General features: G+C 54.4%; 90 protein-coding genes and 2 pseudogenes (1 of these 92 running past the window's edge). 50 read left to right on the top strand and 42 right to left on the bottom strand.

Annotated features, from left to right (window positions below; translation table 11 throughout):
• The 3 genes from ADN00_RS05640 to ADN00_RS05630 all read left to right on the top strand — a co-directional run.
• A protein-coding gene (locus ADN00_RS05640) for a sugar-binding transcriptional regulator (protein ID WP_075061988.1) crosses the window boundary here: on the top strand, positions 1 to 49 show its 3' end. 920 nt of this gene lie to the left of the window's left edge; only the last 49 of its 969 coding nucleotides appear in the window; its start codon lies off the left edge, out of view; the stop codon is at positions 47 to 49.
• 172 nt (positions 50 to 221) lie between these two features.
• Positions 222 to 1,058 (top strand): hypothetical protein, encoded by an 837-nt coding sequence (locus tag ADN00_RS05635; RefSeq protein ID WP_075061987.1) that lies wholly within the window; start codon positions 222 to 224, stop codon positions 1,056 to 1,058.
• 9 nt (positions 1,059 to 1,067) lie between these two features.
• Entirely contained in the window at positions 1,068 to 1,991 is a 924-nt protein-coding gene (locus tag ADN00_RS05630; protein WP_075061986.1) for a GNAT family N-acetyltransferase, read from the top strand.
• Positions 1,992 to 2,053: 62 nt separating this feature from the next.
• Here the strand turns inward: ADN00_RS05630 and wecB are convergent, their stop codons facing one another.
• On the bottom strand, positions 2,054 to 3,199 hold the full coding sequence (gene wecB, locus ADN00_RS05625) for a non-hydrolyzing UDP-N-acetylglucosamine 2-epimerase (protein WP_082389913.1): 1,146 nt from the start codon (positions 3,197 to 3,199) through the stop codon (positions 2,054 to 2,056).
• Between the two features lie 128 nt (positions 3,200 to 3,327).
• On the opposite strand from wecB, the gene ADN00_RS05620 reads away from it, so the two are divergent.
• Positions 3,328 to 4,314: a glycosyltransferase family 2 protein gene (locus tag ADN00_RS05620; RefSeq protein ID WP_075061985.1), complete on the top strand. Its 987-nt coding sequence runs from the start codon at positions 3,328 to 3,330 to the stop codon at positions 4,312 to 4,314.
• Between the two features lie 39 nt (positions 4,315 to 4,353).
• Here the strand turns inward: ADN00_RS05620 and ADN00_RS05615 are convergent, their stop codons facing one another.
• The 14 genes and pseudogenes from ADN00_RS05615 to cobS form a co-directional block, all read right to left on the bottom strand.
• Positions 4,354 to 5,043: a histidine phosphatase family protein gene (locus ADN00_RS05615; RefSeq protein ID WP_075061984.1), complete on the bottom strand. Its 690-nt coding sequence runs from the start codon at positions 5,041 to 5,043 to the stop codon at positions 4,354 to 4,356.
• 113 nt (positions 5,044 to 5,156) lie between these two features.
• A complete protein-coding gene (locus ADN00_RS05610; protein WP_075061983.1) occupies positions 5,157 to 5,513 on the bottom strand; it encodes an MBL fold metallo-hydrolase in 357 nt (118 codons plus the stop codon).
• Between the two features lie 40 nt (positions 5,514 to 5,553).
• On the bottom strand, positions 5,554 to 6,483 hold the full coding sequence (pfkB, locus tag ADN00_RS05605; RefSeq protein ID WP_075061982.1) for a 1-phosphofructokinase: 930 nt from the start codon (positions 6,481 to 6,483) through the stop codon (positions 5,554 to 5,556).
• On the bottom strand, positions 6,480 to 8,219 hold the full coding sequence (locus ADN00_RS05600) for an alcohol dehydrogenase catalytic domain-containing protein (protein ID WP_075061981.1): 1,740 nt from the start codon (positions 8,217 to 8,219) through the stop codon (positions 6,480 to 6,482). The genes pfkB and ADN00_RS05600 overlap by 4 nt, the downstream gene beginning before the upstream one ends.
• Positions 8,220 to 8,299: 80 nt before the next feature.
• Positions 8,300 to 10,339, bottom strand: a complete 2,040-nt coding sequence (ptsP, locus tag ADN00_RS05595; protein ID WP_075061980.1) for a phosphoenolpyruvate--protein phosphotransferase — start codon at positions 10,337 to 10,339, stop codon at positions 8,300 to 8,302.
• Between the two features lie 36 nt (positions 10,340 to 10,375).
• Positions 10,376 to 10,804, bottom strand: coding sequence for a PTS sugar transporter subunit IIA (locus ADN00_RS05590; protein WP_075061979.1), 429 nt, complete (start codon positions 10,802 to 10,804; stop codon positions 10,376 to 10,378).
• 149 nt (positions 10,805 to 10,953) lie between these two features.
• Positions 10,954 to 12,449, bottom strand: a pseudogene (locus tag ADN00_RS05585) (PTS mannitol transporter subunit IICB).
• A 135-nt stretch (positions 12,450 to 12,584) separates the two neighbouring features.
• Entirely contained in the window at positions 12,585 to 14,132 is a 1,548-nt protein-coding gene (locus ADN00_RS05580) for a BglG family transcription antiterminator (protein WP_075061978.1), read from the bottom strand.
• Between the two features lie 248 nt (positions 14,133 to 14,380).
• Positions 14,381 to 15,220 (bottom strand): ABC transporter ATP-binding protein, encoded by an 840-nt coding sequence (locus tag ADN00_RS05575; RefSeq protein ID WP_075061977.1) that lies wholly within the window; start codon positions 15,218 to 15,220, stop codon positions 14,381 to 14,383.
• Positions 15,221 to 15,233: 13 nt separating this feature from the next.
• Positions 15,234 to 16,418 carry an HlyD family secretion protein gene (locus ADN00_RS05570; protein ID WP_075061976.1) on the bottom strand — a complete coding sequence of 395 codons (1,185 nt, stop codon included), beginning with the start codon at positions 16,416 to 16,418 and terminating at the stop codon, positions 15,234 to 15,236.
• Positions 16,419 to 16,447: 29 nt separating this feature from the next.
• Positions 16,448 to 18,712 (bottom strand): ABC transporter permease, encoded by a 2,265-nt coding sequence (locus ADN00_RS05565; protein ID WP_075061975.1) that lies wholly within the window; start codon positions 18,710 to 18,712, stop codon positions 16,448 to 16,450.
• 184 nt (positions 18,713 to 18,896) lie between these two features.
• Complete coding sequence (gene cobU / locus ADN00_RS05560) at positions 18,897 to 19,454, bottom strand: bifunctional adenosylcobinamide kinase/adenosylcobinamide-phosphate guanylyltransferase (RefSeq protein ID WP_075061974.1); 558 nt, start codon at positions 19,452 to 19,454, stop codon at positions 18,897 to 18,899.
• Entirely contained in the window at positions 19,451 to 20,257 is an 807-nt protein-coding gene (gene cbiR / locus ADN00_RS05555) for a cobamide remodeling phosphodiesterase CbiR (RefSeq protein WP_075061973.1), read from the bottom strand. The genes cobU and cbiR overlap by 4 nt, the downstream gene beginning before the upstream one ends.
• Positions 20,258 to 20,269: 12 nt before the next feature.
• A complete protein-coding gene (cobS, locus tag ADN00_RS05550; RefSeq protein ID WP_075061972.1) occupies positions 20,270 to 21,031 on the bottom strand; it encodes an adenosylcobinamide-GDP ribazoletransferase in 762 nt (253 codons plus the stop codon).
• A gap of 200 nt (positions 21,032 to 21,231) precedes the next feature.
• On the opposite strand from cobS, the gene ADN00_RS05545 reads away from it, so the two are divergent.
• A complete protein-coding gene (locus tag ADN00_RS05545) occupies positions 21,232 to 23,148 on the top strand; it encodes a S1C family serine protease (RefSeq protein ID WP_075061971.1) in 1,917 nt (638 codons plus the stop codon).
• A 281-nt stretch (positions 23,149 to 23,429) separates the two neighbouring features.
• The gene (gene abc-f / locus ADN00_RS05540; RefSeq protein ID WP_075061970.1) at positions 23,430 to 25,082 is read left to right on the top strand and encodes a ribosomal protection-like ABC-F family protein; all 1,653 of its coding nucleotides are present in this window, start codon (positions 23,430 to 23,432) and stop codon (positions 25,080 to 25,082) included.
• Here abc-f and ADN00_RS05535 read toward each other — a convergent pair.
• From ADN00_RS05535 to ADN00_RS05510, 6 genes are all read right to left on the bottom strand, one after another.
• Positions 25,055 to 26,524, bottom strand: coding sequence for an MFS transporter (locus tag ADN00_RS05535; RefSeq protein WP_152966268.1), 1,470 nt, complete (start codon positions 26,522 to 26,524; stop codon positions 25,055 to 25,057). The two genes, abc-f and ADN00_RS05535, sit on opposite strands and share 28 nt — an antisense overlap.
• Positions 26,525 to 26,632: 108 nt before the next feature.
• Positions 26,633 to 27,442, bottom strand: coding sequence for a BtpA/SgcQ family protein (locus ADN00_RS05530; protein ID WP_075061968.1), 810 nt, complete (start codon positions 27,440 to 27,442; stop codon positions 26,633 to 26,635).
• 80 nt (positions 27,443 to 27,522) lie between these two features.
• Complete coding sequence (locus tag ADN00_RS05525) at positions 27,523 to 27,915, bottom strand: hypothetical protein (protein WP_075061967.1); 393 nt, start codon at positions 27,913 to 27,915, stop codon at positions 27,523 to 27,525.
• A 239-nt stretch (positions 27,916 to 28,154) separates the two neighbouring features.
• Positions 28,155 to 29,072 carry a carbohydrate kinase family protein gene (locus tag ADN00_RS05520; RefSeq protein WP_075061966.1) on the bottom strand — a complete coding sequence of 306 codons (918 nt, stop codon included), beginning with the start codon at positions 29,070 to 29,072 and terminating at the stop codon, positions 28,155 to 28,157.
• Positions 29,065 to 30,054 (bottom strand): carbohydrate kinase family protein, encoded by a 990-nt coding sequence (locus ADN00_RS05515; protein ID WP_075061965.1) that lies wholly within the window; start codon positions 30,052 to 30,054, stop codon positions 29,065 to 29,067. Before ADN00_RS05515 ends, ADN00_RS05520 begins: the two co-directional genes overlap by 8 nt.
• A 22-nt stretch (positions 30,055 to 30,076) precedes the next feature.
• Complete coding sequence (locus ADN00_RS05510; protein WP_075061964.1) at positions 30,077 to 30,769, bottom strand: 2-phosphosulfolactate phosphatase; 693 nt, start codon at positions 30,767 to 30,769, stop codon at positions 30,077 to 30,079.
• Between the two features lie 184 nt (positions 30,770 to 30,953).
• On the opposite strand from ADN00_RS05510, the gene ADN00_RS05505 reads away from it, so the two are divergent.
• The 4 genes from ADN00_RS05505 to ADN00_RS05490 are packed head-to-tail and all read left to right on the top strand — an operon-like array spanning position 30,954 to position 35,374.
• Positions 30,954 to 31,781 carry a LabA-like NYN domain-containing protein gene (locus ADN00_RS05505; RefSeq protein ID WP_075062164.1) on the top strand — a complete coding sequence of 276 codons (828 nt, stop codon included), beginning with the start codon at positions 30,954 to 30,956 and terminating at the stop codon, positions 31,779 to 31,781.
• A 36-nt stretch (positions 31,782 to 31,817) separates the two neighbouring features.
• Positions 31,818 to 33,356, top strand: coding sequence for a hypothetical protein (locus ADN00_RS05500; protein WP_075061963.1), 1,539 nt, complete (start codon positions 31,818 to 31,820; stop codon positions 33,354 to 33,356).
• A 45-nt stretch (positions 33,357 to 33,401) separates the two neighbouring features.
• Complete coding sequence (locus tag ADN00_RS05495; RefSeq protein ID WP_075061962.1) at positions 33,402 to 34,637, top strand: L-serine ammonia-lyase; 1,236 nt, start codon at positions 33,402 to 33,404, stop codon at positions 34,635 to 34,637.
• A 56-nt stretch (positions 34,638 to 34,693) separates the two neighbouring features.
• Positions 34,694 to 35,374, top strand: a complete 681-nt coding sequence (locus ADN00_RS05490) for an LON peptidase substrate-binding domain-containing protein (RefSeq protein ID WP_075061961.1) — start codon at positions 34,694 to 34,696, stop codon at positions 35,372 to 35,374.
• On the opposite strand, the gene ADN00_RS05485 is transcribed toward ADN00_RS05490, so the two are convergent.
• From ADN00_RS05485 to ADN00_RS05470, 4 genes are all read right to left on the bottom strand, one after another.
• The gene (locus ADN00_RS05485; RefSeq protein ID WP_075061960.1) at positions 35,371 to 36,264 is read right to left on the bottom strand and encodes a DnaA N-terminal domain-containing protein; all 894 of its coding nucleotides are present in this window, start codon (positions 36,262 to 36,264) and stop codon (positions 35,371 to 35,373) included. The genes ADN00_RS05490 and ADN00_RS05485 overlap by 4 nt on opposite strands.
• Before the next feature lie 49 nt (positions 36,265 to 36,313).
• A complete protein-coding gene (locus tag ADN00_RS05480) occupies positions 36,314 to 37,150 on the bottom strand; it encodes a phage antirepressor N-terminal domain-containing protein (RefSeq protein WP_075061959.1) in 837 nt (278 codons plus the stop codon).
• Positions 37,151 to 37,252: 102 nt separating this feature from the next.
• Positions 37,253 to 37,591: a hypothetical protein gene (locus tag ADN00_RS05475; protein ID WP_152966267.1), complete on the bottom strand. Its 339-nt coding sequence runs from the start codon at positions 37,589 to 37,591 to the stop codon at positions 37,253 to 37,255.
• Positions 37,588 to 38,412, bottom strand: coding sequence for an ExeA family protein (locus ADN00_RS05470; protein ID WP_075061957.1), 825 nt, complete (start codon positions 38,410 to 38,412; stop codon positions 37,588 to 37,590). Before ADN00_RS05470 ends, ADN00_RS05475 begins: the two co-directional genes overlap by 4 nt.
• A gap of 209 nt (positions 38,413 to 38,621) precedes the next feature.
• Here ADN00_RS05470 and ADN00_RS05465 point away from each other — a divergent pair, with 209 nt between their 5' ends.
• The 5 genes from ADN00_RS05465 (at position 38,622) to ADN00_RS05445 (ending at position 43,585) form a co-directional block, all read left to right on the top strand.
• Entirely contained in the window at positions 38,622 to 39,473 is an 852-nt protein-coding gene (locus ADN00_RS05465; RefSeq protein ID WP_075061956.1) for a ParA family protein, read from the top strand.
• A 3-nt stretch (positions 39,474 to 39,476) separates the two neighbouring features.
• Positions 39,477 to 40,655 (top strand): hypothetical protein, encoded by a 1,179-nt coding sequence (locus ADN00_RS05460; RefSeq protein WP_075061955.1) that lies wholly within the window; start codon positions 39,477 to 39,479, stop codon positions 40,653 to 40,655.
• 360 nt (positions 40,656 to 41,015) lie between these two features.
• Complete coding sequence (locus ADN00_RS05455; RefSeq protein WP_075061954.1) at positions 41,016 to 41,786, top strand: ParA family protein; 771 nt, start codon at positions 41,016 to 41,018, stop codon at positions 41,784 to 41,786.
• Positions 41,779 to 42,183, top strand: coding sequence for a hypothetical protein (locus ADN00_RS05450; protein WP_075061953.1), 405 nt, complete (start codon positions 41,779 to 41,781; stop codon positions 42,181 to 42,183). The genes ADN00_RS05455 and ADN00_RS05450 overlap by 8 nt, the downstream gene beginning before the upstream one ends.
• 430 nt (positions 42,184 to 42,613) lie before the next feature.
• Positions 42,614 to 43,585: an acetylxylan esterase gene (locus tag ADN00_RS05445; RefSeq protein WP_075061952.1), complete on the top strand. Its 972-nt coding sequence runs from the start codon at positions 42,614 to 42,616 to the stop codon at positions 43,583 to 43,585.
• Positions 43,586 to 43,661: 76 nt separating this feature from the next.
• On the opposite strand, the gene ADN00_RS05440 is transcribed toward ADN00_RS05445, so the two are convergent.
• Positions 43,662 to 46,388, bottom strand: coding sequence for a peptidoglycan DD-metalloendopeptidase family protein (locus ADN00_RS05440; protein WP_075061951.1), 2,727 nt, complete (start codon positions 46,386 to 46,388; stop codon positions 43,662 to 43,664).
• A 200-nt stretch (positions 46,389 to 46,588) separates the two neighbouring features.
• On the opposite strand from ADN00_RS05440, the gene ADN00_RS05435 reads away from it, so the two are divergent.
• The 9 genes from ADN00_RS05435 (at position 46,589) to ADN00_RS05395 (ending at position 62,573) form a co-directional block, all read left to right on the top strand.
• Positions 46,589 to 47,527: a cation diffusion facilitator family transporter gene (locus ADN00_RS05435; RefSeq protein ID WP_075061950.1), complete on the top strand. Its 939-nt coding sequence runs from the start codon at positions 46,589 to 46,591 to the stop codon at positions 47,525 to 47,527.
• A 160-nt stretch (positions 47,528 to 47,687) separates the two neighbouring features.
• Positions 47,688 to 51,434 (top strand): PAS domain S-box protein, encoded by a 3,747-nt coding sequence (locus tag ADN00_RS05430; RefSeq protein WP_082389909.1) that lies wholly within the window; start codon positions 47,688 to 47,690, stop codon positions 51,432 to 51,434.
• A gap of 51 nt (positions 51,435 to 51,485) precedes the next feature.
• Positions 51,486 to 52,037, top strand: a complete 552-nt coding sequence (locus ADN00_RS05425) for an RNA polymerase sigma factor (protein ID WP_075061948.1) — start codon at positions 51,486 to 51,488, stop codon at positions 52,035 to 52,037.
• A 4-nt stretch (positions 52,038 to 52,041) separates the two neighbouring features.
• A complete protein-coding gene (locus tag ADN00_RS05420) occupies positions 52,042 to 53,118 on the top strand; it encodes a DUF5667 domain-containing protein (RefSeq protein WP_075061947.1) in 1,077 nt (358 codons plus the stop codon).
• A 166-nt stretch (positions 53,119 to 53,284) separates the two neighbouring features.
• The gene (gene recD2, locus ADN00_RS05415; protein ID WP_075061946.1) at positions 53,285 to 55,489 is read left to right on the top strand and encodes an SF1B family DNA helicase RecD2; all 2,205 of its coding nucleotides are present in this window, start codon (positions 53,285 to 53,287) and stop codon (positions 55,487 to 55,489) included.
• A gap of 135 nt (positions 55,490 to 55,624) precedes the next feature.
• Positions 55,625 to 56,404, top strand: coding sequence for a DeoR/GlpR family DNA-binding transcription regulator (locus ADN00_RS05410; protein WP_152966266.1), 780 nt, complete (start codon positions 55,625 to 55,627; stop codon positions 56,402 to 56,404).
• A gap of 37 nt (positions 56,405 to 56,441) precedes the next feature.
• Complete coding sequence (locus tag ADN00_RS05405) at positions 56,442 to 57,791, top strand: dihydrolipoamide acetyltransferase family protein (protein ID WP_075061944.1); 1,350 nt, start codon at positions 56,442 to 56,444, stop codon at positions 57,789 to 57,791.
• A 17-nt stretch (positions 57,792 to 57,808) separates the two neighbouring features.
• Complete coding sequence (locus ADN00_RS05400) at positions 57,809 to 60,268, top strand: alpha-ketoacid dehydrogenase subunit alpha/beta (protein WP_075061943.1); 2,460 nt, start codon at positions 57,809 to 57,811, stop codon at positions 60,266 to 60,268.
• A 244-nt stretch (positions 60,269 to 60,512) separates the two neighbouring features.
• Positions 60,513 to 62,573, top strand: a complete 2,061-nt coding sequence (locus tag ADN00_RS05395; protein ID WP_075061942.1) for a hypothetical protein — start codon at positions 60,513 to 60,515, stop codon at positions 62,571 to 62,573.
• A 115-nt stretch (positions 62,574 to 62,688) separates the two neighbouring features.
• Here ADN00_RS05395 and ADN00_RS20525 read toward each other — a convergent pair.
• The 9 genes and pseudogenes from ADN00_RS20525 to ADN00_RS05345 form a co-directional block, all read right to left on the bottom strand.
• Positions 62,689 to 64,754: pseudogene (locus ADN00_RS20525) on the bottom strand (PAS domain S-box protein); the annotation flags it as partial.
• 101 nt (positions 64,755 to 64,855) lie between these two features.
• Positions 64,856 to 65,305 (bottom strand): chemotaxis protein CheW, encoded by a 450-nt coding sequence (locus ADN00_RS05380; RefSeq protein ID WP_075061939.1) that lies wholly within the window; start codon positions 65,303 to 65,305, stop codon positions 64,856 to 64,858.
• A gap of 73 nt (positions 65,306 to 65,378) precedes the next feature.
• A complete protein-coding gene (locus tag ADN00_RS05375) occupies positions 65,379 to 67,403 on the bottom strand; it encodes a methyl-accepting chemotaxis protein (RefSeq protein ID WP_075061938.1) in 2,025 nt (674 codons plus the stop codon).
• A 119-nt stretch (positions 67,404 to 67,522) separates the two neighbouring features.
• Entirely contained in the window at positions 67,523 to 67,876 is a 354-nt protein-coding gene (locus tag ADN00_RS05370; RefSeq protein WP_075061937.1) for a hypothetical protein, read from the bottom strand.
• Between the two features lie 143 nt (positions 67,877 to 68,019).
• The gene (locus tag ADN00_RS05365) at positions 68,020 to 68,673 is read right to left on the bottom strand and encodes a response regulator (RefSeq protein ID WP_075061936.1); all 654 of its coding nucleotides are present in this window, start codon (positions 68,671 to 68,673) and stop codon (positions 68,020 to 68,022) included.
• 18 nt (positions 68,674 to 68,691) lie between these two features.
• Positions 68,692 to 71,127, bottom strand: a complete 2,436-nt coding sequence (locus tag ADN00_RS05360) for a GAF domain-containing protein (protein WP_075061935.1) — start codon at positions 71,125 to 71,127, stop codon at positions 68,692 to 68,694.
• A complete protein-coding gene (locus ADN00_RS05355; protein WP_075061934.1) occupies positions 71,099 to 71,329 on the bottom strand; it encodes a hypothetical protein in 231 nt (76 codons plus the stop codon). The genes ADN00_RS05360 and ADN00_RS05355 overlap by 29 nt, the downstream gene beginning before the upstream one ends.
• Positions 71,330 to 71,392: 63 nt before the next feature.
• The gene (locus tag ADN00_RS05350) at positions 71,393 to 72,397 is read right to left on the bottom strand and encodes an aldo/keto reductase (protein WP_075061933.1); all 1,005 of its coding nucleotides are present in this window, start codon (positions 72,395 to 72,397) and stop codon (positions 71,393 to 71,395) included.
• 103 nt (positions 72,398 to 72,500) lie between these two features.
• The gene (locus ADN00_RS05345) at positions 72,501 to 72,989 is read right to left on the bottom strand and encodes a methyltransferase family protein (protein WP_075061932.1); all 489 of its coding nucleotides are present in this window, start codon (positions 72,987 to 72,989) and stop codon (positions 72,501 to 72,503) included.
• 288 nt (positions 72,990 to 73,277) lie between these two features.
• On the opposite strand from ADN00_RS05345, the gene ADN00_RS05340 reads away from it, so the two are divergent.
• The 8 genes from ADN00_RS05340 (at position 73,278) to feoB (ending at position 81,191) form a co-directional block, all read left to right on the top strand.
• On the top strand, positions 73,278 to 74,243 hold the full coding sequence (locus tag ADN00_RS05340) for a hypothetical protein (RefSeq protein WP_075061931.1): 966 nt from the start codon (positions 73,278 to 73,280) through the stop codon (positions 74,241 to 74,243).
• A 106-nt stretch (positions 74,244 to 74,349) separates the two neighbouring features.
• Positions 74,350 to 74,919, top strand: coding sequence for a hypothetical protein (locus ADN00_RS05335; protein WP_075061930.1), 570 nt, complete (start codon positions 74,350 to 74,352; stop codon positions 74,917 to 74,919).
• 14 nt (positions 74,920 to 74,933) lie between these two features.
• A complete protein-coding gene (locus ADN00_RS05330; protein WP_075061929.1) occupies positions 74,934 to 75,200 on the top strand; it encodes a hypothetical protein in 267 nt (88 codons plus the stop codon).
• A complete protein-coding gene (locus ADN00_RS05325) occupies positions 75,193 to 77,412 on the top strand; it encodes a DNA polymerase domain-containing protein (RefSeq protein ID WP_075061928.1) in 2,220 nt (739 codons plus the stop codon). Before ADN00_RS05330 ends, ADN00_RS05325 begins: the two co-directional genes overlap by 8 nt.
• Before the next feature lie 226 nt (positions 77,413 to 77,638).
• Entirely contained in the window at positions 77,639 to 78,658 is a 1,020-nt protein-coding gene (locus tag ADN00_RS05320) for a metal-dependent transcriptional regulator (RefSeq protein WP_075061927.1), read from the top strand.
• The gene (locus ADN00_RS05315) at positions 78,655 to 78,894 is read left to right on the top strand and encodes a FeoA family protein (RefSeq protein ID WP_075061926.1); all 240 of its coding nucleotides are present in this window, start codon (positions 78,655 to 78,657) and stop codon (positions 78,892 to 78,894) included. The genes ADN00_RS05320 and ADN00_RS05315 overlap by 4 nt, the downstream gene beginning before the upstream one ends.
• Before the next feature lie 45 nt (positions 78,895 to 78,939).
• Complete coding sequence (locus ADN00_RS05310; RefSeq protein ID WP_075061925.1) at positions 78,940 to 79,452, top strand: FeoB small GTPase domain-containing protein; 513 nt, start codon at positions 78,940 to 78,942, stop codon at positions 79,450 to 79,452.
• Positions 79,452 to 81,191, top strand: a complete 1,740-nt coding sequence (feoB, locus tag ADN00_RS05305) for a ferrous iron transport protein B (protein WP_075061924.1) — start codon at positions 79,452 to 79,454, stop codon at positions 81,189 to 81,191. The genes ADN00_RS05310 and feoB overlap by 1 nt, the downstream gene beginning before the upstream one ends.
• 102 nt (positions 81,192 to 81,293) lie before the next feature.
• Here feoB and ADN00_RS05300 read toward each other — a convergent pair whose 3' ends face one another.
• Both ADN00_RS05300 and ADN00_RS05295 read right to left on the bottom strand, forming a co-directional pair.
• A complete protein-coding gene (locus ADN00_RS05300; protein ID WP_082389907.1) occupies positions 81,294 to 82,166 on the bottom strand; it encodes a hypothetical protein in 873 nt (290 codons plus the stop codon).
• 148 nt (positions 82,167 to 82,314) lie between these two features.
• Entirely contained in the window at positions 82,315 to 83,073 is a 759-nt protein-coding gene (locus ADN00_RS05295) for a class I fructose-bisphosphate aldolase (RefSeq protein WP_075061923.1), read from the bottom strand.
• 218 nt (positions 83,074 to 83,291) lie between these two features.
• On the opposite strand from ADN00_RS05295, the gene ADN00_RS05290 reads away from it, so the two are divergent.
• The 7 genes from ADN00_RS05290 to ADN00_RS05260 all read left to right on the top strand — a co-directional run bounded on the left by ADN00_RS05290 (position 83,292) and on the right by ADN00_RS05260 (position 91,052).
• On the top strand, positions 83,292 to 85,022 hold the full coding sequence (locus ADN00_RS05290) for an alcohol dehydrogenase catalytic domain-containing protein (RefSeq protein WP_075061922.1): 1,731 nt from the start codon (positions 83,292 to 83,294) through the stop codon (positions 85,020 to 85,022).
• Complete coding sequence (locus ADN00_RS05285) at positions 84,994 to 86,736, top strand: C-GCAxxG-C-C family (seleno)protein (protein WP_082389906.1); 1,743 nt, start codon at positions 84,994 to 84,996, stop codon at positions 86,734 to 86,736. Before ADN00_RS05290 ends, ADN00_RS05285 begins: the two co-directional genes overlap by 29 nt.
• On the top strand, positions 86,733 to 87,224 hold the full coding sequence (locus tag ADN00_RS05280; RefSeq protein ID WP_075061920.1) for a PTS sugar transporter subunit IIA: 492 nt from the start codon (positions 86,733 to 86,735) through the stop codon (positions 87,222 to 87,224). The genes ADN00_RS05285 and ADN00_RS05280 overlap by 4 nt, the downstream gene beginning before the upstream one ends.
• A gap of 23 nt (positions 87,225 to 87,247) precedes the next feature.
• On the top strand, positions 87,248 to 87,574 hold the full coding sequence (locus ADN00_RS20120; RefSeq protein ID WP_075061919.1) for a PTS fructose transporter subunit IIB: 327 nt from the start codon (positions 87,248 to 87,250) through the stop codon (positions 87,572 to 87,574).
• Between the two features lie 63 nt (positions 87,575 to 87,637).
• A complete protein-coding gene (locus ADN00_RS05270) occupies positions 87,638 to 88,675 on the top strand; it encodes a PTS fructose transporter subunit IIC (RefSeq protein WP_075061918.1) in 1,038 nt (345 codons plus the stop codon).
• Between the two features lie 184 nt (positions 88,676 to 88,859).
• Positions 88,860 to 89,648 carry a DeoR/GlpR family DNA-binding transcription regulator gene (locus ADN00_RS05265; protein ID WP_075061917.1) on the top strand — a complete coding sequence of 263 codons (789 nt, stop codon included), beginning with the start codon at positions 88,860 to 88,862 and terminating at the stop codon, positions 89,646 to 89,648.
• 234 nt (positions 89,649 to 89,882) lie between these two features.
• A complete protein-coding gene (locus ADN00_RS05260) occupies positions 89,883 to 91,052 on the top strand; it encodes an SIS domain-containing protein (RefSeq protein WP_075061916.1) in 1,170 nt (389 codons plus the stop codon).
• A gap of 167 nt (positions 91,053 to 91,219) precedes the next feature.
• Here ADN00_RS05260 and ADN00_RS05255 read toward each other — a convergent pair whose 3' ends face one another.
• Together ADN00_RS05255 and ADN00_RS05250 are read right to left on the bottom strand one after the other, a co-directional pair.
• Entirely contained in the window at positions 91,220 to 92,152 is a 933-nt protein-coding gene (locus tag ADN00_RS05255; protein ID WP_201781147.1) for a CPBP family intramembrane glutamic endopeptidase, read from the bottom strand.
• Between the two features lie 58 nt (positions 92,153 to 92,210).
• Entirely contained in the window at positions 92,211 to 94,463 is a 2,253-nt protein-coding gene (locus ADN00_RS05250) for a glycosyltransferase family protein (protein ID WP_075061914.1), read from the bottom strand.
• A gap of 271 nt (positions 94,464 to 94,734) precedes the next feature.
• Between ADN00_RS05250 and ADN00_RS05245 the strand changes: the two genes are divergently transcribed.
• From ADN00_RS05245 to ADN00_RS05205, 9 genes are all read left to right on the top strand, one after another.
• A complete protein-coding gene (locus tag ADN00_RS05245; protein WP_075061913.1) occupies positions 94,735 to 95,505 on the top strand; it encodes a DUF169 domain-containing protein in 771 nt (256 codons plus the stop codon).
• A 197-nt stretch (positions 95,506 to 95,702) separates the two neighbouring features.
• On the top strand, positions 95,703 to 97,538 hold the full coding sequence (locus ADN00_RS05240) for an adenine deaminase (protein ID WP_075061912.1): 1,836 nt from the start codon (positions 95,703 to 95,705) through the stop codon (positions 97,536 to 97,538).
• 125 nt (positions 97,539 to 97,663) lie between these two features.
• The gene (locus tag ADN00_RS05235; RefSeq protein ID WP_152966265.1) at positions 97,664 to 99,409 is read left to right on the top strand and encodes a hypothetical protein; all 1,746 of its coding nucleotides are present in this window, start codon (positions 97,664 to 97,666) and stop codon (positions 99,407 to 99,409) included.
• A 181-nt stretch (positions 99,410 to 99,590) separates the two neighbouring features.
• On the top strand, positions 99,591 to 101,630 hold the full coding sequence (locus ADN00_RS05230) for an O-antigen ligase family protein (protein WP_152966264.1): 2,040 nt from the start codon (positions 99,591 to 99,593) through the stop codon (positions 101,628 to 101,630).
• A 191-nt stretch (positions 101,631 to 101,821) separates the two neighbouring features.
• Positions 101,822 to 102,613: a DUF4388 domain-containing protein gene (locus ADN00_RS05225; RefSeq protein WP_075061909.1), complete on the top strand. Its 792-nt coding sequence runs from the start codon at positions 101,822 to 101,824 to the stop codon at positions 102,611 to 102,613.
• A 174-nt stretch (positions 102,614 to 102,787) separates the two neighbouring features.
• Entirely contained in the window at positions 102,788 to 103,759 is a 972-nt protein-coding gene (locus tag ADN00_RS05220) for a sugar-binding transcriptional regulator (RefSeq protein ID WP_160317467.1), read from the top strand.
• Between the two features lie 135 nt (positions 103,760 to 103,894).
• The gene (locus tag ADN00_RS05215; RefSeq protein WP_075061907.1) at positions 103,895 to 104,914 is read left to right on the top strand and encodes a thiamine pyrophosphate-dependent dehydrogenase E1 component subunit alpha; all 1,020 of its coding nucleotides are present in this window, start codon (positions 103,895 to 103,897) and stop codon (positions 104,912 to 104,914) included.
• Positions 104,911 to 105,903, top strand: a complete 993-nt coding sequence (locus ADN00_RS05210; RefSeq protein ID WP_075061906.1) for an alpha-ketoacid dehydrogenase subunit beta — start codon at positions 104,911 to 104,913, stop codon at positions 105,901 to 105,903. Before ADN00_RS05215 ends, ADN00_RS05210 begins: the two co-directional genes overlap by 4 nt.
• A gap of 1 nt (position 105,904) precedes the next feature.
• The gene (locus ADN00_RS05205) at positions 105,905 to 107,254 is read left to right on the top strand and encodes a dihydrolipoamide acetyltransferase family protein (RefSeq protein WP_075061905.1); all 1,350 of its coding nucleotides are present in this window, start codon (positions 105,905 to 105,907) and stop codon (positions 107,252 to 107,254) included.
• A gap of 75 nt (positions 107,255 to 107,329) precedes the next feature.
• On the opposite strand, the gene ADN00_RS05200 is transcribed toward ADN00_RS05205, so the two are convergent.
• Genes ADN00_RS05200 through ADN00_RS05190 form a run of 3 tightly spaced genes read right to left on the bottom strand, consistent with a single transcriptional unit; the run spans position 107,330 to position 113,333 of the window.
• On the bottom strand, positions 107,330 to 110,437 hold the full coding sequence (locus ADN00_RS05200; protein ID WP_075061904.1) for an HD domain-containing phosphohydrolase: 3,108 nt from the start codon (positions 110,435 to 110,437) through the stop codon (positions 107,330 to 107,332).
• Positions 110,438 to 110,442: 5 nt separating this feature from the next.
• Positions 110,443 to 110,865 carry a response regulator gene (locus tag ADN00_RS05195; protein WP_075061903.1) on the bottom strand — a complete coding sequence of 141 codons (423 nt, stop codon included), beginning with the start codon at positions 110,863 to 110,865 and terminating at the stop codon, positions 110,443 to 110,445.
• Positions 110,862 to 113,333, bottom strand: coding sequence for a PAS domain-containing sensor histidine kinase (locus ADN00_RS05190; protein WP_082389904.1), 2,472 nt, complete (start codon positions 113,331 to 113,333; stop codon positions 110,862 to 110,864). The genes ADN00_RS05195 and ADN00_RS05190 overlap by 4 nt, the downstream gene beginning before the upstream one ends.
• Before the next feature lie 214 nt (positions 113,334 to 113,547).
• Between ADN00_RS05190 and ADN00_RS05185 the strand changes: the two genes are divergently transcribed.
• Both ADN00_RS05185 and ADN00_RS05180 read left to right on the top strand, forming a co-directional pair.
• Positions 113,548 to 114,537: a lipoate--protein ligase gene (locus tag ADN00_RS05185; RefSeq protein ID WP_075061901.1), complete on the top strand. Its 990-nt coding sequence runs from the start codon at positions 113,548 to 113,550 to the stop codon at positions 114,535 to 114,537.
• A 94-nt stretch (positions 114,538 to 114,631) separates the two neighbouring features.
• The gene (locus ADN00_RS05180; RefSeq protein ID WP_075061900.1) at positions 114,632 to 115,219 is read left to right on the top strand and encodes a hypothetical protein; all 588 of its coding nucleotides are present in this window, start codon (positions 114,632 to 114,634) and stop codon (positions 115,217 to 115,219) included.
• Positions 115,220 to 115,343 lie beyond the last annotated feature (124 nt).

Genomic DNA, 115,343 nt, shown 5'->3' with positions numbered 1-115,343 from the left:
CGATAAATGCACCGCCCAATGGCTGGCGGAGGAAGGCGGCAAAGTTTGACCTTCGAGAAGCCTTCAAACAACCAGGTTAATCGCTGCTAACCTCAATATCCATTTATTCGCCACCAGATCGGCCGCGAGGGAGTAAAAACCGGCATCTGGCCTGTTGGCTGAGACTCAATTTTGCACGCAAATCGTCTCCTCTCCATAAAAAATTCTAGTAGAATAAGGGCATGCCCCATCCAAAACCTTCTCTGCCGCGGCGTGTGGCGCGCTTCTTTCGCTGGAACCGCACCAGCTACATGATGATGAGCGCGTTTCTGGCGCTCATTTTTCTGATCGGTTACGTCTGGTGGCCTCTGCTGGAAGCCTACATTCAAACCTACGATCCGCGCGTTTCCTTCTGGCAGCAGTTCGATTGGCTGCTGCTGGGCAATTTTCTGGTTATGTCGCTGCTGATCATGGCGGACGCCAACTTGCGCAAAGACCTGCCCATCGCCTTCATCGGCTTAATGGGCGGCCTGGTGATTGAAAGCTGGGGCACCCAAACCGAATTATGGGTCTATTACACCAACGAGCGCCCGCCCCTGTGGATCATTCCCGCCTGGCCGATTGCCAGTCTCTCCATTGACCGCCTCTACCGCCTGCTGCGCTCCAAACTGGAAAACGTTCCGCTGGGCGTATTTAGAACCCTGCATTGGATTCTGCTGCCTGCCTTTTTAGGCTACATGTTGTTCTTCGTCTGGCCCACGTTGGACAAGTCGCTGACCATCATGGCCCTCATTCTGTGCGCGTTTCTTATCCTCACCCCCACCGACCCCAAAGCCATTGTGTTGACCTTTGTGGCCGGCAGCGGCCTGGGTTACTTCCTGGAATTATGGGGCACCACCCGCTGGTGCTGGACGTATTACACCCTGCAAACCCCGCCCTTCTTTGCTGTTCTGGCACACGGCATGGCCGCCGTGGCTTTCTGGCGGGTGTTGGAACTGTACCAGCTCTTCCTGCCCAAAATCGTCGCCCGCTTCAAACAACGAGCCAATCCCCTTTCACTGCCAACCGAACTCGAATAGGAATCTCCCATGCTGCAAATCCGCCCCTGCACCGAAGCCGACATCCCCGCGCTGTTGAACCTGATCGACGCCGCCAACCAGGTCGATCAGGCCGGCTGGTACTATACCACCGCCGATCTTGCTGAAGCGCTGCAGAAAGACCAGCCCATCCCCCCCGACCAACGCATTCACCTGCTTTACCACGGCGATCAACTGGCCGGTTATTACCGCCTGGATGCGGAAGATACGCTTGAGGGGGTAAAAGTATTGTGCTTCGGCTGCGTCCACCCTGCTTTCCGGCGTCAGGGGTTGGGTGCGCGCCTGCTGGAGCAGGCCGCGCACACCGCGCAAGCCGCCGCACCACGCGGCGCAAAGATTCTTTTTCAGGTGCCTGCCCGGCGCAATGTGCCCGGTATCTACGCTCTGTGTGAAAAATCGGGCCTGCAAATGGCGCGCCAGTTCTCTGTGTTAAAACGCGATACCCGCCAGCCCATCCCGCCCTGCCAAACCAAGCTGAGCGCGCAGCTCAACGCCTTTGACCCCGCCCATGACGGCGCTGATCTGCTGGCCGCGTTTGACCAGTGTTTTCCCGGCCACTCGTATAAACCAGAAATACTTGACAAGGAATGGCGCAAAACCCGCGAAAACTTGGGCTATTGGTGGGTAGCGCGTGATCCCACTGGCCTGCTCACCGGCTTTTGCCTGGCAGGGGTCGAAAAGGAAGCGGAAGAAGAACCAATCGGCCTGATTGACTATCTGGGCGTGCTGCCTGCAGCGCGGCGGCAGGGATTGGGCCGCTGCCTGCTCTACACCGCCATGCACTACCTGCAAATGATCGGCCTGCCGGCCATCAAACTCGCCACCGAGGTGGACAACCTGCGCGCCCTCAGCCTGTACTACGAGGCCGGGTTTGAAACCTGGCGCGAGGCGCGCCTTTATCAAAAGAGGCTTTAATCAAAACCGGATGGTGTTGCACCATCCGGTTCGCGTATTCTTCTTGTTGTTGATAAGTTATCTTATCCCCGCTTTACAATCGCTTGCACAATTTTCTCGGCCGCGCGCCCATCGCCAAACGGATTTTTTGCCTGCGACATGGCCGTGTAAGCCGCTTCATCTTCCAGCAAGCGGCGGGTTTCGCTCACAATGCGATCAGGATCCGTGCCCACCAGGCGCAGCACGCCCGCGTCCACCCCTTCCGGGCGTTCGGTGACTTCGCGCAGCACCAGGGTCGGAATGCCCATGGAAGTCGCTTCTTCCTGAATACCGCCCGAGTCCGTCAGCACCAGTTTGGACTGCTTCATCAGATGCACCAGCGGCAGATAATCCAGCGGAGGCAGCAAGGTGATGTTTTCCACCGCGCCCAATTCGCGGCTCACCACGTCCTTGATATTCGGATTCAAATGCACCGGGTAAACCAGTTCCACCTGCCCGCGGTACCGGTTGGCCAGCGTTTTCAACGCGGCGCAAATGTCACGGATCGGCTGGCCGAAATTCTCGCGGCGGTGGGCGGTAACCAGAATGAGCTGCTTGCCGCCCGCCCCAATGCCCTTGTCCGCCAGCAGCGAGGCCACCATCTGCGGCGCCGGGCGGCGGGTGATCTCTTGCAGCGCGTCAATAACCGGGTTGCCGGTAACCACAATCAGCTCGTCGGCCACGCCTTCGCGCAGCAGATTCTGGCGGCTGTGCTCTGTGGGCGCAAAATGTAAGTCGGTCACCACACTGGCGATGCGCCGGTTCACTTCTTCGGGGAAAGGCTGCCATTTATCGCCGGTGCGCAGACCGGCCTCCACATGCCCAACTTTGATACGGTTGTAATAGCACAGCAAAGCCGCCGTCATCACCGTGGTGGTATCGCCCTGCACCAGCACCCAATCCGGCTTCAGGTCTTTTAACACCGGTTCCAAGTGAATCAGAATCTCAGAGGTCAACCCCGCCAGACTCTGGTTCTCGCGCATCAGGTTCAGGTCTATGTCGGGCTGAATGGCAAACAAGTCCAGCACCTGGTCGAGCATCTGGCGGTGCTGGGCGGTAACGCACACCCGCGATTCAATCTCAGGATGCGCCTCCAACTGTTTTACCACCGGCGCCATTTTCACCGCTTCGGGCCGGGTGCCAAAAATAGATAAGACTTTAATCAAGTTATGCTTCCCCTTTTCATGCATTTGCACCCCCCATTCTAATCGATTATGAAACGGGCAACAATGCGCCTTTCTGGCAGAACAAAAACTGCGCTCCCCCCCTTTTTCGGTTAAAATCGTACCAACTCATTCACACCTCAGATTGATACCCTATGCGCAATCCCACCTCTGTCCCGCGAGTCGCTGTCATTATTCCCGGTTACCGCTGCGAAACCACCATTTCCGCGGTCATCCAGAGCCTGCCCGATTGGGTCGCCAGCATCATTTACGTTGACGACGACTCCCCCGACGACGCGCTGGAGGTCGTGCGCGGACTGCAATCCAGCAATCCGCGCATCACCATCCTCCAGCACGCGGCTAACCAGGGTGTGGGCGGCGCGGTGCTCAGCGGCTACCGCGAGGCCGTGGCACAGGGTGCGGATGTTCTGGTCAAAATGGACAGCGACGGGCAGATGGACCCCCAATACCTGCCCAAACTGCTGCAGCCCATTCTGGAAGGCAAAGCCGATTACACCAAAGGCAACCGTTTCCTGCATTTTTCCAAAATTTCAGCCATGCCTTTTTTGCGCCGCCTGGGCAACGTGGGCCTGTCTTTCCTGGTCAAAGCTGCCTCAGGCTACTGGAATGTGTTCGACCCGACCAATGGCTACACCGCCCTGCACGCGGCGGTATTTCCCCTGCTGGACTGCGAGCGCGTTGACCGCCGCTTCTTCTTCGAGTCCAGCCTGCTGGCCGAACTGGGCATCCTGCGCGCGGTGGTGCGCGACGTACCCATTCCCGCCCGCTACGGCAAAGAGAAAAGCTCGCTTTCTGAGCTGGACGCTCTGGTGAATTTTCCCTTCCGGCTGGCCAAAAAATTCTTGCGGCGTATCCTGATTCAATACTTCGTCCGCGATTTTTCAGCCTTCTCATTATTCCTGATCCTGGGCCTGATGCTGATGATCTTCGGGGTTGGCTGGGGAGCCTATTACTGGTGGCAGTCCATCCAGCAGGGCGTGCCAGCCACCACCGGCACGGTGATGATCGCCGTGCTGCCGCTGATGGTGGGAATTGAGTTGATCATCCAATCCATCGCTCTGGATATTCACAACGTTCCCAGCGAGCCGATCCAGAGTCAATTTACTGCCGGTTTCTGGTAACCGGTTGCATTTCACAAAGCGGCTGCGGACCGGCTGTTCTTATGCCTGGTCCAGGGTCTCGTCCCACCATTTGGAAAGCCGCCCGCCTGAGCGTTCCGGTTGATCGGTGTAATGGGAAACATCGTTGAATAGCATCAGCCGCGCCCGAACCGGATCACGGAAATCAAGCACGTTCAGGCAAGCCGGGGACTGGTCCAAACGGTCGCGGTAGCCGCGCGCGTCAAACCCCAGCACGCTGCTGATCAACAAGCGAATGGTGGCCTTATGGGAAACCACCAGCACATTCTGCCCGCGGTGGTTAATCACAATCTCTCTTAAAATCGGCAGCGCCCGCGCAATCACATTCACGCCCGCCTCGCCGCCTTGCGGGGCAAAGGTAAACGGGTCTTCTTCCCAGGCCGCGTATTCTTCGGAGAACTGCGCTTCCACATCCGCCCGGCGCATGCCTTCCCAATGCCCGTGATTGATCTCGCGCAGCCCATCGCGCTGGATCAACGGCAGGTTATGCGGCTTCGCCACAATGCTGGCCGTAGCTACCGTGCGCGCCATTGGGCTGCAATACACCGCCGATATGGCGTCGTCGGCCAGCCGTTCCGCCAGCCGGGCTGCCTGGAACTTGCCCTCTTCCGATAACTTCACATCCACAGCGCCGGCAAAGCGGTCTTCCGCGCTAAGCTGGGTGGCGCCATGCCGCACCAAATACACACGAGTTGCAGGTTGATCGCTCATAGTTTCCTCCATTGATTAAGCGTAGCATTATTTTGCATGAAAAGATAACAAAAAGGATGATGTTCCCCAAACACCATCCTTTCTGTTTTAGCTCAAGGACTTCCCCTGCCGGCTTACTGGCTCAATAATCCCAGCGTATGCTCCAGGTGGGCGGTGAACCAGGTAACCACGGTCAGCGTTACCCCTTTCCGCGCCCCAAACAACAGCTTTCTTTCCAGCGCGTCCAGCGGAAACGCGTCGAGAATCACCTGGCTGTTTTCGCCGTCTGCCCGCACCGCGCAGGAAAGCTGGGTGCGCTCTCCCAGGGTTTTTCCCAAAATGACCTTGGGGAAGCGGGCTTCAAAGCGCAATCCTTCCGGCGTTGAGGAGATGACCTTACCCCCCAGTTTCTCCGTTACCTTGAGAGCCGATTGATAAACAAGCTGAGCTTCTTTTGGATAACTCTTCTCTTGATGCTGTTCAAATGACATGCCTGGCCTTCACTTTCTCCTTCAAAAAGAACGATCCCGCTCACAGGGATTGGTAAACCACCTGTGATAATAGCGATTCAATCAACGCCCGCGAGCCAACTTCGGTGCCGCTCAAGCTGGCTGTGGCAGCGCCGCTGGCCACCCCCCACCCCAGCGACTCCTTCAAACCGAATCCCTGGGTCAATGCCCAAACCAGGCCACCCACCATCGAATCGCCGGCACCAATCGGATTTTTCTCGGTGACTTTAGGACTGTGAACCAGGCAGGTTTCCCGGTCGGTTTGCAGCAAAGCGCCCTGCTTGCCCATCGAGACCACCACATTCTGCGCGCCCATGCGGCGGATTTCGGCGGCTGCCAGCGAAACCTGCTCCAGGGTATCCATTGGCATTCCGGTCAGGGCACGGGCTTCTTCGGTGTTGGGTTTTGCCAGAAAAGGCCGTTCCGCGCAGCCCGCGCGCAGCGACTCGCCGCCCGTGTCCAGCACAGCCTGGGCCTGGCGCGTGTTAAGCGCCCGAATCACCCGCGCGTAAAAATCGGGGGCAACGCCGGGCGGCAGGCTGCCTGCCAGCACCCACCAGTCACCTGGTTGGGCCAGCGTGCCAATCAGCTCCAGCAGTTCAAGCTGTTTGGCCTCATCAACAAACGGGCCCTGCTCATTGACCTTGATATAATGCCCCCCGGCCTGGGTAACAATGGAGATGTTGGTGCGTGTTTCGCCGTCTACCCACACAAAACCGGTTTCAATTCCCAGCGAGCGCAGGCCGTCTTGCAGCAGTTCACCCGCTTTTCCGCCCACAAAGCCAACCGCTGTGCTGGTTACGCCCAATCCCTTTAGCAGCCGGGAGACATTGAAGCCTTTTCCGCCAAAATCCACGCGCGAGCTGCTGGCGCGCAGCACGGCATCATACACCACTTCTGGCACGGTCAATTCGCGGTCAACCGCTGGGTTAAGTGTGAGGGTATAGATCATTCCGGTTTTTCCCAATATTTCTCAATCAGCACTTCTTCAGCCTCGTTGGTCCACATCAAATTTTCACCCAATTTTGCCGCCACTTCGGGCAGTTTCTCCGGCAGCTCTTTCAACGCCATGAGTGGCAAATTGGAAAGCTGTGGGAAAACGACCACCTTGCCGGGATAGCGGCCTTCCATCACCGAGCGGATCGCTTCGGGCGCGGTTTCCAAACCGCCAATGGCTGCCACTGATCTGCCCGGCGAAAGGGTTCCGGCGACCCGCCGCTCCATCACCAGAGACTGGTCGTCTATCGTCAGACCGGATGTGCCGGTATACTGAGCGTTGGATAAATACACATTGCTCATGTCAACTTTACCCATTGTACCGTTGGGTACGCCCGCGAACAACACCAGCATGCCGTCCGGTTTCATCACCGCGCCGCCTTCTTCCATCAGGGCGGCAACTGGCACGCTCACCACCACGTCATCCGCCCCCTGACCTTGCGTGGATTCCATCACAAACGCATGGAAAGACTGCTGCGACGCATTCGGATTGAAATACAGTATGGTGCGCTGATATTTCTCAGCCAGGGGCTGGAACATATCGCGCAGTGTTTGCAAGCGTTCGTCGCTGATCTCGGTTACAATCACCAGCTTCGGACCGGTGGGCAGTTCCAGGGCGCGTTGCACGTGCATCTGGCCCATCGGACCGCCCGCGCCCACAAACACCGTGGTACCCCCAGGGCGCAGCTCGCAGCGGTTGCGGGCTTCTCCATACGCGGCGGCAATATCCGTTCCGCTGGTGCCGACAAAGGCGATGTAGTCGTAGTGCAGGCGGCCTAAATCCACTTCCACCAGGCCATCCAGCGCCTTTGCACCCACCAGGTTGCAGGTCCCCCGGCGCGCGATCAGGCGCGCGATCTTGCCAACCACATCCGCCGAGCCGGGGTTCAAAACCACAATGTCATCAAAACCGAGCCCATCCGTAACATCTTGTTTCAAGGCGTCGAAATCCGCCGGGGTCAGCCCATCGCGTTCGATGATCTCAGCTCCGCTGGCTTCCGCGATTTTACGCATCGATGCCGGAACATTGCTCAGCACAATCCGCGACGGTGACAGCGCCAGCGAGCAGGTATAGACCGTCTCATCGCCCGGCTGCCCCACCATCCACATTACGCCGCCTGCTTTGGGGGTTAACCGGCGGCGCTGGGTGTAAGCCGCCATCACGCAGCCCCAAGGCTCCAGCAGCGACGACTCAGCGTATCCCATGCTGTCCGCCATCGGCAGCAAGCATGCCCCCGCGTCGGTTTCCAACACTTCCTTGCCAATCAGGTGATACTGCACCAATCCGCCCGGAATGGTGTAACCATAAGCCGTGCTTTTGCCCTGCTGGTAAATGTCGGGCTGCACCGCCAGCCGCTGGCCCGGATGGTAATTGCCGGCTAAATTCTTGCCCACTTTCACCACCGTCAGGGATACTTCATGGCCCAGACGGGTCGGTTCCTGGCGCATATCGCGGTTATACAGCTTGGGGTGGGCGCTGCCCTGTTTGAGCACTTTAATATCCGAGAAACAAACCCCCACACTGTCGATGCGCACCAGCATCTGGTCATCATTGGGTTCGGGCACATCAAAGGCTTCGGGCTGGCCATCGCAGCCCATGTTTTCGAGCCCCGCGCCGTACAGGTTCCAGGCCAGTGTCTTGTCTGGCAGCGAATAGTCTAGTGACCGGTATGCTTGAAATTTTTCACCCATGAGATTTTCCTTTCCGGGCAAGTAAAAACAGGGTAGAACAGGGCTGTCTGATCCAGCGGAAGACTCGCCCTGAAAATGGTTCAGCCAAGTTTCTTTTTGACCAGGGCGCGCACTTCTTGCGCCGTGGAGCAATCCAGCGCCTCGCGCGCCAGGGTTTGCAAATCTGCATGTGTTAATGAACGCACCTGCGCTTTCACTGTCGCCACTGCGGGGATGCTGACGCTCAACTCATCAATCCCAAGCCCTAAAAGCACGGGTACCGCCAGCGGGTCTGATCCCAGTTCGCCGCAGATATCGGCGCGCTTGCCGAATCGGTGCGCCGATTCAATGGTATGCGCGATCAGGCGCAGCACGGCCGGGTGCAAACCATCATGTTTGGCTGCCAGCGAGGGATGGCCGCGGTCAACCGCCAATGTGTATTGGGTCAGGTCGTTGGTGCCAATTGAGAAGAAATCAATTTCCGGTGCCAGCTTATCGGCCAGCAGCGCGGCCGAGGGCACTTCGATCATGATTCCAACCGGAACGGGCGGCACGCCCAACTCTCGGCGCAGCTCTTCTAGCATGCCCTTCGCCTGGCGAAACTCTTCCACGTCGCCCACCATGGGGAACATGACGCGCAAATTCCCTGCCGGCGCGGCGCTCAAAATGGCGCGCAGCTGCTCGCGGAACAACTCAGGCCGGTTCAGACACAGACGCACGCCGCGCTCGCCCAAGAACGGGTTCATTTCCGCTTTGAGTTGAATATAGGGCAGGGGCTTGTCCCCGCCAATATCCAGCGTGCGCACAATGACCGGTTTTTCTTTCATCGTTTCCGCAATGGTGTGATAAACCGCGTACTGCTCTTCTTCGCTGGGGGCCTCGCTGCGCTCTAAAAACAGAAATTCTGTGCGCAGCAAACCAATGCCATCCGCGCCCATTTTCAAGGCTTCCACCGCGTTAGCCGCCGAACCGGCATTGGCGGTTACATCCACATGATATCCATCCAGCGTGACGGCTGGCAGAGAAGCTTTCTCCTGGGCCGCAAGGCGGTTTTCCAGCCAACGCTGCTGCGCGGCTTGTGCCTGGATCAGAGCCTCAGCGCTTGGGCTGGCACGCAATACGCCATCATTCCCATTCAGAATCACGGGGGTTTTTTCCGCCAGAGCCAGCATGGCTTCATCCAGACCCACCACTGCCGGCAGGCCCATCGCCCGCGCCAGAATGGCGATATGCGAAGTTGGCCCGCCGTTGACCAGCCCAAACCCCAGCACCCGCTCCGCATCCAGGCAGGCCGTATCGCTGGGCGACAATTCCCGCGCGAGCAGCACCACCGGGGTTTCAGGCAGAGCCATACTCTTCTCACCCAGCCCCAACATCAGGCGCAAAACACGCTGACCCACATCGCGCAGGTCATCGGCGCGGGCCGCCAGCAGCGGATCTTTTAACGCGGCGACCGCAGCCGCCTGTTCATCCACAACCGACTGCCAGGCTTTTGCCGGGCTGGTTCCCGCGGTTATGCGCGCCTGTGCTGCGTCCACCAAATCGATATCTTCCAACAGTTCTTTGTGCGCTTCAAAGATGGCAGCTTCGGCGGCCATCTTCTTCTCGACCATCTGCCGGTGAAGGGCCTCTAACTGCTCTTTGGCTAGGTCAAGCGCGTCGAGAAAACGAACTTTACAATCACGCTGCTCAACATTCAGCGCATCTAGGTTCAGTTCCTCGGCCTGGTAGTGAAAAACCGGCCCAATGGCGATCCCCGGCGCGGCGCCAAGACCCTGGAACAAACCAGGCTCGCTCTGCCGCGGCTTTGGCTGTACAGGGGGGGCGGCTGGCTTTGATTCTGCTTTGGCCGCTGGCGGAAGCGCGTAAGCCTCATCGTTATCCCCCAATCCGCTTCGAATGGCCGCTTCCAATTCAGCAATCGCCAGCTCTTCGTCCTCTCCCTGCGCCTGAATTTGAATGCGGCTCCCCATCACAGCGCCCAGGGTCAGCACAGACACCATGCTTTTCGCGTTGGCGCGTTTTGCCTCGTGCTGAAGGCTGATGTCCGACTTAAAGCGCTTCGCCAGATTGACCAGCACTTTAGCAGGGCGGGCGTGCAAACCGGATTGGTTCTGGATAACAAGTTCAATTTGTTTCATAAAGACTCTTTTATTTACATACCGGGCGCGCGGAGACTAGCCCACACCCAGATATTTCACGATCACATCCGGATCGGTGGTGGAAAGCAGTTCGGACAGGTTGTTTTCGTCATCAATTACATCCGCCAGATTCGAGAGCACTTCTACATGCTCATCCGAGGTGGCGGCAATGCCGATCACCAGATACACCTTTTCATCTTCATCCCAGTCCACCCCGTCAGGCAGTTGCAGCACAGAGATGCCGGTCTTCAAAATGTGATCGCGGTTCTCATACACGCCGTGCGGAATGGCAACGCCGTTTCCCAAGCTGGTGGACATGGACTGCTCGCGAGCCAGCATTCCATCAATGTAGGGGGGTAAAACACAGCCCGATTCCACCAGTAAATCACCCGCTTTGCGAATTGCTTCTTCCTTATCCATAGCGCTTGCCTGAAGGCAAATGCGTTCTTTTGATACGATAGCCATAGTAGTTACCTGCCTGTCCTCGCTCGCAGCGTGCGCAAGCATCCCGCCCCTCCCCAGGAGAAGCTGGTCAATACTTTTCGCTGTACTGCTCAGCAAGCTAGATAATGAATTGAGTACTGATTTTTATAATGGCGTGTTACATCCATTGCTTAGAAATCAGCGCCAACAATTTCCGCCTTGGTTACCATTGCATTGACGAGCTGATCGAAAATCGGGTCATTGAGGAAGTGATTGAAGGCCACGATCACCGCGTTGGGCGCTTTGGCGTGCGCTGTTTTGGCAAGCCCTTTATGCACAACCACCACCTGAGCATCCGAGGGAATATCGCGGACGGGTTTATGCACAACGGTAACATCTTTGACTTGCGCCGCTTTTAGTTTCTTCTTCAGGGCATTCACGCTCATCAGGCTTGAGCCCATTCCGGCTTCACAGGCAAAAATAATGGTATTGACTTGGCTGGCAGAAATTGATTGGGACATTTTGACTCCTTCTGAGTTCCAGGCAGGTGCGATAGCGTGTATAATTTCTTTAGAGAAAGCTACCGCACCTGCTTGATCAGTGAAAATCCGATTTAGTTGGACCCTAAACCAGGAACCGCGCTGACAGCACCGGTAGCTTCTTCTTCTTCCTCAGTTTCGCGCACCGGGTTGACCCGCAGAATGAACGCGCCGACCAGGAAGGAAACCACCGCGCCAATCAACACACCCATCAGAACCGGGAAGTGCTGTCCGGGAGGGGTAACCGCCAGGTAAGCAAAGATGGAACCGGGCGAAGGAGTGGCAACCAGGCCCGCGCCGGAGATGACGAACCACAGATCCGCCGCGAAACCGCCGGCGATCATCGCCACGATCATGATCGGGTGAGCCAGCACAAATGGGAAATAAATCTCATGAATGCCGCCCAAGAAGTGAATGATCATCGAACCCGGAGCCGAATCTTTCAACATTCCCTTGCCCGCCACATAGAAGGCAACCAGCAGACCCAGGCCGGGACCGGGGTTGGTCTCGAGCAGGAAGTGCAGCGCGCGCCCCGTTTCTTCAGCGGCAGCCACACCCAGCGGGCCTAACACGCCATGGTTGAGGGCATTGTTCAAGAACAACACTTTCGCCGGTTCAATAATGATGGCAGCCAAAGGCAGCAAGCGGGCGTCAACCAGCCAGTCTACCGCCGCGCCAGCCGCGTTGCTGATGCCGGTAACCACCGGGCTGACCACCACAAAGCCAAGCAGCGCAAGGCCGACAATCAAGAAGCCAGCCGAGAAGTTGTTGACCAACATCTCAAAGCCCACCGGAATTTTATCTTCCAGCGCTTCGTCGATTTTCTTCATCAACCAGCCGCCCAGAGGGCCCATGATCATGCCGCCCAGGAACATGGGGATCTCAGCGCCAACCACAACACCCATCGTGGCCGCCGCGCCGACAATACCACCGCGCACGTCATGCACCATCTTACCGCCCATATAACCAATGAGCAGGGGAAGCAGGTAAGTGATCATCGGACCTACCAGCTTGGCAAACGTCTCGTTCGGAATCCAGCCGGTGGGGATGAACAACGCAGTGATCAAGCCCCAGGCGATGAACGCGCCCATGTTGGGAATGACCATCCCGGCCAGGAAACCTCCAACTTGTTGTAACTTCTCTCGCATATATACTCTCTCCTTTCAGGATTTTGTATGAGCCTGATGCTTCAGGCAAGGATTAATTCCAGGAGACTCTGGGCTTGTCTCCACATTACAGGTAACGTTCAGCACGTTACGCAATAACCGAAAGGTTAAAATCTGTCAGCTCAAAAACTTTGTAATGGTTTCAATATCTTCGGGCATCAACAAGGGATGCACCTGGATCACATTTGAGCTGCCGGCGAACTGCCGGGGCAGCGGAACTGTTGTCAAAATCAGATCGGCCGAGGCCACCAGCGTGGGGGTCAGGTCGCGCAGCGAAATCACTTCCAGCTTTATGAGATAAGGGAAGCGTGCGGTCAGCCGCGCCACCAGCAGCTGCGCGGTAGCCATTCCGCTGGGGCAGACAACAATGATGCGGTCAAAGCGGTAGGTGCGGTTGCGAATGAAGGCGGCGCGCAGCAACACCACCAGGTTGTTAATTTCACTCTGCGGCAAATCCACACCCGTGTGTTCTTGCACCATGCGCGCCACTTGCAGCGCAATGGTGTGCTCGCGCTCATATTGGTCCGGCAGGCTGGCCGCGTTTAATACCCGCGGAAACCACAAGTGATAACGCTGCCGGTAGCACGCAGGAACAATATTGTTCAGCAATCCGTTTTGCAGGGTGCGGTCGTACTTCATTTTGGAAATCTCAAACGCCTCGCTGATCGAGATCATCAAACGCTCCACCAGTGTAGAGAAATCTCCATCGCGCTCCAGTTCTCCCGGCAGAATGTCATTGCGCGGCGCGGCCAGCATTTCCATTGCCACCGCCGCCACATCGCCAGCTTCCCACGACGAACTGGTATCGCGCCCCAAATGCCGGGCCACATAAGCCGCCACCGGCCATATCGTTGACGCCTGCAAAGTGTTGACCAGTTCTTCAGCAACCGTGAGATGATAGCCGGACTGCACGCGCCGCGACAGAACCGCGAACACCAGAGCCAGATGCATCACAGCGTCATCCGTGAAGCGCCCGCCCAACTGCTCTTCCGATTTTGCCACCAGGCCAATGGCGCGGCGCATATTGATCTTGGAAAGAAACTGATTGGCGTATTCAACCAGCGGCAGCAAAGCCGCGTCACCGCGTAGGTTGAACACCAATCCTTCGGCATGCGTGATCTCGGTGATCGGGTCTTCGCTGAAAGGGGTCTCATTCCACAGCACTTTGGCCAAAGCCTGCAGACAGTCGCGCTCTTCCCCACTTACCTGAATTCCGTAGTGCGGCTTGCGGATGAGGCTTACATTTTCGTGTTTCAGCCAGCTTTCGATCAAATCCAGGTCCTTTAGCAGGGTCATACGCGAGACCTGGGTGAGCGTCTCAAATTGAGACAAAATAAACGGCTGAGACTGCGTCAATAAGAACAAAGTCAACAACTGCTGCCGCTGGCTCACCGATAGTACGATTTGCACTTTGGAAGCAGCGCTGAGTTCCTGGAAGAGGTTCTTCGATTGCTCGGGGGTGGCCGGAATAGAAAAGCCAACACCTGGAACAACGTTCAGAGACTGCTTATGCTCTTGCAGCCAGACCTTGACCCCCTGCATACTGTAACTCACCTGCCGGGCAGACAGGTTAAACATTTCCGCCAGTTCAACCGAGCTGACCGGCCGGTTGGCGTCCAAAACCACTTTTAGAATATCTCGCTGGCGGGTTGTGAGCGTGATCATCACTTTATGTACGCTTCCAAACATTGCGGGGTAAATATCTGATCTTATTGTAGGAAATTCCAGCTTGAATGCGCATTGAATAAAAGCACCTTTTGTTCACTCAGTCAATACAATTCTTTACTATTCGTTAATCTCATTTTAACAAAATTATCCCCTTTTGCCGGGGTAGTCACCTCTCTATTGCAAAAAAATCGCCTCATCGGGCGATTTTTTTTTGCACGGCTCCAGCTCCCTGCTACCCAAAAGCATTACTGCTTATCGTGCTGGCTCAGAAAATTGCGGATGGATTCCAGCTCTTCGGGAGTGATATTGAGCAGATCCAGGGCGTTCTCTCCGCCCTCCAGAATATCTTTCCCTAAAACGGAGTGCCGCCAGATTTTGAAATCCTCCTCGATGGGGTTGCCGATGATATCCTCACGGTCGATCCGGCCGTCTTTCATCACAATCACGCGGTTGGTCTGACGGGCTACCGAAAGGTCGTGCGTCACCACCACAAAGGTGGTCCCCTGAGTGCGGTTCAGGTCGCGCAGCAGGTGCATCAACTCCTGGCCGTTGGTTGTATCCAGCGAGCCGGTTGGTTCGTCTGCCAGCACAATCGGAGGGTTATTGGCCAGCGCGCGCGCGATGGCCACCCGCTGCCGCTGCCCGCCCGAAAGCTGCCCCGGCAGGTGATTCTTGCGGTCTGCCAGGCCAACCAGTGTCAGCAGCTCTTCAGAGCGCGCTTTGCGGGCAGCCGGACCCATGTGCGCCATCATCGGCACCTCAATATTTTCACGTGCCGTCAAAGTGGGCAGCAAATTATGCAGTTGAAAGACAAAGCCCACTTTTTTCGCGCGAAAATCGTCTTTATTGGTGATCTGGCTCAAGGCAATCCCATCGATAAACACATTACCGCTGGTCGGCAGGTCCAGCGCGCCAATCACATTCAGCAGCGTGCTTTTTCCGCTTCCACTGGGTCCCATCACCGAAACCAGCTCGCCATGCCGGATGCGCAGTGATACTCCATCCAGGGCGCGGATTTCATCACCGTCGCCATAGATGCGCGTCAAGTCTTGGGTCTCAATCACCCATTCAGATTGGTTTTCCATGCTTGCTTTTTCCCTACGAATCGCCGATTTCAATATCCACAAAGGCGGTCATCCCCCAGCGCAGCCCGGCGGGGATCGTGTTCAATTCCAGCACGACCTTATAATTCACCCCAGAGCCTTCATCCGCGCGGGGGGCGATCTGCTGAACAACCCCTTCCACCACCACGTCGGGCAAGGCGTCAAAGGTAATCGCCGCCGTATCACCCACCGAAACAGAGGCCACGTCAATCTCGCTCAAATCGGTGGTTTCCACGCGCAGGTTTGCCAGGTCGGCGATTTGCAGTACCGGCTGACCGGCCATGCCCCATTCCTGTTCCCGCAGATACAGCCGGCTGACCACCCCGGCGAAGGGCGCGGTGAGCGTCTGATCTTGCAGGGTTTTCTGGGCAGAAGCCAGTTGTTTTTGGGCGTTTTCAACTCTAGCCTCGGCAATGGCCAATTGTTCGGGGTCGGGGCCGTCTTTCACCTTATCGTAGTCAACCTGAGCCTTCTCCAACCTGGCCTGCGCCAGCGCCAATTTCGCCTCGGCTTCTTGCACTTCTTCCGCATCCGGCAAGCCCAACGCGTAATTCAAATTCTGCAAAGCCCGGTCATAAGCCTTGCGGGCGTTGGAAAGCGCGCTCAACGCCTGCGCGCGGATGGCGTCATCCTCATCGCGGTCTGCCACGCCTTCAAAAGCCTCTTCCGCGTTATCCAGCGCCTCTTTTGCCAGCACAAAATCAGCCCGAAGCCCGTCGATGGTGGCGTTACCGGCCCGCCGAAAATTCTTGCGCTCGCGCTCCTTTTCGGCGTCATTCAACGCGATCTTTGCCTGGGCCAGCTCTAATTCTGCCTGAGCGCGGATCACCTCATGGTTGGCAACCAGGTCATCGTGAGCCTTGGTTGCGCTTAACAACTCAAGCTGCGCGCCAGCAACAGCTGCCTGCGCCGCTTCATTGCCACCCAAAACCAGGAGTACTTGACCCTGCTCAACGGTGTCACCTTCCGCCACCATAAATTCATCCACCACACCCGCGCTGGAAAGGCTGAGGGTAGCCCATTGGGCCGGCACAACCACCCCCGTGGCGGTCACCACCGGGGAAAAATCTTCCAGCAGCGCGGGGTCCACGGTTGGTGTGGCTTGAGTCTTTTGACTACACCCAGCTGTGAAAAACATGATGAATGCCAGAGCCAAGAGAAGATAGGTTTGCTTTTTCATCGCCGCCACCTCTACCCAGTGATTATGGATTATTCATAGCGCAGGGCTTCCACCGGTTGAAGCCGTGTTGCGCGATAAGCCGGGTACAACCCGCCCACTCCACCTAAAATCAATGCAACCAAAATCGCCCGAATAAAAATCCTCACGTTCCAACTCGCTTGCATTGCCTGCCCCATGCTGGGTTCCATTTGAATCAGGACCACCAGGCCAAAAGCGATCAGAATGCCAGCCAGCGCGCCCAGTCCAGCCAACAGCAAAGCTTCTTTCATAATCATCAGCAGAATGGAGCGCCGCCGCCAGCCCAACGCGCGCAGCACCCCAATTTCGCGGGTGCGTTCCATGACCGCCATCAGCATGGTATTCATCACACCCAAACCGCCCACGCCAATTGCCAAAAATGAGATGCCGGCCATAATCGCGTCCATGGCTTCCATGTCTGGCATCTGACTGGCGAACTCACCGCTCAAAGCGGCGTGCACATCTGGAATTTCGCGGTTGATTTTTTCAACCACCGCTTTTGCCTGCGATGGATCGCGCAATTTAATCGAAAACAGGGTAACCTTGCGCGGTCTGCCCATAAAGGTTTGCGCGTCTCTCAACGTAACCACCCCGCCCAATCCTTCCCAAGAGACGCTGGAGGTATAAATGCCCACGATCTTGAAGCGTGTGCCTGAGAGGTCGAGCGTTTGGCCCACTTCTTTGTTTAACGCCTCGGCGATTGTCTTTCCAATGATGATCTGGTGATTGGCAGTAAGGGTGGTCCCTTCTTCAATCCGGAAGCGGCGGATGGCATATTCCCGCGGTGAATACCCCTGCAAGATAAAGAAACTGCCGTTCTCGGGCAGCATCACCGCCGTGAACATAATGCCGCTGATATGCTCTACTTCGGGCATGGCGGCAATTTTCTCTCCCGCGCGCTCATCAATCGCGCTGGTGCTGGTGTCGGCGATATCCGCCTGGCGGGCCATAATTTCTGCGTTTGCCCCCAGGGCGATCTGATTCATCTCATCAGCGGCGCCGTTGACCACCCCTTCCAACGCCATAATCGAACCCACCGTCAGGCCAATCACGGTCAGGGTCAGAATAGTTCGCGTGGTGCGCTGCCAGAGACTTTGCAGCGCCATGCCGCCCACGGGCAGCCGGTGTACCTGCTCACCCGCGCTGCCACCTTCATAACGCAGCGCCTCAACCGGCTGCAGCCGGCTGGCGCGCCAGGCCGGGTAAAGTCCACCGGCTATGCCCAGCAAAAAAACCACCAGCAGTGACTGTAGAATCAACCCGGTGGTGATGTTGGTACTGCCTGCGCCAAAAATTGCCGGGTTGTTGCCAATCGTCAGCATAATCAGATAGCCCCACAGAATGCCCAGCAAACCACCGGCCAGGCACACGATCACCGATTCGCTCAAGATCATGAACAGCACCCGCCGGTGAGACCAGCCGACCGCGCGCAAAACACCAATCTCGCGTGTGCGCTCGAAAACCGACATCAGCTGGGCATTCATCATGCCAACTCCGCCCAAAACGATCGCCAGTCCGGCGATCACCCACACATAGCCCTGCATGAAATCATCCAGAACCTGGGCGTCCGAAAATTCCGCGGTGGTTCCCACCGAAAGGTCGGGCCACAAACGCTCCACCCGCTCAATCACCTGTTGCCGCGCGGATGGGTCCTTTAACTTGATGTAGTACAGGCTGACTTTGTTTTGCTTTCCCAGCAGGGTTTGCGCTTCTGCGATCTCCACAATCCCGCCGGCGTCTTCAAAGCCGTCCCCGGTCTGATAAATCCCCACAATGCGGTAAACCGAGCTGCCAAGACGGATTGTTTCGCCGGTTGACTTCTTGAGCGACTCCGCTGCGGAAGAGCCAATCATAATCGGCGTGCCGCGCATGCGCTGCGCCTGCCGGTCGGCAATGCTGACGCCCTCAATAATTTGAAACCGGTCCAAAAGGAAACTGTCGAGCGGGTATCCAAAAATGAAAAAGTAAGGCACGCCTTCGGTTTGCGCAAACCCTTCCAGCATGCCGGCGACTTCGGAAACTTCTGGCATGCTGGTCACTTTCTCACCTACACGCTCATCCACGGAACTCATGCTGATGTCCATGGCATCCGGCTGGCTGATCACCAGGTCTGCATTGCTGCCTGAGATCATCGAGTCATAGCCAGCCTTCAATCCATCGGCCATCGCCCCCAGGCCAATAATCGACGCGACACCCACGCTGATTCCCAACACCGTCAAGAGCGTGCGCGTTCTTCGCCGGCTTAAGTTTTTAAGGATGAACTTCAACCATTCCATACGCCACCCGGGAAACCGCAAATATCCCTGCTTGCCGCTTATTTGATTATATATGAGAATCCGCGCTCTCCAGCAGCTTCTTCTTCCACGGGTTATTTCGCCTATGAAATGGGATTTTTAGAAGAAAAAAACCGGAAGAAAAAATAGTCCCGGGGGGAAACGGGCAGGTGGATTCGCGCCGATTTTAAGCCAAACTGCCCGGCTTGACCTGCATGGGCAGGCCGGCAACCATAAAGATCACGCGGTCAGCGGCAGCCGCCAGGCGCTGGTTCGCTCTCCCCAGCGTGTCGCGGTAGAGCCGGCCCAGTTCGTAGGCCGGCACCAGCCCCAGCCCCACCTCATTCGACACTAAAATCCACTCGCCGCCCCGCTGCTCGATCTGCGCCAGCAGATCATCCAATTCCGCATCCATCGCTGCTTGCGCTTGTTGGACCGAATACGGCTCAGGCAGGCTTAAAATCACGTTACTGACCCACAGCGTAACGCAGTCCAAAAGGTAAACATCTGCAGAAAGCGGGCTTTGGGCAACCGCCCGCCCCACTTGCGCCGACGCTTCCAGCGTTGCCCAGTCCGCCGGGCGCGAGGCGCGGTGGCTGGCAATGCGTTCTTCCATTTCCGCGTCACCCGCCGTGGCGGTGGCGATGTAAATTACCGGGCGCTGCAAGCCTGCCGCCAACTTTTCGGCGTAGGTGCTTTTCCCGCTACGCGCGCCCCCCAGAATGAGTGTGAGATGCCGGGTCATTGTCCGCCTTCCTTTTGCGCTGCCAACACGTTCTGAACGATTTGCAAGGAAGAGTAAAAATCCTCTTCGCCAAAGACTTCCAGGGTCAGCACACCCGAAAACTGGTTGCGAGCCAACAGATCAAATACGGCCACCAATTCCGCGTGCGATTGGAATACCAGTGAGTGGTGATCGCTGCCCTGCGGCGCGATGCCGTGCAGGTGCACCACCCGTATCCGCGGCCAATCCACCCCATTGGATAACACCGCGGCGGCATCCCAGCCGTCTATCCACAGGTGGCCAATATCCAGGCAGGCGCTCACCGGCACGCGTGCGAAGACCCCATCGAGATAATGCAGCGGGAAGCCTTCCAGATTTTCCAAAGCAATCCGCTGCCAGCCCCCTGCCCATTCCGCCGTCCTTTCCAACGCCTTCAGCGCCTGGTCTTCCCAGGTCTTCCGCTCCTGCCGGCTTCGCCAGTCCACCCCGCGCCCATCCAGGTGGGTCACATAGGCCAGTGGCTGCAAATCTTGCGTGGACAGAATGGCCTTACGCGCTTTTGCCAGGGAGGGATGCGGTTCACCGATCCCATTCTGCCATTTCAGGTCTTCAGGCAAATGAACGGTATAGCTCAAGTCTTTGTCTTGAGCGGCTTGTTTCAATGCCGAAACCACCTGCGCCGATGGAAGATTACACTGTCCATCTTCCCGATCAAACAGCACCAGTTCCATGTCCTGCACTTTTCCGGCCAGGTAGTGGGCGTTCTCCAGCAAACCGGCTTCCATGATATACGATGTGGTTCCCAGGCGATATTTACCAGGCACGCGCTTTTTCCTCTATATCAAAAGAAGTGGATACACCAACAGAACAACCACCTCAACCAGCTCAATGATCATGCCATGCACATCGCCAGTTACACCCCCGATGCGGTTCCTGGCCAGCCATAGAACGCCCGCGCACATCAGCCCGCCGGCTGCCGCTGCACCCAATCCCGGCCAGTCCAACCAGACAACCAGCCCTATAAGCGGTATCAGGCCAAAGAGAATGCCCGCCCAACTCACTCCGCTGCGCACCTGCGCTCCCAACCCGCCTGGCCGCGCAGAAGGCTGGCTGAGCGCCAGATACACCGCCGAGCGGCCGGCTGCCGCCGCCAGCAGAATCACACTCCACGCGGATCTCTCGATAACCGTCTGCAGCACCGCCACTTTCAGCAGCAAAAACAGAAACAATCCCGTCGCGCCAAACCCGCCCAGCCGGGGATCTTTCATAATCTCAAGCCGCCGTTCGCGCGGCGCAGAAACCAGCAGCCCATCGCAGCAGTCCGCCAGTCCGTCGAGATGCAGCCCGCCGGTGATCAGCGCCCACACCGCCGCGCTCATCACCGAAGCGGTTAGCGGGCTGAACACGCGGCTCAGCAGATAAGCCGCAGCAGCCGCCGCCGCCCCGACAATACATCCCGCCCACGGAAACCACGGCAGCGCCTCCGCCAATGCTTTGTTATTCACGTCTGGGGCAGCGGGGACCGGCAGAATGGTTAGAAAACCAAGCGCCGTTCTGAACCCTTTTAAGAAAGAAGCGAGATGAAATCTTTTAGCCATTTTTTACAAAACAATGATTCTTCCAGCCGGTTTTCGACGTACAATTAACTTTAAGGAGTCATCTTCATGTGGTGTTATGCTCGCTGTTTGGAGCGCAAGGACATCATACAGGTGATTTTATTGCAACATCTGGCAAGATTATAATGCAAGTAAGTGTTCTATCCATCCGGCGGCTTGGTTAAAATCGAGAGGTATCATCTATGTCATCCTATCCATTACCTTCATCTGCGAACAAGCCCAATCGCGGCTTGATCACCTGCGGAATTATTGCTGTCGCTCTCTTATGCGTGGGATCACTGGTCGCGATCTTTGGTTTTGGCGTGTTGGCCAGCATCTTTGGCGCTGAGCCGGAAGGGCTGGTCGTGGTTCCCCAGCTTCCGGCGACCGTTTCAGAAGGCCAGGATTTCGACCTGGTTGTGAACCTGAGAAATGAGGGCGAAGAAGCGCTGAAAATTAGCGAAATTAAACTGCCCGATGCGATTACCCAGGCCGCTTCCGTCCAACAGGTGATTCCTGCCAGCCCCAATCAGGTGGATTACAGCGATTCGACCGGATACCAGTTTTCCATCACTCTCAGCCCCAAAAACTCTCAGCAGGTCATATTCAAGATGATCGCGACCCGCCAGGGCGATTTCACCGGAGATCTGGATGTCATGGTCGGCACAAAGACCAAATCCAGCCAGGTGCGCATGGTGGTCAGCGCGGCCAGCGCCCAGCCGCCTTCGCAACCGCCAGCCGCACCCAATGCTCCCGCGCCGACTTTTGCGCCCTTCACCACCTTCCGCAATCCCAAGATCCCGTATGAAGCCGTGGTGCAAATCAGCGCTGTTGTTACCGTGGAAGGAAAGCAAACCGTGGGTTGGACAGGCTCTGGCTCCATCATAAGCCCAGACGGCTACATCCTCTCCAACGCGCATGTGGTACTCTCTGACCGCTATTTCAAAGTTGAAGACCTGGTGATTTCGCTTTCCACTACCGCAGACAGCGACCCGGTGCCCATGTACCTGGCCGACCTGCTCCAGGCGGACGAAGCGCTGGACATCGCCGTGATACGTATCTCCCGCGACTTGAATGGAAACCCGATCAACCCGCAAAATTTGAATTTGCCCTTCGTTCAGTTGGGTGATTCAGACACCCTGGAACTGGGCGAGCCGCTCACCATCATTGGCTATCCGGGCATTGGCGGCAACACTGTTACGCTCACCAGCGGTGAGGTCAGCGGTTTTACCGCCGAAAGCGGCTATGGCAACCGCGCTTTCATCAAAACTTCAGCCACCATTGCCGGCGGCAACAGCGGCGGCCTGGCTGCCAACCAGAACGGTTTTCTGATCGGCATCCCCACCCAACTGGGATACGGCGGTGAAGACCAGTATGTGGACTGCCGGGTGCTGGTAGACACCAACCGCGACGGCAGCGTGGACGAAAATGACACCTGCGTGCCCACGGGCGGTTTCATCAATGCCCTGCGCCCGGTGAAGCTGGCCCTGCCCCTCATTGATGCTGCCCGACGCGGCGAAGTGAGCATTGCTGAAGCGGGTGTCGCGCCTGCGGAAGAGATCAACCCCACCGGCGGCGTGATTTATTCCGAAGATTTCAACAGCACCTCTGGTGACTGGCAAGAGAGCGACACCCAGGATGGTGCGGTGGGATATTATGATGGTCAATATTACATTCAGGTAGACACCACCCAATACCTGATCTGGTCTACAGCCGGCCAGTCTCTGCAAGATGTGGCGGTAACCGTCGACGCCAACGTGCTCAACCCCACCGGCGTAGGTGATTATGGGCTGATTTGCCGCTATGTTGACAACCAGAATTTCTACGGTCTGGAAATCAGCGAAGACGGGTACTTCATCATCTACAAATATCTCAACGGAGAATACTTTCCGCTCACCTCGGAAACCTGGACCTACTCAGAGATGATCCCCACCGGTCAGCCTACCCAGATCACCGCGACTTGCAACGGCAACCGTTTGATGCTGGCCGTCAACAACATGGTGCTGGCAGAGGTTCAAGATTCCTCGCACCGCTCGGGAGATGTGGGTCTGATTGCCGGCACTTTCGACCAGCCCAGCATTGTGGTCGGCTTCGATAACTTTACCGTCCGCCAGCCATAAGCTGGACCAACCAGCCTGAAATGCCACCCTGCCCAGCCGGGCAGGGTGGTTTCTATTCTCCAGGCCATACAAATTCTCCCGAATCTGTGATAAGATACTCGCAGATGGTCATTCCAAAAAGAAAGCATGTAGGATTTCCGATGACGATTGGCAGCCTGTAAATATTCCGTTTTTTAGGACACGCCTGTTTGGTTGTTTGCCGTTTTCTGGCAAAAGTTTGCCATTTCATCTCGGCTGAGGGCGCTGCCCTCGGTCGTTTTTATTTAAAGGCAGGTTGCACCATGTTAACCGTTCATCAAATTTCAAAATCCTACGCTATCCAAACTGTTCTCTCTGACGTTTCATTCACTTTACAAGCCGGCGAGTGCCTCGGCCTGATCGGCGCCAACGGGTGCGGCAAGACAACCCTTCTTAAGATCATCGCCGGGGTCGAAAGCGCCGATTCAGGCAGCGTTCAAAAGAACCCGCCCCATCTGCGAGTAGGCTATCTGGCCCAGGGGCAGGCATTTCTGGAGGGTGAAACCATCCTCACATACCTGCGCCGGATGGAAGGCAACCTGCCTGCCCTCTCCAGAGAGCTGGAATCGGTTGCCCGCCAGCTCACTGATCGCCCGCATGACCGCGAATTGCAAGACCGCTACGACCAGATCCTCGCGTTACTGACCGCCGCCGGGGAGTCCGCCGGTACAGGCGAAGCCGCGCTGCACGCCCTGGGACTGGCCAGCCTGCCTCAAGACCTGCCTGTTGCCTACCTGAGCGGCGGCCAGAAAACCCGTCTGGCGCTGGCCGGCGTGCTAGCCAGCCAGCCGCAGCTGCTTTTGCTGGACGAGCCGACCAATCACCTGGACCTGCAAATGCTGGAATGGCTGGAAAACTGGTTGAGTCAGTTTTCGGGGGCTGTCCTCATCGTCTCGCATGACCGCGCCTTTTTAGACCGCGCGGCTAGCGGAATACTGGAAATTGACAACAACACCCATTCCTTAAAATCCTGCGCGGGAAATTACTCGCAGTACCTGGAGCAAAAACTGGCCGAGCACGCCCATCACTGGCAGGCGTATAAAGACCAGCAAGAGGAAATTTCGCGCCTCACGCGGGCGGCCAGGCAGGTGCGCGGCCAGGCAGCGTTCAAAAAAGGCGGCAAAGGGGATACCAATGACGGGTTCGCGCGGGGTTTCTTCGGCAACCGCACGCTGGAAACCATTCGCCGCGCCAAGAATATTGAAAAACGCATCGAAAGCCTGATGACAGACGAGCACATCGATAAGCCCCGCCAGGACTGGCAGGTAAAGATTGAATTTGCCAGCCAGGTCTCCACCGGGCAAGATGTTTTGGTATTAGATGAACTGGCCGTAGGCTACAATGGAAAAGCGCTCATTGACGATATCGACCTTGTGATTCGCAAAGGCCAGCGGATCGTCTTGACCGGCCCCAACGGCTGCGGCAAAACCACCCTCTTGCGCACCATCACCGGGCAGATTGAACCCTTGCGCGGCAAATGCCGCCTGGGGTCGGGCGTTCAATTCGGCTATATGGCTCAGGAGCAGGAGAATCTCAACCCGCGTCTCAACCCGCTGGAAACCATTCAAAGCCTGCGCCCCATGCCCGAAACGGAAGCGCGCGCGTTTCTTTCCTTTTATCTGTTCACCGGAGACGATGTCTTCGTGCCGGTGGGCAGCCTGTCCTTTGGCGAGCGCAGCCGCCTGGCGCTGGCCTGCCTGGTAATCCGCGGCTGCAACTTTCTCATCCTTGATGAGCCGATCAACCACCTCGACATTCCCTCGCGCACGCGTTTTGAGCAAGCCCTGGCGCAATTTGAAGGGACGGTGCTGGCGGTTGTGCATGACCGGTACTTTATCGACGGATTCGCCACCGAGCTGTGGCAGGTGGAGCAGGGAAAAATCCGGCGCTACCCGATTTCGCTGGATTTTTCCTGAACCTGGCTGGCCGCGCGGATGCCGACTTTCTTGTCCAGCATCCAGGTAAACAAGGCCAGCAGCGCGGCAGCAAACACCAGAACGGCGGAAATGCGGTAAGTGCCATCAAACCCCGCGACCAAAAAAGCCGGCGCAACCTCGGTTACATCCAGGTTCGCCGGCAGGTTGCCGGCCGCGTGCACCTGGGCGGTGAACAGCGCCCCCATTAGAGGCACACCCGAAGTTTGCCCCAGCGTCCGCGAAAGCGAAAGCAGTCCAGAGGCTACCCCCAGACGCTCCCTGGGCGCGCTTCCCATAATCGCGCTGTTGTTGGGAGATTGAAACAAGCCAAACCCCAACCCCATGGGCAGCACGCGCAATATGAACCCCCAGGCGCCGGTCTCTTCCCGCAGCGTGGATACCGCCAGGCAGCCAGCCAGCAGGATCACCAATCCTAAAAAGCTGATTCCGCGCGAGCCAAAGCGGTCCGAAAGCGCGCCCGCCGCCGGGGCCACCAGCCCCATGATCACCGGGAAAGCCATCAGCATCCAGCCCACCTGTTGCGCGGGGTAGCCTTTGACCAGCTCCAGGAAGAACGGCATCACAAAATTGCCGGCCAGCACAATAAACACCAGCAAACCCATTAACAAATTGAGACCAAACAACGGATTCTGGAACAAATGCAAATCCACCATCGGTTGGGAAATGCGCCGTTCCACCCACACAAACAGGCCGGCCCCGGCCGCGGCAGCCGCCAGCAGAACCAGAGTCAGCGGCTGGCCAAACCCGGTCTCTTGCCCGCGGGTCATTCCCAGGGCGTAAGCGCTCATCAAGGCCATCACAATCAGCGCGCCTACAAAATCAAAGCGTTGATCGGGGTGGCTGGGTTTCAGATCGGGCACATAACGGATGACAATCCAGGCCGCCAGAATACCTACGGGCACATTCACCCAAAAGACCGACGGCCAGCCCGCCAGACTGATCAGCAAACCGCCCAGCGGCGGACCTACCGCGATGCCAATGGAGACGATCCCACCCATGATGCCCAGCACACGCCCGCGTTCTTTCGCCGGAAAAATCTGCGTCACAATCGCCATGCCCAGCGACTGCATCAACACCGCCCCCAACCCCTGCAGGGCGCGCAGGGCGATCAGCCAGTGAATGTTTGGCGCCAGCCCGCACAGCAGTGAACTGAACGCGAACAGAATCATCCCTGCCAGGTAAATGCGCTTCTTGTTGTACATATCCCCCAGGCGCGCCACGCCCAGCATCAGCGAGGTGAGCACCAGTAAATAACTGAGCACCACCCACTGAATATTGGCAAAGCTGGTCTGAAAGGATTCAACCAGGGTCGGCAGCGAAATATTAACAATGCTCGAATCGAGGGTGGACATAAACACCCCCGCCCCCACTCCGATCAATGCCAGCCATAATTCTCTTCGGTTCGGTTCTTGGTTCTCCATGGTTACAGGCATCCTTCAGGCGCGTTAAATTGCAGGCAAAAGCGCCGCGCCGCCTGATTATACGCCAATATTCAGGATAGTTCGATGCGGAAATTGACCCTCAGCCGTTCAGCGCTGCCGGATGGAGCGCACCCGCTCCATCAACGCCTTGACCCGCGCAGCATCCACCTCATTCCAAATAGTACCGTCGCGTTTGAAGGTGGTGCCAACCACCGCGCCGTCGGCAACCGCTAACTGCTGTTCCACATTCTCCAGGCGCACGCCCGTGTTGGCAAAAACCGGCGTCTGCGGAACCGCCTGCTTCACTTTTGCCAGTACAGAGGCGTCTGTTTCAGCGCCGGCGGTCAGCCCCGAAACGCACAACCCATCCGGGCGGGCATTGAACACGGTCGAGCGGGCAACCTCAACAATATCGCGGTCAGCCAGGTAGCGCGCCGCCTCGGGGACAATATTGAACAGCAGCTTCACTCCCTGGGCGTGGATATGCTGCTGGTGCCGCACCACCTCGCCGCAGTTCGTGTTCCACAGTCCAAAGTCACTGGCATACACCCCCGTGAAAATCTCGCGCACAAATTTTGCCCCGGTGGCCGCCGCCAGGTCAATTGAGGCAAACGGGTCCCATAACACATTCACCCCAAAAGGCAGTTTCACTTCATGCAGCAGCTCGCCGATCACGCGCGCCATGGTCATACCGGTAACGGGTTCCACTTTGGTCAGGTACGGCAGACTGGCTTCATTGGAAAACATCAACGCGTCCACCCCGCCCTCCTGCAGCGCCAGCAGATCGGCACGGGCACGCCTCACAACCCCCGCCACACCGGCCGCCGAATCGTAACCGGGGTCGCCCGGCATGGCCAATAAATGGCACATGGCAATCACCGGTTTTTCCACGCCAAATAACTCTTTAATCCAGGTCATGCAATTCTCCACGCATTCGTTGGTTAAGAACCCTTGCGCCATAGTCCCTTGGACGGTCTTGACTGAATGGCAGCCTATCCCTACACAAAGATTTCGATCTCAGGGTGATTCTGGGCGATCTCAACAATCGGCCCGTATGCCAGGAAAGATAATGCCAGTCTGCTTCCGCGCACAACCAACAGGCGGCTGCCGGGATTCACACCCGCAATCTCAGGTATTTTAATCCGTCCGCCCGCTTCGATACAACCCTGCTCGATTACACGAGATTGTAAAGAGATTTTGCTCTGAGCCAATCTTTCGGGCAGACCAATGATCAACCCTCCTGAACGGCGGCTGCCGCGCAGAAACAAGACTTCGCTGCCAACCCGAAAGCCGTATTCGCTAAAAGCAGCCGGGGGAATGGCAATTTCACCGCCCACCCCGACGATGGACCAGCCGAAAACCCATTTTCCACCTTTTTCCAGTTGCGGCATAAACCATATTCTCCTGATGATAGTATGGGTTGAGACCACGCAGGCACAAAGAACCTTCCAGGTTAACTCATAAGAGCCGGGTGCGCCTACCCGGCTCTTATTCTTGAAAGGAGAAGAAGATAAAGTTGTCTTGTTGCCTGCTGTTGAAACTATCATACCTGCCCGGCGCTTTTTGTGCTTGACGCAAAACCTACGCTCACCCACCGATTAGAAAATGATGGCAAAAAATGGTGCGGGATTCATCCCACAGTGACCATCCTGGCTTTCACCTCTTCCAGCCGGGACTCCAGCACCGTTCTTGGGGGCGCTGCCGTCCAGCGCGGCCCTCCTTCAATCCAGAATGAAGCCGCCACGGCGCCCCTCGCGCAGGCCTCTCGCAGATTGTTTTCTTCAACCCAGCCGGTGAGAAACCCGCCGCAGTACGCATTCCCGGCGCCCACCTCGTGCCGCACCGGCGCCTTCACCGCCGGTGCGTGAACGATCTCACCCGTGCCCGGGTTGGCAGCCCAGGAGCCTTGATCACCTATACGCAATACAAATAGGGCTTTTCCCAGGCGCATAAACCGTTCGCAGAGCTTCTCTGGCGTGCCTTCACCGACGAGGGAATACGCCTCCTGCAAATTCACCGAGAAGATGTCCACGCAATTCAGCAGACCTTGCAGCTCTGCTGGCGACACCGGCCGCCCGGCCGGGCGAAACGCTTCCACGCTGAGCACTCTTCCTGGCGCTGCTTTAATCGCCCACAGGCGTTCAAAGTCAAATTGATCGGGGTGAATCCCCAGGTGCCAACCACGCGCCCTGCGGTAGGCCTCTGGCAGGTCTTCCAACCGCCAGCCTAACTGGCGCGCAATCGCTTCTCCTGCCGACCTCCACACCTGTTGCCGGTTTCCATTGCGGCTCATTACCTGCAAAGCCCGCAGCGTGGGCCAATCGGAAGCGGCCAGACCCTGAGTATCGATCTGATGTGCGGCGAACCAATCGCGCGCCTCACCGGGAAGGTCGCGCCCCACGCCCGAAACAATCCCCACATGCTGAGAGAACAGGCTCATCCCAAACGCGGTTTGCGGTCCGCCACCCCCCAACACAGACGATTGAAGGGTTCCATCCGGCATGGCGATATCATCCAGAATCAGGGTAAAAGCCAGGTAATCAATCATCGTTCACCAACGCGGGAACATTCACCCGATACTCAGCCAGCAGCGCCAGCACTTCCTGAAGGGTGGGCATTTGCCGGCCTGTGCCCTGCTTGCGCGCCTTGGCGGCCCCCACCGCGTTGGCAAAAGCTGCCACTTGCTCCGGTGCCCAACCCTGCAGCCAGGCAAACATCAAACCGGCATTGAAGGCGTCTCCCGCCCCGGCTGTATCGGCCACAGAAACAGGAAAACCGGCATGTTCAACTTCTTGATCCGACTGAAATACGACACAACCCTGGTTGCCGCGTTTCACGCAAACCAGATTCACCCCTTCGGCGAGAAAGCGCTTTACCGAATGAAGTTCGCAACTGCCGGTCAGCGGAAAAATTTCCTCCTGGTTCAGGCAGATGACCGCGCTCTGGCGCATCACCTGCTGAAGCAGAGCAGGTTCAATGCGGGCAGCCAGCGGCCCGGGGTCAAAAAAGATGGGTATCCCCCATTGGCACGCGAATGCCAGCGCGGAGGGAATGGCCGGGCGCACGCGCTCTTCCAGCAGCGAATAACCCCATAACTGCAGCGCGTCGCAGGTTCGCAGCGCTTCTTGCCACATGGTAGAGAAGCACACCGGCCTGCCATCTGCCAGACTGCCGAGAAACGCATGGCTATCTTCTTTGTCCTTCAGCACAAACACGGTTGAGGTGCGCTCGTCCTTATGAATCTCCACCAACTGCGTGGCGACGCCCTCTTGTTGGAACAGTTCCAATAATTGCCTGCCAAACGGATCGCCCCCTGCCACACCCAGCGCGGTTGCTTTCAGGCCCAGGCGCGCCGCTGTGATGAGAAAGTTGCCCGCCCCGCCTGGCTCGCTGCGCACGGCTCCAGTTTGCTGGTGGCCTTTCACCTCTACCGGCAGTCGTACCTCTTCAACCAGAATATCCAGCACCAAGTCGCCAAGAGAAACCACCTGGTTGCTTGTCCGTCTCCGCTTCATCACGCCTGACATCATGGATATCTCCCGCTTTCAGCCGTTATCCCTGGCGGGAATGGATATCAATGAACGCGATCCCCTCTTCCCAGGTAACCGGCATGGCAAAATCATAGCGGTCCAAATCCATGGTGAGGGGAATATCAGCGGAGGGAAAGTCGGGGTCGTCAGGATTGGTAAACAGCCCGGCTACAAGCGAATTTTTGACCCGTTCCAGGTACGGCCGCGGATCTGGCTGCTTATCGGATAGGAGTGCCGCGAGATAATCGGCCAGCGCCACATCTTCATCACCCCGTCCATCGTCCCGGATACCGGTGGAAACAAAGTTCACCTCCGCGGGCTTCAGCGCGCGAATGGCGCGCGCGGTTGCCCCGGCCACACAAAAGCTGGCCGCGAAAATCTTTTCGGCCTGGCGGCTGCGCACCACGCCTTGCGTTCCCGAAGTGGTGCGTTGTATTACCGTTTTTCCTTGAAAATTGATTCTGCTCAATTGCGATGGCGAATTGCCAAAATCAAACTCTGGCACCTTAATCCCCTCGATTTCACCCATCACCACCGCGTTGGGCAGGCGCTGGCGCAAAGCCAGCGCTTCTTCCACACCGCTGACCAGGTAATCGCGTTGCGCTCCGCCAGCCAGCACAACGGCCGCGCAGGTGAACGCCCGCACCACATCAATTACAACCACTACGCCGCTGGCATGGTGACAATCGTCCAATGACCAATATTTGTATCGCATCGTGCCTTCCTCATCTACCTGTACGGCCTGAGCCACGCGCAAACGCAAGCCCGAATGAAATATTCTATCGCGATTCACGTGCCGCCATCATCCGCGAAGCGGATTTATGCTTTATAATTTTCTTAAAAATATATCCAATTTGATCCATTTCAAGAAAAAATTTTCACGCGAACCAGGAGATTATATGCCAAATTCCTCTTCCTCTAAAGTCGGTGTTTATGTGGATGTCGTCAATATGTACCGCAATGGTGGCCAGCGCATGCGTTACGACGTTTTGCGTGAATTCGCCTGCCGCGATATGGCAGAGCCCCTGCGCTTAAACGCCTATGTCAGTTACGACGCAGAACGCGCCGGGCAGGATTATGCTTACAAAGAGGGCATCAATAGTTTTCATTCTGCGCTGCGCGACCTGGGATTCAAAGTGATTGTCAAAGAAATTCGCTGGTATCAGGACGAATCGGGAAACCGCTATGGAAAAGCTGATGCGGACCTGGACCTGGCAGTCGACGCGATGGTGCAGTCTCAACATCTCGACAAGGTTCTCATCGCCAGCGGCGACGGCGACTTTGTACGCCTGGTTCAGGCACTGCAGAACCGCGGCTGCCGGGTTGAAGTGGTCGGTCTTAGCAACGTTTCGCGCGCGCTGCGTGAAGAAGCCGATCTCTACGTCTCCGGCTTCTTGATTCCCAATTTGATCCCCATTGAGCAGGACCAGCAAGTAAATTGGGGAGACGTAGGCTCGCGCACGCGCGGCTGGTGTTACTGGCATCACGCTTCGCAGTCGTTTGGCTTCTTGCGCTTCATGAAGACGATCAATAACAATCTGTGGCTCACCGATACCCGCAATCCTCTCTCGCCCTTTGGCACGGCCTTCTTCCACGACTCGGAGCTGCCCTATGACCGCATTTCGGCCAACCAGCTCCCCAGCCGCAACCTGATTTTTGAATTTGAACTGACTGAATCGGAACGCGGCCTGCAAGCAGTGGATATTCAGCTTATCTCACGATTATAAGATTCACGATTGAAAGATACGCGGTTAAACAAAGTAATGGCTTCCATGCGAAAATACGGGATTCCAATCCTCCTGGTGCTGATCGTCCTGGCGGCGCGATTTATTCCCGGCCCACGTACGATTGATGACGCCTACATCACCTTCCGTTACGCTCGCAACATTCTGGCCGGTCAGGGCTTTGTTTTCAACCCCGGCGAGAGAATCCTGGGCACCACCACCCCCTTTTACACATTGAGCATGGTTAGCCTGGCCGCCTTCACCGGCGGCACAAACGCGCCTTTCCCCTGGCTGGCTCTGATCTACAACACCGCTGCTGATTCCCTGAGCGCTTTGATTCTATGGCAGATTGGCAAGCGCCTGAAATGCGAGCTAGCGGGGTTCGCCGCCGGGCTTCTTTGGGCCGTGGCGCCCTTTTCCGTCTCTTTCGCCATCGGCGGCATGGAAACCAGCGTGTATGTCTTTCTGCTGCTGGCATCGGTTTACGCCTATCTCCACCAAAAGCGGGCTCTCACCACCCTGTTTGCCGCCTTTGCCATCCTCACCCGCCCCGACGCGCTCATTCTGGTGGGGCCCCTGGCTTTGGACCGCCTGGTGCGCGCCCTGCGAATGGGAGAAAAACTCACCCTGAGGGAAATCGTGGCTTTCTTTGTTCCCACCCTGGCTTGGGCGGTCTTTGCTGCCACCTTCTTTGGCAGCCCCATCCCGCATTCCATTCAAGCCAAGCTGGCCGTCTACCGCCTGGACGAACATGCCGCGCTGATCCGCCTCATCCAGCATTACGCCAACCTGCTGCACCAGTACAATTTTCTGGGGTCAACCGGCACACTGCTGGGGATTCTGATCTTCCCGGCCTTATATATTGCCGGCGCGCTGAACGCCTGGCGCGCCGAGAAGCGCCTGCTGGTTCTGCTGCTTTATCCCTGGCTCTACTTCCTCACTTTCGCTCTTCCCAATCCACTGATCTTTCGCTGGTATCTCACCCCGCCCCTGCCAGCCTATTTTCTGTTTTGCCTGGTTGGGCTGCAGGTTGTGCTGAACAAACTGCTTAAAATCACCGCCGGCGCGCGCCAACCGGTCTGGAAACTGGCTGTCTTGGGACTGCTGATCGTCATCCTGCCTTTTGCTTCCCTGGTCTCCGCCTGGCAGCTCCATCCCAGCCACGGACCCGACCGCCCCGCCCCGGAAATGGCCTGGTTCGAGCTGGAGTTACTCTACCAGAAAGCCGCCCAGCAGATCAAACCTCTCTTAAGCCCAGGCCAAGTGCTGGCCGCCGGAGACGTGGGCATGCTTGGTTTCGTTACCGATGCCTATATTCTTGATACGGTGGGTCTCAACTCCGGCCAGACGCTGGACTACTACCCCATCCCGGCTGAGTCGTATGTAACCAACTACGCCATTCCGACCCGCCTGATCCTTGAAGAGCAGCCCGACTGGATTATCATCCTCGAAGTGTACGGGCGAAAAACTTTCCTGGCAGACCCGCAGTTCCATGCGGCATATCAACTGTGGGATAGCCTGCCCACCGATATTTACGGCAGCAAGGCCATGCTCATTTATCACCGCACTCAGCGGTAGAAATGAATCTGTTTTTCCATCATGGTGTAGAGGAAAATCCCGCTCATGGAAAGCATCCAATCTTTATTCCGCGTTGGCCACGGACCCTCCAGCAGCCACACCATTGGCCCGCAGCGAGCCGCTGAGGACTTCTATAAACGCGTGCCGCATGCCAGCTCCATTCGGGTAACCCTCTTCGGCAGCCTGGCAGCCACCGGGAAAGGCCATCTCACCGATTTGGCGATCACCCGCGCGCTGGCGCCTTGCCCGGTTGAGTTGGTCTGGAAGCCGGATGAGCTGCTGCCAGCTCACCCCAACGGTATGCGCTTTGAAGCGCTGGATGAACAAGGCCAGCAGATTTCCGTCTGGCAGGGATACAGCGTTGGCGGGGGCGCCATTCTGGAAGAAGGGCAAAAACCCTCAGAAGCCGCTTCGGTTTATCCGCTTGGGTCTATGCGCGACATCATGAAATTGTGCACACAAACCGGGCAGGCTTTTTGGGAGTATGTGGAAACGCAAGAAGGCCCGGAAATTTGGGGCTTTTTGAGTTTCATCTGGCAAACCATGCAGCAGTCCATTCAGCGTGGTCTGCAAGCTGAAGGAGTCTTGCCGGGAGGGCTGGGGGTTTCCCGCAAGGCCAGCGTTTATTACCGCAAAATCAAACTCAACGGCGCCAATTTTCTCAAACATGGCTATCTTCCCGCTTACGCGCTGGCAGTCGCCGAAGAAAACGCCACCGGCGGGCTGATCGTTACGGCCCCCACCTGCGGATCGGGCGGAGTGCTGCCGTCTGTGCTGAAGCATGTGCAAGACCACATGGACTGCAGTGAAGCGGTGATCCTGCGCGCTCTGGCCACCGCCGGCCTGATCGGAAATTTGATTAAACACAACGCCTCCATTTCTGGCGCAGAAGTCGGATGCCAGGGAGAAATTGGCTCGGCCTGCGCCATGGCCGCCGCGGCCGCCACCCAAATTCTGGGCGGTACCATCCGCCAGATTGAATATGCGGCAGAAATGGGCCTTGAGCACCATTTGGGCCTTACCTGCGACCCGGTGAATGGCCTGGTGCAAATCCCTTGCATTGAGCGCAATGCCTTTGCCGCCACCCGCGCCATGGATTGTGCCAGCTACGCCCTTTACTCCGATGGCACGCACCGCGTTTCTTTTGATGAAGTGCTGCAGGTAATGAAGCAAACCGGCCATGATTTACCCTCACTTTACCGCGAGACTGCATCAGGCGGATTGGCATTGACCTACCGCTTCCCACCCCAATCACCAGCAGACACCCGCAGCGGGGACTAGATCAAAAGTTATACAGCTTATACTCCCTTCCATACTGAAGGGTTAAAATGAGAGCAATGACCTACGAATTGCCCTTATTTCCCCTGCACATGGTACTTTTCCCGTCGATGCCGGTGCACCTCTATATTTTTGAACTGCGTTATCGGCTGATGATGCGCGAAGTGCTGCAAAGCAACCAGACCTTTGGGGTTGTGCTCATCCAGCATGGCATGGAATCGCTGGGGCCGCTCGCCAAAACCTACAAAATTGGCACTGCCGCCCGCATTGTGGAAGTGGAGCCGCTCGAAGGCGGCACAATGAATATCGCCGCCATTGGAACCGAGCGCTTTCGCATTGTGAAAATCACCAGAGACCACCCCTACCTGATCGCGCAGGTAGAACCGCTCCCTTTAGACATTCAGGACGAACAGGCCTTTTCCGGCAGCGCAGCCCGGCTCAGAAACAACGTGCGCGGTTACCTTGCCATGGTTACCGAGCTAATGCGCAACGCCAAAAATGACGAAGAGCGCATGGACCTGAATGAGCTGGAACTGCCCGAAGATCCGCAAACATTTGTGCAGATGGCCGCGTCACTCCTGCAGCTTCCCACTATTGAGAAACAAGATTTGTTATCCTCGGAAAGTATGGATGTGTTGGTGAACAACATCGCCCGCCTCTACCGCCGCGAGCTGCAGGTGAACCCCCATCTTCAAGACATCAGCGAACAGGAAGCCGCCCGGGCCGCCTGGTTGAATTAGTCTTCTTCCCCATCAAATTCAACCGAATACCAGTGCTCTTCTTCCTGCAGGCCGTGCTCTTGCTGGTCTTCAGGGGTCAGCGGATCGTCCATGCGCACTTGCAGAATAATGCCCGCTGTGCGGATTCCATTGGGCGTCATCACACGGCGCACGCGATAGCGAAGAAAGTATTGTTTCACCAGCTCCTGGTTCAACACATCTTTCACTGTGCGCACACTGACAGCTGCCCGTTTGGCCAGCTCGGCCATCTCGGTTTCCACCTCGTTGCGCAGCTCGCCGGTCAGCGGATTCCAATAACACATCGAGCGCGAAGCCAAAATGATAGCCACCGCCGAATGGCCGATTATCGGCTGCCACTGCTGCAAAAAGTACAGGGTTACAAACATGCCCCGTTCCGGCTGGATGACGGCCGCGCGCTTGCTGCCGTAGGCGCGCTGCAACATCACCTTGCGCGGAGAAGGCTGCGCGGGCTTGGCGGCAACTTTTTTTGTTTTCTTGCCGGGTTCAATGTCTTCCGGGAGCGTGTCTGAAATGGCTGTGTCGCCATCCGATTCTTCTTCGGATTCATCCTGCTCAGATTCGGCTGCCGGTTGATTGGAAAAACCATTGGATACAACCACGCGCAGATCAATCGCCTCGCCAAACACCCCCTCCAACAACCGTGTGATCCGGCTGCGCAGGCGGTTATCCACCCAGTCCCGCGCGTATGGGTTGAAAGCGCCCAGGGTAAACACGCCCTCTTTGAATCCAAGCGGATGGAGCGGCTGAACCCAGGTATCAAACAAGGTTCGCGACATCTCCATCTGCAGTTGATTCAACACCATCTGCCAGGCATCCCGGTATCCGGTTACCTTGAACGAGGGTGGTTTACTTTGGACAATGTGCTCCATTTAATTTCACCTTCCAAAAGGCTGTAACGCCTTTTGCGAACGGCATCCCCTAAACATCTTTTGCTTTGGCAGGTTTGGCGTTTTCTTTTGTCAGTCCGCGAATCTGTCCCTCTAAAAAGTCCACCACCATTGCAAAATCTTCCCGGCGAATATCTTCCGAGCGGCTCACTCCGGTCAGGCGGGTGATATCCATATAAATACCTGGATACGGCTTAGGCACTCCCTGCTCCTGAAGCAATGTTCCCAATGAAGCTACCAGTTGGCGGAGCTGGCCCAATTCCTCAGGTGTCAGGCGTGCTTTGGGGCCGGCCACCTTTTCGAGGCGGGTTACCTGCTGGCGAAGATCGCTAAAGGCTTCACGAATTTGCTGCACCTTCTCTTCGTGCGCCCGGCGCAGGTCAGCCAGCTCCGCTTCTACTTTTTTTGAGATGGTATCCTCAAACTGCTCTTGCTCCGCAACCATGCGAGAAACGGACTCGCGCAGGAATTGGAGTTCACCACGCTCGCTGATCCCAAAATGCTCGGCCAGCACCGTGTGCGCTTCATCCAGAAAGGCGGTCAGCAAATCCCGCGTCTCAGCGTCCTGCACCCGTTCCAGTTCCACCCCCGTAAGAAACAGCGGAACGGACGAGGCCATCAGACACAGGTTTGGCTGCGGGCCGCCGGGTGTGTTCATCTGGATTGTGGCTGTGTAGGGAGCAAAGTAGCCTTGCTGCCGCAATAACCGCCGGCGCTGCGCGCGTTGGTCCAGACCGAACGCCTCACACAACGAGCGCACCGAAACGTAGCCTTTTCCATCCCGCAGATCAGCCGTGGCGATTTCTTTTCCGCGAAAGAGCAGTTTTCGTTCTTGCTCGGGTTTAAAAACAGGTGGTCCACCAGCCATTCAGTTGTTCCTTTTCTCAAGGGAGGGCCATGATGGCCTCCCCCTGCATGACTACACGATCTAATAATTTCTTCCTTTTATTTGACGAATTTTTGGAAGAAATTATTTCTCTCCAATCATTCGCTGCACCAGGTCTTCCAGCGTCTTCGGATTTCCCTGATCCTGGATACGCGCAAGGCGGGCGGAGCAAACCCGTGCCAAAATTCCCACCGTTTCGCCGGTAGAAACCTTGCGGTCAAGCAGGTCGGAAAGCCGTTTTTGCCACTTGTTCAGCTCATGGATTTCACCCTGGGAGAGGGTTGTGCCGATTTTCCGGCGCGGAACAGGGGATGGCGGCCTGCCCGGTGTTCTGGAGACTTCAATTTCAGTGATCATCGACCGGGCTTCGTATAGCTGAACCCAGGCCGTCTTGGAGGAGGAGGAAGCTCTCGGAGGGGTCATTTCTCAATCACCTCTTGAACAATATCCAGATTGATGAACGGCTCATCACTGGTCAGAAGATAGTCGGTTGCCAGCGCGCACAGACGGATGATCTCACGCGGCACGCCGTCAGACCGTTCGTACAGCAACTCAAAAGCATCGTCATCGATGAGGGGTTCGCTGCGCCCAGCCACCCGCAGGCGGAAGATCACCATTTGCAGGGCGCTCGCCAGGGTTAAGGGGGGCAGCACCAGGCGCACAAACACACGCGCGTTCACGGCTTTGTTGGCTTCAAATAAGGGAATAATTTCCCGCTGGCCAAACGCCAGCACCTGCACTACTTTGGAGTCGTAATCAAAGTTGTAAAGGCGGTGAATCACTTCCAATGCCTCGGCGCTCATTAATTGGGCATCATCCAGCAGCACCACTACGTTGCGGTTGGCGGTGTACGCTTCGGCCACCTTCTTTTCCAGCCCTTCCATCTGGCGCTGAAAGCTGCGCTGGGGGGGCACGTTCAGCGCGTTGGAGATCTGGCGCGCCGCGTCCATCGCCGACTTGAATGCGGCGGTATGGATATAGCAAATTTCTACGCCATCTTCTGAGGCGTAGAGATCATACAGCCGCCGGGCAAGTGAGCTTTTGCCCATTCCCATATCCCCATTAATCAACGCCAACCCGCGCCGGCGAGAGATCACCGCTAAAGCCTGCCGGTATACTGACAGATGCTCGTTTCCGAGGTATAAATAACGCGGGTCTGCGGATAATTTGAAAGGATCTTCTTTGAGACCAAGCCGCTCCATGCGCGCAAGACGCCACTCATCATCGCTGAACGTATCCAACATAGGCTATCTCCTCCAAAGTTGACCCTATTATTGCACCGAATCGATTCAATTGCAATAGAATTAGCGCAACTTACAGCTAGACCCATGATAATTAGCACAACTTTATTGAAGCTAATCTCCATTTGTGCTAATATAGACTATATCGTCCTGAAAATGGTATTCATTCTGGTAATGATACTCATCTGTTGTACATCTTCGTGAGGAAGCCCATGGCAATCACCATCACCATCGCAAATGAAAAAGGCGGTGTGGGAAAAACCACAACCGCGGTAAACCTGGCTGCCGGTCTGGCGCTGCGCCTGGAGGATCAACCCGGCGCCCTGGGAAGAGTTCTGCTGATTGATATGGATCCGCAGGGGCATGCCCTGCTTGCTTCGGCTTTTGGCCAGCACGAGGCTCCGGCTCACCAATCCCTGGCTGCCCTGCTGACCGAATCGCCGCCGCCCTCAGCGCAGCGCTTTCTGCAGCACGCTCAGCACCATCCCAATCTATTTCTGCTGCCCGGCAACCGCAACGCGATGGTAGACGCTTCGCGCATTTTGCCCAGCCTGATGGCCAACGAAAGCCGCCTGATGCGCGCCATTGAGCCGCTTCAGTCGCAATTTGCCTACATTATTATTGACACGCCTCCAACGATTGGCGATTTGCTGGTCAACGCCCTGGTTGCCGCCACCGATGTCATCATTCCGGTGGAAACCAGCTATCTGGGCGTCTCTGGCTTGCGCGAACTGCAAAAGACCATCGAACAGGTGCGGATGCACTTCCGGCCCGATCTGCGTGTGTTGGGATACCTGCCCACCTTATGCGACGAACAGCGCGGCGAAACCCACGATATTCTCAACGAGCTGACTTCCCGCTACCCCCACCAGGTTTTCAATCCCATTCACAAATCCACCGACCTGGCCTATGCCCATTCCACCCACATGGATGTCTTCACGTACCGCCCGCCCCGCGCGCGCACCAGCGAAGCTATCGCCTCCAGTTCGCGGGCAACCCAGGAATACGCCGAGCTGGTTGAAATTGTTCTCAACGCCACCTGGCAGCGGGTTTCAGGGAGGTAATCAATGGCAACCAGCAAACGCAAGCGTTTCAGCGCCTTTGACGATTTCCAAGCCCCCCAGGATGAGCCGCTTCCCGCTCCAGATCCCTCCAATGTTTCTTCATTATTCTCAAGCCAGCTGCGTGTGGAGCCCGTTCAGCAGGTGGAACGCATCGAGCGCCTGAAGCCGAGCCAGATGCTGCCCGACCGCTTTCAGCCGCGCCGCCTGCTGCCCGCCGCCCTGCGCGACGCCTTTTTTGCGGGCGAGCTGGACTGCTACGAAACCGCCGCGGAGTGGTTTACCCTCTCCCGTCAGGACGCCGGCCACCGTACCATCGTTGACCGGCTGCTTGCCATGGGTTCTTCTTTTGAAGAGCATGGGCAAATCAAACCGATCACCGGCTCCTGGGTTCCGGCCGAGGATGGCAGCTACATCTTTTTAATCGAGACGGGCGAGCGCCGTTTTTGGGCTGCCTGCCTGCAAATGATTAAAGAGCAGCGCAAAGACGAACCCCTGCTGCGCGTTGAGGTTGTGGAAAAGCCTACCCGCCAGCGCCAGGTGCTGGAAAATCGCCACGCCGAAAACCCCTCGGCTGTCAGCCAGGCCTGCGAAGTGGCCTCTCTCATTTTGGCTGAGCTGGGTAAAAATCCAGACGGTTCTTACACCGATGAATACGAGTATTTCCGCCAGGCGCGCGCCCAGCGCATGCCCGCCGGTCTGTGGGATCAGATCAAGCCCATCATGCAGCTCACCCGGCCGCGCATGGTGCAGCTGCTCAACATCCTGCAATTCCCCTCTACCCTGCTCGACATGGCCGACCGCTATCGCCTGCCCGAGCGCGTGCTGCGCGAAGTGCTGGCCTTCCCGCCCGAACAATGGGAAGAGATGCTCAAAGTCAGCATCCAAAACGAATTGACCTCCGATGAGGTCAGCGCGCTGGCGGAAAATGACCAGGCGCGTCCCGGGCAGGCGCAAGCCGCCCGCCCAGCGAAAAACGCAAAAGGCAAAACCAGCCCTGGAAAAATTGCCACCAGCGGTATTCGCCGCTTTTCCAACGCGCTGGTCGAACTGGATCGCATGCTCCAGGAAGAGGTGATGGACCAGGTGGCAGACGACCTGGCAGCCAGCGAAGAAGCCTCCGACACACTCACCTTTCTGGAAGAGCTGGTCGCCCTGATCCGCGTCCGCATCCATTCGAAATAACCAATCCTTTTCACACACCCCACATTCCCCGATTCGTAACCGCGGTTACGAATCGGGGAATGTCTTTTAATGCCAGTCGATTTCTGCTTTGGCCGTCAATATCATAGATGGATGGAATGAATCAAACGGCCATTTTTACCCCTCTTTTTCCGAGGACATATCGATCTATGTCTTGATAGAACAAAATCGCTGATAAGCCTTCTGATCTAACAAAGGGGCGACCCTGATATAATGTCAAAGTCGCCCCTAAGGGTCTACCCTTGACAAATGGGGGCGCGACCCTGTAAAATAGGAAGGGTCGCCCCTTGAAGCAAAATTTGCTGTCTTTTTTGAACTCCTTTCACCACGGATCAACTGCCCATGAACATTATCGCTTTTGCCAATCAAAAAGGCGGCGTTGGTAAAACAACCACCGCCGTCACCCTCGCGGATGGACTGGCTCGTTTGGGTCATAAAACGCTGCTTGTCGATCTCGATCCGCAAGGCCATGTCGCTATCGCATTGGGAATGGAAAAGACCCCCGGACTGTACCGCCTGATCTGTCTGGATGAGCGCCTGGAAAAAGTGGTTATCACAGCCCGCCCCAACCTGGATATTCTCGGGTCCGATAAACGCACTGAGAAAGTCAAACGCCAGATCACCCTCTCCGATTTTCGTGAATCCATCTTGCTGGACACCCTTCAGACGTCCTCTTATGAATTCATTCTGCTGGATCTGGCCCCCTCGCTGGATGTGTTGCACATCAACGGCCTGGTTGCCAGCGACTGGGTCATCATCCCTACCCGTCTGGACGCGCTGGCGGTGGACGGTGTAAAAGAGATTTTACTGACAATGGGAGAGGTGGCGCAGCGCGGATATTCCTTCAAAGGCTATGCTATCCTGCCCACCTTCTTTGACCGCACCACTCGCGAAACGCTCACCCAATTTCAAGAAATTACGCGCGCTTTCGGCACCAACGTCTGGCCGCCAGTCCCGCAAGACACCCGCGTGCGCGAATCGGCCGCTTTTGGAAAAACCCTGGAAGAATACTCTGCCAGCAGCCCGGCGATGGTGGGTTTCCAGGATGGACAGCGCCTGGTAGGCGGTTACCGGCAGGCCCTGCACAAATTATTGGAGATGACCTATGCCTGAAAAGTCATTTGAACGCCGCCCCATCCTGGACCCGATTGTGGCGGATTTGCTGGCCGGCATGGAACAAAAACAGGCCGAAGCGCAGCTGCCGCGCAGGCAGCGTGAAAAGAAAATCCGCGAGCGGCAAAAGATCCGCGCCCGCCGCGACCAGCGCGCTACCTACGATCTGCCGCCATTTCTGCGCCAGCGGGTCAAATCGTTGGCTGAAGAACACAGCGTCCCGGCCAGCCAGCTGGTAACCCTGGCCCTTCTGCAGTTCTTTGAAGCGTACGATCAGGGGCAAGTGGATCTCAGCGAGTTGAAGCAACCTTCTCGCAGTCCGCGTTACGACTGGAACCTGGTTTTCCCGGATAAATGGATTAAACCCGAAGAACGCAAGCGCAGCAAAAAAGCGTAACCGCGGTTACACATTGCAATGGTATGACCCCGTCAAGCAATTTCTTAAGAAGACTATTTCTTAAAGTTGTAGGAAGAGTCGTTTAAAGAGTCGTTAATTAGGAATCACGTGCAAATTTTGCATTCAGGAGAGATGCAGATTTTGCACTCACTCGGAGTGAAAAAAATGCCTTCAGGACCCCCTGAGGGCATTTTTTTCCTTCAGGCCAGAAGGTAAATTTTGCCCGCTGGCCTGGAGACATTTTTTGCACTCAGGCCAGCATGAAATTTTTGCCTGTTGGCCTGAGTGAAAATTCTGCATGCAGGCCAGGGTGAAAAATCTGCATTTAGGAAAAACACTGAAAATTGAATTGAAGCTAAAATTGTTTGATGTAGCCTTGTTTTGCGCGTTGCGCTATCGTTTATCGATCATCTGTTAAGTGGAGGTTAATGTGTCGCAATTTGATTTTCCGCTCAGCGAGCTTGAAGTGTACAAGCCGGAGCGTACAGAGCCTGCCGATTTTGACGCTTTCTGGCAAAAAACACTGGAGGCGGCGCGCGCGTTTCCGCTGGACGCCCGCTTTGTGCCTGCCGAATTTGGACTTGAAACCCTGGACGTGTGGGACGTTACTTTTAATGGCTATGCCGGCCAGCCGATCAAAGCCTGGATGATGATCCCTAAAGGACAGAAGAGCAAACTGCCTTGCGTGGTGGAATTCATCGGCTACGGCGGCGGACGCAGCTTTCCATATCATTGGCTCTCCTTTCCCAGCTGCGGGTACGCTTACCTGGTCATGGACACGCGCGGCCAGGGCAGTGTCTGGTCGCACGGCGATACCCCCGACATGGACGATTCGACCTCTTCTCCGCAGGTTCCCGGCTTTATGACGCGCGGCATTCTCAGCCCTGAGACCTATTACTACCGCCGCTTGATGACGGACGCGGTCCGCGCGGTGGAGACCGCTGCCAGCCATCCACTCGTGGACGCTGATCGTGTGGTGGTGACCGGCGGCAGTCAGGGCGGTGGGATAAGCCTGGCGGTGGCTGGGTTGGCGCCCTCAGTGCTGGCTGCCATGCCCGATGTGCCTTTTCTCTGCCATTACCGGCGGGCTGTGCAGATCATCGACAGTTACCCTTACGGCGAGATCGTTAAGTTCTGCCATACCCATCGCGATAAGGTGGAGACTGTTTTCCACACGCTCTCGTATTTCGACGGCCTCAATTTTGCCGTCCGCGCCAAAGCCAAAGCCTTATTCTCAGTTGGTCTGCGCGACGAGACCTGCCCGCCCTCAACCGTCTTCGCCGCGTACAATCATTATGCCGGTGAAAAAGAGATTCGTGTTTATGAGTTCAACAACCATGAGGGTGGTGAGCTTTTCCACCTCCGGCAGCAGATCGCGTTTTTGAAAACAATCTTTTCGTAACCGCGGTTACACTTATCTGCGCGATTACAAGTAAAGAAAGAAAATTCCCGCCCGGTGCTCTGGGCGGGAATTTCGCCTAAAGGGATGCGCCCTGTTTGGTTTTTTGAAACAGTTTCAACAGCCCGTAGACAAGCGGTAAAAACAGCGCGCTGCAGGTGAACACTGCCGGCGAAACAGGGGTCGTTGATTCTACCGCCACCGCATATTGGGTGGCGCTGCCGGTCAGGCGTTCATCGAAGGGCCGCACCATCAGGTAATACTGCCCGTCCTCTGGGGCGGTCCATTCCATCGTAATTGCCTGGTTCATCTCTTCCGCGCTCGTTTCCATCAGCACTGCGTAGCGGTCAGGCGCGATGATCTGCACGGCAGCAGACGCGCCCGCGTCGACCGGGTTGACTTTGATGGTGTATTTCTGTCCGGCAGTGGCCTCAAAGCTCAGCCAATCCACGTCTTGCGCTGCGCAGAAATTGTGCTGCTGCGACTGGTTGATTTCCAGCCTGGCCGCGCCCGTCCAGGTATTGTCGCTGCCGTTATTCTCATAAGCGTCGGGGGTGCAATCGACCATAATTCTTGTCAGCGTTTCAGCACTATCCGTGAACGCTTCCTGGTTCCCGGCACTGTCCACGCCGCGCAGCCGGAAGCCATAGGAGGTACCGGGTGTGCCCAGCATCCAGAAATCGCGCTGTTGCGGGTTGATGGCTTCGGCCAGCATGGACCAGGCGCCGCCATTTTCCTGCACTTGCAAATCGAAATACGCCAGGTCTTCGCTGCCTTGCTGCACGCTCCACTCCAGGTGAATCGCGCTGGACCCCCATTCGGCCGGCAGGGTTTTGAGCGCGGTCACGGGGGCGGGGTCGGCCGGCTGCACTTTAAACTCCAGTTTGGCTTCACTTTCACCGCTGAGGTTGCGCGCCCAAACCGTCCATGTATACTTTCCGGCAGGGAGCTTGCCCACTGCCCAGCTTGTGCTGCTTTGCCAGTTCAATTCTTGCCGCCAGCCCTGTTCACCCGCCAGCACGCTGCGAAATTCCACGCCGCTTTTTGCGCTGCCCCAGGTCAGCTCGATCTCACTTGCATCGGTGATGTTCGCTGAAGGGATTTTAAGGGAGGGAATGGCGGGTATCTCTGGCCGGATGGAAACAGCCAGTGACGAAATGCTGTCCGTTCCAATCTTATTGTCAGACAAATCAGAGTCATTCTGTAGAATGTTTTCGCTGTTGCCTGCCAGGTTGGCATCACTGAAGAGCCGCGCCATCACATTGGTGCCCACCTGGATGGAACTGGCGCTGTTATCGGCCAGATACCCAAACTGGGCGCTGGTTAAATAGTCTCCTATCGGAAAGGTGTGGCAGCTGCCGGTGAAACTTTTCTCGCTGTAAAGGGCCACTTCATTCGGCCCCGGTGCGCAGGCGGGGGGTTGCCCGGGACAGGTGTACTGCTTCTCCAGCTGTGTCAGGCCCGGTAATCCGTTGGAGAGTTTTCCCGATTCATCCAGCACCTGCAGGGAGATGAAGAATCGGCCGTTGGGAATATTTTTTGCGCATAGATTAATCTTCGTGGTGAACTCGCTTTTCGTTATGATCGGTCCAATCGGGTACCAATCGCCGGTGGTATTTGCCATCACCTGCACCGCCGTAATGCCGCTATCATCCTTGGCCCACCCGCTGACGGTTAATTCGGGTTGGGTGTAGATGGTGTTGGCGGCTGGTTGGGTGATGCCGCCAGTGGGGCGCTCCGTATCGCCATTTCCAGAGACATACCAGTTGCCGGTCTGGCACTGTGTGCCGTAGCTAGGAAAATTGGACGCTTCGTAGCAGGTGCGCGGCCGCCCGCCGTTATCGTTGACGTCATCGAAAGAAATATCCACCGAGGTTCCCCAGTGGGTGGTGGTGCTGGTGTGCACGTGGAAATGCAGGTGGTGCCCGGTGCTGTATCCGGTGTCATCCACAATGCCGATGAATTGTCCCTGCACCACCTCCGCGCCTGGCACGCGCAGCTCGGGCGGAATGCTGTCTTGCGCCAGGTGATAGTAGACCTGATAGGTAGTCGGTACAGTCGTGTTGTCCTCCAGGACGATGTAATTCGTATTGGAGGTATTTCCATTGGGATATTGCCACACGGCGTATTTCACCCGGCCGCCTTTGGCCGCCAGGATCGGCCACATCGTTCCATCGGCGAAGTCGAAAGCATACAGGCAGGTGGATGGGCAGGAGCGGTAAATAAACACATGCCCAATGCTGCCGGTAACACGCCGGGCAACCCCGGCTTCCCAGGGCAATTTATAACCGGTATAAACCGGGTGGTCTTTGGGGGTTTGCTGCACAGCAGGCATATAAAGATCGCGTGTGGCCTGGTCCAGCATTGAATCGGGGACGCTTTGCAATTCAGCCACCCATTCTCCGTCCGATTGCAGAGTTACTTTCCAAGCCGCAGAGGGGCCCTCGCGTTTTGCGATGGCCAGTCCGGGTTCGCCGGGCAGAATTTCACCTGTTTCCCGGTCCACCAGGGCCAGCCACAATAGCGCCAGGGTACGTTCAGTGTTGTATTGGATGTGATCAATCTTCACATCATTAATCAAATAAGCCAGCACATCTTCTCCATTTTCCTGCACTTTTTCGGCCAGCGTCTTTTGAAAGGCGGTTACTTCCGCTTCTCCAGGTTGGATGGTCAGCGGCAGGGTTTCCACGTCCGGCTCTTCCGTGGAGAGCGATTGCTTCTGTTGCGGAGCGCAGGCGGTAACCAGAAGGCCCAAAGCCAGCAGCACCATCCATAACCCTGATCCAGACTTTTTAATTTGAGGCATGGAGAATCTCCCTGAAAACGGATAAATTTCTATCAGCCGATTCAGTTGCACTATTTATGCCAGCCCCGCAAGGCAGCGAATCAACGCCGTCTGCGGCAGGGCGTTCTTGAAGACAAGGGAGAAACTCCGTCTGATCATCGAAAAGAACGCGAAATGAAAGTATAATTCGGGGTAACTTACTCGTAATTTTAGGAGCGCGAATGCACACGCACGAAACTGAACAAGAACAGGGGCATAATTATCACCATGACCATTTTGGTCACCACCATCACACTGACGACTCGCTAAACAATATCCGCGTGGCTTTTTTTCTCAACCTGGGCTTTACCATCCTTGAAATTGTCGGCGGCTTGTGGACCAACAGTCTGGCGATTCTATCGGATGCCCTTCACGATTTGGGAGACAGCTTTTCGCTGGGTATGTCTTGGTATTTGCACCGCCTCTCCACCCGCAGTCGTGATAATCATTATTCGTATGGATACCGGCGGTTTTCTCTTTTGGGGGCGCTGTTGAACACGCTGGTTTTGATGGGTGGCTCCGTTGTCATTATTGGGCAGGCTATTCCGCGCGTTCTACATCCCGAAGAATCAAACGCGCCGGGTATGGTCTTATTCGCCGTGATCGGTATTCTTGTCAACGGCGCGGCGGTGTTGAAGCTGCGCGGCGGGCAGTCATTAAACGAACGGGCGGTGGCGCTTCACCTCCTGGAAGATGTTCTGGGGTGGGTGGCCGTGCTGGCGGTGAGCGTGATACTACTCTTCACCGACTGGCATTTTCTTGACCCGCTTTTGTCACTGATGATCACCCTCTACGTTTTGATCAATATATTCAAAAATCTGCGTAAAACCCTTACACTGTTTCTTCAAGGTGTGCCCGAAGATGTGGATTTGCAGCAGTTGGATACTGAAATCCTGAAGCTGACCAATGTGATCTCCACCCATCACACGCATGTCTGGTCGCTGGATGGTGAGCGTCACGTTTTGACCACCCATGTGGTGATCCCACACACGGTCAGCCGGGAAGAGGTTTTGAAATTGAAAGAAGACATTCGCGGAATCACCGAACGCATGAATTTTGCCCACACAACAGTAGAAGTGGAGTTTTCAGACGAAGAATGCCGCATTAAAGAAGACTGCTAACCTGGTGCTGCATCTCTCGAATCTCACCCATTCAAGGGGGGGCCATCATGGCCCCCCCCTTGCGTTGGCTTTTAGGGGATATAATCAATTTGTTGGTTACTTTTTTTCACGCAAAGACCTCAACCCAAATCAAAGCGCAGCAAAGAAAGAATTGTAATTGATGAACGGATTTCCACTACCGATGGCAGCTGCTTTGTTGGTCGGCCTTTTTATATCCGTTGGCCTGGCATTTTATGCCATCAGCCAGCGCTCAGCGCGCGGCGCTTTGCCGCTTGGCATGATTTTAACTGCTTCAGCCTGCTGGCTGGTTTGTTATGCCTTTGAACTGCGTGGGGTAACCCTGGAAAGTAAATTGACCTGGTACGTGGTCAAGACGATTTTCACAACCCTTCTTCCCAGTATCTTGCTGCTGTTTAGCCTGGATTATACCCACCGTACCCACTGGATTAACTGGCGCATCTTCGTTTTGCTGGCTATCGAACCGGTTGCCATTCTCGCGCTTCTGTGGACCAACTCGCTCCATAAACTGTATTACTTTTCCGTTTCGGTGGAGGAGTTCTTTAACGGGTTGTCCGTCCTGCTGTTTGAGTTTTCGGTTGGCTATTACGCGCATGTCATTTATTCCTATCTCTTAATCCTTATTGCCATTTCGGTTGTAATGGTTCAATATCTGCGCGCGCCGCGCCTGTTTCGCCGCCAGGCGGCAATAGTAATGATTGGCATTTTACTTCCAGCGGCAGTGGGCCTGGTGGCCATGGCCTACCCCACTGTGTTTCAATATCTTGAGATTGTGCCCCTCACGCTGGCGTTCAGCCTGCCGATCGTTGCGGTGGGGGTGTTTCGTTATCAGCTTCCTGATTCAATGCCCATTGCCCGCGAGCATATTCTGGACAATATTAAAGACGCGGTGATTCTTTTGGACGCGAAGGCGCGCATTTTAGATATCAACCTGGCTGCCAAAAAGATTTTAGGAGACCAGGGAAAGATTGCGATTGGCAAACCATTGCAGATTCTGGCGCCGTCCATTGCCCGCTTGCTGCCCGATAAAGACCCTGTCCGCTCCTTCCGCACCGAAATCGCGCTGGAAAATGGCGTTGGACGGCGAATTTATGAGGTACGCGGCACGCCAATCAACGCCGGAGATGGGCGGGTGTCTGGCCGTCTACTTTTATTGGACGACATCACCGACCGCAACCAGGCGCAACAGTTCTTGCGCGAAAGCGAAAACCGTTTTCGCAGCGTGGTAGAGCTGCTGCCCGATGGTCTTTCCATTCACTGTGATGGAAAAATTGTATATGCCAATCTCACTTTCGCGCGCATGGTAGGCGCGGCCAACCCCGAGCAGTTGATTGGCAGAAATGTGCTCGAATTTGTTCATCCCGAATACCATGAGATTGTCTTTGAGCGTATGCTCGAGACGTATGGGGGTAGACCAGTCAGCCCGATGATCCAAAAAATGGTGGGGCTCGACGGAAAAATCACCATCACCGAAGTAGTCAGCATTCCGGCCAGTTTTAAGGGAAAAACGTTTGCTCATGTGATTCACCGTGACCTGACCGAGAAACTACGCGCGGAAGAAGAACAACGTTTGCAGGTTTCGGCGCTTAACGCGGCAGCTAATACCATTGTCATCACCGACCGGACCGGCAAGGTCATTTGGATCAACCCGGCTTTCACGCACCTGACGGGTTACACCAACGAAGAAATCGGCGGGCGCAACCTTCGCATCCTCAATTCGGGGCATCACGATCTGGCTTTTTATCAAAACTTATGGGAAACCATTTTGTCCGGAAAGGTCTGGCGGGATCAAATTATCAACCGTAAAAAAGATGGCAGTCTGTATGTGGAAGACATGACCATCACGCCGGTGTCGAACCAGAAAGGCGAAATCTCCCATTTTGTTGCCGTGAAGTATGACGTTACCGAACGCAACCGGGCCGAAGAGGCACTGCGCGCCTCAGAAAACCTTTACCGCACGACCATTGACGCCATCGACGATATGATCTATGTGGTTGATGCGGATTACCGTTTTACCCTCTATAACTCCACTTTCTTGAAATGGCTGCAAGAAAACCATCTGGCGGAAGGCGATGTGCTTGGGCAGTCCCTATCCGAAATTTTGCCCTTCCTCACCGAAGATCACCTCAGCCAGTACCGCCAGGTTTATGAATCGGGCAGCACCCTGGTGACCCAGGAGCTGACCGAGATCAACGGTAATCACATCATGGTGGAAACGCGGAAATCGCTTGTGCACGCAGATGATAAACCACCCCGCTTTGTTACGGTGGTCAGGGATATTTCTGATCTGAACCGACGACAGCGGGAACGAGAAGCCATTATTGAAGTCGCCGCAGCCATGCGTGAGCTGAACCAGCGCTCTGAACTGCTGGAAGTTCTGTTGAAGCAATTGAATAAGTTATTGGATTCGGAGGCTTCCAGTGTGGTTCTGCGTAATGCGGCAACCGGCCATCTTTCCGTTGAGCTGGCTACCGGCAAATGCGCCCATTTGAGCGGCCAGGACGTGCAAGGGACGACTAGCGCTTCTCATCAGGTGATGGCAGGCGGCAAGTTATATGTGAACAACCAGACGCTCGAACAGCCAGGCATCCTTCAGCAAGAATTGCTGCAAGGGGTCAAGGCGATTGCTGGCGCACCGCTGATGGCTTCGCGACAGGTGATTGGTGTGCTGTGGGTGGGGCGAGCCCGTGATTGGACGGACAGTGAACTGCGCATTCTCAACGCGGTTGCCGATATGGCCGCCAACGCCATTCAAAGGACAACCCTGCATGAACAAACCCAGCACCGTCTGGAGCAGCTTCAAGCTCTTCAGGTGGTGGATCAGGCCATTACCAGTTCGCTTGATCTGCGTGTGATCCTGGATATTCTGCTTGAAAAGGTAACCACACAATTAAGAGTGGATGCGGCTGATATTCTGTTGTATGATGCCAGCACCGAAATGCTGCGGTTTGCAGCCCGGCGCGGATTTCAAACCCAATCTACCCAGCGTTCTTATATCCGCCTGGGAGAGGGGAATGCGGGCCGGGTGGTGTTGGAGCGCAAAATTATTGCCATTCCAGATATTCGTGAAGGCAATCAGCAGGAATTGTCTTACCGCTTGATGGCTTCGGAAGGGTTTGTAACCTATTACGGCGTGCCGCTGACCGCCCGCGGCCAGGTGCAGGGGGTGCTGCAAATCTTCCACCGCACGCCTTTTGAGGCCGGGCCAGAATGGCTGGATTTTTTGCAGGCGCTTTCTGGGCAGGCAGCGGTTGCCATTGATAACGCCATGTTATTCGATGGCATGCGCAAAGCCAACCTCGATCTGCGCCGCGCCTACGATGAAACCATTGAGGGGTGGGCGCTGGCTCTGGAATATCGCGACCAGGAAACGGAAGGTCATAGCCGGCGGGTGACGGAATTAACCGTCCGGCTGGCGGAGTATTTGGGGATTAGCGGTGAAGACCTGCTCAATATTCGCCGCGGCGCGATCCTCCACGATATTGGCAAAATGGGCATTCCCGATAATATTCTGCAAAAACCGGGTCCGCTGACCGACAGCGAGCGTGAGATTATGAAGCAGCACCCGGTATACGCGTATAAAATGCTCTCTACCATTGATTTCCTGCTCCCGGCGCTGGATATTCCCTATTGCCATCACGAATACTGGGATGGAACCGGTTATCCGATGAGCCTGAAGGGTGAAGAGATACCGCTGGCCGCGCGTATATTCGCGATTGTGGACGTGTGGGATGCCTTGAATTTTGACCGCCCTTATCGCCCGGCCTGGGAAAAAGAAAAAGTTGTCGAATATGTCCAGGGTCAATCTGGCAAGCAGTTTGACCCGCAAGTGGTGCAGGCCTTCTTCAAGATGTTGGAAGAAGAGTCTGCCGCATCATCGCCTGAATAATATCGAAGGGCCGTATCCATCTGCCTTGTTTTGCGTCTTAAAGAGTAGCCAATGAATCGCTCAGATAACGCGGTCTTGCAGCGCGCTCGAAAAATGGATGCCGACGCGCTGGCCTGGATCTACGATGAATTCAGCCCAGCGATCTTTGCCTATGCCTACCGTCTGACGGGAGACTCCTACCTGGCAGAGGAGTGCGTATCAGAGACCTTCAGCCGCTTGCTCCAGTCTCTGCGCGCAGGTGGCGGGCCGCAAGATCACCTCAAGGCTTACCTTTACCGCATTGCCCATAATTGGGTAACGGACCAATACCGCCGCGCAGCCCCGGCCGCGGAAAGCTGGGAAGATGAAAATGAAAGCGTATCCAAGGATGTGCCCACAACGCAGGCGCGCATCGAAGAGCGCGAGCAAAAAATGGAAATCCGCAATGCTTTGCGGGTGCTCACCGCGGATCAGCGCCTGGTGATCACCCTGCGCTTTTTAGAGGATCAGACGATTGAACAGATCGCTTTGGCGCTGCAAAAGCCCGCGGGTGCGGTGAAAGCCTTACAGCATCGCGCGCTGCAGACCTTAAAAAAAGCACTATCAAAGCCAGATAAAGGTTAATGAAATGGAACGCCAAAAAATGCATGATGAGCTGGAACAAGAAATTTTTGAACGACTCACCCCGCTGCGAGAGGTCCCGCCGCGCCAGCCACACGCCGTGAAGGCCGGCCGGGAGCGCTTTTTGGCGCAAGCTGCCAAAATTCGTGCCAGTTTGCCCGTATCCAAATCTGCTGATTTGCGTCTTAGTAAGCAGAAAAGAACCTTCAGCACATTGTTTGGATTACGAAAGGAGCCTTTACCGATGATTGCTCAAATTGGCCTGGCCATTGTATTGGCATTAACTGTTTTGGCTGGCGGCGGCGGCGCTACTGTGTATGCTTCTCAAACCAGCCAGCCGGATGAATTCCTTTATCCGGTGAAAATCTGGAGTGAAGATGTTCGCTACGATATGGCTACTTCCGAAACGCAGCAACTGCAATTGGCGGTGGAGTTTGCCAACCGACGCCTGGAAGAACTGCAGGCACAGCAATTAAGCCAACAGCCTGTGGACGAAGCTGTGGTGCAACGTCTGCGGCTGCATGTGGACGAGTCGCTCCAATTGATGACCCGTCTGAATCTATCCGAAGAGGATCAACTGCAAATTCGTGAGCAGTTGCGCACACAAGATCGCCTGATGCAGCAGCTTTCTGTAGCGGAAGGTGCTCCTGAAACCGCGCTTCTTTTACAGGTACGCGAGATGGTGCGCGAGCAGCTTCGCCTGGCAGGGGTTGAGACCGAACAACCAGTTCAGACGCAGCAGCAGAACCAACAGCAACAGCAGAACCAACAGCAGATGAACCAGCCGGAAACCTCTCCCGAAGCGCCGCAGCCCGGCCCAGGCCCGCAAGCCGAACCCCTGCAAGAAGGCAACGGCCCGCAGAACCAAAATCAATCAGGTGAACCTGCGGGAGTTTGCCCGGCCGATCAGCCAGACTGCGATCCGGTTCAACAGCAGCAACAGACCCAGCAGCAAGATCAATCTCAGCAGCAAAACCAGGATCAGCAGCAGGAACAGCCGCAGCAAGACCAATCGCAGCAGCAAAATCAGGATAATGACTCTTCCTCCGGCAGTTCTGACCCCGGACCGAAGAAGGGCAAGTAAGATAAACGGGAACTTTGCTTCAAAGCAAATAATGGATGAGAAAATCAGGCTCTCTTTTTGAGGCCTGATTTTTCTATCCATTGTTCCTTTCAACCACTATATCTCAAGCCCGCTCATCGATTACTGATCCGAGGCGCGCCGGGCGGCAATATGGTAACATTTGAATATGCCTGCTCAAAACCGGTCCGCGTCTCCTTCACTCCTCACCCAGCAATTGGAAGGGGTGTTAGAGCGCATCACCTACCAGAATGAAGAAAACGGCTATACCATTGCAAAACTGATTCCGCGTGGTAAATCGCAAGAGATCACCGTGGTGGGCACGCTCACCGGCGCGAATGTGGGCGAATCGCTGCGCCTGCAAGGCATGTGGATCAACCATGTTCAATACGGCCGCCAATTTGAGGTGCGCTCTTTTGAAGTGACCATGCCGGCCACCGTGGAGGGCTTGCGCAAGTACCTGGGGTCGGGGCTGATCAAGGGCATCGGGCCGGTCAACGCCGGGCGCATCGTTGACGCGTTTGGCATTGAGACCCTCGAAGTGATTGAATCCGCGCCGCAGCGCCTGTTGGAAGTAGCCGGTATTGGCGAAAAACGCGTTGAAATGATCCTGAAGGCCTGGGAAGAGCAGAAGCAGATCAAAGAAATCATGTTGTTCCTGCAGTCCAACGGGGTCAGCACCAGCCTGGCGGTCAAAATCTATAAGCAGTACGGCCAGAACGCCATTCAGGTGGTGCGCACAGATCCTTACCGCCTGGCGCGGGACATTTACGGCATTGGCTTTAAGACCGCCGATAAAATCGCCCGCCAGTTGGGCATCGCCGAAGACGCTCCCAGCCGTATTCAGGCCGGGCTGTTGTTCGCGCTGGGGAAGCTTTCGGGCGAGGGACATTGCTACGCTGAGCGCGGGCAGCTGTTGAACGCCGCCGCGGGGCTGCTGGAAATTGAGGCGGCATTATGTGAACCTCAGGTGGACCTGCTGGTGGCGCAGGGCGATCTGATTTTGGAGGAAGAAGCCCTGTATTTGCCGCCTTTCCATTACGCCGAGGTCGGCGCGGCGGGCAAGCTGCGCCGCATTCAGACCGATGCGCGCGACCGGTTGGCGGTGTTCAAAACCATCAACTGGCCGCTGGCCTTTAACGCTCTGGATAAGGTCAGTTCATTCCAGCTCACCGAGCAGCAAAAGCTGGCTGTGCGCATGGCTCTGACCGAAAAAGTCAGCGTGCTGACCGGTGGTCCCGGCACCGGAAAAAGCACCATCACTTTCAGCATCATTCAATTGCTTAAAGAGCGCTATTGTTCAGTATTGCTGGCCGCCCCCACCGGGCGCGCCGCCAAACGACTCAGCGAGGCCACCGGCCTGGAGGCCAAAACGATCCACCGCCTGCTCGAATACTCTCCCACTTCCAGCGATGCTTTTGTGCGCGACCAGGAAAACCCGCTGGACGCGGATATGATCATCATTGATGAAACCTCCATGGTGGATATTCTGCTGCTCAATCATCTGCTCAGCGCGATAGAGACCGGCAGCCATCTGGTCTTTGTGGGGGATGTGGACCAGCTTCCTTCGGTGGGGCCGGGCAACGTGCTGCGCGACATGATCGACTGCGGCGAGATTCCGGTGACCCGCCTGGACACGATTTTCCGCCAGAGCGAAGACAGCTACATCATCGTTAACGCCCACCGCATTAACCAGGGCGAATTTCCGCAGTTCAGCACCCAGTCGAAGGACTTTTTCCTCTTTCCTGAAGAGGACGCCGAAAAAGCGGCAGACCGTGTGGTGGAACTGACCACCACCCGTATCAAAAGTAAGTTCGGTTTCAACCCCCAAACCGACATCCAGGTGCTCAGCCCCATGCACCGCGGCGATACCGGTGTCAGTGAGCTTAACCGCCGCCTGCAGAACGAACTCAACCCGCCTTCCGCCTCGCGAACCGAGTATCGCCAGGGCGGGCGTGTGTTTCGTGAGGGCGACCGGGTAATGCAGATGCGCAACGATTACGAGCGCAAAATATTCAACGGCGATATGGGCGTCATCCAGCAAATTGACCTGGAAAATCAGGCGCTCAGCCTGGATTTTGAAGGGCGCCTTGTGCCATGCGAGTATTCTCAATTGGACGAGTTGACGCATGCCTACGCGGTCAGTATTCATAAATCGCAGGGTTCCGAGTTTCCGGTGGTGGTGATCCCCATCTTGATGCAGCATTATATGATGCTGCAGCGTAACCTGCTCTACACCGGCGTTACCCGCGCGCGCAAAATGGTGGTGCTGGTGGGCAGTAAGCGCGCCATCGCGCGGGCAGTCAAGAACAATCAGATCGCCCGGCGCAACACGCGCCTGGCCAGCCGCCTGCGCGTCAAACAGACCCGCTAGCCGGTCGGCGCTTTCCTTTCCGGTTTTCAATTGTTCAAATGATCAGCCCCTGACTGATTGACTCAGGGTCTTTCTTTTCTTATAATCGAAAGTAATCGAAAGTAAATGTAATTAAACAAAGTTTGGAGATTCGTGTTGACTATCTCAAAAGACCTCTACATGGAAGAACGGCGGCAGAATATTCTGCGCCTTCTGGACCTGCAGGGAAAAGTTTCGGTAACCGATCTCAGCACCGTTTTTTCCGTTTCAGAGGTAACCATCCGCGCCGATCTGCAGGCATTAGCCGACAGCGGTCTGCTCATTCGCACGCACGGCGGGGCGTTGAAAGCGGACCCCGCGCTGGTGGATATTACCCTCACATCGCGCCGCGAGCGCAAGGCCAGTGAGAAAAGCCGCATTGGTCAGGCCGCCGCGCAGCTGGTTCAGGATGGTGATTCCATCTTCCTCGACTCTAGCAGCACCGCGCTGGCGATTGCTCCTCACCTCAAAAACCGCCGCAATTTGACTGTGCTTACCAACTGTATTGCTGTGGCGCAAGAGCTGATGGATGCCCCTGAAATTACCGTGGTGATGACCGGGGGCCGCTTGCGCCGCGACACGGCCTCGCTGGTAGGCGGTGAAAATCTGGACGTGCTTGCCCGCTACAACATTCAAAAAGGATTCTTCGGAGCGCACGGCATCGATTTTGTTGAAGGCCTCACCGATGTTTCCGCGGATGAGGCTGAAGTCAAGCGCCTGCTGGTCGCGAAGTGCCGCATGGTCATCGCTGTGCTGGATGCCAGTAAATGGGGCCGGGTGGGGCTGTCTTCCTTTGCCACTTTTTCTTCCGTGCGAGTGATTGTTACCGACACCAACGCTCCCGCCGAACTGGTGGCGCGCGCCCGCATGGAGGGTGTTGAGGTGGTTTCTGTCTGATTTGGCAAGGAAAATTCTTTATTGAGGTGAAATCTTTATGGCAAAACCTGTGATTATGCCCAAACAGGGCAACTCGGTCGAAACGGTCATCCTCACTGCCTGGAAGAAACAGGTGGGCGAGGTGGTAGCGCAAGGAGAATCGCTGTGCGAGGTGGAAACCGACAAAGCCGTGATGGATGTGGAAAGCACCGCGGATGGAACGCTTTTGGCGCTTTTCTACCAGCCCGGCGATGAAATTCCGGTGATGGTCAACATTGCTGTGGTGGGCCAGCCCGGAGAGGATTTCTCCTCCTTCGACCCACGCGGCGGATCGCAGCCAGCGGACGCCGATTTAGTCCCTGCAAACCAACCCGCGGCTCTTGATCTTCCCGCGGCGGCCCTGCCTCCTGCTCCACCAGCCGAAACTGCCTCGGAGATTTTTATCTCTCCCCGCGCGCGTGAACTGGCAAAAACCAAAAATGTGGACTACCGCCAATTGACTGGCAGCGGACCCCAGGGGCGCATCATTGAGCGCGATATCCTTGCCGCCCTGCAGAGCCAGCCTACCCTCTCGCCGGTGGCCAAAGCCATGCTTGAAAATGGCGACTTCAACCTGCCAGAGCAGGGCAGTGGTCCGCGCGGGCGCATCATGTCCAAAGACCTGCTTCCCGCTACGCCGGGGCAAAGCTCCGCGCAGCCTGTTGCCGAAGAGCCGGAGTATGACGTCATCCCCCTCAAAGGTATGCGCAAGCTGATTGCCGAGCGCATGATGGATTCGGTGCTAACCACCGCGCAGCTCACCTTTAATGCCTCCGCCGATGCCCGCGCCTTGCTGGCTTTGCGCCGTCGCTATAAAGACAGCCCCGAAAGCTACGGCTTGCGCAAAGTAACCATCAATGATCTGGTGATGTTTGCCGTGTCGCGCGTGCTCTTGGACTTCCCGGATATCAATGCCCACCTGGTAGAGAACCAGATCCGGCGCTTCAAGAACGTCCATCTGGCCTTTGCTGTAGACACACCGCGTGGCCTGACCGTGCCGGTCATTCGTAACGCTCACACCCTCAGCCCAGCGCAGATCTCGGCGCAGGCCAACCGCCTGGCGGCTGCCTGCCAGACCGGTGAAGTCTCTCCTGACAATCTGAGCGGCGGAACCTTCACCGTTACCAACCTGGGCGGCCTGGGAATTGAGAGCTTTACCCCCATTCTCAACCCGCCTCAGGTAGCCATTCTGGGTGTCAATACCATTCAGCTGAAACCCGTGCGGGTAGGCGGCGCGGTCGAGTTCATCGACCATATCTCCTTCTCGCTGACGGTGAACCACCAGTGGGTGGATGGGGCTCCCAGCGCGCGCTTCCTACAAGCAGTTGTGGAAGCGGTTACCCATATTGATCTTTTATTAGCCCAATAAAAAACGAGGATTTCATCATGCCGAAATGTTTTGTGATTGATCCCAAAGAAATGCGCAAAAGCGGCGCCATCTCCTTCCCGCAGATTCCGGTTAACGCTTATGCATCCAACCCCGCAGCCGAGGCGAAAAAATACGGCCGCGACAATCTGGTGCGCATCTATCGCGACATGGTCATTATTCGCGAGTTTGAAACCATGCTCGATAAAATCAAAAAAGAGGGCGCGTATAACGGTTTTGTCTTCACCTATAAAGGCCCTGCCCATCTTTCCATCGGCCAGGAATCGGCCGCGGTGGGCCAGGCATACAACCTGGAGCCGCACGACTTCATCTTTGGCTCGCACCGCAGCCACGGCGAGATTTTGGCCAAGTCGCTTTCGGCGATTGCCAAGCTGAATGACAGCGACCTGATGGGCATCATGGAATCATACATGGGCGGCAGCGCGCTGCGCGTGGTTGAGAAAATGGGTTGGCGCAACGGCAGCGTTAAAGAGCTGGCGATCACTTACCTGCTCTACGGCGCGCTGGCCGAGATCTTTGGCCGCGAGACCGGCTTTAACAAGGGGATGGGCGGTTCGATGCACACCTTCTTCCCGCCCTTTGGCGTGATGCCCAACAACGCGATTGTGGGCGGTTCGGCCGATATTGCCACTGGCGCGGCGCTCTACAAGCGCGTCAACCGCAAGCCGGGTGTGGTGATCGCCAACATCGGCGACGCCTCGCTGGGCTGCGGCCCGGTGTGGGAAGCCATGATGTTCGCCGCTATGGACCAGTACCGCACCTTATGGGACGCCGATTTAGGCGGCGGCCTGCCGATGATTTTCAACTTTATGGATAACTTCTACGGCATGGGTGGCCAGCCCCAGGGTGAGACCATGGGCTATGGCATGCTGGCGCGCGTTGGCGCGGGGGTCAACCCTGAAGCCATGCATGCCGAACGTGTCGACGGTTTCAACCCCCTGGCGGTGGCCGACGCGATTGAGCGCAAGAAACAGATCATTGCTGAAGGGCGCGGCCCGGTTCTAATGGATACATTGACCTATCGCTTCACTGGCCATTCTCCTTCAGATCCGTCTTCTTACCGTATTAAAGAAGAAGTTGATCTGTGGCTGGAGCAAGACGCGCTGGCAGCATATGCAAAATATTTGGTGGAAAACGAGCATGCCTCTGAACAGAGTCTAAGCGAATTGTCCACTGGCATTCGCGAGCGCCTGTTTATGGTGTTGAAAGCCGCTGCGTCATTGGATTATTCTCCTTTTTTACGCAACACTGAAGAGATCGGCGCAATGATGTTCTCCAATGGCCGCGTTGATCGCTTTGATGACCGCACCCCAGATGTGCTGCAACCCAAAGAGGAAAGCCGTCTCAAAACAACCTACGCCAAAAGCCGCTTTGGCCTGGAAAACGGCAAGCTGCTCTCCAAAATGAAAGCGCTCACCTATGCCGAAGCGCTCTTTGAGGCCATGATGCACCGCTTCTATGAAGACCCCACCATGGTGGCCTACGGTGAAGACAATCGCGATTGGGGCGGCGCGTTTGGCGTGTACCGTGGCATGACCGAGGCGCTGCCGTATCACCGCCTGTTCAATTCACCCATCTCTGAAGCGGCCATTGTTGGTTCCGCTGTGGGCTACGCCCTCTCTGGCGGGCGCGTAGTAGCTGAACTGATGTACTGCGACTTCATGGGCCGCGCTGGCGACGAGATTTTCAATCAGATGGCCAAGTGGCAGTCCATGTCTTCCAATGTGCTCAAAATGCCGCTGGTGCTGCGCGTTTCGGTGGGTTCCAAGTATGGCGCCCAGCATTCACAGGACTGGTCTTCGATTGTGGCGCACATTCCCGGTCTCAAGGTGATGTTCCCCGCTACCGCCTACGACGCCAAAGGCATGCTCAACCTGGCCTTGCGCGGCACCGATCCGGTGGTCTTCTTTGAAAGCCAGCGCCTCTACAACGAGACGGAAACCCTGGTGGAAGGCGGCGTTCCCGTGGACTACTACGAAGTGGAAGAGGGCGAGCCGGTGATCCGCCGCGCGGGCAAAGACCTCACCCTTCTGACGGTGGGGGCCACCCTCTACCGTGCTTTGGAAGCTGCCCAGGTTTTGCAGGAAAAATATAACCTTTCCGCCGAGGTGATCGACGCGCGCTTTATCAATCCTTTGAACTACGAAAAGATCGTCCAATCGGTCAAGAAGACCGGCCGCATTCTGCTTTCTTCCGACGCCTGCGAGCGCGGTTCCTTCCTGCACACCATGGCGTCAAACATTTCTCAATTGGCTTTCAATTACCTGGATGCCCCCGTGGTGGTGGTTGGCGCGCGCAATTGGATCACCCCGCCGGCGGAGCTGGAAGAAGCCTTCTTCCCGCAAAAGGAATGGATCATCGATGCCATCCATGAGAATATTCTCCCTCTGCCCGGCCATCAAGCGTCAACCCGCCAGGCGGCTGGCCTGATTTTGGAGCAGAATAAATTGGGAATATAGACCGCCATGATTGGTAGTTCCAGGCTCCCGCCTGACCCCGGGAGCTGCTACATTGTGCTGAAGCTGCCTGGTACCCCCGGGCAGCTTCAAGTTTAAGCAGGGCTATGCCTCGCCTCCTTCTTTTGTAAAGCGGCTGAAGAATGGAGAATTTGCGACTTGAAAACCGAAAAGACCCGCCTTAAGACGGATAGACAAGTTAGAGATTCTATGTGAAGATTCTGATCAGGCCAAGAAGGGGTTATGTATGCTAAAAAAGATTCGCGGACGGTTCTCTGATCAATTTTCACCGCTCTTATTCCTTTGCATTTGCGCGGCTTGTTTTGGTATTCTGGCCCCAACCCTGGGGTTTTACTGGGATGATTGGGCCAAAACCCTGGTCAACATTCTCTATGGGATGCAGGGCTATTGGGATTATTACGCCAGCGACCGCCCCTACTCGGGTTGGACGCACATTCTCTTGGTGACGTTGTTTGGCAATGGCAGGGTTACCTGGCAGCTCATCAACCTGGCGTTGCGCTGGGCAGGGGTAACCGCGATGTGGTGGAGCCTCACCCGCCTGTGGCCGCGCGCCCGCTTTGAAATCAGCCTGGCAGCCGCGCTCTTCGCCGTGTACCCCGTCTTTACTCAGCAAGCCGCCGCGGTGACCTTTCACCAGCAGATCATGCAATACGCCCTCTACTTTGTCTCCATGGGACTCATGATCGAAGCGCTCCGCCATCCGCGCCGCTATTGGCTGTTCACCATTTTCTCCTTGCTGGTTCAGGCAGTTCAATTAACCGTTACCGAATATTTTGTGGGCGTGGAGTTGCTGCGCCCCTTGATCATCTGGTTTGTCCTCGCTGAAAAAGAGCCCCAACTTCTTCTGCGTTTCAAAAAATCTTTGCGAGTCTATATCCCTTATTTGCTCTTCATCGCTGCTTATGTTTACTGGCGTATGTTCTTGTTCAAACTGCCCAACGCCGATCCGCATCAAATCACCATGCTGCAGAGTTTGCTCCAAAATCCTATCGCTGCCCTTCCGCAGTGGATTGAGACAGTGCTGGTGGACTCAATGTATGTCATCCTGGGTTCCTGGGCGCCGGCAGTGGGCATGGGCATTTCTGCAGATATTGTTCCCTCAGGCTGGTTTTCTTGGGCGGTTGGCGCACTGCTGGCAGGCTTAATGGGTGCCTATTATTATTTGACCCGCAGCAAAGCGCTCGATGGCCCGGACCAGAATCGCTGGGTTTTGCAAGCCATCCCTTTGGGATTGGTAACCATATTGTTGGGATGTATGCCGGCCTGGGTCACGGGCCGCTCAGTTTTGGATGATTATCATGCCAACCGCTTCGCCTTGCCGGCTATGTTTGGGGCAGCCCTGCTGCTGGTGGCTTTGATCATCTGGCTGACTCGCACGCGCTGGCAGGCGGTTTTGCTGACCGCGCTGCTGGTGGGCGTATCGGGCAGCTACCAGGTACGCATGCTGAATGAATACCGCTGGATATGGTCTGACCAGCAGGATTTCTTCTGGCAGTTGTACTGGCGCGCTCCACACCTTGAACCAGGCACAGCCCTGTTCTTCCAGAAAGAACCGTTTCCAAACCAGGGATTGTTTTCAACGTCTTCAGCGGTCAATCTGCTTTACCCCCAGCCGGAAGGTTGGAAAAAGCTGGCTTATTGGGTATATACCCTCGAACCGCGTTACCTGGGCAAGCTTCCTGAAGAGGCTTCTCCCAATCTCAATTCTACCTTTCGCAGCCTGTCGTTTAGCGGCAAGCTCAACGACAGCATCGTGCTGCATAATGACCCTGCTTATTCCAACTGCTGGTGGGTGCTCGATAGGCGCGACCAGCTTCACCCATACTTGCCAGATATCTTAAAGGACTACATTGTCGTTTCCGATTTAAGCCAGATCCATGTTCTAATCGGTGAGGACCGCCAGCCTCCACCGGATTTATTTGGCGAAGAGCCCACTCACGAATGGTGTTATTACTTTGAAAAAGCCGAACTGGCCTACCACGTTCAGGATTGGGAAGGCTTGGCAGAGTTAGGTAGAGACGCTTTGGCCGCGGGTTATGCTCCGGATCAAACTGCGTCGAATGTCCCCCGAGAATGGCTTTCCTTTATTGAGGCCTTTGCGCGGACAGGCGATATGGAAACCGCTTCTGCCCTTTCTGCCGCCAGTTTCAACCGCGATCCCGAATATCAACCGATGCTATGTAGCGTTTGGAATCACCTGGCTGATGATCAGCTGGCGGGTGTGAAGGATACCCAGGCCTGGTCTACGCTGGGCTGTGCTCAAACAGATCCTCAACATCATAGCTGATGACTGCCGGTTCAGCGCCTTCTTGAATCCACTGAAGAAAAATTGCCACCACCTGTGGGTCAAAGTGCGTGCCTGCCTGAGACTGGATGTATTCAAACACCCGCTCGTGGCTTCAGGCTTTGCGGTATGGCCGGTCAGAAGACAACGCGTCCCAAACATCCACCAGCGCGAAGATGCGCGCCGGCAGGGGGATTTCTTCGCCTTTCAACCCGCGCGGGTAGCCGCTGCCATCCCAGCGCTCGTGGTGACAGTAGGGGATGTCAAGCGCCGGCGTAAGGTAGGGAATGGGGGAAAGCAGGTTGTAGGCGTATAAGGGGTGCAGGCGCATCACTTTCCACTCTTCTTCGGTGAGCGGACCGGGTTTCAGCAAAATACGATCCGGAATGCCCATTTTTCCAATGTCGTGCAGCAGCGCTCCCCGTTGAATGTGCACCAACTGCTCCTTATCCACTCCCATGCGGCGCGCCAGTTCCAGGGTGGCACCCACTACCCGCTGGCTGTGCCCGGCCGTCTCGTGCTCGCGCAGCTCCAGGGCGTTCGACCAGCCCTGCAGGGTGGCGTCGTAGGCAAACCGCAGCTCCTCGGCTGATTTTTGTGTAGCCAGCCGGGCCAGGTGCTGTTCGGTGATATCTTCCGCCATTCCGGCGAAACGAAGTACATTGCCTTGCTCATCGTAGACCGGATAGGCTCTGGCCCGGATCCAGCGAATAGACCCGCTTTCTCGCACAATGCGGTAATTAACCTGAAATGGCGTTCCGTGATCCCACAATTCTTGCTGCGCTTTTATAACCCGTTCTTTGTCATCAGCATGTATTTTTGTAAGAAATAGTTGAGAATCATTGTAGATCGCCTCCCGCGGGATTTCCCACAATATTTCAAACGCCGGATTGGCGTATAGAATTTTGCGGGTCTGGCGGTCGCGCAGCCAGAAGGCGTCGCGCATGTTTTCAGCCAGTTGGCGGAAGCGGTTTTCACTCTCGCGCACCGCATCATTGGCAATTTTTCGCTCAATCGCGTCCCAGGAGAAGTCGGCCAGCTGGGTTAAGGTTTGAACATCGGTTTCGCTGTAATCGGTTTCTTTGTTGCCCACCCCGAAAATAGCCACAATTTGTTCATTGCGAAAAACAGGAACCGCCAGCTCGCGCGTGAAGGCAGGCTTGGCCCGTGATTATGGATCACCACCTGGCGCCGCGCGATGCAGTCTGCCCACCCGCCAATTGTTGAAAGCTGAGCTGAGTCTAAAACGCAGGAAGGCTGTTCTTGTATCGTTCGCCGGGACCAGGTCTGCAAAGAGATGATCTCATTCGGCGGTTCTAAAAAGTGGTAACAGCTAACCTGGCTGCCCGTCAGCTCTTCGGCAAACTGCAGCGCGGACTGGAGCAGTTCTTCTACCGGCTGGTCAGCAGAAAGTTCCAGCAGCTTTAAGCGCGTGCTGAGAATCTGCTGGGTGATCTTTTTCTGGGTAATATCTTCTTTGATGCCAATAAATTGTTCAATTTGCCCGCTTGCGCCTTGAATGGGGGTGATGGTCATCTCTTCGGTGTAGAAGGATCCATCCTTGCGCCGGTTGGTGATTTGCCCGCGCCAGACCTTTCCACTCAGAATGGTTTGCCACATCTGCTGGTAAAATTCGGCATCTTGCTTTCCCGAGCGCACCAGGTCGCGCGGCTTGTGGCCGGTTGCCTCGTGCGCCTCGTAACCAGTGAGGGTTGTGAAAGCGGGGTTTACCCACACAATGGTTCCGCTGGCATCTGTGATGACAATGGCATTGGCGGCTGCGTTCAACGCGGAAGACTGTAGCCGCAGCAACTCTTGCTGGTGCTTCTGCTCAAGGCGCAGCTTGCTTTGTTCCAGCGCATTGCGAATGGCCAGCCCTAACCGCTGCGGGCGGTCTTTCAGGATGTAATCAGAGGCCCCCTGGCGCAGGGCTTGCACAGCGGCCTCTTCACCAATACTGCCGGAAACAATAATAAACGGGATTTCCGCCCCGCGCGCGGTAATGATCTTTAATGCGCCCAAACCGTCAAAATTGGGCAGAGACCAATCGGATAACACCAAATCACAGCCTGCGTCCAGGGCAGTCCGGAAATCCTCTTCACGGTCGACACACACCCAGCTAAAGACAAAGCCTTCGTTTTTCAATCGACGAACCAATAATTCAGCATCGCTGGGGTTGTCTTCAAGAATAATGACGTGCAGAGAATTTTCCATTATGGCCATTGATTGCTACTGAAAATAAGTTGGCTACCAAAAAAACGTACACGAAACGATTCTGGGTTCAATTAGACGAGCTGGCTTGCGAGTTTCTGTTCATCGCTGGTGAGAACACGGCTTAGATCCAGCAGGATAATCAGCCGCGAATCGAATTTGGCTACACCGATGATAAACTCGGTGTTGATGCTGGTAGCGATGGGGGGCGGAGGCTCGATCAGGCTTTCTTCCACATTGAGCACCTCCGATACGGATGCGACAATCATGCCGATTTTCAGACCGCCGATATTGGCCACCACAATGCGGGTTTCGGAAGTTTGGGGTTGGGCGGGCAAGCCAAAGCGGCGCTCGAGATTGACAACCGGCAAAACTGCGCCGCGTAGGTTGGTAATGCCTTCGACGAAATCGGGGGCCTGGGGCACACTGGTGATGCGCTGCAGCTTGATGATGCTTTCAACGGAAGCAATATCGATGCCAAACTGCTCTCCTGCGAGGGTAAATATGACGAGCTGTTTTTCCATGGGACACTCCAATTGGGAAAGAAGGGATTAACCAGGCGGGCGCACCGGCTGCCCGCCTGGTTATCTTTGCGAATTAGTGATTCAACTTGAATTGGTTGACGACCTGCTGCAGGGCACGGGCCATTTCTGCCAACGACTGGGCCGAGGCGGTTACTTCTTCCACCTGGGCGCTCATTTCTTCGGCGCTGGCGCTGACTTCTTCAATCGCCGCGCTGTTCTGCTCGCTGACCGAGGCAATGTTCTCGATGGCAAGAGAGACCTCGTTGGCATTGGCAGACATCTGTTCGGTTGCGGCGGTGTTCTCTTCGATCACAGCCGAGACGGTGTCGACAGCGGTGACCAGATCACCGGCGGCGTTATCCATACGCTGGCTGGCCTCAGAAGCCAGTTGCGCCTGCTGGTAAACTGCTTCGGCAGCGTTGAGGATCTCTGAGAGCGCGTCTCCGGCGTGGTTGGCATTGGCAACACCGGCGACCACTTCCTTGGAGCTTTCGTTCATGGCATCCACGGCTTCGCTGACGGATTTTTGAATACTGCGCACCAGGTCGCCAATCTCTTTGGTGGCGTGAGTGGATTTTTCGGCCAGCTTGCGCACCTCATCGGCGACGACCGCGAACCCTTTGCCGTGCTCTCCGGCGCGGGCGGCCTCAATGGCGGCATTCAGCGCCAGCAGGTTGGTTTGCGAGGCGATGTCTTCAATCGCTTCGACAATCGTGCCAATCTGTTCGGAGCGGCGGCCCATCTCCTGGACTTTTTCACCCGAAAGGCTCACTTTGGTCTGGATGTTTTGCATGCCCTGCAGGGTTTGCTCAACGGTGCGGACGCCGTTGCGGGCGGCCTCGGCGGCCATTTCGGAGCCTTTCATCACTTCGGCGGAATTGCCGGCAACCTGCTGGATGGCGAGAGTCAATTGGCTGGTAATCTCAGAGGCCTTGCTGGCAGCGTTGCTTTGCTCCTGAGCGCCCCGGGCGACGCCGTCAATGGCGCGGGTCATCTGCTCGGTGGAGGTGGCGGTGCTGGTTACAGCCAGGGTCTGGTCTTGCGTGCCCTTGGCAACCTGCTGCACGGTGCTGGCGATCTGGCTGGTGGCCTGCCCGGCCTGGTCGGCGGCGGAGGCCAATTGCGATGAGGCTACTCCCAGGCTGTTGGCGTTGTCCGAGACATCTTCCAGCGAGGTTCGCAGCGAATTGATCATGCGCACAAATGCGTGGCGCAGCTCATCCTTTTCGCTCTTGGGTGTAACGCTGACCGTCAAATCGTTGGCGGCGATGGTGGCGGCGGCTTCGCCGGTTTCCTGTAGATAAATAACGATCTCATTCAACGCTTTTCCCACATCGCCGATTTCATCTTTGCGGGTGCGGACTTTGTCTTTTTCCGCTTCGCTGGTGTCGCGCATTAGGTCGCCCTTAGCCAGTTTGCTGATGAAGGTAACAACCAGTCCCAATGGAACCGTGATGCTGCGCGAAATCAGTACGCCCAGCCCAACCGCCAGCAGCACGGCGATGGAGATGATGATGATCATAATGGTTGTTGCCTGTTTTGCCAGGGCATTGTTTTCATCTTCAATCTGGTCTGCCAGTTCCACTTTCAAATTCATCATTGCGTCGAGGGTATCTTGCGTGGTGCGCGCGCTTTCATAGGCGTCTCCCAGAAGAATCTCAAGGGCTTCATCGCTCTTGCCTTCTTTATCCAGCGCGATCATCTGCTGCAAGTACGGGTCAAAGGCCTGTTTGGCCGCTTCATATTCGTTGAACAACTCTTGCATTTCATCGGTTTCGATCAGGGCTTCATATTCCGCCCCAACGGTATCCATTAAAGCGGAGAGTTCATCGATGGTGTCATAATTGGATTGGTTTGCCGCCGCGTCATCTACTAAAATGGCGTCGCGCATATTCACGCGAATGCGCTGAAAGGCAATCCCCATCTTATCCAACTGCATAATTGGAACGGTATAGTTTTGATATAACCGCGTATCCGCATCATCGATGATGCCAATATAGCTAATTCCAAACAGCCCTACCACACCGCTGATCGCCGCCAGTAGAATGAAAGTGCCCAGCAGCTTCGCTCCAGTTCTAAGATTATTAATCCACTTCATTGTCTGATCCTCCTACGGATGGTATAAAATGCTTTCTCAAGTTAGTTTTAATTCTTTGCTTGCAACGCTTCATATCCGGGAATAAGGTAATGTTCTGCTGGCTCCTTCCTGTGTGCTTATCACAATAGGGTAAGCACATTTGTGGAGATATCGTCGTAGATCACTTCTTGAATGGCCGGGCTGAAAAAGGGGTTCCGCTGGCAGATGCGGTTCTTTAGCAGCACAATTTTTTGGCAGGGGTGGGTTTCCAGCAAGCTACTGATTTCTTGATTCAATTCATCGTCCGGGTTGCGGTAATCGACCAAAAAAACATCTGGAGAGCTGAAAACCAGATACTTCCTGGCTGTGCGCCAATCGTCTGCGATTTGTATTGAGGTATCCGGATTCAACAACGCGAACATCGCCAGCAGGTTTTCTCGTTTGCGGCTGGCGGGGGCGATTACTAGAATGTGTTTTGAAGAGTTCTGTGTCATAGAAAAATAGGGGCGCGTATTCATTGTCAAGGTATGTATTGATCATACGGATAGGTAAGCCGCTGCACATCTTGATAAAATGGGCATTGCTTAACAAAAAAAGACCGCTTTTTGGCGGTCTTTGATCAACTTAATAGGGGGTATTACGGCTCTAGTTTCACCAATCCTTCGCGCAGCGCATAGAGGGTTGCCAGCGTGCGGTTCTCCACCGCCAGTTTTTCCAGGACGGTGCTGACGTATGTACGCACGGTCCACACGCTTAAGAACAGCTCGTCGGCGATCTGCTGGTTGGAGTATCCCCTGGCAATCAACTTGAGAATTTCGATTTCTCTTTCGGTCAGGGGAATTTTATCTTTTGGCTTTTCTTGCGGCCGGTTGATCTCTTTCACCAGGATGCTGGCAATGCGCGAGGGGAAAGCAGATCCGCCCTTGACCACTTCGCGGATGGCATTTTCAATTTCCAGCGGCGAGGAATCTTTTAACAGGTAGCCCGCCGCGCCAGCTTTGACGGCGTGGATCACGCGATCCTCTTCCATAAAGCTGGTGATGATGACCACTCTGGCGTTGGGATTGTTTTGCCTGATTTGTTGGGTGGCTTCAATGCCGTCCATGCCGGGCATCATCAGGTCCAGCAGAATAACATCCGGTTTTAATCGCGACGCCAGATCAACCGCCTCCGCGCCGTTGCTGGCCTCGCCAACAATTTCAAAGCCGGGTGTGGGCGCGATGAATGCCTTTAACCCCTCTCGCACAACACGGTGGTCATCCGCGATCAGTAAATGGATTTTCTCGTTCAAGCTTTCCTCCTGGCGAAATTAAATACCACCTGTCAGCGGAACCTTTGCTTCCACACGGGTGCCTTTGCCCGGCCGGCTGGTGATGTTGAGGGTTCCATTCATCATTTCGCTTCGTTCTCGCATTGTGTTTAATCCGATTCCGCCCGTGCTGAGGGTTGGGTCAAACCCGCAGCCGTCATCTTCCAGCACCAGTTCAATTTGCTGTTCGTCTTGATGGATGCCAATCCATAAATGGGACGCGCCGGCGTGTTTCAGCGTGTTGTTCAGCGCCTCGAGCGCGATGCGATACAGGTGATCTTCGATCTTGGGGGGCAGGTTGCATGTTTCAGGCGCGTGGAAGTCCACAATCATGGAAGACCGCCGCTCCACTGCGTCCAGCCGATTTTGTAGCGCGCCGATCAGCCCGCCTTTGGTTATCTCTGAGGTCCGCAGCTCATAGACCAGCAGGCGCATTTCCTTTAAGGCTTGCTGCGTCAGCCCACCGATTTGCTCCAGATATCCCTTTGTGTCTTTGAGATTGCCCAGGGCAGCATATTGCTGTGCCCCGGCTGCGTATAGATTGGCACTATACAGCAATTGGGTTACCGAATCGTGCAGTTCGCGCGCCAGGCGGGAACGCTCTCCCGCAATCGCGGCTTGTTCCGCTTTTTTATATAAGCGAGCGTTTTCAATCACCAGCGCCAGATGGTCGGCGATGAAAGAAAGCAGGGTCAGCTCTTCCACGGTAATTTTGCCGCCGTGCGGTTTACCCAGGATCAGCACGCCTGCTACCCGGTTTTGAATGCGCATAGGTAAACCAACATACTGCAAGCCCGTTTCCTCTTCCTCCAATGTATTTGGTTCCGGCGCGAAAGCAGGTCGTCGGCTCAGAACAACAGTGTTGACAATCTCTTTGGGAAATTCTTCTGGAAATGGCCTCGAGGTTTGTGATCTGGCATGAGTATTCATAATATACTCAGGCCTGTTTTCTTCCTCATTCAGGAGGAAGATACATCCCCATACGGCTTGTGCTGCGTTCAGGGTCAGGGTCAGGGCTTCTTGCAACGCCGAGGAAGTATCCAGCGGTTTGCTGGCGGCGGAGGTGATCTGGTAAATGGATTCCAGTTCCTGCTCCCGCCGCTTCAGCAGATTTTCGACTTCTTCCGCAGCCAGCATGCGGTTGATGGCGTTTCCGGCCATTTGCGCTATTGCCTCGATCAGGTTCACCTGCTCGTTGGAAGGTTCGCATTTTTGATCGAATCCCAGCAGAATAATCCCTACGGTGTCTTTGCTGCTGACCAGGGGGTGAATTTCCAGGCAGCAAAGGCTCAAAAGAGGCTTGCGTAATTCTTCTGGCAGCTGGGATAAAATTTGCTCGTCTGGCTGGCGCAGGGTGAGCGGTTTACCCGATTGAATCACACCCAGAAAAAGGGGATTGTGTACTGGCACAATGAGTTTTTTCGCTGACTTCTCGCCCACCACATTGGTCTCAAAAACCAGGCGGTTTCCTTCCAAAAAGGCCAGGGAGGCAAAAGACGCATTGAGGAGTTGGGTCAGATCTTGCAGGATGATTTCAACCAGTTCACCCGGGGTTTGCGCCAGCCGCATGCTGGAGGAAACGCGTGTGATCGCTTCCAATTCGCTTGCCCGTTTCTGGCTTTCTTTCATCTTTTCCAGCAGCGCGAACTCAGCCTGTTTGCGCTCGGTGATGTCTTGCACGACTCCTGAGACTTGAATGATCTGGCCGGATTCATTGGTGTTTGTCTCACCCAGCAGAGAAAGCAGGTGTCGGAGTGTGCCATCGGGCCGGATGATGCGGTACTCAATCTGATTCAGAGCAGGGTTCAGTTTGGTGATGTCTCTCGCGGCGAACACAAAAGCCCGGTCTTCGGGGTGGACGCACTCTTGCCATGTCCGATACAGATCTAGGCCGTTTTGTTGGGATTTGACGCCGAAAATGCGGTACAGCTCTTCTGACCAGAGGAGTTCTTGCGTTTGCGGTTTGCGAACCCAATGCCCGACATGCGCGGCTCTTTGGGAATTTCGCAGGTTGCGTTCATTCTCACGCAGGGCTTCGTAGGCGCGTTTGCGCTCCAGGCGCACCCGCGCTTCATTCAGTTCCCGCTCCACGGCCGGTCCCAGGCGCGCGAGCCTGTCTTTCACCAGGTAGTCGCTCGCGCCGGATTTCATCAGGTCTACCGCCGTATCTTCACCAATTGCGCCAGAGACAACAATGAAAGGAATGTCCAGTCCGCTTTCCTGTAAAATGTCCAACGCGGCGGGCGCGCTGAACTGCGGCAGATGATAATCAGCAATGATGATGTCCCATTGGCCATCGCGCAAAGCGGCTCGATACTGCTCTTCATCTTCAATGATTTTGGACTGAACGGTGTAGCCAGCCCGTTTGAGCTGCCGGATGATCAGTTCAGCGTCAATTTCCGAATCCTCAATGATTAAGACGCGCAATGGAACCATACAAACCTTTTAGCCAGCCCGCAGAGATGTCGAATCTAAGAATTGATTGCGAGATCTGACCTTCCGATGTTAAGGTTAACAATAATTTCGGTATACAGAATAAAAATGGAATAAAAACTCCGAAAAAAATTCCATAAAAACCACCCGCGTCAGGAATCAGCGCCCAAAACAAACCAGAGCGGGCGCTGCTGTTGAAAAACATAACAGCCGCCTGCTCTGGATAATGGATTGAGAAACGTTCGTTTGTCGCCTTATCTGAGGTCGCTCAATCCCTCTGATAAGCGCGAATGAAAGCATAGGGGTAGGGCGGTTTCATGTCGCTGGCGGCGTTGAGCTGCTGCATCACCGCTTCGGGAATAATCCAGCCGCTTGCCCCTAAATTGATTTGCAAATGTTCGGGTTTTCTGGCCCCGATAATGGGAGAAGTGACTCCGGGGCGCTGCAGCAGCCAGCGGATGGCTACCTGGGCGGGGTGTTTGTCCAGGTCCTTGGCGGCGGACATCAGGGCGTCGATGACGCTCCAGGTGTGTTCATTGGCATATTCGTCCCAGGCTTCACTCCAGCCCTGCTTTGAGGCTTCCTCCACCCGCGAGCCTTGTGGCGGTGCGCTCATGCTACGCTGGTATTTACCACTCAGCCAGCCGCCGCGCAGCGGGCTCCACGGCAGCACACCCAATCCTTCATTGCGGCAGACCGCCATCAGTTCCCACTCGCTGTAGCGGTCCAGAAGGTTATAGAGCGGCTGCAAAGATGTGAAAGCTTCCAGCCCCATCTGGCGGCTCAGGTCGATGGCTTTTTGCAGCTGCCAGCCGGTAAAATTGCTGGCCCCCAGGTAGCGCACTTTTCCGCTCTTCACCAGTGTATCGAGGGTAATGAGGGTCTCTTCCAGCGGTGTGCGCCGGTCCCAGCAGTGCACCTGGTACAGGTCAATGTAATCGCTGCCCAAGCGCCGCAAACTGTCGTCCACCGCTTTCATCAAGTGTTTGCGGCTCAGCCCCTCATCGTTGGGGCCTTTTCCCATCGGGAAGCGCGCTTTGGTGGCGATCACCAGATCATCCCGCTGTTTGCCGCGCAGCCACTGCCCCACAATCTCTTCTGATGTGCCCAGCGAGTAAACATTGGCCGTGTCGATAAAATTGCCGCCCGCTTCCACGAACAGATCCATTATGCGGAAGCTCTCTTCTTTGCTGGACTCGCGGCCGAACGTCATCGCACCCAGGCAAAGTTCGCTGACTTTCAACCCGCTGCGCCCCAGGTATCGGTATTCCATATTTTCCTCCTCACGCAATCAATGATTTCATTCTTATTCTAGCGACGAAAGTGGAGAAAAGGAAACCCCCGGTCGCGCTTAAGATAGTCATCTGTGATGCAGCTTAATGACGATTCAATAAAATGCGGAAGATACCCAAGATGAAATTAATCCGGGGAACTCTTTTCATGTATTGGATGTACTCCTCCCCGAATTTCTCGATACAGCCCTTTTCTTCATCAAAGATACCCAGGTAGTAAAGCACTGCCGCAGCCACGCCTGTAAGAGCAACCAACCCATGCTGCGAAATCAGGGCCAGCGCGATATTGATCAAGATGCCTGCTAAATACTGTGGATGCCTGACGATGGCGTAAATTCCGCTATCTACCAGGACGGTCGTTTGAATATACCCCCGGCCTTTAACCCCGCCCTTTGCGCGAAAAGTGAAGATTGGCAGCCAGCCAAAAACGGCGGAGAGAAACAGGATTGCCCACCCCGCGTTGATCACCGTTTCATTCGCTTGCGGGTTGTATAAAAGAAAGGCAAGCAAAATTTGTGCTACCGCAAAAATGGTTAGCGGAATAGAAAGGAACACCATTTTTTTGTTCCACATCTCACACCCCGCAGTGTTGATTCACAAGGAATCTGGCTTCTCAATTTGGATATCAGCTCCCTATAAAAACATGTTAGCACGAATACCACTCAAATAGCGTTGGTCAGATCCAAAATATTGTCAATCAACCCCACTGGCAAGCGGATTCATTTCCGTTTGTAGGGTTAAGGATTCTCTTGGATATTGTCTTGCACAGCTGGTTTAAGCGAAAATAATTAACGTGAATTCAAAACGAAGTGAGATTGAAATCAGTTATAATTTCTTGCATATCAGGCAGGTGTAAATAAAATGGAAGAGTCGCCCCTTTCAAAACTGAGTTTGGAACAAACCGCTGTATTAAACGACGATCAGAAGGCTATCTTCTGCGCGCTGGACGAGCGCGACCAGGACTTCTTCGCGCAGACCTTTAAACCCGCCGATCTGCCCAAAGCGCTGGACCGTAAGGGCGAAATTCTCAACCGCCATCAAGCGGACCGCGCGCGCCTGGAAAAGATCAGGGTCTCGCTGGCCCAGGCCGCGGCGGAGAACCCTGCGGGGGAGGATGGGGCTGAAGACGTGCTCACCGCTTTGGCGGGCGCGGCCGGCATTGGCGCGGCGGCGACCATGGTCGCCACCGACAATACTGCTTTCTGGCAGGGGGTCAAGCCCTCTGACCTGGTGGATCCGCTGCGCACTGAGTTCACCAACGAACGCACCCGCGTCAGTGTGTCTGGCGACGCTGACGCGCTGGTGGTGAACGTGCTGTTGGTCACCGATGGATTTCAGGCGGTGCCCGCTTTAACGGTGCACCTGTCGGACGTGAATAACGGCACCCAGGTTAAAGTCAGCGATTTGACATCGCACGGAATTCTGCAAACGATTAAAGATGGCGGCAAGAAGCTGCTCGACATTGCCGCCGATGGCCTGGAACTGCTGGCCAAGAAAAAGCTTTCAATGGCTGGCCCTGGCGACGTGATCTCCAAAGCCGGTGAAGTGCTGGATGAGGGCTCTGAGCTGGCAAAAGTGGCTGGCAACCTCAAGCTCAACGAACGCGCCTGGAAGGTGATCAAGCAAACCGCCGAGGCCGTTGAAGCCAGCTACCTGAGCGAGAAGCAGCGCCAGCTCGAAGCGCGCATTGCTCTGGAGGGTGCCTGGGACCGCTATACCAACTGCCCTACCTGCGGGGTGTCTTTTGATGCGGGCGAAACGTCTTGCCACGTCTGCGGCACGGCCCGCCCGCCTGCACCCCAACAGCCGGATCCACGCCAGCTCTAAAATCCCCTTTCTTGAAATCGCGCTTTTAATCTCGATTCAGTTCTTTCAATTCGTTGTTTAATTAGAACTAACGTGCTATCATTGAAGCAAAACAACGGATGGTGAGATGAACGAGAGCGCATTAGTCCCTGTTCCTGATCTGCAGCAGCTATCCCTGGTGATCTCCCCGCGCGCCGCGCGCGCGCAAATGCTGGAGATGGCCGCCATGCTGTCGTTAAGAGGCACGCTGCGCGTTTTTGACGGCGGCAACATGCTGGATGTCTACCGCATGGCCAAATCCATCCGCCGCCGCACACCGCGTGTAGAAGAAGCCCTGGAGCGCATCCATCTCTCTCGCGCCTTTAGCTGCTACCAGGTGGTAGCGCTGTTGAGCGAGGCTTCTGCTGGCACCGCGCCGCTGCTGGTTTGCGATCTGCTGGGCACTTTCTACGATGAAAATGTAACCCTCAAAGAGGCCCATCGCCTGCTGGAAATCTGCCTGCGCCACTTGCGCCGCCTGAGCAGCGAGGCGATTGTGGTGGTCAGCGCGCGCCCGCCGCGCCTTAACCCGGAACGCGTTGCATTACTGGAGCGCCTGATGGAGGAAATCCAGAACGTTCGCGAAATTGTTGAGTTGGAGGAAGAACAGGCGCCGGCGCTGCCGACGGGCATTGTGCAGCCGCCGCTGCCCTTTTAAGGAGGTTTATTGTTATGGGGCGGACATTACCCACCATCACCGACGCGTTCTACCGCGAGCAAGAATCCTTCAACCGCTTTCGCCGTGCTTTGCGGCGCAGTGATCAGAAGGTGCTCGACGATTTGTTTGCCTCTGCGCGCTTGCATCTGGCCGCCGCTTCGTACGCTGCCGATGCGCTGCCGATGGAAACTTTTCTGCTGGCCATGCTGCTTGAGCAGCACAAAGAAGTGATGCGCCTGCGCGCCCAGGTAGAAGAGTTTTCCCGGCCGCGCGATGAATGAATTTACCGGTTGGCTTCTCGATTTATACGACGATCCCAATGGGGGGGTCTGCCTGTGGCTGGTGGGGGATGACGGCCATCGGCGCATGTTTCGCCAGCGGTTTCCGGTTACGTTTTATGTCAAGGGCGAGGCGACGCGCCTGCGGGCGGCCTGCACCTGGCTGGAAAAGCGCAGCGGACTGCTGCGGTTGGGGCAGGCCGTGCGCCGCGATTTATTCGAACCCCGGCCTGAAACCTTGCTGGCTGTGGAGGTGCAGCACCCCCACGACCAGTTTGCCCTCTTCCGCGATTTGGAGAGTGAATTTCCTGACCTGACGTATTACGACGTGGACGTGCCGCTCACCATCCGTCACGGCAGCCACTACGGCACGTTTCCGCTGGTCAAATGCCGCGTGCAGGCCAGCCCTGACGGCTGGGTGGAAGACATCGAGGCGCTCGACACCCCCTGGGACACCGACCCCGAGCCGCCGCCTCTGCGCGTGATGGAGCTGGAGCCAGACGTAAACCCCGACCACGCCCCGCCCAGCGCGCTGATCGTGCGCTGCGATGGCCGCTCTTCACGCCTTTCTCTCCAGCCTGCCCGCCCTTTGCTGATCAATCTGCGCGTGGCGCTTACCCGTCTCGACCCCGATGTAATTCTGACCGACTGGGGCGACACCTGGCTGCTGCCCTACCTGCAAGAGCTGGCCACCGAGTGGCATGTAGACCTGCCCTTCAACCGCGACGAGCAGCGCCGCGCTGTGTTCCGCCCCGAGCGCTCTTACTTTTCTTATGGGCGGGTGGTCTTTCGAGGCCAGCAGGTTCACTTATTTGGCCGCCTGCACATCGACCGGCGCAACGCCATGCTCTGGAAAGATTACGAACTACCCGGCGTGCTGGAAAGCGCGCGGGTAACCTGCCTGCCGGTGCAGGGCGCGGCGCGCCTTTCGCCGGGAACGGGTATTTCGGCCATGCAGATGGTGGTAGCCCTGCGCAACCAGATTCTGGTGCCCTGGCACAAGCAGCAGGTGGAGCCTGACCGCTCAGCTCTCGACCTGCTGCGCGGCGATCGCGGCGGCATGGTCTACCAGCCCACCATCGGCCTGCACGCCAACGTGGCCGAAATCGACTTCGTCTCCATGTACCCCAGCATCATGGTTTGCGCCAACATCTCGCCGGAAACCCGCCCCGGCAAAAACCTGCAAGAGTCGCTGGATCCGCCCGGCCTGGTGCCACAGACGCTTTCTCCGCTGCTGATGAAGCGCGTGCTGCTCAAGCAGCGCATGAGCCGCTTGCCCGCCTGGGACCCGCGCCGCCGCCTTGATCGCGCGCGCATCTCGGCCCACAAATGGCTGCTGGTTACCTGCTTTGGCTACCTGGGCTATAAAAATGCCCGTTTTGGTCAGATCACCTCGCACGAGGCCGTCACTGACACCGGCCGCGAGGCGCTGCTGCGCGCCAAAGAAACCGCCGAAGACCTGGGGTTTGATCTGCTGCACATGTATGTGGACGGTCTGTGGATTGCCAAGCCAGGCGCCAGCCAGCCCGGTGATTTTGAAGAGCTGTTGGAGCGCATTTTGGACCGCACCGGACTGCCGATTGTGCTGGATGGCGTTTACAAGTGGGTTTGTTTTCTACCCTCCCGCATGGACGAGCGTGTGCCGGTGGGCAACCGCTATTTTGGTGTCTTTCAGAGCGGGGAGATTAAGGTGCGCGGCATTGAGGCCCGCCGCCGCGACACGCCGGCCTTTATCGCTCGCGTTCAAATGGAACTCATTGAACACCTGGCCCAACTGGATTGGCCGGGGGATGAGGGTGCGCAGGAGCTGGCCTGGGGGGCTGTGCGGATTTTCCGCTGCCGCCTGGACGATCTGCGCAGGTTCCGCGTGCCGCTGGAAGATCTGCTGGTGGCGCAGCGCCTCAGCCGCGAGCTGGAGGCCTACCGCACGCCCTCACCGGGTGCGCTGGCTGCCATGCAGCTAACCAAAATTGGCAAAACACTAAGCCCCGGCCAAAAGGTGCGGTTTCTGTATACTCTGGGCAGTCCGGGAGTGCACGCCTGGGATCTGCCCGAGCCGCCGCCCATTAACGCCATCAACGTGCGCCAGTACGAAGAGCTGCTCATCCGCGCCGCAGACACGGTGCTGAAGCCATTTGGCGTCGATGAGAGCATGCTGCGCTCACTGGCCGGCAGCATCCCCGCTGTGCAGCAGCCGCTGCGCTTGTTTCAGTAAGCCGCCCTCCCCAAACAAAATCAGTCGGTTCCCGGCCGCAAAATTGAACCTAATACCGCCCAGCAAGTGGTCTGCGCCTGCTTTTTAATCGGACAAGCTCGTCTGGTTAAAATGACATCTGTCCGCCGATTTCCTGACTTATTTCCATTGCTAGAAAGGCTCAGGACGCCTAATATTATTAGGCATACCTAAAGATTATTCAATAAATTATTAAGGTATACCTTTTATGTCTGAAAACTCGTTGGCATCTCTGACGGAAAGCATGCAAATGTATATTGTCACCATAGCCCGTCTATGGAAAGACAATCAGCCCGTTCCGCTGTCCAAGCTAGCTGAATTTTTCTCCATTTCACCGGTTTCGGTCAATGAAATGTGCCGTAAGCTGCAAGAGAACGGGTTGGTTCAATACCAGCCCTATAAAGGCGCGTCGCTGACCCCCGAAGGAGAGGAAAAAGCCAGCTACATCTTGCGGCGGCACCGCCTGTGGGAAGTGTTTCTGGTTGCAAAGCTGGGTTTTGATTTTGATGAAGCGCATCAGATTGCCTGCCAGCTGGAGCACACCACCTCGGATGAACTGGCAGACCGGCTGGATATGTTTTTAGGCTATCCTTCAGAAAATCCACAGGGAGATGCAATTCCCAAAAAATCGGGAGCTCTGCCTGTGATTGAAACAATTCCATTAACCGCGATGGCGGTGGGCCAAAAAGCCACGTTAAGCCGAATGGAAGTGAATGACACCGTGTTGCAGTTTTTGCAGCAAAGCGGATTGCGCATCGGAAGCCAGGTTTCTCCTGAAGTGATCATGGAGGAGGGAATTCTGCTGCGTGCGCATGCCGGCCAGATGGTTTCATTAACCGTTGAGATCGCAAACCAAATATTTGTATCCCTAACTCAAACCGGCATCGATTCGTTGCCTTCTCGTAAGACCAATGAAGAAGCTGGAGCAAAGCAGGAGGAAGTGAGCATGATGAATAATTCCCAGACAACCCAAGAACAAACAACCACAGCTGTGCATAAAATGCCCTTAAGTAAAATGCGAGTAGGCCAGCAGGGGGTTGTGGTAAGCGTTAAAGGGAAAGGCCAGGTGCGCCAGCGAATGATGGACATGGGCGTTGTGCCAGGCAGCGACGTTCGGGTGATCCGGGTAGCCCCCCTGGGCGATCCCATTGAGTTCTCGGTGAGAGGGTACAACCTTTCCTTGAGAAAATCGGAAGCCGAAGAGGTGATTGTTGAGGTGATTGAATGATCCCCGTGGCTGTGATGAATTTATCGATGGCGGCTTCAGGCGAGAAGGTGCGCATGGTCTCGATACAGGGTGGCCATGAACTGCGAAAACGCCTGGCAGACCTTGGTTTGAATATCGGTGAAGAGGTGTACGTGATCCAGGTGGCGTGCGATGGACCGATGCTTCTGGGCGTGAAAGACTCTCGCCTGGCGATTGGCCGGGGAATGGCGCATAAGATCATGGTTGAACCGGCTTAATACGCAAAAAATCACAGGCAAGTTTGCTTGTTTGAAGGAGAAAAAATGGAAAACCAAATAACGATTGCGCTTGCAGGCAATCCGAATGCAGGGAAAAGCACAATTTTTAACGCACTTACTGGTTCCCGGCAGCACGTTGGCAATTGGCCGGGGAAGACTGTTGAAAAGAAAGAGGGCCTTTGGAATCACAATGGAAATTCTTTTACGGTAGTCGATTTGCCTGGTACCTACAGCCTCACAGCGTTTTCGCTGGAGGAAGTGATCGCACGCGATTTCATCATCCATCAGAAGCCTGATCTGGTAGTGGCGATTGTAGATGCCGCCAACCTGGAGCGGAACCTATATCTGGTAGTGCAGGTAATTGAATTGGGCGCAAAGGTGGTTATGGTTTTGAATATGAGTGATGTGGCGGAATCGCGTGGAATAAAAATTGATTCCCGCAAGCTGGCAGATCGCCTGCGTATTCCGGTTGTTCAAACCGTCGCCAGTCGAGAAAAAGGCATTGATGAATTAAAGACAACCATTGCTGAGATTGTAACAAGAGGTGGAGGTAAATAATGGCGACGCAAGAGCTGACGTTTGCAAATGAATTACCGCTGGTGAATTATGGGAAAGACGTGGAGCGCGAAATTGCGGTTTTAGAGGCAGCTATTCGAGTGAATGCTGACCTGACCGGGCAATATAATCCGCGCTGGCTGGCGATAAAACTGCTGGAAAATGATGAAGATATTCTCGAACAGGTAAAAAAGCATTCCGATGCTGCTGTTCTTTTTGAAAAAGTGGAAGCCTGCACCGCGCGCTTGCGGAAAGTCTACGATGATGAAGTTGACATCATTATCGCTGACCGCCGTTATGGCTGGATTCATGGATTGGTGCAGGAAACGGTGGTGCGTTCCACACAAAACCGGATGACTTTCTCCGACAGAATTGACCGGATTGTGACCGACCGCGTTTTGGGGATTCCCATTTTTCTGTTGATGATGTGGTTTGTGTTCAAGTTCACTACCGATGTGGCCGCGCCCTTTTTGGATTGGATTGATGGGTTGATTGCCGGCCCAATTACGAAATGGGTGGTCGACTTATTGGCTCTGGTGGGTTTGTCGGGTTCCTGGGTGGAGTCACTCATGGTGGATGGAATGATTGCCGGGGTAGGGGGAGTGCTGGTGTTTGTGCCTGTGCTCATGTCACTGTACATGGCGCTCGCTGTGCTGGAAGATTCGGGCTACATGGCTCGCGCGGCTTTTGTGATGGATCGCTTGATGCACGTGCTGGGCTTGCATGGGAAAAGTTTTTTGCCCATGATTGTGGGGTTTGGATGCACTGTGCCGGCGTTCTATGCCACCCGCACGCTCGAGAATGAGCGCGACCGCATTCTGACGGGCTTGTTAGTTCCCTTTATGAGCTGCGGCGCGCGCCTTCCAGTGTATGTCCTTTTCGCGGCGATTTTCTTCCCCGAAAATGCTGGAACAGTGATCTTCTCAATGTATCTGTTAGGTATTGTTGTTGCCATATTATTAGGCCTGATACTGAAAAACACGCTGTTCAAAACCAATCATCAGGGTTCTTTCGTGATGGAAATGCCGCCCTACCGTATTCCTACCTTGAAAGGCGTCTGGATTAATACCTGGGAACGCACTTCGTCTTTTGTGCGGAAGGCGTGGACGCTTATTTTGGGTACCAGTGTGGTCATTTGGGTCTTGCTGGCTATTCCGGTCAATTCATCAAATCAGTTTGCCCAGATCAATGTTGGCGACAGCGCCTTTGCCGCTGTTTCACGGATGATTGCCCCGATATTCACCCCGGCAGGTTTTGGCAATTGGGAATCCAGCGGATCGATTATCACCGGGTTTGTGGCAAAGGAAGTGGTGGTTTCGACCATGTCTCAGGTCTATGAAGTTGAAGAAACGGCGGAAGAAGAAGTTGAGCCGACCACGTTCCTGGAAGATGTGGGCGGCATTCTGACCAGTTTTGTTGGCGCAACGGTCGACACGGTGAAATCCATTCCGCTCCTGGTGGGAATTAACCTCTTTGAAGAAGAAGAGGAAGAACCGATGACCGGTCTGATGCTGGCGATTGAAGAAGGGTTTCGCCAATCAAGCGGCGCTCATGGCAAATTGGCGGGGCTGGCTTTCATGATCTTCACTTTGCTCTACACACCCTGCATGGTTGCCGTCGCGGCAGAACGGGCTGAGTTTGGCGCCAAGTGGATGTGGGTCAGTATTATTGGGCAATTTGTGCTGGCCTGGTTGGCCGCGGTGATTGTCTTTCAGGGAGGAAAACTGCTTGGTCTTGGTTAGGCAGATTCTTTTTATCCATCATCCATAAAAAATAGGGCTGTTCCCCCTTGCGGTGGTAAACCATCCTTTCATTGACTCGCAAGGTTCAGGAACAGCTCTATTTCATTTCTCCATCAGCTGCTTATCAGGCAGCAGGGTTTTGGGTTGGTTGAATTTCCACACCAGAAAGCCGCGCCGTAAATACCGGTCTCGCAATTCTACTGCATAGCCCATCTGTTGCAGCAGGTGCGCGCTGGCGGTAAACCAATGCCGCAGCCCAAACGTCTTGAACGGCGCAGACAGGCGCGCGGCTTCTTTCCAGGCTTCCATAAATTCGTGAATGGCCTCACCGGGCCGCATGCGGTGAATGTAATTCTTGGGCAGCACGGGCTGGAAAATGCCTGGCTCAAACCCCCAGCGAAAGTTCGTGCCAAACACAATTCCTTCATGCTCCAGCGCGGTTTCACTGCCGGTCAGCGGCCGCTTGCGCAGCAGATTGGCCACCCAAACACGCCCGAAAGGGTCCGATGTGCCTTCCAAAACCAGCCCACCGGGGACAAGCTGGCTGGCCAGTAAGTAATGGGCGCCAGCGACCTGGCCTTCTTCGTATTGGCGCAATACGTTAAACGCGCGGATGATCCGTGCGCTTTCGCCGGGCTGCAGGGGAATGTTGAACCCCCCCAGCCGAAACTGTGTGATGGCATTCTCATAGGGTTTGGCGGTCGCCACCCGCGCCGGGTCAATTTCTACACCTAGTACCGGTAGGGCGGGGTTGATCTGCCGGAAGCGCTGCGCGCTTTCGAGAGTGGTGTGCGCCTCAGCACCGTAGCCCAAATCCACATAAAATGACTGCGTATAGATTTCGCCTTGCCGCCGGAGCAGTTCTTCGGCGTACAGCAGCAAGAAAACATCGGAACGCCGCAGACGGTTGCGCGCCGTCTTGCCGCGGGTGGGCTGGCCGATCAGCCGGCTGCGTTGGTGATTGTAAACCATCATACCGGTAAAAGAAGCACCTTTACGTGAAGATCAGCCCACGATTTTACCATTGATTAAGCAAAGAACGCCCAGAGAAAATCCTGGGCGTTCAATGAAAAAAAAGAATCATCAATGGTATTGGATGGAAGCTTGAATCAATCAGGACATTCTATCCATGTACTGTTTTCATGACCTTTCTAAGCATAGTTGCGGGGTCCTCTCTTTGCCACACATTTCTTCCCACCGCACAACCTTTTCCGCCAGCGGCAATGCTGTCCTTCAAGATAGCAAGAAAATCATTCGGATCGCTGGTGACTTCGCCACCTGAAAGTAATACAGGAATAGGGCAGGATTCAACAACCTCCTGGAAAGTCTCTTTGGACCCCGTGTAATAAGTCTTAACGATATCCGCGCCTAGCTCTGAGGCAATTCTGGCAACCCATTTAACGTGATGAACATCGAAGTTATTCTCAAACCCTTCAGGATACATGATAGCCATCAAGGGCATTCCCAAACGATCACAATCGCCGGCAATTTTCCCCAACCCTTTCAGCATTTCACTCGTTTTTTGCGGTCCCACAAACACATGCATGGAAACAGCGCTAGCGCCCACGCTGAGCGCATGTTCCACTGTGTCTGCCAGAAAGAAATAGTCCGGTTCTGGGCCTAAAAAAGTGCAGGTGTCAATTGAGGCGATAAAGGGTATTTTGTATTTAATCAAGCTGGGAAGCACCCGTTTGATTGCTCCGATAGGCATGAAAATTGTGTCTGGTTGTTCCTTACACAATTGATCAACCGTCTTTCGTGGGTCTTCGATTCCTTTCACCGGCCCAACAACAACCGCATGGTCCATTGCCACCATCACCGAGTTTCCGCTAACCGGATTAAAAATTTGGTTAAGGCGGACCTGTTTTCCAATTTCGCTCATGTTCTATCTCCTTTTCAGTAATGATATTCAATCCGTCGCCATTAAGGACAGATCATAAAACGCGAATAATATAAGCAATAATGAGAATAAAAGATAATATAAATTAATATATATTGACAAACGATGTATAACAATAATATAATACTATCATAAACAACAAAAAACGCAAACAATAAACAAATATTATTGAATATTGAGAATAAAAGGACTGTTTTTCTATGAGTAATCAAGTGCTCAAACACTATCGTTTCGCTGAAAAACCGTTGCCCCAGGCGCAATACACCTGGCCTTTATTTGGTTCAGGGCTCGATCAGTTGGGGAAAGATGGCCGCGCGGTGGAGGCGTCTCTCCCTCATTTTGAAGATGACCAGCTTTTGATGAGAATCGATGCAATCAGCCTTTGTTTCACAGATCTAAAAGAAATTGACCAGGGTGAGAATCACCCTCGATTGAAAGATCGAAATTTACAGACCAACCCAATTATTCCCGGGCATGAATTAAGTATGACTGTGGTGGGCGTGGGTTCAGAACTTTCGGATCAATATTCGATTGGGCAGCGTTTCACCATTCAGCCGGATGTGTGGGTGAACGGGAAAAGTATTCCATTTTGTTTTGGGATGGATGGCGCTTACCGCCAATATGCTGTGATGGATCAAAGAATTTTGGCGGGGGATGCCGGAAATTATTTGATCCCTATTCCGGATGAAATGTCTTATTCGGCGGCAGCCATCACGGAACCCTGGGCGTGTGTGGAAGCGGCCTACCGTATGGGGTACCGCACTTCCCTCCGCAAGGGTGGAAAGACTTTGCTGCTGGGCGCTTCAGAAGCGCGGAGCGGGTATTCGATTGCCCCCAAGTGGCTTGCGGACTCAGCTCCTGAAGTTGTTTATTGTTGTGATGTCCCCGCTGATCTTAAAGAAATTCTTGTTTCGCGGTCGTCAACTTTAGGATTTCAACTTAAGGAAATCTCCCGGGAAGAGATCGCTACGCTCAAGATCACGTTTGATGATCTTCTCTTCCTGGATGGGCCGGCCGAAAACGTATTGGCTTATAGCAATCATCTTGAAAAAGGCGCGGTTATTGCTCTCTACAACGCAAAGCCATTATCTTCAGAGATTGAGGTTGATCTCGGTTGTCTGCATTACGATGAAATTCTTTATGTAGGTGCCAGCGGACTAGAAATCGCGGACGCCTATCAAAAGACCTATCCCAGAGCTGAGTTTAAAAAAGGCGGAACGGCCTGGATCTTAGGCGCCGGTGGTCCAATGGGACGGATGCACTTACAGCGCGCGATTGAGTCGCAAAGTGGCCCGGCTACCATTATTGCCAGTGAAGTAAGTTCTGTGCGTCTCAACGCGCTTCGAGAATTTTTCTTGCCATTAGCGCAAAAGAATGGCAAAAACCTCATCTTTGTAAATTCGGTAGAAGAACGGCCTGAATTTGAACGCGTTATGCAAGAGTGCCTTGAACAGGGCGGTATTGATGATATTGAGGTCATGGTTACCCTGCCCGGTGTCATTGCGGAATCGTGCGCGTATTTGGCGCCTCAGGGTATCGTCAATATTTTTGCTGGAATGAAGCGCGGTGTGAAAATGGCGCTGGATGCCTGGCAGATCATCGGAGAGAAACAAGTGCGCTTCGTTGGTCACAGTGGCTCTGGGTTGGATGATCAGAAAGCCGTAGTAGACCGGTGTATTTCTGGTCAACTCGACCCAAATCTCTCGGTTGCCGCAATTGCCGGTCTTAACCAAATTCCGGATGGTGTTCGGGCGATGAAAAATTCTGTTTACCCCGGAAAGATTGTTATTTATCCGCAGATTCTGGATTTGCCACTCACCGGTTTATCAGAATTGAAAGACACGCATCCAAAAGTCTACGCATTGTTGGGCGAAAATGGAACCTGGAACATGATGGCAGAAAATGCTCTGCTGGAAAGCCTGTTATCGTAATATGGAAAAGAGGAATATACTCATTTGGGGTGCGGGTCGAATTGGCCGCGGATTCATCGGAGATTTGTTCTCAGAATCCGGATTCCATTTAGTCTTCGTGGATCAGTCTGATAAACTCGTTGAACTTCTGTCGAAAAATGGACAGTACACCGTTGTGCGAGCATTAAGTGATACGGTCATCAGGCGTATTCAAATCTCCGATTATGACGCTTTTCATGTTTCACAAGCAGCAGAAATTGAAAAAGCGGTTGAGAACACTGACCTTATCGCGGTGGCAGTTTTTCCGCAAAGTTTTGAAAGCACCGCGGTCGATTTAGCCAATCTTATTTTGAAACGCAGAGCGGTAAGGCCCAACGAACCGATCAATATTATCCTTTGCACCAATCTGATCCATGCAGGTCCAATCTTCAAAGAATACTTATGGAAGAGACTATCTGCGGATGAAAAGAAGTATTTTGAAGAAAATGTAGGTGTCGTGGAATCGCTGGTTATTCGCATCGCACCCGTTCCCCCTGCGTGTGAAGTAGAGATCGATCCGCTGGTGGTTTGGACCAATGGCTATTCAGAACTGCCAGTTGAAGCCAATGCGTTTCAAGGGCAAGCGCCCTCTCTTCCCACATTTCGGATGGTCAGTGACATGCGCTCGGAAGAGAAAAGGAAGATTTACACTTACAACATGTGCCATGCGGTTCTGGCCTATCGGGGTGACTTATATGGGCATCAGCTTCTTGTAGATTGTCTGGCGGACCCAGCTGTTCGAGTTGAGGCGGAAGGCGCACTTGGTGAGATCAGCCAGGCGCTTCAGGCGGAGTACGGTTTTTCGAAAACAGAAATGGATGCCTGGATTCAGGGAGTGATTGAGCAGACAAATAATCGAACTGTGGGGGATTCGGTAGTACGATCTGCGGCAGATCCACTTCGAAAACTTCACCGAGATGACCGGCTTATTGGACCGGCGTTGCTGTGCATGAAACATTCCATAAAACCTGCCCACCTCATCCGAGCCATCGGCGCAGCGTTTTCTTATAACAAGGAAGATGACCAAAACTCGCGGAAGCTATTAGAGAGTATTCACAGTAAGGGAATTTCCAACACCATCAAAGAAGTCTGCGGTTTGGGTGATACAGCTGAGGAAATGGTCATGGCTCAAGAAATCGAGATCGCGTATGAAGACGCATTGATTGAGAAAAAATGGCATGAAATGGCCGTTAATGCGTATAAATTGGGATTTGAGTATGAGAAGGTGTATCATGGTTGCGGTCAATGTGTTTACGCCGCCGCCAGCGAAGTGCTGGGCTGCTTTGAGCGGGAAACCTTTGAAGCGGCAACAGGTTTGAGTGGCGGGATCGGGCTATTGACAGACTGCACCTGCTCTGCATTTACTGGGGCTGTGTTGGTGATTGGTAATCTTTTTCCGCGACGAAGACAGAATTTTGGCGGGGATCGCGAAAATAAATACGCCAACTTTGCGCTTGTGCAACAATTGCACGACAGGTTTGTAGAAGAATTTGGCAGTATTACCTGTGCTTGTGTTCACCAGAAGAAATATGGGCGAACCTTTAATATGAGAAGCAAAGAAGAGCGGGATCAATTTGAAGCATGTGGAGCGCATAGTGATACCGGTTGTCCTGAGTTGGTTGGCAAGGTGGCACAGTTCACAGTTGAACTATTAAAGCCAGCACTTTTATCCCTAAAAAAGGAAAAGACAATATGAGTTATGAGCACCTAAACATTGTGGAAGTTATCCGTCCCGATACCGTGGATCTGGATCTTAAAGGGATTACCTGCAAAGAAGAAGCGATTCATTATCTGGCTGGCCTGTTGAATGAGGCAGGACTGATTAATGATAAAGATGCTTATATCCAATCGGTGTATGAGCGAGAATCATTAGGCCCTACCTACATGGAGAACTTCATTGCCATCCCGCATGGAAAGTGCGCTGCGGTGCGCGAGGCTGGAATTGCATTCGGCAGATCGCCGGAAGGGTTTGAATACCTTACTCAGGATGGTGGTGGCCTTGCAAAATTAGTTTTCTTGCTGGCAATTCCCGAGCGCACAGCTCCCGACGCGTATATTGCCGTTCTTGCTCAACTGGCCCGTTTACTGGTGCACGACGAGTTTCGGGCAAAACTGATGGAAGCAAAGTGTTATCAAGATGTGTTTGAGGCGATTGCTGAAGGACAAGTCTTGCTAGAAGATTAACGCTTGCAATAAGGAGAGTGTGTATGAAGATTGTTGCTGTAACTGCTTGTGCCGGGGGAATTGCGCATTCTTATATGGCCGCTGAGGCGATTAAGAAAAGCGCAAAGAAAGCTGGCGATGAAGCTAAAGTGGAAATCCAAGGTTCCATGGGGCTGGAAAATCGCCTAAAACAATCTGAAATTGATGAGGCCGATATGGTCTTGCTGGTGGCAAATATTGCCGTGCGCGAGATAGGCCGCTTTAAAGGCAAAAAGATTGTTGAAATTGACCCGGGAAAATTCGTGGCAGATGGCGATAAATCTCTCTTGCTTGCAAAGGAGAAAGGAGGGTTTATTCCAACCAATCAATAAGTCCTAATCTATCTTTGTATTAATCGAATACTTAGTTGCTAAATGCAGAAAGAGGAGATCGTGATGAAGAGGTTTTTGCATGATGTTCAAACGCACCTGCTCACCGGTGTGTCTTACATGATACCCTTTGTTGTACCTGGTGGTATTCTGATTGCAATTGGTTTCTTGCTGGGCGGCATCAAAGTATATGAAACCCCAGGCTTCGCTGCAGAGTTATTCTTCCTTGGAAAAGACGCATTTGGCTTGATGGTGGCTGCGCTGGCTGGCTACATTGCCTATTCAGTCGCCGATCGCCCGGGCATTGCTCCTGGTTTTGTGGGCGGCATTGTTGCGACCCGGATTGGCGCGGGTTTCTTGGGTGGCATGATCGCAGGTCTCATTGCTGGCTATCTTGTCGAAGCCATCAAACAAATCAAAGTGCCCCAAATGATCCGTTCATTGATGCCGGTGTTAATTATCCCGTTGCTGGCATCCACGATCGTTGGTTTATTGATGGTCTATTTCATTGGGCCTCCAGTGAAATGGCTCAACGAGACCATGAGCGTTATCCTGAATAACTTGGGCACAGGCAGCGCGATTGCTCTTGGTCTTTTGATTGGTGCAATGATGGCGTTTGATATGGGTGGCCCGGTCAATAAGGCGGCTTATTTCTTTGCTCTGGGTGTTGCTGAGACCGCGAACAATTGGGTTCCAATGGGTGCGGTTTTTGTAGGTGGCATGGTTCCGCCATTGGTTATTGCTGTTGCAATGCTGATTGCAAATAATAAATTCACTGAGGAAGAAAAAGCAGGGATTCCAGGATGTTTTGTTGGAGCTGCCTCGTTGATTACTGAATTCGCTATCCCTTACGCGGCGGGAGACCCTGTGCGGGTGATGCCATCTATCATGGTGGGGTCCGCAGTAGGTGGTGCGATTAGCATGGCGCTCGGTGTAAGTATGATGGCACCGCACGGCGGTTTGTTTGTGTTTGCTTTATCCAACAAACCATTACTCTACGTGCTTTCAATTATTGTTGGCGGCATTGTTGGAGGGTTGATGCTGGCAGCGATCAAGCCAAAATTGGAAGCAGAAAAAGTGGAACTTGATGGTCAAAGCGCATAATCTTTAGATAGGCTCATCTCTGCAGAATACACTACGCGCCATCAAACGCGTAGTGTATTTCGTAGAGAAATTCGTTGTGTTTCTTTGATTTTTTTCGAAAGCACGCCAAAGAATTTGCAAAAATGCCCGATTCTACATTAAAATGATAAGAGATGCGTATAAAAACCAAAGATTGAGGGAAGAAATGAAAAAATTACTTTTTCGTGAAGAACGATTACGTCTGATTATGGAAACAATCTATGAACAGAAGAGTGTAGTCGTTGGTGAACTGGCAGAGAAGTTTGGAAAAAGCGCATCTTCTATCCGATTAGACCTTGCAGAGCTTGAATCGCGCGGCTTAATTTCTCGTACTCACGGTGGCGCGATTTTAGCTGAGGAATCGGCTAAGGATTTGGTATTGAATAAGAAATATCTGCAATACCGGCTAGAAACCTACAAGGAAGAAAAAGAGCGCATTGGAAAAATTGCGGCTGATATGATTCAGGATGGCGATTCAGTAATGATCGATGGTGGGACAACGAATTTTTATGTAGCGAAAAACCTCCATAAGAAGCGTGGCTTGACTATTATCACGACATCTGTATTCTTGTTCCCCGTATTGTGGGAAATACCCGATGCAACAATTTATCTTGCAGGAGGTTTACTCCACCGGGAATTTGAGGAGATGTATGGAGATATCGCACAAGAGTCGATTTTGAGGTTCAAGCCAGACCATACGATCATTGGAATCGATGGATTGTCCATCGAACAAGGGTTAACCTCAACTGAACCCATCATGGCAATTGCAAAGCGTCAGATGATTTCGGTGAGTAAGGACATTATTGTCGTGTCCGATTCTTCAAAATTTGGGAAAGTCTGTTTGTTGTCTGTCAGCAGTTTGAAGGATGTCAATAAAATTGTGACTGACGATAAGGTTTCAAAAGAATATGTAGACCGTATTGAAAAAGTTGGGCCTAAAGTATACCTGGCCTAGGAGAGGTCGATCGCGGCAGTTGTTACAGGGGGGAAGTTTTCTTCCAGGGGACTTGAATTCATAGATTGCGCAAAACACGAATAATTACTTGCAAACACGTTTGACTTTAATCGTTAAACGCTGTAAAATGCTAATTAATAATTCTCATTTATGCTTATATATAAATGATTATTTATATTAATAAGCGGTTATTGATAATAAATTGAGAATATCATCATTGAAATAGAGGAAAAAATGAACAAAGAAATGATCGATGTGTTGAAACAAGAAGAAAAGCATAGAAAGCAGCATCCATATTGGGTGTGGGAATCGATTCAGAGCATTCCAGAAATGCTTGCTCAATGTTGGAATGAAGATGTTCGGCAAGATATTGAGAGCGTAATCCAGGAATGCAAAAATCGCGAAATTGAAAGATTGGTTTTCCTGGGTAGAGGTTCATCGTATTTTGCGGCCTTGTCTGCAAAGCCCTTTATCCAAAAGATCACGCACCTGCCAGTAGCGTGTTATGTGAGCAACGTCTTTGAAGCGTACCCTTATGATAAGTGTGATGAGAAAACCGCCGTCTTTTTCAATTCGCATTCTGGAAAATCGGAAGGCGATTTACGAATAGTTGAGCTGGTGAAAAGTTTGGGCGCCTATACCGTCGGCGTCACAGATATCGCGGATTCAAGCCTGGCAGAAGCTGTCGACCAGCTGCTGATTGGGCCTGGTGGCTCAAAAGTTGAGCTCCCCGCTACACGCACGTATGCCACCGCTATTTATCGAACTCTACTATTTGCGCTTGCGTTTGGCAAGGCTCTTGGGGTGGCTCAAGATGTTGATGAGTATGAAACTGCGTTGAAGGATCTTCCGGAAAAAATGCGAAAATTTGTACCAGCATTCGAGGAGCAGGCGCCAGAAATAGTTTCTATTCTCAAAGATTGTAAATCCTTAATCGTTGTAGGATCTGGGCCAAATTTTGGAAACGCTGAGGAAGCCGGTATGGCCTTCAATCAATCCTCTGGGATTCCAACCATCAGTTATGAGATGGAAAACTACATTCACGGCCCCATTCAAGCGCTTAATGATCAGACGGGTGTAATTCTGATCGCCACACCATCACCTTTACAAGGCCGGATGTTCAGCCTGGCTTCTGCAGCCAAGACGATTGGCGCGAAGGTGGTTCTCATTACTTCCGTAGATTCCAGGGATATCCCTGAAACCGATGGCCTTGTATCGCTGCCAGCAGGTATTCCCGATCTGTTCTCACCCGTGGCTAGTATGATCCCTCTCTGGCAAATCGGTTACCATTTTGGTTTGCTCGGCAATGGCTCTCACCCTGATCGGTTGTCTATGGATAAGGAGGAATTCAAAGCAGCTTTTACCCACCTGATGAAAAGCGATAAATGGGTTAGCATGAGATAGACGAGAAAAGGCCTGCGCGTATTTTGTTGGCTGAAAGGTACTCCCCATTCCCTCCAAAAGCATCTCTTGCGATGAACTCGCAAGAGATGCCGGTTTGTAAAACGATTGGTCTTTTCTACTTTCGAAATCCGAAACAGGAGGGTTTTATCGTTTCTTCAGCGGAACTGCTATGAATTAAGCTCCGTCTCTTTCAACCCATTCGGCAGCAAGAATAACACCAGCGTCAGCAGGCTGAAGCCGATGGAAGCCACCAGCCCCACCGGTGTGGGCCCCAGCAAGGGGTTGGGGTTACCTTGGATAAACAGGGCGCCGATGGCCGCGATCCCATTGATGGCGGCGTGCCCGATCACCGCCGGCCAGACGCTGCCTGCTTTCAAGGTGGCCCAGCCCAGCATGGTGCCGATGACAAAACAGAACCAGATCATCGCCAGCGGCCCCAACCAGGGCGCTCCAGGGTAGTTCAGCCCGTAGTTGTGCCCCATCAAGATGGCCGGTGCGTGCCACACACCCCAGATCAGGCCCATCAGCAGCATGGCTTTCCGCCCGCCTAAAGGCATCAGCTTGGGCTGCAGGTACGCCCGCCAGCCGAATTCTTCACCAAATGTGAACAGACCGTTGATCAACGGAGAGATGAGCAGCCCTTGCACACTTTGCACTAAAACGATCAGCCACGGGTTGATCGGCGGCATGGCCTGGCCGGCTGCCGCGGCGCTGGCTTCGAGCATCGCGGTTAACTGAGTCAATTCGGGATCGAAGAACTGAGGGAAGATCAGGAAGAAGACCCCGGCCCCTATAATGGTGAGAATGCCCGGCAGGAACCACATTGCCAGCCAATAGGGCCAGCCGCGCTTAAACTGCGGGCGCAGTTTCGCGTCTGCCCACCCTTCACGCGTGACTAGGCGAGTAAGAATATTGGCCAGCATCGGCGCGCCCATATACAGGGTTGCCATTAGGACCAGAGCCAGCGTGAAATTGCCAAACAATACCGGGCTGTTAACCAACCCGCCGGTCAGGTAGATCACCAAGCCGCAGGCCCAGGCGATGCCAAAAGCAAACGCCAGGAAGATAATAATTCGTTTCACATCGATTTTGGTTTCCACAATATTACTCCATGATCATAAAGAAGGAACAACATAATCCTGTAGATATACGCTGATTCTACAAAAGAGTAGCAAAAAATTGAGTTTTTCTTTTTAACCAAAGGGTTATCAGGGTCGTTATAACGGCTGCTGAAAAACCGCCCCAGCCGCAAATCCACCCGAAGGGCTGGTAGATAAACTCGATTATATGCTCACCCGCCGGAACAATCACCCCTTGCAGCGCGCAGTTCACGCGCAGCAGTTCTGTTTCATTCCCGTCGATATACGCTTTCCAACCTGGCGCCCAGGCTTCTGAGCGAACCAACAGAGCCGTCTGGTTGGCTCTTGTCCAAACGCGGGCGTCATTTACGCCTCGTTCCCACCGCAGTATTTGTATCGTTCCTAAAATGGAAGGCTCCACTTTGCTTTCTGTTAGCGCGGTCTGGGTCAGGTCTGTTTGCGCGATGGCTTCTATGCAAGTCTGGGCTGAAGTCAGCTTCGCGCTGCTCACGCTCCAGAACTCGCCCATAGGGGTCCTCAAATCATAGACCAGCTCGCCATTCACCCGCAGAACCGGTGAGGCGCCGTTCCATGCTTTATCTTCCGGCAGCACCAGGTAGCGGACATTCAGAATCCGCAGCAGGCTCAAATTGGGTTGAGGCGTGGGGCATGCGCGCAGCGCGTCTGGCTGGGTCTGCGCGGCGGGAGCCGAAACCGCGTAACCTTCATAGCCGCATCCGCTGGCAGCCTGAACCAAACCGGCATAACCGGCCAGCAGGAATGAGTCATAGCCATCCGCCGTGCGCAGCGCAGGGTTGACCCACTTTTGGTATTGCAGCCCGCTGTAAGGCGCGAAGCTGCGCTCGCCGGTTTGGGCCGCTCGCTGCAGAAATTCTGCAACCGGGTCTTCCTGGGAAATCGCTTCAACCGCGTAAGGGCGAATCAGCGGCAGCGAGGCGCTCCATTGGGCAGCGATCACCAGCAGACCAACCAGAGCAATGCGGCAATGTTGTGGGGCCATCCACAGTAATACGATGAATCCGATAAAAAACAAAGCTGGGAAGCGCGCCTCAAACGGGAAAAGGTCGGGCTTGATCTGGCGCAGAATGGCCGCAGAAACCAGAATTGCCGTCATGCCAAGACTGAAGAATTGAAATCGCCGCCACTTCCAGGGTTGGTTGGCCAGCCATTTCTCTGTCCCTTTTGCCGATAAGATCGCCAGCGCAAACAGAACCACAATCCACCAGCGGGCCGGAACGCGCAGCATGGAAACCCCCGGAATTAAGCGGTATACCAGCGCATACAACGGGGTGTGCGTGCCCAGCGCCAGAGCCGCTCCCGTCAGGCCGGCCCATGCCCACCGGCGCTCTTCCGCGTGCCAGCCCTTTGCCCATCCCGCGCCAGTTAATACCATCGCACCAATTCCTGGGTAAACAAACCATTCCGGGAATTGAACATCCGGAGGGAAGAAGCTGCCTAATATCAGAGCGGGGGGCAGGCTGCTGAATCCGGCCTCGGCAATGGACAGACCACCCCGATTGGACTGATTGAGCAGCTCCAAAAAAGGCAAAATTTGTGGGGCAGCGACCAGCAGCGACAGGGTGCCTGCACACAACCAGGCCGTTGCGGTTGCTTTCATCCAGTTGCCAGCGGGTTTTTGAAAAGTGGACACAGACCATACCGCCAGACTGAGCAGGCAGATGTACAAAATCCGCAGGTCTGTAGCGGCCATTAACCCTATTGCCCAGCCGCTGGCCAGCAGCCATTGAAACTTGCGCGTTTGCTGGTAGCGCATCATTCCCAGCCAGGCCCACGGCCACCAGGCGACCGCATAGAGCAGCGGCCAGTGTCCGCCGCTCAGGTGGGCAATCCATTTGGGCGCGTGAGAGAAGATCACCGCTCCGATGAAGGCGGAGACTGCGCCCAATGAAAAATGCCTGCGCAGCAAGAAGAATATTCCCATGCCTGCCCACCACACATGCAATGTGGCTAGTAAAGCCAGCCCCCGCGCCGGGGGCAGCGCCATCACCAGCCAGTAGGGCAGGTAAGCCAGCGGGATCACTGGATGGCCGGCCATGGGTGAGCCGCTCAATAGAAAAGGACGCCACAATGCGATCTCACCGCTTTGGTGGAAGGCCTGAGAAAGATATACGGCATTGGGCCAAACTTCGCGGGTCAGGTCTGTGCCCAGATTGGATTGGGGGAAAATAAGAACCGGGTCCCTGGCAAGCAGATATGGGCTGAAAAAGACAAGCGCCAACACCAGTAAAAGACCGCTGGCCAGCCAGTCTGGTTGAATTTGCAGTCTGTTTTTATTGCTGACCGGTCCCATATTGAGATTTTACAGCAAGATATCTCAGACGATTCAATCGAGGATAGGTTCAAATGAATCCTTCCATATTTAACGAATATTATCTTAAATGTATTTTATATTACCAATATATTAGTTGTATTGTGATGTTCATCCATAAAAAACCTGACAATTTCCTCTAAAAACCAGGTTGTCCGCGGCCTACAATAGCGATTGTGATTTGTGATGAAAATCACATAATAAAACTGTTGCGGTGCATAAAAATTATTTTTATAGAAAGAAGGAAGAAAAAATGCAAGCCAAAGAAATCTCTGAAAGCATCGTGCGGATTCTTCACCTTGAGACCGAACCGGTCGCTGTGAAAATGTATAAAGACCGCAAAGACCTTCCCAAGCATCCCCAGAATATCAAGCAGAATTTTTGCCAGTTGGTATCCATTGCCCGTTATCAGGGGCGCGGCAATAGCAGCACAGCCGATAACATGATTTGCGCTTTTGGCGCTGCCTGCCTTGGTTTAATTGAAACTCCTGAGGTGATCTCTTCCGGCAAGGCCGCGGTTGGTATTTATACCGGTACGCAAGAAGCCGCGAAAAACTTTATGTCCAATGCCTTCAAAATTGGCGACACCGGCCGCGAATATGACGCGGTCATGGTCAAACCGCTTTCCGAGGTTGAAGAAAGCGATGAACCGGATGCGGTGATCATGTATGTCAATCCTGCCCAGGCCATGCGCCTGATCCACTCGTGTGCCTACGACACCGGCGAGAAGATCACTGCCGATACCGTTGCTGAAGGCGCCATGTGCTCCTGCACTGGCTTTTCCATTGCCAAACAGAAACCCACCGTAGGCTTTCCCTGCGCCGGTGATCGCATCTTCGGCGGCACCCAGAATCACGAGCTGGTCTTCACGGCCCCGTACAGCCTGGTGAAAGAAAAACTGGTCGACCGCTTGGAAAAGACCGCCGCTGGTGGTTTCTCGGTCTTCCCGGTTCCGCCCAACATGCACTGGACGCCCATGATGCCGCCGGCCTACACCGTGCAGCCGGAATATTTGAAGAAGTAACCTGAAAAAGAACATTTCTTGCAAGACTGGCGATTGGGGATCGCCAGTCTTTGATAATAAACTCTTTATTTGTCAGACAAACCTTGGTTTTGGTTTGACTTTCTCTCGGCGCCGGTCTAGAATGGGGAATACGTACCGTTTTTCCATCCAATTGAATAAGCGAAGAGAACACTGCACAACAGGAGGCGAGGGTCAAAATGGCGTACTTGCATGAACGAAAACAGCTCCACGAAGTTACTCAAGATCTTGCCGCGGTAGCGATGGGCCGCCAGCCGGCCGACCTTATTATTCGCGGCGGGCGCCTGGTGAACGTTAACGTCGGCCGCATTCAAGATAATGTCGATGTGGTGGTCCGTCACGGCTGGATCGCTCTGGTGGGCAATGCCGATCATGTTCTCCAAGATGAGCAAACCCGCGTGGTGGAAGCGGGCGGTCGTTTTTTGGTGCCGGGTTTTATTGACAGCCACATGCACGTGGAAAGCAGCATGGTGGATTTGCGCAGCTTCGCCGCCGGTGTGCTGCCGCACGGCACCACCACCATCTGCCCCGATAATCATGAGATTACCAACGTTTTCGGCTTGCGGGCAGTAGAGCTTTTCAAGCAAAGCGCGGCGGGCCTGCCGTTGAAAGTGCTGGTGGCGATGCCGGTCTGCGTGCCCTCCATCCCCGGCTTTGAAGACGCCGGCGCGGTCATCACCGACCAGGAAGTAGCCGAAGCCTACGCGCGCGATTGGGCCGCCTTGCAGGGCGAGCAGATGAACTTCCCCGGCGTGATCTATGGCGACCCCGGTGTGCACGCCATCACCGCTGCCAGCCTGCGCGCCGGGCGCGTGCTCACCGGGCATTATGCCAGCGCTGACCTCAATGCCGGCCTGAACGCTTTTGCCGCTTGCGGCCTGACGGCAGATCACGAAACCACCACCGCCGAAGGCGCCATGCGCCGCGCGGAGCTGGGTGTGTACGTTCAGCAGCGTTACGGCAGTGCCTGGTTGGATCTCCCTAATCTAATTAAAGCTGTGCTGGAAAACCCCGGTATCGATACCCGTTTCTTCAGCATGGTTACCGATGATGTTTCTCCCGCTACCATCGCTTATGAAGGGCATTTGGTGCGTGTGGTACGCAAGGCCATTAGCCTGGGCGTTCCGCCCATCACCGCGATTCAGATGGTAACGTTGAATGCCGCCCAGCTTTTGGAAAAGGCGCGCTGGATTGGCTCCATCGCCCCCGGTCGGGCAGCCGATATCCTGCTAGTCAGCGATCTGTCCGCTGTTACCATCGACCAGGTCTACGCCGACGGCGTGCTGGTGGCTGAAGGCGGAAAAATGGCAGTTGACCTGCCCGCCTACCAATATCCTCAGTGGGCTTTGCGCTCTGTTCATCTAAACCCGCTTACCCCCGGCGATTTTCGAGTCCTCACCGATTCCGCCCAACCGGTTACCGTCCGCGCCATGCGTCTGGTGCCTGGCATGGTGCACACCGAAGAAGAACTGGTTGAGCTCAATCCAGTGCAAGGTGAATTGTGTGCGGATGCCGCTCGCGATCTGGCCAAAGCCGCGGTGTTTTACCGCCACGCGCCCCAAGAAGGGCTGACCGGCACGCGGGGTTACGGTTTTGTAACCGGGCTGCAATTCAACCCCGGCTGCGCCTATGCGTCTACCGTATCGCATGACTGCCACAACTTGTTGGTGGTGGGCACCAGTGATCAGGCGATGAGTCTGGCAGCCAACGCGCTGATCGAATGTGGCGGGGGGATAGCTGTGGTGGTCAACAACCAGCTTCAGGCTGTTTTCCCGCTGCCCCTGGGCGGCCTTATGTCACTGGAGACGGTTGAAGCAGCCGCCCAAAAGGTCCGCGAAATTGAAGCCGCGCTCAAACTGGCTGGCTGCCCGCATGATTCTGTCGAGATGACCCTCAGCCTGTTGGGGTTGATCGTACTCGAAGAACTGCATCTGTCTAACCGCGGGTTGGTGGCGCTCAAACCTGGCCAACCGCCGCAGTTTACCAGCCTGGTTGTTGAGCCGCAAGAAGCCTGAAGCCCCCAATCAACCGCTTATTTTATAACCCCGGCCTGCCATTTGAAGACCGGGATTTCATTTTAATGCAATTCTGTGTTAAGATTCGCATGTTATCCTCAATCCGAAAAGGCCAGATTGCGTTCATGAAAAAATTTCAATCCATCCCCTTTGAAAAGTTCACCTGGTTGGTCCTGCCTGTTTTCGCGCTCATTCTGATGCTGCCTTTCCTCAACCCCGAGCTGTTAATTCGCGGGCACGATACTGAACTTCACTTAAACAGGGTGGTGGGCTTTGTGGAAGCGATCAACTCTGGTCAGATTCCGGCGAAAGTCTATCCCAACGCCGTCAACGGTTTTGGATACGGTTGGGGCATTTTCTATCCACCCCTTTCGGTAATGGTGCCGGGCGCGTTTGTGATGCTTGGTCTGGACCTGGATATCGCCTTTAAGCTCTTCCTGTGGATCACCCTCAGCCTGTCCGGCGTTTTCATGTACCAACTGGTGATGGATATGTCTGCGTCCAAAGAGCAGTCTTTGGTCACCGCGCTGCTCTACATCACCTGTCCTTACCTGCTTTCGGATATCATTATCCGCAGCGCGGTGGGGGAGTGCCTGGTGTTTGTTTTCCTGCCGCTTTTATTCCGCGGGTTTTACAGCCTTCTCTATGGTGACCGCTCCAAAGCGTATTGGGTCGCGGTGGGTTTTGCCGGGCTGGCTTATTCGCATGTGATCGGTCTGGTGCTCTCGGTGATGGTCTCGGCCGTTTTTCTACTGTTCCATCTTCGCCGCCTGTGGAACTGGAATGTGATTAAGCCGCTGGTTGCCTGGTCTTTGGCGGCTGTAGTGTTGAGCGCCGGTTTTCTTGTGCCGCTGGTGGAGCACATGTTCTTTCACGATTACACCATTGAGCATCTCACCGACAATGAACTTACCTATCAGATGGCTGCTTACCCGTCGCAGATCTTTTCTTCAGAGTTCGTTTTTCACATGTCCAATTATCTGGGCGACTTTGAAGAAATGCCCTTTACCCTGGGAATCATTTCGCTTGGTCTGCTGGTTTCGGGTATGTTGGTCTTCCGCTCGCTGATCAGTCACCGTTTGGCCTGGTTTTACCTGGTTGCTTTGCTTATTTTAGGCGCAACCATTTTTATGAGCACGGTGCTGTTCCCGTGGCGTCAGGCGGGCGCCCTGGCGTTCATTCAATTTCCCTGGCGCTTTCTCATCTTTTCTGTCTTTTTCATTTGCCTGCTCAACGGCTGGATCTTTGCCGAGTTAAACCGTGGCAGCATCCAGCCGGTGGCGATTGCGTTTCTGGCGCTGGTCAGCCTGGTTTCGGTTTCTCCTTTGCTGGATATTTATGTGCATGAGGAAATCTACTTCGAGCCGCGGTACGGCGACTACCGCTACCACAACTTCATGGCAGATGAAGGCGTTATTTACAATGGTACCTTTATGGGGGGCGCGCGCGAATATTTTCCAGCAGGGGTTGACGAAGTCTTCCTGCGCCAGCGTGGTGACGGGGTAACTGTTCTGCGGGGCAGCGCCGTGGTAAAGGATTTTGAGCGCGCTGGCAACCAGCTCAGTTTCTCAATTTCCGGTGCTGACGCGGCTGTATTGGAACTGCCCCTCATTTATTACGCCGGCTATCAGGTGCGCATTACAGATGGCAGCGGAGCCCGGCTGACCCTGCCCGCGTATGAGTCCCCCAATCACCTCGTCGCGGTAGACCTGGGCGCGCTTTCGGCTGGTGAGGCGCGGGTCGCTTACCGCGGCACGCTGCCCGGAAAAATCGGTTTTTATGCGTCTCTGGTTGGCTGGCTGGGGATGATCTTCTTCGGCCTTTATCAAAAAGGAATCATCCAAAAACGGCTGTCATTTGCCCGGGCGTAGGGTTGCCAAGAAGGGGTGAATTGTGAAGTGGAATAGGGTATGGCGGGGGGTAACTTCCATTCTGTTGTTTTGCCTGTTGTTTTACCTCGTATTGCTTTCAAATGGCAGCCAGGGGTGGCTTAATCCGGTTTTGTTGGCATTGGCTAGTGCGGCAGTTCTTATTTGGGGCCGCAAGAGCAGTTTGCTTGTATTTCCTTTGGCAGTGTTATGGTTGGCTTTAGGTCTGGGCAGCCTATGGGCGGATGATCGGTTGCGTTCCATTCTGACGCTCTGGACGATTGGGGCCGGAATTGTAATTATCCTTATCTCTGCCAATTTAGAGCGGAAAAACGAAATCCGGCTGGCCGTCATGGCAATTGGTGGTCTATTGATGCTGTGGAGCTGGACGGACGCGATCAACTGGTACCTGCAGTGGCTGAGAGTCTCTCCGGGAATTTGGTTCCCCTCCATCCCTTTTCGCTTGAACGGTTCGAATAATATCGCGGCTTACCTGAATCTCTTAATGATGTTCGGTGTCTGCCAGATGTTTTTTGCCAATCTTGCCTGGAAAAGAGCAGCCTGGGGAGCTTATTCTGTTTCCGCTTTTTTATTGATCTACCTTTCCAGTTCTCGTGGCGCCTGGGTAGCGGCGGCGGCAGGTTTTGCAGTATTGGTTTTGGGCGTTTTGTATTATCGACCGCAGGTCTGGAAAACCTGGTGGAAATCTTTGCAAACCAGCGCCTGGAGCAAAGTTGGGCTGGCCGGGTTGGTTCTGCTGGGTGCATCGCTGGTGGCTTTGTACCTTCAGCAAAGCCGGCATCCCACTCATGGCTCGGCCCTTTCTTCCCGCTCAGAATTCTGGCCAGTGGCCTGGAAAGCTTTTTTACAATCTCCGCTGTTGGGGCATGGGTTAAACACGTATGCCTCTTTTTGGTTGAAGACATATTCTTGTCCGCCACAAGAGGTTTTCTTGCACGCGCATAACCAGTACCTGGATGTGCTTGTCAGCGCGGGTTTAATGGGTTTGTGTGCATTGATTTTTCTGTTGGCTAAATTATTCACTACCTTGCGCTCTGAATTGAGCCGGGCGGAAGGAGAATTTCCATGGGTGCTGGGGCTGGCAGGCGCTTTGTGCGCTTACCTGGTTCACGGCGTGTTTGATGGCCTGTACCGCATGCCGTTTGTCAGCTTCAGCCTGGCGCTGATGTTGGGCGCGGCGCTGCAGCCGGTTACCTTCTCCAACCGTTTCTATCAAACTTTCAAGGCTGTCTTTTGTGGGTTGGTTGTTTTGGCAGGGTTATATATTCCCTGGGTTTTGCAGCCTTTATCCGATGGGATTGATCTGCTTAATCAAAACAACTATTCTCAGGCCGCGAGCCGCTTTGAAGTGGCTGTGCAGCGCGCGCCTACTTTTTCAGTCGCTCACCAGCATGCCGGGCTGGCCTACAGCCATCTTTTGGGGGAAGAGAACTTGGATTCAGCCATCCAACATTTTCAAATGGCCATTGCGGCTGATCCTCATTGGGCACTGCACCATGCCAACCTGGCTGCTTTATACCGAGCGCGGGGAGATATACCTGCAGCGCAGGCTGAGATCGAACAGGCAGTTCGCCTGAGCTCGAAATCGTATCTTTATTGGATGAACAAGGCGGTAATCGCGGAGGAGTCTGGCGCGTCCGAAGACGCCCATGAGGCCTATTTATCTGCACTCGCTTTGCGCCCACGGCTGTACCCGGCTAAGTTTTGGTTTCAAACGTCCATCAGGGCCGATGCAGCTTTGGATTATTCACGACAGGCTGGCTCTGATCCGCTTAATAAACAGGAGTTGTTCGAAATCGCATCTTCGGGGGCTGGCAAGGCGGTAGATTATATCGCTCTTTCTGCGTTCTTGCTCCAAGAAGGAGATGTAGACCAGGCATATCATTATTTGAATTTAGCCGACCTGGCCTATTACAGCGATCCAGAAGAAAGAGCCGAGTATTTCTGGCAGTCTGCGTTATTATCGGCGGCTGAAGAAGATTGGGAATCAGCGGTAATATGGGGACGACAAGCCGTGAAGGCGCTCTCAACCTGGGGGCCGTACGGCATGGGAGCATCTCTGCGCGCGCCCTATGCCAAAGAGGTGTTTGGGGTACCCTCTACCATTGACCAACTTGTGCCCCAATTGGTCACCTTTGTACCTGAATTTGTAACAGAACGGGAAAAGCTTGTTTTAGAGTGGACTGATCTGGCCGGCAGATAGCCACTTTGCCCACCTGGAACTGTGAAAAAAAAAGCTTCGAGAATCAATAGTTAAGTATCGGCCACCAGGCCGATTTCTTTACCTTTCATCCCTTTTCAAATCTGATAACCAGCGCCAGTTCGATTTTTATGGAAGTTTCACGCGGGAGATGCTAGAATCATGTTTAGTAATTATATGGTAAGGAATTGGTTATGGTTGCGTCTGTGGTTACTGGCAGTCTTTACAAAAAAAGCCTCGATCAGCTTTTAGACCTGATTGAACTGGCTCAGAAAACCGGAAAACTTCATTTCTCCGGTTATGCTGAGCCGCTTTCTGTCTATTTTCAAGACGGCCGCGTAACCTATTCGCAAATTGGCAAAGAAAAAGCCGCCATGTACGCGGTGGTGGTGTCTTGCGCCAAACTCCTTGAAGGGCGACTCAACCTTCTGCGCCTTAAACGCGAACTTTCCGATGTGGCCTTTTCGCTGCATCTTATGGATCGCTTTGGCGTGTCGCGCGAGGAGATCCTGCAATACGTTACCCGGTACTATGCCGAAACGGTGGTCAATGGGGTTTTTTGGCGGCGGCGCACTTTTGAATTCTTTGAGGGCGAGCAGCCCCCGGAAGATGTGGTAACTACCCGCCTGCGCACCGGCGATGTGGTGCGGCAGGCCCAAAAAATGGTGGTCGAAGTTGATCACATCGTCAGTAATCTGCCCAGCGGCATGCAGTCCATTATCTGCAAAACCGACCTGGCCCAGGTTGAAGAAGCCCAGACCGGCATTGGCTACTACGAATGGAAGGCTCTGCACTTCATTGATAACCAGCGCGATATCATTCAGCTCAGCGACGCCATCCGTATGGAGCGCACCGAATTGATTCGCATCATCTATAACCTCTCCTCAATGGGGTTGGTTAACATCTACTCGGCCGATAAGTCCACTTATATCAGCCCTGGGGCCAAAACCCGCGTTCTGTCTGAACGCTCGCTCTTTCGCGGCTGATCTATTCTCCCCTCTATTCCGCAAAAATTTTAAGCTTAACCGTCCCAGATTCTACCCGCACGTTTGTGCAACTCCGGTTGACATTTCGCGTTGGGATGATTAAAATGGATTATGAATGAAATATATTTCATTTAGTGATATTTATTTCATGTATATTGGTTGTGGGAGCTGGTGGTGGAAGATTTTCGAGATTATGAATACGCCCGCCTGATCAGCAGTGTGCTGACGCTCTACTATTTTGAGAGCCTCAGCCAATATCAAATTGCCGAGCAGCTGGGGCTTTCAACGGCCAAAGTAAATCGCCTGCTTAAGCAGGCCCGTCAGCAGGGCATGGTCGAGATTGTCCTGCGCACGCCTTTCCAGACGATTTTCAACCTGGAACAGCAATTTCAGTCCATCACCGGAATCAAAAAAGCCATTATCGTTCCTTGTCTCACTGAAAACCCCGAAGCGACCACACAGCTTATCGGCCGCGCCGCCGCCAACTTCCTCATGGAGCAAATCCGTGACGGCGATACCATTTGCCTGGGTGGCGGCAACGGCGTTCGCTCAGTGGTTCAAAACATTACCGGCCGCAAAATTTTTGACAACATCACCGTTGTGCCTGCCCTGGGCGGGGTTCAGGGGCGCTATGAAACCGATGTCAACAACCTGGCCGCTGACCTGGCCCAGCGTTTAGGCGCGGCTTCTTACGCTTTCCACGCTCCCGCGATCACCGACTGCGCTGAGGAACGCGAGAACCTTATTCAACTGCGCCAGGTCAAAGAAGTGCTGGATATTGCCCGCGGCGCTCAGATCGCGCTGTATGGTATTGGCGCGGTGCGCCCTGAAACGGCCAGTTTCTTCCGCTTTACTTCGCTGCGCGAAGATGAAGTGAAGGACCTGATTGCCGACCCCAACAACACCGGTGAAATTCTGGCCCATATTCTGGACCCGCAAGGAAATGTAGCAACCCCCGCGTTTGAACAGCGCGTGGTTGGCCTTGGTCTGCCGGAGCTGGATCGCATTCCCTTGACGATTGGAATCGCGACATCCGAAGAAAAGGTGCTGCCGGTGGTGGCCGCGATCCGCGGCGGGCATGTAAAGGCGCTGGTAACTGATGAAAAAACGGCGCGGGCCGTCATTGATCTCTACCAGCAAAGCTAGCATGAGAAATATCGCTCCTTGCCTGGCAAGGAGTGACAAGAAGGCAAAAATCTGGATGGGAGGTATTCGAGTTCTACACTTTCGCAAGGTAAGGCGATCACTCTTAAAGGAATAAAAGATGAAAAGGAACACGCTATGAGCACAAATAACCAAATTTATGAGCCTTTATCGGAAAAACGCAGGAAAGAAATAACGAAGAGTCTTTCAAAAGACGTCATGGTGGAAGCCCTTCAAAAAATGTGGAAGATTCGCGCTTTTGAAGAAAAAGCCGAGGAACTCTACATGCTGGGCAAAATCCACGGCACCATGCACCTGAGCATCGGCATGGAAGCCTCAGCGATGGGGTCGATTTTGCCCCTGCGCCAGGATGATCTTATCCTCAGTACGCACCGCGGGCACGGTCACTGTATTGCCAAGAACGCCGATCTGAAACTGATGATGGCCGAATTCTTGGGCAAAGAGTGCGGATACTGCCGCGGGCGCGGCGGTTCCATGCACATCGCCGATGTTGAAGGCGGCAATTTGGGCGCCAACGGCGTGGTGGCTGGCGGCATCCCGATGGCTGTGGGTGTGGGCCTGGGACTCAAGCTTCAAAAGACGGATAAGGTTATTGTTTGTTTCTTCGGTGACGGCGCTGCCAACGAAGGCGCGTTCCACGAAGCCCTCAACATGGCCGCGATCTATGATTTACCGGTGGTCTTTGTCTGTGAGAACAACCAGTACGGCATGTCCGGCTCGTTCAAACGCATGTTCCGCATCCCGCGCATTTCGGACCGCGCCGCTGGCTACGGCATTCCGGGCGTAACGGTTGACGGAAATGACTTACTGGCGGTCTATGATGCAGTCAACACCGCGGTCGATCGCGCCCGCAACCAACGCATTCCCACCCTGGTGGAAAACATCACCTACCGCTGGCGCGGTCATTCCAAGAGTGATGCCAACCGCTACCGCACCAAAGAGGAAATTGAAGAGTGGAAGACAAAAGACCCCAACACGCGTTTCGCGGACTGGCTGGTCGAGTCGAAGGTGATTACCAGCGATGAAGCAGAGCAGATTCGCCAGGCAGCTTACGCCGAAATTAATGCAGCCGCTGAATTTGCCGAAGGCTGCGCCGATCCCGCATTGGAAAGTATTGAAGAAGGAGTTTACGCATGAGCGGCCGAGAAATTACGTATTTAGAGGCAATCCGCGAGGCGCTGCGCCAGGAAATGCAGCGCGATGAACGCGTTTTTCTGATGGGGGAAGATATTGGTGTGTATGGCGGCGCGTTTGGGGTAACCCTGGGCCTGCTGCAAGAATTTGGTGAAGACCGCGTTATCGACACGCCCATTAGCGAGCTGGGCATTGCTGGTGCCATCACCGGCGCGGCGCTCACCGGTATGCGCCCGGTGGGTGAGATCATGTTCATGGATTTCATCACCCTAGCGTCCGAGCAGTTGGTCAATCAGGCGGCCAAAATCCGCTTCATGTTTGGCGGCAAGGCCACCGTTCCGCTCGTGATGCGCACGCCGATGGGCTCTGGCACTGGCGCGGCTGAGCAGCACTCGCAAAGCCTGGAAAACTGGTTTGTGCACGTGCCCGGCATCAAAGTTGTAGCGCCTGCAACCCCCGCGGAAGCGAAGGGCCTGCTGATTGAGTCCATTCGAGATGACAACCCGGTGCTCTTCCTGGAAGCCAAACTGCTGTATAAAACCAAAGGTGAGGTGCCCGAAGAACCTTATACCATCCCGCTCGGCAAAGCCGATATCAAGCGTGCCGGCCGTGACCTTACCATCATCACCTACTCCATCATGGTCAAACGCTCTCTCGAAGCCGCCGAACAGCTGGCTCAGGAAGGCATTGACGTGGAGGTGATTGACCTGCGCACCCTCAAACCCCTGGATAAGGACGCGATTATTGCTTCCGTGAAGAAAACGGGTAAGGTTCTGATCGTTCACGAAGCGGTGAAGACCGGTGGTTTTGGCGGCGAGTTGGCTGGTGTGATTTCTGAATCAGAAGCCTTTGATTATTTAGACGCCCCCATTGTTCGCCTGGCCGGGCGTGATATGCCTGTGCCGTACAATCGTACGCTGGAATACCATACGGTTCCCCAGGTGGAAAATATTGTCGAGGCGGCGCGTAAGTTGGCGAGACGAGAGGTGTAAAATGCCCGTACCCGTAATTATGCCCAAGTTTGAAATGTCTCAGGAGACCGGTCAAATTATCTCCTGGTATAAAAAAGAAGGCGACGCGGTGAAAAAAGGCGAAGCCATCTTCTCGGTGGAAACCGACAAAGTAACCATGGACGTGGAAAGCCCCGGTGACGGCGTTCTGGCTGGTGTGACTGCCAAAGAAGGTGAAAGCGTTCCGGTAACCACCGTTATTGCTTATCTGCTCGGCGCGGGCGAGAGCCTGCCCGCGGGCGGCGCGCCTGCTGCTGCGACGCCCCAACCGGCGCCGGCTGCTGCCGCGGCAGAAGCGCCCAAAGCGCCGGTATCCGCGCCGGCCTCAGCTACACCCGTTGCTCAGCGCATGGCAGCAGCCAACGCGCTCGATCTGTCGGCTGTACAGGGCAGTGGACCCAAACAGACCATCACTAAGGCCGATGTGGAATCCGCGCTGGCGCGGCGCGGAGAAGAAGGGAAAGTGCGCGCCACACCAGCCGCCCGCCGCGTTGCCCGGGAAGGGGGCGTGGATTTGGACACGGTCGCGGGTAGCGGCCCGCGCGGCCGGGTGCAGGAAAGTGACGTGCAAGACTTCCTCAGCACCGCTCCGCAAGCCGCAGCGCCAGCCCAACCGCAGGCTACCGCTCAAGCATCCTCAGCCGACTTTGACACCATCCCGCTTAAAGGCATGCGCCGCACCATCGCCGACCGCATGGTGGCCAGCTACCAATCTGCGCCGCATATTATGTTCACCATGAGCATTGATGTGTCTTCTCTGGAAGGCCTGCGCAAGCGCATGAACGAGCAGGCTGCCAAACGCGGTGAAGAAAAGATTTCAATGACCGCTCTGCTCACACGCGCCGTAGCCTGGACGCTGCTGCGCCATCCGCGCTTGAATAGCACGCTGACCGGTGATGAGATTCGCCAGTATAAAACTGCCAATATCGGCATCGCCGTGGCGCTGGAAGATGGACTGATTGTGCCGGTAGTGCGCAACGTGGAGAAGAAAGGCGTTGCCCAGCTTGCCGCCGAGATTAATGACCTGGCCAAACGCGCCCGCGAAAGCCGTCTTACCCCCTCAGATGTAACAGGCGGCACTTTCACAATTTCCAACCTGGGGCCCTTTGGCATTGAGCAGTTCACCGCCATTCTCAACGCTGGTCAGGCCGGTATTCTGGCTGTCGGCGCGGTGCAAAAGGAAGTGGTCGTTGTCAACGATGAAATGGTTATTCGACCCATTATGCGCATGACCCTCTCCGCTGATCACCGCACCGTTGACGGCGCTGTGGCCGCCCAATTCATGGCTGATTTACGCAGCGTGATGGAAAACCCGGATTTGCTGCTTTACTAGAACTTCCGGTCAACCGGTTCTGAAAATGAATAAGAAAAAACCTTCTAAGTGATGTTCCTCAGAAGGTTTTTCTGTTTAGTGGCTCTTAAAGCCGTTGCTCTTGACCAGGTTCTTGAACGCCCTGACCACATTCGGGTCGAAATGCGAGCCTGAATTTTCTTCGATATAGTCCAGCACTTTGGGTTCAGGCCAGGCAGATCGGTAAGGCCGGTCTGAGCTGAGCGCGTCCCATACATCAATCACCGCAAAAATTCGCGCCGCAATCGGTATCGATTCGCCGCTTAATCCGCGCGGGTAGCCGCTGCCGTCCCACTTCTCATGGTGGCAGTACGGAATATCCAGAGCGGGTTTGAGAAACTGGATGGGCAGCAGCAGCTCGTAGGCATACGTGGGGTGTTTGCGCATGATTTCCCATTCTTCGGGGGTCAAAGGGCCAGGCTTGAGCAGAATTTGATCCGGCACGCCCATTTTTCCAATATCGTGCAGCAGGGCGCCGCGCCTCATATGGATAAGCTCGTTTTCATCCACCCCAATCAGTCTCGCCAGCTGCAGCGTTAATGTGGTTACCCGCTGCGTGTGGCCTTCCGTTTCTTTGTCGCGCAAGTCTAAAGCGCGTGACCAGCCCTCGATGGTGGTGTCATATGCCATGAGCAGTTGGAAATTGGAGCGTTCCAGGTTTTCAAACAGGCTTGAATTTTCCAAAGCAACGGCAGCCTGCTTGGCAAGAGAATTGATCAGGTCGAGCCATTCCTGGTCTGGGTTGAACTTGCTGCGATTATAGGCTTGAATGACTCCCCTGAGCCTGCCCTTGGCGATGATGGGAACGCCGATATAGCTGATTAACCGCTCCAGGCTGGTTAGCTCCGCATCTTCCGGGGACATGGAATGTAACCGTAAATCGGGGATGATGGTTGTTTCTCTTTGTAGGGCAACTTTTCCGGCCAGCCCTTCACCCAACCTTACTTTCAACTGTTTATTGCGGCCGTAGTTAAAGCCTTTACCTTCCGAGAAGGTCAACGTGAAAGAAGTCTCATCCAACAGATAAACGTCCATGGCGTCCACGTCCAATAGAATAATGGCTTCTTCTACGATGGTGTTGAGAACCAGGCGGGTATCTGTGGAGCTTGAAATGGTGTTTTCGATGCGGTTTAGTGCCTGCACCTGGTGCAGGCGCTTCTTTACATTTTCAAACAGCTGCGCGTTGAGAATGGCTTGCGCGCCTTCGTTGGATAAATCAGTGATCAGCGCGATGGTATCTTCGCTCAAAGGTGTCTCTGAAAAAGCCACAACCATACTGATCAACTGGTTGCCGCGAACCATCTTCAACACCGTGATCTCGTCGCGGCAGTCGGCCGGGCTTAATCCAGGCAGCCATGCACTGCGATGGGTTAAAAAGTAGGGTTGTGAAGATTTTGTCAGGCCACTTTCCGTCTGCAACGCTGTAAACACAGCCCGTGTCAGCTTTTTTTGTGCTGCGGTTGGATCGGGTATAGTAAACGTTTTTTGGTTTTCATTCCAGGTGAAGATGATGACATCGTCAATCCCTGCCGCCGTTTTCATTTCTTCCCGAATAATACGCAAAATATTGGCCTGGTCCAGCTCTTCGTTCAATCGCGCCGCAGTGCGCGCCATCGATTGAGCACGGTCCGATTCCTTCTTGATTTGCTGCATGGCCTGGATGCGCTCGGTGATATTCTGGCAAATTACAACGTAATTTGAGATGGCTTCAGACCCGTTATAAATGGGTGATACGACGATGGAGAACCAGAAGGCTTCCCCGGTTTTGCTTGAAATCAGCCGCTCCAGCGCAGATTTGCCCTTATCCTGACGGTTGAACAACGTTTCAATTGGTTCAGTGATCCCTAAAAATTTGGTGATCGATTTCCCCTCGATTTCCTGGAAGGTAAATCCGGTCAGGTCGGAAAAAAATGGATTGGCATACTCAACATTACCGCTGGTGTCTGTGATGAGCACGGCAATAGGACTCTGATCTACCGCGCGCGATAACTTGCGCACCTGTTCTTCCGCCTTTTTGCGGCTGGTAATGTCATGGATAACGGAAAGGTGGATGCCGGGGATGATGTTAGCCGCAGACCTTACTTCCACAAAGATCATTGTTCCGTCTTTTCTTACCAACTGAGTCTCAGTCTCCAGCACCCCCTCCTGCAATAGTGCTTGCATCCAACTGGCATGGAAGGGTTTCTGATCGGCTGGCAGAAGATCGATATTCTTCATTTTGACCAGCTCAGATTGTGTGTACCTCAAAATTTTGGTTGCCGTGCGGTTGGCATCCACAATCTCAGATTCATCATTCAGCAGCAAAAACGCGTCTTGCGCGTTGTTAAATAAGGCTTGCAGCCGTGCCTGGCTTTCCCGCAGTGCGGTCTGTTGCCGCTCCCGTTCAACCGACTTAATCACATTCTCAATAGCATAAGGCAGCTGGTGTAAGTAACCCGTATTTTTTATTATATAGTCCGCTGCACCCAGCCGAATCGCTTGCAGCGCCACCTCTTCATCGCCCTGCCCGGTGACCATGATGACGGGGATATCAATATTGTTGATTCGCAGCTCTTTCAGCACTTCCAGGCCGCTTTCGCCTGGCAGACGGTAATCCAAGAGCAGCAGGTCGAATGCCTTTTGGTTGGGCGATTTTAAAATATCGATCACCTTCGGACCACTATGCGCGACTTCCAGGTGAAAATAAGGCGCTTTACGCTGCAGGTGCCGGGTGGTGAGATCAATATCAACCAGGTTATGTTCCGCGTACAAAATGCTTAGCGGTCTTGAAATGGTGTTCGACTTGACCCTGTTTTGCTGATATGCATTGGCCAGCGTGAAAGGAAGGTGTTTCAGATAATCCGCGCGCTTGACAATATAATCGTCCGCGCCAGCTTTGAGGGCTGCTACTGCCGCGTCTTCATCCCCACCAGAGGTCACGATGACAACGGCGATTTGTAAAGCGGCCTCCCGAATCTCGGCCAATAATTCCAAGCCAGTTCCATCCGGAAGCCGTAAGTCGCTCAACAGGACATCAAAACTATCCGCCTCTGACTGGAGAAGCTTTTCACGGGCTTCCTGTAAATTATTGACAACTTCTAAATTGATATCTGGAGCTATCTTGGCGATCTCTCTACACGTCAAATCAATGTCAGAAGGATTGTCTTCCAGGTAAAGAACTTTCATGGCACTTATCCTGTAAAGTTTAGCACGGCCCAATACAATTCAATTTGTTCAGCGATTTCCATGAATTTCGAAAAATCGACGGGCTTGACAATGTACGAGTTGGCGCCAAGCTGGTAGGCTTCAGCTACATCTTTATCTTCTTTCGATGTGGTCAGCATCACTACCGGAATTCGTTGTGTGATGGGGTTCGCCTTATAGGTCTTCAATACTTCCAGCCCTGAAATCTTCGGCAAATTGATATCCAGTAAAATCACAATGGGTAAGGTCTTCCCATTCTTCCATTCTTCCAATAAATCGATGGCTTCTTCGCCATCCCTGGCCACAGGAATATCGTTGGCCGCTTTCCGCCGCCTGAATGCTCGCAGGGCCAAATCAACATCCATTGGATTGTCTTCCACTAACAAGATGGGGCGCACATCGTCTTTCATCGCTTTTGTATCTCCAAGAAGAATGTGGCCCCCTTACCAGGCGTGCTCTTGGCGTAAGCCCTGCCTCCCAGGCGTTCCATGGCTTTTCTCACAATCGCCAGGCCAATGCCGGTGCCGGGATACTCTTCAGAACGATGGAGCCGCTGAAAAATCTCAAACACTTTTTCCGCATATTTCTCGTCAAATCCTTCACCATTATCGCTTACCCACAAAATATAGCGGTCGTCTTTTTCTTCACCACCAATGGTGATTTCAGGGTGTTCGGTGTTTTTTGTAAATTTAATCGCATTATCAATTAAATTGCGAATCGCTTGTAAAAAGCTTTCACTATCTGTATTTATTGTATCAAAAGGAATGTTCTTGTGGATCCGGATGTTTCGAGAGGAAATCTGATCCATGTACAGATTCAGCTGTTGATCCACAACCATATTTGGGTTAACAGTGCTCAACTGGAGCGAGCGCCTTTCCAGCCGTGAGAAAGCCAGCAGGTCATCAATCAACTGATTCATGTGATTGGCTGCGTTTCGGATTGAACGCACAAAATGCATGCCGTCTTCATCCAGTTTATCCGCGTATCCTTCGACCAGCAGACGGCTGTATCCATCCATGCCGCGCAGTGGCGCTTTGAGGTCATGTGAGACGGAATAAGCAAAGGTTTCCAATTCTTTGTTTTTGGATTCCAATTCTTGCGTGCGTTGGTGAACCAACCGCTCCAGCTCATTGTTGAGCTTTTCCAACGCGAGTTGGGCTTTTTTTCGGTCGGTGATATCAATGGATATGGACCCGACGGCGTAAACGCGCTCCTGTAAATCTTTTAATGGAAATTCGACCGTTTCGAAATAATATTCCTGGCCGCCTAACCAAATATTCTCTTCAAATTCGATAGGCTTCTTTTCCTCTATGACCCGCTTGTTGATTTGTTTTCGCAAGGCGGCCGCGCTTTGCGGCAGCAACTCATCCACCGAGGTCCCAATAATTTCTTCCTTTGGTTTGCCTAACACTCTTTCCCATGATTGGTTGCTTTGTATATAAGTGTTTTGAGGGTCACTGACGTAGATTGGAACCGGAGCGTTCTCCAACAGCGCGGTGATGAATTCTTGCGACGCTTGAATCATCTCATGGTCTCTTTTTTGTTGGGTAATATCTGTAATCACAGAAACCACACCGGTCGTTTCGCCATTGGCGTTGATCATTGGGGCGGTGGAGAGGCTAACCGCGATTTCAGATCCATCCTTCCGAGCCCGAGTAGCCTCGAAGTTGGTGATTTTCTCACCGGCAATCACGCGTCGCAGTATTGAATAAAACTCATTCCGTTTTGATTCGGGAACAAATGGGACTATTTGACCGATGGCTTCCTTGGCGCTCCAACCAAAAATATCTTCTGCAGCCGGGTTCCAGGAAATAATCTTTCCTTCTCTGTCAATCGCAATCACCGCCAATGGCGTTGCGCTGACGATTGCCTGCAAATGCTGGCTGATTTCTTTCATCTCTTTTTCGTGCTGGAGCCGTTCAGTAACATCCAGCACCATGGAAACAACACCGCTGAGATTTCCCTGTTCGTCATAAAGCGGTGTGCTGTTCCATTCACACTGAATTGTTCTTCCATCCGCCAAGGTGCAAGTTACCAGGCGGCTGATGTTGGTCTCACCGGACGTAATGAGGTTCTTTATCTCCTCGAGCGCTGTAGAGTCGTCGTTTGCAAAAATCGTTTCTGATGGGCATATGCCAGTGATTTGAAGGTTGGAATAACCAAAAATCTTCTCGGCAGCGGGATTGAAATATTCAAAACAAAAGTCTTTGCGGTGCAAAATGCAGGCAATGGGCATTCTCTCGATTAAGAGCTGCAGTTTCTGCTGGCTTGCCCGAACTGCTTCTGCCGCCCCGCGCTGCTCAGAGACATCCCAGAAAATACCCAGCAGACCGGTTACTTCTCCTTTCGAATCTCGCATGGGTGATTTAATGGTATGGATGATTTGCTTCTTTCCATTACTCAGCAAGCGGGTGTCGTCAAACTCAATTAATTCCCCTTTTTCTATCACCATTCTGTCAGACTGCTGGTTTTTCTGCGCGTCCGGTTCTGGTAGCAGATCTAAATCAGTTTTACCAACGATGTTTTCAGGCGGCAGGTTGAAATCAACGGCATATTGCTGGTTGCAAAAGGTATATACCAGCCCCAAATCTTTGATATACAGCTTTTGAGGGATGTTGTTTGCCAGAGAAGCACGCTGAAAGGTAACTCTTTGCAAGTTCTCATCGGCATGCTTGCGCTCAATGAAAAGCAATACGCTCATCATCACGATAAAGAAGATACCTTTAATCGTCTGCGCCTGGGTGAGATTGCTTTTATCCACGACCAACCACTCCACTACTCGGTCAGAAAACACAATCCATATACTGGCGGCGACCAGATAAAGAATTGCGATCCTGAGTGCCGAAATAAATGGTGATCGGGGTTGGGAGTTGCGCATATTTGCCCCATAAATCTATGGAAATCTTAAGAGGAGACCATAGTTATATTGATTGTAGCGTGTAAGTACCTATATTTTATATGATTTTCCTGATCGCACATTCAATTCTACTGTGTAAGCTTTGAAACCAAATTGGAAAATCGGAGAAAAATACGTATAATGTAGACCGATCCTTTTTTCGGTTATTGTTAATCTGTTTCATTTTGGAGGACACATGATCTTTGTTGACAATCAGAACACATACGATCCGCGCGTTAACCTGGCCATTGAAGAGCATTTGCTGCGCACGCTGGATACCGATGAGGATATTCTGCTTTTCTATATTAATCAGCCATCTATCATCATTGGCCGCAATCAGAACACCTTGGAAGAGATCAATCATGAATACGTGGAGCAAAACGGCGTGCATGTGGTGCGGCGGCTTTCGGGGGGCGGGGCAGTGTATCATGATCTGGGAAATTTGAATTTTAGCTTTATTTCCAATTACTCGCGCGATAACTTCAAGAATTTCAAGAAATTTACCGGACCGGTGATTGAAGTTTTGCATTCATTGGGCGTGCCCGCGGAACTGAGCGGGCGCAACGATATTCTGGTGGAAGGCCGCAAAATTTCTGGCAACGCGCAGTACACCACCACGCGGCGCATGTACAGCCACGGCACACTGCTGCTAAATACCAACCTGGAGCATCTTGTGGCGGCATTAAATGTGAAGATGTCAAAAATCGAATCCAAGGGTATCAAGTCAGTGCGCAGCCGGGTGGCGAATATCAGCGAGTATCTCAGCGAAGAGATGGACACCCTCACCTTTCGCCAGCGCTTACTGGAAGGCATTTTTGCCGGGTTGCCCACCATTCCGGAATACAAATTAACCGAAGCGGACTGGCAGGCGATTCACAAACTGTATGAAGAGCGCTACTCACGGTGGGATTGGAATTTTGGCCATTCGCCTGACTTTAATGTGAAGAAAGTGGAACGCTTCCCCTTTGGTGAAGTGGAAGTGCGCATTGATGTTCACAAAGGAATGGTTGAGGGTTTCAAAATCTTTGGCGATTTTCAGGGAGAAGGGGATATTCACGATATTGAATCGGCTGTCATTGGAACCCGCTTTGAGCGCGAAAGCTTGCTGCAAGCGCTGCAAAACCTTGCGGTTGACCGTTACTTTGGTGGGTTTGGCGCTGAAGATTTTGTGAATTTTATCTATTGACGGAATAGGCGGCCAGCGCGCCAGCGGAACCAGACCGGCTTCTGCGTCGTCTTATATCTGCACACGATTTGTTTCTCAGGGAAAGGAGCGAAGAATGAAAGTGCGGAAAAAAACGCAGGGGATGCTATTGCTTATCCTGTTTCTCGCGGCAGCCGGGTGCGCCCCGGCGCTAGCCTCAGGTGAAACGCAACCCGACCCAACCCAAAATGCGGATGTGCAGCCTGTGGCCTCGCCCACCCCGCCTGTTGCTGCCGAGCCGCCACAGGCGCAGCCAACTCGCCCTGCCCCAACTGGTCTGCCCGCCGCAGAGGCGACAGAACCCTTACCGCCGCAGAAAACATGGCCGAAGCGCTGTGACACTATGACAGAAGTTGCCAGGGGCTTGCTTGCTGAAGAGCAGAACATTCCGCTCGACTCGATTGAAATTCTGCGCTGTTACGCGGTTGAATGGCCAGACGCCAGTTTGGGTTGCCCGCAGCCCGATCAGATGTACGCACAGGTGATTACCCCCGGTTTTCAGATTCTGTTGGAGGCTGGCGGGAAGCGCTACGTTGTTCATACTGATACGACCCAGAACGCGGTTGAGTGTTCCCTGCTGCGGGAAGGCGAAGAATTCCCTGATATTCCCGTCCTACCCGGTGAAGATATTGATGATGACATTCCCTGGGTCCCTGTTGATTAGAAGTCATCTCAAAAATAGTGTTTGAGTAAGATCACCAAGCAGCCCAAATGGACAAAGCCGATATAGTTCTCAACCAAGCGATCAAACCGAACCAGGATACGACGATAATTCTGAAGCCATGCAA

The organism is Ornatilinea apprima, from assembly GCF_001306115.1.
Classification (GTDB): domain Bacteria; phylum Chloroflexota; class Anaerolineae; order Anaerolineales; family Anaerolineaceae; genus Ornatilinea; species Ornatilinea apprima.
Note: the sequence above shows the minus strand (reverse complement) of the source record. Positions and strands in the feature narration are given on the sequence as shown.

Bases quoted from the DNA above. Each gene is read 5' to 3' on its own strand.
- ADN00_RS05635 (WP_075061987.1), top strand. From the start codon at position 222: ATGCCCCATCCAAAACCTTCTCTGCCGCGGCGTGTGGCGCGCTTCTTT.
- ADN00_RS05630 (WP_075061986.1), top strand. From the start codon at position 1,068: ATGCTGCAAATCCGCCCCTGCACCGAAGCCGACATCCCCGCGCTGTTG.
- wecB (WP_082389913.1), bottom strand. From the start codon at position 3,199: ATGCATGAAAAGGGGAAGCATAACTTGATTAAAGTCTTATCTATTTTT.
- ADN00_RS05620 (WP_075061985.1), top strand. From the start codon at position 3,328: ATGCGCAATCCCACCTCTGTCCCGCGAGTCGCTGTCATTATTCCCGGT.
- ADN00_RS05615 (WP_075061984.1), bottom strand. From the start codon at position 5,043: ATGAGCGATCAACCTGCAACTCGTGTGTATTTGGTGCGGCATGGCGCC.
- ADN00_RS05610 (WP_075061983.1), bottom strand. From the start codon at position 5,513: ATGTCATTTGAACAGCATCAAGAGAAGAGTTATCCAAAAGAAGCTCAG.
- pfkB (WP_075061982.1), bottom strand. From the start codon at position 6,483: ATGATCTATACCCTCACACTTAACCCAGCGGTTGACCGCGAATTGACC.
- ADN00_RS05600 (WP_075061981.1), bottom strand. From the start codon at position 8,219: ATGGGTGAAAAATTTCAAGCATACCGGTCACTAGACTATTCGCTGCCA.
- ptsP (WP_075061980.1), bottom strand. From the start codon at position 10,339: ATGAAACAAATTGAACTTGTTATCCAGAACCAATCCGGTTTGCACGCC.
- ADN00_RS05590 (WP_075061979.1), bottom strand. From the start codon at position 10,804: ATGGCTATCGTATCAAAAGAACGCATTTGCCTTCAGGCAAGCGCTATG.
- ADN00_RS05580 (WP_075061978.1), bottom strand. From the start codon at position 14,132: ATGATCACGCTCACAACCCGCCAGCGAGATATTCTAAAAGTGGTTTTG.
- ADN00_RS05575 (WP_075061977.1), bottom strand. From the start codon at position 15,220: ATGGAAAACCAATCTGAATGGGTGATTGAGACCCAAGACTTGACGCGC.
- ADN00_RS05570 (WP_075061976.1), bottom strand. From the start codon at position 16,418: ATGAAAAAGCAAACCTATCTTCTCTTGGCTCTGGCATTCATCATGTTT.
- ADN00_RS05565 (WP_075061975.1), bottom strand. From the start codon at position 18,712: ATGGAATGGTTGAAGTTCATCCTTAAAAACTTAAGCCGGCGAAGAACG.
- cobU (WP_075061974.1), bottom strand. From the start codon at position 19,454: ATGACCCGGCATCTCACACTCATTCTGGGGGGCGCGCGTAGCGGGAAA.
- cobS (WP_075061972.1), bottom strand. From the start codon at position 21,031: ATGGCTAAAAGATTTCATCTCGCTTCTTTCTTAAAAGGGTTCAGAACG.
- ADN00_RS05545 (WP_075061971.1), top strand. From the start codon at position 21,232: ATGTCATCCTATCCATTACCTTCATCTGCGAACAAGCCCAATCGCGGC.
- abc-f (WP_075061970.1), top strand. From the start codon at position 23,430: ATGTTAACCGTTCATCAAATTTCAAAATCCTACGCTATCCAAACTGTT.
- ADN00_RS05535 (WP_152966268.1), bottom strand. From the start codon at position 26,524: ATGGAGAACCAAGAACCGAACCGAAGAGAATTATGGCTGGCATTGATC.
- ADN00_RS05530 (WP_075061968.1), bottom strand. From the start codon at position 27,442: ATGACCTGGATTAAAGAGTTATTTGGCGTGGAAAAACCGGTGATTGCC.
- ADN00_RS05525 (WP_075061967.1), bottom strand. From the start codon at position 27,915: ATGCCGCAACTGGAAAAAGGTGGAAAATGGGTTTTCGGCTGGTCCATC.
- ADN00_RS05520 (WP_075061966.1), bottom strand. From the start codon at position 29,072: ATGATTGATTACCTGGCTTTTACCCTGATTCTGGATGATATCGCCATG.
- ADN00_RS05515 (WP_075061965.1), bottom strand. From the start codon at position 30,054: ATGATGTCAGGCGTGATGAAGCGGAGACGGACAAGCAACCAGGTGGTT.
- ADN00_RS05510 (WP_075061964.1), bottom strand. From the start codon at position 30,769: ATGCGATACAAATATTGGTCATTGGACGATTGTCACCATGCCAGCGGC.
- ADN00_RS05505 (WP_075062164.1), top strand. From the start codon at position 30,954: ATGCCAAATTCCTCTTCCTCTAAAGTCGGTGTTTATGTGGATGTCGTC.
- ADN00_RS05500 (WP_075061963.1), top strand. From the start codon at position 31,818: ATGGCTTCCATGCGAAAATACGGGATTCCAATCCTCCTGGTGCTGATC.
- ADN00_RS05495 (WP_075061962.1), top strand. From the start codon at position 33,402: ATGGAAAGCATCCAATCTTTATTCCGCGTTGGCCACGGACCCTCCAGC.
- ADN00_RS05490 (WP_075061961.1), top strand. From the start codon at position 34,694: ATGACCTACGAATTGCCCTTATTTCCCCTGCACATGGTACTTTTCCCG.
- ADN00_RS05485 (WP_075061960.1), bottom strand. From the start codon at position 36,264: ATGGAGCACATTGTCCAAAGTAAACCACCCTCGTTCAAGGTAACCGGA.
- ADN00_RS05480 (WP_075061959.1), bottom strand. From the start codon at position 37,150: ATGGCTGGTGGACCACCTGTTTTTAAACCCGAGCAAGAACGAAAACTG.
- ADN00_RS05475 (WP_152966267.1), bottom strand. From the start codon at position 37,591: ATGACCCCTCCGAGAGCTTCCTCCTCCTCCAAGACGGCCTGGGTTCAG.
- ADN00_RS05470 (WP_075061957.1), bottom strand. From the start codon at position 38,412: ATGTTGGATACGTTCAGCGATGATGAGTGGCGTCTTGCGCGCATGGAG.
- ADN00_RS05465 (WP_075061956.1), top strand. From the start codon at position 38,622: ATGGCAATCACCATCACCATCGCAAATGAAAAAGGCGGTGTGGGAAAA.
- ADN00_RS05460 (WP_075061955.1), top strand. From the start codon at position 39,477: ATGGCAACCAGCAAACGCAAGCGTTTCAGCGCCTTTGACGATTTCCAA.
- ADN00_RS05455 (WP_075061954.1), top strand. From the start codon at position 41,016: ATGAACATTATCGCTTTTGCCAATCAAAAAGGCGGCGTTGGTAAAACA.
- ADN00_RS05450 (WP_075061953.1), top strand. From the start codon at position 41,779: ATGCCTGAAAAGTCATTTGAACGCCGCCCCATCCTGGACCCGATTGTG.
- ADN00_RS05440 (WP_075061951.1), bottom strand. From the start codon at position 46,388: ATGCCTCAAATTAAAAAGTCTGGATCAGGGTTATGGATGGTGCTGCTG.
- ADN00_RS05435 (WP_075061950.1), top strand. From the start codon at position 46,589: ATGCACACGCACGAAACTGAACAAGAACAGGGGCATAATTATCACCAT.
- ADN00_RS05430 (WP_082389909.1), top strand. From the start codon at position 47,688: ATGAACGGATTTCCACTACCGATGGCAGCTGCTTTGTTGGTCGGCCTT.
- ADN00_RS05425 (WP_075061948.1), top strand. From the start codon at position 51,486: ATGAATCGCTCAGATAACGCGGTCTTGCAGCGCGCTCGAAAAATGGAT.
- ADN00_RS05420 (WP_075061947.1), top strand. From the start codon at position 52,042: ATGGAACGCCAAAAAATGCATGATGAGCTGGAACAAGAAATTTTTGAA.
- recD2 (WP_075061946.1), top strand. From the start codon at position 53,285: ATGCCTGCTCAAAACCGGTCCGCGTCTCCTTCACTCCTCACCCAGCAA.
- ADN00_RS05405 (WP_075061944.1), top strand. From the start codon at position 56,442: ATGGCAAAACCTGTGATTATGCCCAAACAGGGCAACTCGGTCGAAACG.
- ADN00_RS05400 (WP_075061943.1), top strand. From the start codon at position 57,809: ATGCCGAAATGTTTTGTGATTGATCCCAAAGAAATGCGCAAAAGCGGC.
- ADN00_RS05395 (WP_075061942.1), top strand. From the start codon at position 60,513: ATGCTAAAAAAGATTCGCGGACGGTTCTCTGATCAATTTTCACCGCTC.
- ADN00_RS05380 (WP_075061939.1), bottom strand. From the start codon at position 65,305: ATGGAAAAACAGCTCGTCATATTTACCCTCGCAGGAGAGCAGTTTGGC.
- ADN00_RS05375 (WP_075061938.1), bottom strand. From the start codon at position 67,403: ATGAAGTGGATTAATAATCTTAGAACTGGAGCGAAGCTGCTGGGCACT.
- ADN00_RS05370 (WP_075061937.1), bottom strand. From the start codon at position 67,876: ATGACACAGAACTCTTCAAAACACATTCTAGTAATCGCCCCCGCCAGC.
- ADN00_RS05360 (WP_075061935.1), bottom strand. From the start codon at position 71,127: ATGGTTCCATTGCGCGTCTTAATCATTGAGGATTCGGAAATTGACGCT.
- ADN00_RS05355 (WP_075061934.1), bottom strand. From the start codon at position 71,329: ATGTTTTTCAACAGCAGCGCCCGCTCTGGTTTGTTTTGGGCGCTGATT.
- ADN00_RS05350 (WP_075061933.1), bottom strand. From the start codon at position 72,397: ATGGAATACCGATACCTGGGGCGCAGCGGGTTGAAAGTCAGCGAACTT.
- ADN00_RS05345 (WP_075061932.1), bottom strand. From the start codon at position 72,989: ATGTGGAACAAAAAAATGGTGTTCCTTTCTATTCCGCTAACCATTTTT.
- ADN00_RS05340 (WP_075061931.1), top strand. From the start codon at position 73,278: ATGGAAGAGTCGCCCCTTTCAAAACTGAGTTTGGAACAAACCGCTGTA.
- ADN00_RS05335 (WP_075061930.1), top strand. From the start codon at position 74,350: ATGAACGAGAGCGCATTAGTCCCTGTTCCTGATCTGCAGCAGCTATCC.
- ADN00_RS05330 (WP_075061929.1), top strand. From the start codon at position 74,934: ATGGGGCGGACATTACCCACCATCACCGACGCGTTCTACCGCGAGCAA.
- ADN00_RS05325 (WP_075061928.1), top strand. From the start codon at position 75,193: ATGAATGAATTTACCGGTTGGCTTCTCGATTTATACGACGATCCCAAT.
- ADN00_RS05320 (WP_075061927.1), top strand. From the start codon at position 77,639: ATGTCTGAAAACTCGTTGGCATCTCTGACGGAAAGCATGCAAATGTAT.
- ADN00_RS05315 (WP_075061926.1), top strand. From the start codon at position 78,655: ATGATCCCCGTGGCTGTGATGAATTTATCGATGGCGGCTTCAGGCGAG.
- ADN00_RS05310 (WP_075061925.1), top strand. From the start codon at position 78,940: ATGGAAAACCAAATAACGATTGCGCTTGCAGGCAATCCGAATGCAGGG.
- feoB (WP_075061924.1), top strand. From the start codon at position 79,452: ATGGCGACGCAAGAGCTGACGTTTGCAAATGAATTACCGCTGGTGAAT.
- ADN00_RS05300 (WP_082389907.1), bottom strand. From the start codon at position 82,166: ATGATGGTTTACAATCACCAACGCAGCCGGCTGATCGGCCAGCCCACC.
- ADN00_RS05295 (WP_075061923.1), bottom strand. From the start codon at position 83,073: ATGAGCGAAATTGGAAAACAGGTCCGCCTTAACCAAATTTTTAATCCG.
- ADN00_RS05290 (WP_075061922.1), top strand. From the start codon at position 83,292: ATGAGTAATCAAGTGCTCAAACACTATCGTTTCGCTGAAAAACCGTTG.
- ADN00_RS05285 (WP_082389906.1), top strand. From the start codon at position 84,994: ATGCTCTGCTGGAAAGCCTGTTATCGTAATATGGAAAAGAGGAATATA.
- ADN00_RS05280 (WP_075061920.1), top strand. From the start codon at position 86,733: ATGAGTTATGAGCACCTAAACATTGTGGAAGTTATCCGTCCCGATACC.
- ADN00_RS20120 (WP_075061919.1), top strand. From the start codon at position 87,248: ATGAAGATTGTTGCTGTAACTGCTTGTGCCGGGGGAATTGCGCATTCT.
- ADN00_RS05270 (WP_075061918.1), top strand. From the start codon at position 87,638: ATGAAGAGGTTTTTGCATGATGTTCAAACGCACCTGCTCACCGGTGTG.
- ADN00_RS05265 (WP_075061917.1), top strand. From the start codon at position 88,860: ATGAAAAAATTACTTTTTCGTGAAGAACGATTACGTCTGATTATGGAA.
- ADN00_RS05260 (WP_075061916.1), top strand. From the start codon at position 89,883: ATGAACAAAGAAATGATCGATGTGTTGAAACAAGAAGAAAAGCATAGA.
- ADN00_RS05250 (WP_075061914.1), bottom strand. From the start codon at position 94,463: ATGGGACCGGTCAGCAATAAAAACAGACTGCAAATTCAACCAGACTGG.
- ADN00_RS05245 (WP_075061913.1), top strand. From the start codon at position 94,735: ATGCAAGCCAAAGAAATCTCTGAAAGCATCGTGCGGATTCTTCACCTT.
- ADN00_RS05240 (WP_075061912.1), top strand. From the start codon at position 95,703: ATGGCGTACTTGCATGAACGAAAACAGCTCCACGAAGTTACTCAAGAT.
- ADN00_RS05235 (WP_152966265.1), top strand. From the start codon at position 97,664: ATGAAAAAATTTCAATCCATCCCCTTTGAAAAGTTCACCTGGTTGGTC.
- ADN00_RS05225 (WP_075061909.1), top strand. From the start codon at position 101,822: ATGGTTGCGTCTGTGGTTACTGGCAGTCTTTACAAAAAAAGCCTCGAT.
- ADN00_RS05215 (WP_075061907.1), top strand. From the start codon at position 103,895: ATGAGCACAAATAACCAAATTTATGAGCCTTTATCGGAAAAACGCAGG.
- ADN00_RS05210 (WP_075061906.1), top strand. From the start codon at position 104,911: ATGAGCGGCCGAGAAATTACGTATTTAGAGGCAATCCGCGAGGCGCTG.
- ADN00_RS05205 (WP_075061905.1), top strand. From the start codon at position 105,905: ATGCCCGTACCCGTAATTATGCCCAAGTTTGAAATGTCTCAGGAGACC.
- ADN00_RS05200 (WP_075061904.1), bottom strand. From the start codon at position 110,437: ATGAAAGTTCTTTACCTGGAAGACAATCCTTCTGACATTGATTTGACG.
- ADN00_RS05195 (WP_075061903.1), bottom strand. From the start codon at position 110,865: ATGAAAGACGATGTGCGCCCCATCTTGTTAGTGGAAGACAATCCAATG.
- ADN00_RS05190 (WP_082389904.1), bottom strand. From the start codon at position 113,333: ATGCGCAACTCCCAACCCCGATCACCATTTATTTCGGCACTCAGGATC.
- ADN00_RS05185 (WP_075061901.1), top strand. From the start codon at position 113,548: ATGATCTTTGTTGACAATCAGAACACATACGATCCGCGCGTTAACCTG.
- ADN00_RS05180 (WP_075061900.1), top strand. From the start codon at position 114,632: ATGAAAGTGCGGAAAAAAACGCAGGGGATGCTATTGCTTATCCTGTTT.